The organism is Microbispora sp. H10670, assembly GCF_014161385.1.
In the GTDB taxonomy this organism is placed as follows: domain Bacteria; phylum Actinomycetota; class Actinomycetes; order Streptosporangiales; family Streptosporangiaceae; genus Microbispora; species Microbispora triticiradicis.
The window spans coordinates 1-115,343 of sequence record NZ_JABBWW010000011.1; the positions used below are offsets into that span (position 1 = coordinate 1).

A 115,343-nucleotide genomic window follows, 5' to 3' on the forward strand; every position below is an offset into this window, starting at 1 on the left:
CATCGGGTAAGACCCACCGGCACCGGCTCAACCGAGGCGGCGACCGGCAAGCCAACAAAGCCCTCTATCTCGTCGTCCTATGCCGTCTGCGCTGGGACTCCCGCACCCGCGCCTACATGGAACGACGAACCAAACAAGGCCTGTCCAAGAAGGAGATCATCCGCTGCCTCAAACGCTACGTCGCCCGAGAGCTCTACCGGATCATCACAGCGAACGATCAACAAGTCGCCGCTTGACATCCATAGGAGCATCCAGCCTGAGCTATACCGCGATCGGTTCGTAACGGGTGTGGGCGTCCTGCCCGGGCGGCGAGCCGGGGGCGGGACACCCGGCCTTGGGCGACGCTTGGGACGGGCGGGGTTGCCTCCCGTCCCCGGCCAGGGGGACACCGGGGACGGGACGGCGGAGGCGGCCCCTGCGGGAACAGGACGTCCAGCGCGCCGGGCCTGCCGGTACACGGTCGCCGGAACCACCCGACCACCCCGACTACGGAGACCACCGTGACCACGGAGGTGGCGGTGGCGGCGCGGCGACGGACCGCCGCACTCCCTACGGGATCTTCCGCAGATAGCGGGCCGCGGCCCAGCCGGGGATGCCGTCGGCGGTGTCCACGGCCACCCAGCCGTGGTCGGCGGCGCAGGCTCCGGCGATGGTGCCCTGAGCCGGGCCGATCTTCCCGACGGGGACGTGACCGAGCCCCGCGCTCTCGCGGACGTTGAGGTAACCGCCCTTGTGCACGTGCTTCAGGCGGTAGGCGCACGACAGCGAGGGCCGGCCGCTGAGATCGAGCCTGTGCAGGTAACGGGCGGAGGCGAAGCCCGACGCGCCGTCGGCGGCTCTCACCGCGATCCAGCCGTGGGTGACGGCGCAGGCCCCGGCGAAGCCCCCGTCGGACACCCGCAGCCTGCCGACGGGGGCGTGCCGGCGCCCCGCGCCCTCGCGTACGTGGAGGAAACCTCCCGCGCTCACGCCCCGGAGGCGGTAGGCGCACACGCGTCCGGGGGCCTGCCCGGCCTGGCGCGCGGCCTCCTGACGGGGGCCGGCGGCCGCGTGCCGCCCGGGGCGCTCCGGCGGGCGGACGGCCTCCCGGTGCGGCACGGTGGCCACCGATCCGCCCGGTGCGGGCGGCCGGGCCGCCGCGAAGCCGTACGCGGGACGGCCGAGCCACCCCGCCGACGCCCACCCCGCCGAGGCCCACCCCGCCGAGGCCCACACCGCCAGCGCGGGAACGACGATCCTGGCCACTCTCACGATCTCTCCCTTCGGGTCGCGTCGCTCGACGCCCGGCGAGGGGACCCAGGCCTGCTCCACTCACCCGAAGTTGTGATCTGATTACCGTCCGTTTACACCTCGCCCGGCGCCGGGGCCGCATTTTTTACCCGGCTTCGCATCCGGCGCGGGTTCTCACCCGCCGTGGCCGCCGTGGAAGGGCGTGGTCACCCCTTCGTACGCCAGGTGCAGCATCATCCCCAGGTCGGCGTGGCTGAGGTTGTGGCAGTGGTTCATCCACAGACCGGGGTTGGCGGCGCGGAACGCGACCTCCCACACCTCCCCGGGCCGTACGTCGAAGGTGTCGAGCCACAGAGGGCTCCCGGTGGGGGCGCGGCCGTCACGCGCGAGCACCAGCACCCGGTGACCGTGGAGATGCCAGGGATGGGTGTCCCTGCCCCGGTTGACCACGGTGAGACGGACGAGGTCGCCCTCCGCGACCACCTGGGTGGCCACGTGCGGATAGGCGCGGCCGTTGATCGTGTGCGCGTAGATGGGCAGTCCGTCCCCGAGCGCGAGCCCCCGGTCGAGCACGAGCGTGAACCGCCGGTCGAAGCGGGACCGCGACGTGTACGGCGTGGACGCCGGCGTGCCGTATCGGGTGAGGTCGAGCTCCGGCCACCCGGCCGCCGCCGCGGCGTCCTCGGCGTCCGTGACGTCGCCGGGGTGATCGGAGCGGGCGGTGGGGCCCGCGGTGCGCTCGGCGCCGGGAGCGTCGTCGGTTGCGGAGCCGTTCCCGGCGCCGTTCCCAGTGCCATGACGGGGGCCGTGACCGGGGCCGCTCGCCGCGGTCGTGAGCCGTACGGCCTCGGTGCGGTCGTCCACCCGCAGGACCACCGGGCCGGACGGCATGGTGAAGGCGAGGTCGTACCTGCCGCCCGCCGGGAGCCTCAGCCCGGCCCGGCTCAGCGGGCCCGGCCCGCTCAGGTCCGTTCCGTCCACCGCCACCAGCCGGTAGACCGTGCCGGCCAGGGTGAACCGGTGCGGGGTGTTGTCGGTGTCGACCAGGCGGAGCCGCACCGGTGTGCCCGGCGCCACCTCCTGGAGGACGGGCTGGTCGTGGTCGCCCACCACGGTCGTGCCCGCGAAGGTGTGCACGGGAAGCGTGAGATCCACGCCGGTGGTCGCGGACCCTCTCGGCTTCACGACGAGCATGCCGTAGAGGCCCATCCGTACGCCGATGTCGGACACCTCGTGCGTGTGGTACCAGTAGGTCCCCGTCTGGGCGGCGACGAACCGGTAGACGAACTCACCGCCCGGCGGCACGGCCTCCTGGGTGAGTCCCGGCACGCCGTCCTCTCCCGAAGGCACGTCGTAGCCGTGCCAGTGCAGGGTCACGCCCTCCGTGATGTCCGCGTTGCGCAGCCGCACCTCGACGAGGTCGCCCTGTTCGGCGGTGATCGGGGGACCGGGAACCTGTCCGTCGAAGGTCCAGGCGGCCACCTTCCGGCCCGAGGACAGCGTGACCGTCGCCGTGCGCGCCGTCAGCGTGAACCGGCGTACGGTCCCGCCGGGCGCGGGCGCCGACGGTCCGCGCAGATCCGTGACCGGACGGACGGGAGCGGATGCCTGGGTGGACATGTCATGCCCCGGCATGTCGTGGCCGCCCTCGGCGGTGGCCGGGGCGACTGCTCCGGCGGTGGCGGCGACCGGGGTGGCGGCTTCGGCGGTGGCGGCGGGGAGGAACGTGAGGGCCCCGCCGGCCAGGGCGGCGACGGCCGTCGCCGCCGTCGCCGCACGAAGCAGCGGGACCCGCGGGGTCATCGCCCGCCAGGTCAGCAGTACGGCCCCCGCGACGACGGCCAGGAGGATGAGAGCGCTGCCGGGCTCCGCCGGGTACCCCAGCAGGAACGTCTGGACGGGGCCGGCCGCCGCCGCGTACCCGGCCCCGAGCAGGGGGACCACCACCGCGGGCGACCTCGCGGCGTCCCGGCCGGCCTCCGAGGCCGCGCGGGACGCGGCCAGCAGCCGCGGCCCGGCCGTCACGGCGGCGACGACACTCGCCGTCAGGAGGAGCGGCAGGGCGATCGTGACCTTCTCCTGGACGAACCACCAGCCGGCCCCGGCCAGCGCGAGAACGGACCCGGCCCGGGCCGGTGACGCGACCAAGGCCCCCGCCATCAGGGCCGCGGCCGTCCTCGGGCGTCGGGCGGCGGCCGCCGCCCCCGCGCCCACCCACGCCGCCGCGGCCAGGACCGAGACGAGCAGGTCGAGCACCATGAGCCGGTCGGTGGTCACGACGCGCGCACCGCCGGGCCGTCCACGGCGCCTTCCTCGACCCGCGCGGGGCCGGCCGACGCGAGCCGACGGGCCCGGCCGAACACCGTGCCGCAGACGCCCATCACCGCCATGCCGTTGAGGGCGTGCAGCCCGAGGATCGCCAGGGAGAGCGGGGTGGTGTTGCCCGCGGCGTCCTCGAACGCGCCGCCGAGCACGACGATCAGCGCCTGTACGACGACCAGGCCGACCGGCAGGACGGTCAGGCCGATCAGCCGTCCCGGCGCCCGGGCCGCCGCGGCGGCGGCGGTGGCCACCAGCGACAGCACGGGGATGACCAGCATGCCGTTCATGCTGTGTGCGGCGAACGAGGAGTCGTCCTGTGGTTTGTCGAACGCGCCGACTGCCGCGAGGTACATCTGGACGACGGCGGCGGCGAGCAGCAGTCCCGCGAATACGGCGTAGACCTTGCGCACGGCGGTGCTCCCTTCGATGAGCGGACTGTGGGGATCACCGGGATCGTGTCCCATGTCGAACCGGCGCGTCGTCCCTCCGTGAGAGACACGTCGGCTACCGCTCGGGGAGTACGCGGGCGGACGTTCCGTCCACCCCGGCGGCGCTCCGATCGTCGCCGCCGGGGGCCGCCCGCGTCGTCGCACGCCGGAAGGCGCTTGCGGCTACCGCCGCCGCATCAGCGGCGCGTCCCACTACCGCTCGGGGAGTACGCGGTCACTGCGGCCAGTTGGCGATGATGCCGGGGGTGATGGCGTCGCTGTGGCAATTCAGCGTCGCGCGGCGGGCCCGGTCCACGACGCAGACCTTGACGTCCACGCGCTTGATCTGGCCGTCCGACGACAGCCGGAACGTGCTCCGGGGCGCGCAGGTCGTCCGCGGCAGGGCCCAGCCGGTGCCGCCGCCGATGTAGTGGAAGCGCGCCCGGACATAGGCGCAGTGGCCGCCGTGCGCGTCACGGTCGTGGAGGCTGCCGGAGACGACGAAGGTCTCCGCGCTGAACCGGGTGATCCAGACGTCGGCCTTGGCGTAACCGTGGTGCCCGGCCCGCGACCGCACCGGCCCCCAGTGGATGAGCGGCGCCGCGGCGGACCGGGTCCTCGCGGCCGATGCCGTGGTGGTCTGTGCCGGGGCAGCCTGGGTGAAGGCGGTCTGGGTCGCGGTCCTGGGCGTGGCGGCGTGGGCCGGAGCGGCCAGCGGGCCCACGGCCGACACGGCCGCCAGCAGTCCGCCGATGACGAGGTTCTTGCTCATGTCGGCCGACCCTAGGGCCGGCGCCTTGGAGGGACCTTGCATCCGTCTTGTCCCCGGACAGTGCGGGCCTGCCGCCTCCGCACACCGGCCCGCGCACCGGCCCGCGCACCGGCCCGCGCACCGGCCCGCGCACCGGCCCGCACGGCTCCCGCGGGCGTCCTCCCGGACGGAGGGCCGGTTGGACCAGGCGGTGCGGTGACAGGTTCGTCATCCGCCGCGCAGCAGGTCTTCGGCCTGTTCCACCACCTCGTCGACCGTGACCCCGGTCACCCACGACTCGTCGTGCGGGCACCGCCCCGCACGCGGGTCGAGCCCGCTGACGCCGCAGACCGGGCACTCGGCTGTCCAGGACATCAGGGACCGATGCCGGGTGCGGGTGAGCGGCCCGGCGTTGATGAGGTTGCCGCACCAGTAGACGCCCACGGTCGCGGTCCCCACCGCCGCGGCCAGATGCCGCGGGCCGGTGTCGTTGGAGATCACCAGGTCGCACCGTTCGTAGAGCGCGGCCAGGCCGCCGACGCCGAGGGTGCCGACGGCCGTGACGGCGGGCCGCCGCATCGCCGCCGCCACCTTCTCGACCACCTCGCGCTCCGCCTCGACACCGGTGATCACCACAGGCCGGCCGAGCCGGTCGGCGGCCTCGGCGAAGTGACGCGCCGGCCAGCGTCGCCGCGGATCGGTCGCCCCCGGGTGGACGGCCACCAGGCCGGGCGGCGGCTCGCCGTACACGCGGGTCAGTTCGGCCCGGTCGGCGTCGGTCACGGCGATCCGCGGATCGAGCGCCTCGGACGTCCCGCCGACCAGCGCCGCCACCTCCAGGTAGCGGAGGGTCTCGTGCTGGAAGTAGACGTACGGTACCCAGAGGTCGAGCCGCTCGGCGTCCGGTGAGCACAGCCCGGCCGTGACCCGGGCGCCGATCGCCCTGACGAACGGATTGGAGTAACGGCCGCCGCCGTGGATCTGCACGGCGAGGTCGAACCGCCGCTCGCGCAGTTCCTCGAACAGGCTCTCCGGGGCCGCGTGGCCGCTCGCGGCCGAGGAGACGCCCGAGATGGGCGGCAGGGCGACGACATCGTCCACCGGACCCGGCCTGCCCTCCAGGAAACGCGCGTGCCAGGACCTGGCGAGGAGGGTCAGCCGCGCCCCCGGATAGGCCCGGCGCAGCGCCTCCAGGGCGGGCATGGCGAGGACCAGGTCACCGAGGGCGTTGGCCCGCAGGACCGCGATCCGGCCCACCCCCTCGATCACGCCGCCCATCGCCGTCCCCGTCGCCGGGCCCCCGTCTCAGGGCCGATCACCGTCCCTTTCGCGGTGCCGGTCGCGGTGTCGATCGGCGGGTCGATCGGCGCGGCCATCACCGCGCCCCTGCCGCCGCCTCGAAGACGTAGTCGTAGCACTCGGCGCCGCGGTCGATGATCGTCGTCGGCAACTCCAGGTGGTAGGCCCGGCTCGGCAGCAGTCCCGCCCCGCCGTACCTCTCCATGACGCGCAGCTGCGCGGCCACGTCCTCACCCGCGTGCCGGGTTGGCACCGAGCGCCAGAAGTCGAACCCGCCGCACTCCAGCAGCCGTTCCCGGTCGTACAGCACGCAGCCGCCGATCCACGCCACCTTGTACGGCCGCCACTCGCGGGGGCCCGGGGCGCCGATGTGCTCCTGCGCGAGATGCAGCGGATTGGACGCGTTGTGCAGGGTCCACCGCCGCCAGGCCGGCGACTCCCGGCGCACCCGCTCGGGCCGTACGCCGCCGGTCCACTCCTCGTACGGTGCGAGTTCGGCCGGGCGGACGTCGTCGCGGTAGGACAGCCCGTGCAGGGCGAAGCCGACGAACCCGCAGCACAGGCCGTTCATCGCCGCCAGCAGGACCTCGATCGCCTCCGGCTCCAGCCAGACGTCGTCGTCCAGGTACAGCGCGAGCCGCCGGTCGGCCCGGTCGAGCAGGAACGCCCGCTGCTCCGCCATGCCCCGCGCGGGCAGGTGACGACGGACGTCCACGGGCCGGTCACGGTGGCCGAGGATCCGCACCTGCGCGGCCACCAGCCGGTCCCCGGCGACCGGCTCCCGCGACTGGTCCGAGATCACGACGCGGAACCCCGGCGCGGTCTGCGCCGCCAGACCCGCCAGCGTGACGGCGAGCGCACCGGGGCGATCCCTGGTGGGCACGAGAACGTCGAGGTCGGACGGGGTGAACATGCGCGGCTGATACCCCTGGGGTCGTACGGCAAACAGCGCCGCCGAGCGGCCGCCCGCGCCCCCGGCCACTACGGCTTTGGCGGCCCGTTGTCATCCGCCCGGCGGTGCCGGACATAAACAGGTGCGGGCGGACGGAGGGCGGGACATGGATGTCGGAGCAGGTGGTCAGGTTCACGCGGATGTTCGACACCTGCTACGAGAGCGTCCTGCGCTACGCGGCACGGCGGGTGGGCGAGGACACGGCCGGTGACATCGCCGGGGAGACGTTCTCCATCGCCTGGCGGAGGCTGCGGGACGTGCCGTCGCGGGACGCGGACGTGCTGCCCTGGTTGTACGGGGTCGCGCGGCGTGTCATCGCGAACGAGGAACGCCGAGAACGGCGGAGCGGGCGCCTGCTCGCCCGCCTGGCGAGCTTCGCGTGGTCCGGGCGGACGGTCACCGGCGACCACGGCGAGGACGTGGTGGCAGCCGCCGCACTGGAAGAGGTCCTCCGCCGCATGAGCCCGGCGGATCGGGAGATCCTCCGGCTGATCGGCTGGGAGGACCTGTCCGTCTCGCAGGCCGCGGTGGTCTTCGGATGCTCGTCCGCGGCCATGGCCGCCCGTGCCCGCCGCGCCCGGCAGCGCTTCCTCGCCGCCCTGCGCGACCACGGGGTGGCGGCCACCCCTCCCGGCTCGCCGCGGTCCGGTCCGCTTGAGAGGAGCGCGGGTCATGACCGATGACCTCACCGACGTACGGCGGCTGCTCGCGCCGATCGACCCGGCGCCGCCGGAGACGTTCGCCGGAGCCGCGTGGACTCCGCGGGCGCGGGCGACGCTGCGGGGCATCGTCTCCTCGCCGCCGGATGCCACCGTGAACCCGGCAGCGGATCCCAAAGCGGACCCTGCGGCGGGGCGGCGGCCCGGCCGGTGGCGCGCCTTCGACGTGGCGGCGAGGCGCAGGGCAGTCGGGCGCCTCTCGGTCAGGCGCGCGACGATCACGGGCCTGACGGCCGGGTGTGTGGCGGCCGCTCTTCTAGCGGGGATCACGCGGTGGGTCCCCGCCGACGAGCCCGCCGCCCGTGTCCCGACCGTCGCCATGCTGTCCTACCACCGATCGGGGGGTGAGTCGTCGATGACGGGAAGCCTGCCGTCCGCGCGTCCGATACTGCTGCGCCTGGCGAAGGCCGCCGGACGGCAACCGGAGCCGGTCAGACCGGCGGCCGCCGGCTACAGCTACCTGCGGCTCAACGAGTGGAACCTCAGCGTCGCCGTCTCCGGCGGTCGCACCGGCACCGCCGTCGTGCCCACGGTCACGGAGCAGTGGACGCCGCTCTCCCCGGCGGACCAGGTGCGGCGGGTCGAGCGTCGTGGCGCGCCGATCGTCATCGGGTACGGCAGCGAGCGGACGGCGGCGGCAGCCGCCGCCGGAGCCCCCGAGTCGGACGACGTGTTCGCGGCGGACGCCGTGCTGTCGAGCCGGTCGCCGGACCGGCTGCCGCTGGACGCCGCCGCCCTCCGCCGGGCACTCCTGCCGCCGGGACCCGTGCCCGCCGACGTGACCGAAGCCGAGGAACTGGTCCGGGCCGTCATCGACCTCCACAGCGAGTGGAACGTCCCTCCCCGGCTCTCGGCCGCCCTGTGGCGGATGCTGGCCGGCTGGCCGGGGCTCGGCTACCTGGGCCGGACGACCGACCGGGCGGGCCGGGCCGGAGAGGCCGTCGCCCTGGACGTGACCAGGGGACTGCCCAGGAGGCTGGTCCTGGTCATCGATCCCGGGACGGGCCGCCTCGACTCCAGCGAGGAGATCCTCACCACGGACGCCGGAAAGCTCGGCGTCGGCGTTCCCGCCGTCATCGGCTACCGGCTGTTCCTCCGCCGGGGATGGGCCCCAGACGACCGGACCCCGGGGTGAACCGGTGAGCGCGGCGGTCAGGTGGGGTGGTCGGAGAGGCGGTCGGGGCGCCGGAAACTGATCCGGCGGCGTCCCGGGCACCCGTTCGGGCCGCGTTTTCCGGCGGTGTCGTCGGACGGCTGCGGCCGCCCGTTCGTGTGCGCCGGGCCGTGCGCCTCCGCGCAGTGGGGCTCGGCCGGGCCGCCGATGGCCAGCAGGTCCGGAGGGGCGTGGTCGACCTGGAGTGTGGTGTGGGCGATGCCGTACTCGTCGTGGACCATCCGCTGGGCGGCCTGCCGTACGGCGTGGCAGTCGGAGCCGGGGGCGACCAGGATGTGCGCGGACATCGCCGGGTAGCCGGAGGTGACCTCCCAGATGTGGAGGTCGTGCACCTCGACCACGTGCTCCAGAGCGGCGGTCCTGCGGCCGATCTCGGCGGGGCTCATGCCCGCGGGGGCGGCCTCCATGAAGACCCGTCCGGAGTCGCGCACCAGGCCCCACCCCGCCTTGAGCATCAGGGCGGCCACGACCAGCGCGGCCAGGGCGTCGGCCCGGCTCCAGCCGGTGGCCCACACCACCGCGCCGGCGGCCGTGGTCGCGATGAACGCGAACAGGTCGTTCAGGATGTGCTGAAAGGCGCCCTCGACGTTGAGGCTCGACCGGTTCGCCCTGCTCAGCAGCCAGGTCGCGGCGAGGTTGACCACGATCCCGGCGAGACCCGTGGCGACCACGTACGCGCCCGCGACCTCGGGCGGCTCGATCAGCCGGCGTACGCCCTCGTAGACGAAGTAGACGCTGAGCAGCAGCAGCGTGATGCCGTTGATCTGCGCGGAGATGATCTCCGCGCGTTTGAGGCCGTACGTGAAGCCGCCCTGGGGCGGCCGGGCGGCGATCCGCATGGCCACGATCGCGAAGGCGATCGCGATGGCGTCGGTGAGCATGTGCCCGGCGTCGGACACCAGGGCGAGGGAGCGCGCGACGAAGCCGACGACGACCTCGGCCGCCATGAAGCCCAGGATGAGCACCAGCGCGGCGGTGAGCAGCCGCCGGTCGGCCTCGGCGCTGACCGCGTGACCGTGCCCGTGACCGTGCGCATGCCCGTGCCCTTGTGCCTGTCCCGTCCCGCGCCGGTGTCCCTGCGGGGGTTCGTGCCCTGTGCCGGATTCACCCATGCCGGATTCACCCATGCCGGTCTCACCCATCGTCTCGGTCCTTCTCCTCATGCGTGATGTGCGTGATCGCCAGATCGAACAGCAGTCGCACGTGCGAGTCCGCGAGGCGGTAGTAGGCCATCCTTCCCGTACGCCGTACCTTCACCACGTTGTGGGCCCGCAGCAGGCGCAGGGCGTGGGACGCCGCGGACATGCTGTGCCCGGTGGCCGCGGCGAGGTCGCACACGCACATCTCGCCGCCTTCGAGCAGCGCCGCGATCAGCCGCAGCCGTCCGGGGTCGGACAGCAGCCCGAAGATCTGCGCCAGGTCCTCCATCGTCTCCGGGCCCGGCATGACCCGCCTGACGCTCTCCACCCGGTCCGCGTCGACCACGGGGAGCGCGCAGGAATCGGCGGTCTCGATGTCCACAACGATTGAACGGTCGTTCACATGAAGAAGTTTAGGTGACCGGACCATGCTGTCAACGACGCACCGCCCGGGACGCCCGCTCCAGGGGATGGTGATGGACCGATCCACCCAGGAGGATCTTAATTCCGCAGGTGGTGCCAGCAATTGGGCCTTCACTGTTAGGAAACCTTCTTTTATATTTGCGCCACCCCCAGCAGTGAGGAGCACCACATGCGAAGAGCGCTGACCTTCCTCGCGACGGCGTCGGTCGTCATCGGTGCCACCGTGTTCATCGCCTCGCCCGCTCAGGCGCACGGGTACATCTCGTCGCCGCCGAGCCGGCAGGCGATGTGCGCGCAGGGCCGCGTCCCCAACTGCGGCGACATCGTGTACGAACCCCAGAGCGTGGAAGGACCGAAGGGGTTGCGCAGCTGCAGCGGCGGCAACGCCCGGTTCGCCCAGCTCGACGACGAGAGCAGGCCGTGGCCCGCGACCAGCGTCGGCAACACCGTCACCTTCACCTGGTCGCTGACCGCCCGCCACTCGACGAGCACGTGGGAGTACTACATCGGCGGCACGCGGATCGCCGTCTTCGACGACCACGGCGCGCAGCCGCCGGCCACCGTCAGCCACAGCGTGAACCTCGGCGGCCGCACGGGCCGGCAGAAGGTCCTCGCCATCTGGAACGTGGCCGACACGACGAACGCCTTCTACGCCTGCGTCGACCTCCAGATCGGCTCGGGCGGGACGCCCAGCCCGAGTCCGACTCCGACGCCGCCGCGCACCCCCTCGCCCAGCCCGTCTCCCAGCGCCTCTCCCACCCGCAGTCCCTCGCCGACCCCGACCGTTCCGGGCGGCACCTGGGCGGCCGGCACGGCGTACAAGGTGGGAGACCGGGTCACCTACGCGGGCGTGACCTACCGGTGCATCCAGGCGCACACCGCGCTCACCGGCTGGGAGCCGCCGAACGTCCCGGCGCTCTGGCAGCGGGTCTGACCCTGAGCCCGGCTGCTCTGACGCGGACCCGTGCTCCCCGCGGGCACGGGCCCGCGTACGGCCGTACGCGATTCAGGCGACGTGGACGTGGACCTCGGCGCCGTGCGCGAAGGCCCGGGAGTACGGGCACATGCGATGGGTCTCGTCCACCAGCCGCCGGGCGGTCTCGGGTTCGACCCCCGGCAGGCGTACGGTCACGTCCGTACTTATCGTGTAGTCGTCGGCGGCGCCCCGCTTGCGCAGCGTGACGGAGGCGTCGACGGTGGCGTCGGCGGTCCGGGTGCCCTGCCGTCCGGCGACCAGGGTCAGCGAGTTGTGGAAGCACGACGCGTACGCCGCCGCGAGCAGTTGCTCGGGGTTGGTCTCCCCGCCGGGCCCGCCCAGCTCCGGGGGCGCCTTGATGCGCACGTCGAGCAGGCCGTCGTCGGAGGCCACCTTCCCCAGGGCGGACGAGGCGCGGGCCGTGTAGAGGCCGTCGTACGATCCGTCGCCCCCGCGCTCGCCCCGCCGCTCCCGCCCCGGCCCGCCTTCCCGGACCGGGCCCGGCCGCGCCGCCTCGCCGGCCCGCTCACCTGTCCGGTCCTCCGGCTGCATGAGCCCGGTGAGCTCCGCCTCCACCCCGGGGCCCGAATAGTCGGGCCCCGGCGCCCGGTCGCCCGGCCGGTGAGTGAATCGCCGTATTTCCTCGCTCATCGCGTTTCCCCCGTCATGGATCGGCGGGTGGCCTACCCCCCTGACCTGCCCAATATCGGAATCCAGGGGCAAAAATTCACCTGTGCTACCGTCCCCGCAGGATCTGGGCGACGAGGAGTGGATCGGTATGAGCGGTGTTCGGTGGGGCATCCTCGGCACGGCGAACATCGCCGCCTGGGCGTTCCTCCCGGCGTTGCGCGAGGCGGGCGGCGGCACGGCCGCCGTCGTGGCGGGTCGCGACCTCGCACGGGCCGAGGCGTACGCCGGGGAGAACGGCGTCGAGCGTGCCGTGCGCGGGTACGAGGCCGTGATCGAGGACCCGGACATCGACGCGGTCTACGTCCCGCTCCCGAACGCCCTGCACGCGCAGTGGACGATCGCCGCCCTGGAGGCGGGCAAGGCGGTGCTGTGCGAGAAGCCGCTGTGCCTGACGGCCGCGGAGGCCGAGAACGTGATCGACGTGGCCCGCCGGTCGGCCCGCCCGCTCTGGGAGGCGTTCGTCTTCCCGTTCCACCCGCAGACGGCCCGGCTGCGTGACCTCCTCGAACAGGGCGTCATCGGCGACCTGCGGGAGATCTGGTCGTCCTTCCACTTCCGGCTTGAGGGCGCGGAGAACATCCGGCTCGACGCGGCCCTCGGCGGCGGCGCCCTCTACGACGTGGGCTGCTACTCCGTACGGTTCGCGCAACTGCTGTTCGGCCGCGAGGCCGTGGCCGGTCACGCCGCCACCGTCAAGGGCGAGGCAGGGGTGGACATCGAGACCGCCGGAGTGCTCGAATTCGATCCCGGCCGCCTGCTGCTGAGCTGCAGCTTCGACCTGCCGTCCACGACGTACGCCCGGCTGGTCGGCACCGGCGGGGAGATCCGCCTGACCAATCCCTTCCACCCGAAGCCGCACGACGTGCTGGAGGTCTGGCGCGAGGAGCGGCTGGTCGAGCGGCACGAGCCGGGGGAGGGTTCGACGTTCTCCTGGGGCATCCGCCACATCCACGAGGTGCTGCGTGGCGAGGCCGAGCCCCGGCACACCGCCGCCGACGACTCCCTCGGCACCGCCCGCGCCCTCGACCTGCTCCGCTGACCACACCCTGCCCCGGAGCGCCGCGGACGCGGACCGCTGCATGGCATGCATGAGCGATGGCGACCCCCGGCCGTTCGACGCGGTGCTGAACGTCGAGGCGGCCCGGGCGCTCGGCATGACCGGCGTCCTGTTCACCGGTGTGTCCCACCTCGAAGCCGCCCTCACCCCGCTTCTCGGCTGACCGTCAGGCGAGCGTGGTCAACCAAGGCTCTCCCTGGGTCTGCCGGTCGAGTCACCCTGGGTCCCGCTGCGCGCCTGTTCTGCTTGGCTGTTCAGCCGTACCAGGCGACGTGAATGATCTCCACCAGGCGTCGATACTCGACGATCAGGTAAGTGACCATGCCAGAACCGCCGTCCCCGAACGTCTGTGTCCGCATCGGGGCGTCGGGACGCTCTCTCACGAAGGGGTTGCCGCTCCACGGTGCGACTTGGAGGAACACGGTCACCTCGTGGAAGGCCCCGAGCGCTTCCGCGGGAAGGGCGGTGATCTGCTCGTCTACCTGTTTGCTCTTGCCGACCGAGTACATCTAGAGGCCGAGATCCACGCCGAGCTGGGACGCCCGTTCGGCCAGGACCTCCCGCAACGGTCTCCCCGGCACGTATTCGCCGCCCTCGATCTGTTCTTGCACGCGAGCGCCGTGTTCCAGGACCGCTTCGTACTCCCCGGCGGCCTTCATCCTGGCCATGTGCCACCAATGTGCGAGCAGGGCGTTGACGGGCGCGAGGTCCAGTTCTTCGGTGGCCTTGGCCATGGCCCGCCGATAGTCCACGTCGAAGTAGTCGCGATCGGCCGGAGGAAGGCACGCACGGATGTTGCGTGGAGTCCGATCGGCCATCAGGGACTCCACGATCTGGTCAGGGCTCCGACCGCTGGTCATCTCGTGCGACTCGGCTGTCATGTGCTTCCCCCTCACGATCACGGTAGCCCTGGGCGACACCTCGAACCGAGCTTAACCGTCAGGGCCGACAAGCCTGGCGGAACCTCGGGACGCTGGTGCCGGAAGATGTGACGGGATGGATCTGCAGCGTGACGGCACCGGAGAAGGCGGCCTGCCCGTCAGGGGTGCTTGCCCGCGAGGGCGAGCTGGGTGAGGTAACGCTTGACGATGCGCCCGCCGTACCGGCCGTCGATGAGAGCCGCGATGCAGCCGAGCAGCCCCGCGCGGGCCTCGGCGGGCAGGGCGCGGTGGCCGGAGTAGGTATTGAGCAGGTCGAGATACTCCCGCGTCGTGTAGGCGTGGTCCCACTCGTAACGATGGAACCGCACCGGCCCGAAGCGGCCGGAGTCGTCGATCTCGCCGCTGTCGTACGGGATGTCGTTCGCGGGCGTCAACCGCAGGCCGGGCGGCGTGGCGGGGTCCCACCGCTCGTAGCAACGCTGCACCTCGGCGAAGAACGCCTCGCTGCCACCGGCGACGTGCTCGGTCGAGACGACGGCCAGCAGGCCACCCGGTCTCAGGGCGTCGGCCGACCTGCCCACCCGTGTGGCGGGATCGAGCCAGTGGAAGCTGGTGGCGGCGAAGACGACGTCGAACGGCTCCGGTGGCAGCGGCCACTCCTCGAAGGCCGCGTTGACCACCTCCACGCCGGTGAACCGGGCGAGCTTGCGGCGGGCGAGTGCCGCCATCTCGGCCCCCAATTCGACCGCCGTGACCGCGCAGCCGCGCCCGGCGAGGGCGACCGTGGCCTGACCGGTGCCGCAACCGATCTCCAGCACCCGGCTGCCTTGGGGAATGTGCTCGAACATCGCGGTCGGGTAGCCGGGCCGCGTCCGGTCGTACAGGGCGGCGTCCTCGGTGAAGGTACGGCGCAGCATCAGCCGGTCGTCGTCGTTCACGCCCGGCTACCGGAGCAACGGGTTTCGCGGTTGAAGAGCGCCTGCCTTGTCACACCTTGTCACGTTACCGGCCACGCTTCCGACGTTCATGTCATTAGTTCGCGCCCGAGCCGGGGAGGTCGAGTCGGCCCGGAATGTTCTTGGCGACACGTCGCCCGTTGTCCGCGAAGGCCAAGGGCAGGCAGGGCTGTGCCGGCGGCGCGCAGGACGGGAGGGTCCGCGGCTCAGTCGCGTACGACGCCGGCGATGACGGTGTTCACCATCTTGTGCACGGCGTCGGCCTGGGGCGGACCGCCGTCGCGGTCGGCGAACAGCAGGTGCGAGGCGCCGAGCAGCGTGGGAGCGAGCGTGTCCACGTCGGCGTCCGCCGCGATCCGGCCCAGATCGCGCTCGGCGGCGAGGTAGGCGGCGAGCATGGCCGCGGCCTCCGTCAGGAGCGGAAGGCCCTGGCCGGGCCTGGCCTGACGTAACCGGGCGCGCAGGCCGTCCCGGGAGATGATCAGGCCGACGACCGCGACGGCGACTGAACCGAACAGGTCCGTCAGCACGTCGGTGAGGTTGCCGGCGACGGTGCCGGTCCCGGCGGACTCGCGCAGAGCGGCGGCCTGCCGGTCGAGCCTGGCGATGCCGTCGAGCACCAACTCGGCGAGGAAGGCGTCGAAGTCGGCGAAGTGCCGGTGCAGGACACCCTTGGCGCAGCCCGCCTCGGTGGTGACCGCCCGGCTGGTCAGCGCACTCGGTCCGTCCCTGAGCAGCACGCGCTCGGCGGCGTCGAACAACTGCGTGCGTACGTCGCGGAGGGCCACTCCCGTCGGCACCGTTCGTCCCTCCTCTCCGCCACCATCGACTTTACCGGTGCCGCCTCCTCGGTCTTCGAAGCCGGAGGACCGAGTGTGCGACTCCACCACCGTGGACGGATACGAAGGTCAGGTCGTCGCCGGGTCCGCTACTCGGTGAACAGCTCGTGGGCCGAGGTGACGGTGACGGCCCGGCGTACCCAGGTCCGCAACTGGTCCAGGTCCTGGCACTGGTGGATCCGCTCGCGTACGTCGTCGGGAACCTCCAGCCCCCGGGCCTCCAGCACGTTGAGGATCGCGTCGCCCTCGCCTTTGGCGAGCCAGTGGGAGAAGTACTTCTCGCCGAGGTGCTCGAAGTCCTGAATGGTGGTCACCATCTCCTCCAGACGCTTTGCCGTCACCATGGTAGCGAGTTGCATACTTCCCACCCGGGCGGCCGTGAAGGGTGGGATCGGGGTCCCGGTCGCGACATGGAGGAGCTCCAGCGCGGTTTCCGGCCGGTTGTGGATGAGGGCGATGGGCATCTCGTGGTCGAGTCCTGGCATGGACTACATATTACTTTGAGTGGTGGATCGATTACTCTAAGTTCGAAAACGACGCCGAGGGTGAACGCCGTTGACGAGTGGGCATGTGCCCACTATAAGTGGGCACATGCCCACTTTTGAAGGTGCACCCCACAAGGCCAGGCAGATGGCGGAGTCGTTCGGTGTGGACGCCGAGCGGTACGACCGCACCCGGCCCGCGTATCCCGACGCCATGGTCGAGCGGATCGTCGCCGCCAGTCCTGGGCCCGAGGTCCTCGACGTCGGCTGCGGCACCGGCCTCGCGGCACGGCAGTTCCGGTCGGCGGGCTGCCGGGTGCTCGGCGTCGAACCCGACGCGCGGATGGCCGCCTTCGCACGCCGCGGCGGGATCGAGGTCGAGGTGGCGACGTTCGAGGCCTGGCACCCCGCCGGACGGACGTTCGACGCGGTCGTCGCCGGGACGGCCTGGCACTGGGTCGATCCGGTCGCCGGAGCGGTCAAGGCCGCCGAGGTGCTGCGTCCCGGTGGCCGGCTGGCGGCGTTCTGGCACGTGTTCGAGCCGCCGCCCGCCGTGTCGGAGTCCCTCGCCGCGGTCTACCGGAAGGTGCTGCCCGGCTTCCCGCCACAGGACGGCGCGCCGCCGAAGTCGGCCCTCGACGGATACCGGCCGCTGCTGGACAAGGCCGCCGACGGCATCCGGGAGGCGGGCGCGTTCGGCGAGCCCGAGGAGTGGCGGTTCGACTGGCAGCGGTTCTACACGCGCGATGAGTGGCTGGACCAGTTGCCCACGTCCGGCCTGCTGACCCGGCTCCCGCCGGATACGCTGTCGGAGATGCTCGCCGAGGTCGGGGCCGCGATCGACGCGATCGGAGGCGGCTTCACCGTCGCCTACGTCACGGTGGTGGTCACCGCCGCGCGCCTCTGACCCGTACGGCGGAAATGTCCGGAGACGGAGGTGATGCTCATCGAGACGGCACCCGGCCGCCATCGGGAAATCAACTCGGTGTAATGGCGCATGGTCAGGTTCGGGTCGTAGGACGCCTCCCGACACCCGAGGAGAACCATGCGCCGGCGACTCGGTCTTATCGTCGCACTCGTCCTGACCCTTCTCACTCTCGTCGTTCCCGCCGCGGCGGCGTCGCGGCCGCTGGTGGTCGCTCATCGCGGCGCGTCGGCGTACGCGCCCGAGAACACCGTCGCCGCGTTCCGGCTGGCCCGTGACCAGGGCGCCGACATGTTCGAACTCGACGTGCAGGAGACCGCGGACCATCACCTGGTGCTGATGCACGACACGACGCTCAGCCGTACGACCGACGTGGAGAAGGTCTTTCCCGGCCGGTCGCCGTGGCGGGTCGGCGACCTCACGCTGGCCGAGATCCGCGGGCTGGACGCCGGCTCGTGGTTCTCCCGGAAGTACGCCGGAGAGCGGGTGCCGACACTCGGCGAGACGCTGCGCGAGATGCGCGGCAGCGGGCTCGGGTTGCTGCTGGAGATCAAGGAGCCCCGGCTCTACCCGGGAATCGAGGCCCGGGTGGCCGAGGAGATCGGGCGCGACCCGGGCTGGCGGGGCCGGATCGTGGTGCAGTCGTTCGACTGGGAGTCGATGCGCCGGTTCCACCGCCTCGTGCCCAGGGTGCCGATCGGCCTGCTCGGCACGCCGCCGGTCGCGGACCTGCCCCGCCTGGCGGCGTTCGCCGAACAGATCAACCCGCCGTACGCCGGTGTCACGGCCGGCTACGTCCGCCGCGTCCACAGGCTGGGGATGAAGGTCCTCGCGTGGACGGTGGACGCGCCCGCCGCCGTACGCCGCCTGACCGGCGCGGGTGTGGACGGCGTCATCACCAACAGGCCGGACGTCGTAGGGGAGGTGGCCGGTTGATGGTGTTGGCCTGACCCGGACGCGGGCAGATGTCCCTCCCGCCTGTTGAAGGGAGCAGCCCATGGGACGCGGCGTGGACTTCGCCAGAGCCGAGTCGCTGGACGACGTCGAACAGGAGCTCACCGAGGCAGAACGCGAACGGCTGCGCGAGATCACCGAGGAACGCGACGAGAACGCCGGTTAGCGCGGAGCGGGTCGTCCCGCTTCCGGAGGCCGTACGCCGGGCCGGTGCGGCCCTCGCGCATCTGGGCCTGACGCCCGACCTGGTGGACCTGGGCGAGGGCCGGGAGCCGGCCGCCTGGCACTGCCGCCTGCGCGGGCCGGACGGTGTCCCGGCGCCGTCGGCGGAGGGCATGGGCAAGGGACGGCGCGCGGAGGCCCGTGCCGGGGCCCTGTTCGAGGCGCTGGAGCACTACCTGACGGGCCCGGCGCTGTTCGACCCGGCGGCGGTGGAACCCGTCGAACCGGCCAGGATCGCGGCCGGGCCGCTGCGGGCGGACGCGTCCGCCGTCCTGCTCGACGGCCGATGCGCCGCGCCGCTGGCCTGTCATCGGTATCAGGGACCCGGGGGCGCCGTCCCGGTGCCCCTGTTCCTGTCCGCCCCCTGGTACGTCGAGGCGGACGCGGCGCGGCTGCGCGGGCGGGCCGGTGACGCCCACGACTACACCGGTCTGATGAGGTACAGCTGCAACAGCGGATCGGCCGTGGGCGTCACCGCGACGGAGGCGCTGCTGCACGCGCTCAACGAGACGATCGAACGCGACGCGCTCTCCCTGCTGCTGGTGCGCGCCTTCCTCGGCACGGGCGAACGGCCGTCGGTCGTCGATCCGCGCACCCTGCCGCCCGAGCTCGCCCGCGCCCACGCCGTGGCCGGTCAGGTCGCGGGAGCGCCCGTCCACCTGCTTGACATCACCGGTGACCTGAGGGTTCCCACCATGCTCGCCTACGTCGCGCCGACGCCGGACCGCCCGCACCGGCGCGGAGCCGGAACCTCCCTGAGCCCTGCTCACGCCGCGTGGCGGGCGCTCACCGAGCTTGTGCAGACCACGGTGGGTGAGCGCATCCAGCGCCGGGGGGACGCGGAACGGCTCGCCCGGTATCCCGAACTGCTGGCGTGCGGGCGTTTCGACCTCACCGAGCATCTGCACGCGGCCCGTACGGTTCCCTTCCCCGAGGACGGAGCGCGGCCGGGCCGTCCCCGGGACCAGCTCCGCGAAGTGGCCGCCCGCCTCGGCGCGCGCGGCTACACCCCGCTCACGCGTACGGTGGCCGTTCTCCCCGGGCGGATAACGGCCGTACACGTCGTCGTGCCGGGCCTGGAACGCTTCATGCTGGTCGTGGAGGGCAACCTCGTCCTGCCCGGCCCCCGGGGGCGGGCCGCCGCGCGGCGGCCCGATCTACCGAAGGCTTGACCTGCCCGCGCGCACATGTACGAGCACTTTCCCACACCATGCAGATGTCCTTCTTACTCTCCGGGGAGGGCGGTTCGCATGATGGCCTTGTGGAGAGGTCGAGGTGGCATCGACGGCGCAGCTCGAGGACCTCGGTGGTGCTGGGGATCCTGTTCCTGGTATTGGGCCTGCTGTTCCTGTGGTGGGTCAAGCAACCGACGCTGCCGAGAACATCGACGCGCATCAAATCGCTGAACGTCGCGACGCTCATAAGCCTGGCGACCGGCGCTGTGGGCCTGGTCAACGGGATCCTGCCGCTCATGTCCTGGTGGTTCAGGTCCAGTGGACCGCCGCCGGCCCCCACCCGCAGCGATGTCGACACCGCCAAGGACGCGCTCGCCGGTCTCGTGGCCGAGCAGTGGAAGGACGAGACGATCCTGAGGTCGCTGGCGGACCCCGAGCCCATTCCGGTGCCGTGGCGGTCGACGGAGCACGCCGAGCTGATGGACCACCCCCGCCTGATCGCCAAGGATTTCGTCAGCTTCCCCAGCCTCAACGCGGACCTCGCCGGCATGGCGGCCGACTTCCGCGGGCTGCGATGCCGCCGCCTGGCCATCATCGGGGGCCCGGGATCGGGCAAGACGACCCTCGCCGTGCAACTGCTGATGGAACTGCTCCGGACCCGGCTCCCCGATGAGCCCGTTCCTGTGCTGCTTTCGGCGGCGCGCTGGGACACCGAGGTCCATCCCCGATTACAGGACTGGCTGGCCGACTGCCTCGCCGTCGACTATCCCGCGCTGACGGCGGACGAGTTCGGCCCCGACGCGGCGAGGACGCTGGCGGCGCGCCGCGAGGTCCTGCCGGTCCTCGATGGCCTGGACGAACTGCCGGGGCAGGCGCGGGCAGGGGTGCTCCTGGCGCTCAACCACTCGATGGGCGACCACGACCAGTTGATCCTGACCTGCCGTACGGAGCAGTTCGCCGAGTCCGTCGACCTGCTGGGAAACGTGCTCACCGCGGCGGCGGTCATCGAGCCGGGGGAGATCACCGCGGAGACGGCCGCCGACTACCTCCAGGCGTGCCTGCCGCCCAGGCCGCAGTTCGCCTGGATGCAGGTGCTCAACGCACTGAGAAAGGGGAACGCACCGGCCCTGGCCGAGGTCACCGCGACCCCTCTGGGCCTGTGGCTCGTCCGCTCCGCCTATGTCGTCACCCGCCAGGACCCCGCGCCGCTGCTCGAACTCGGGCGGGCGGACGCGGCCCGTCTCTACGACCACCTGTGCGACCGGTTCATCCCCGCCCTCGTCGGCTCGCGTACGCCCGCCGCGGACGCGGCCGAGCCGTTCCGGCCCCGGCACGCCTGGGACCCGGAGCACGTGCGCCACTGGCTCGCCTACCTGTCGGGCCAGATCCTGACCGCCGGGGAGGACACGCGCAATGTCGCCTGGTGGCATCTGGCGCGGTACGCCTCCACCAGGACGGTCCGGCTCATGGTCGGCGTCGCCAGCGGGATTCTGGTGGCCATCCTGATCACGGCGGTGACGCACACGCCGTCCGCCGGAGTGGCGACCGGCCTGCTGTCCGCGATCGCCGTGTTGCTCATGACGAGGTCGTGGTTCACCGAGCCGCCGGGCCACGCCGGCTTCCAGGTGCGCGGACGGATGTCCCTGCTCGGCCGTACTTTGGCGGACGCCGTGGTCGCCGGCCTGATGGGCGCGCTGGTGGGCTGGCTGTCGAGCGACTACAAACCCGACGGGGCGCTCAAGATCGGAATGCTGTCCGGGCTTACATACGTGCTCACCGTCGGCCTGATCCGTTGGGTCGAACACCCGACCAGCACCGCGACGGCGCGCTCTCCCCGGTCGACCTGGCGCGCAGACCGCAACCTCACGCTCATCCGGGCGCTGTGCGGGCTGGGCGTCGGTCTGACGGTCGCAGCCGTCGGCCTGGTGGCCAAGCTGAATCCGCCGGCCGTGCTCGTGGGCGGACTGCTGCTCGGGCCGCTGTTCGGGCTCATACTCGGCAGCCACCACGCCTGGCTCGCCTACACGCTGACGATCCCGCGGCTCGCCAGGCGCGGACGGCTGCCGCTGCGCGCCATGTGCTTCCTCGACGACGCCCACCGCCTGGGCCTGCTGCGCACCGAGGGGCCGTTCTACCAGTTCCGCAACGTCGAGTTGCAACGGCGCCTGGCGCGTGACCACACACTCGAGGAGCGGAGGGACTCGCCATGACCGAACCGACCCGGTTCCCGGCCCGCGACCTGTGCGGGACGATGCTGGTGCACCGCAGGCTGCTCAACGAGAGCATGACCTATCGGGCGCGGCGTGCGGCGATCGAGACCCGGGCCCTGCGGTACGAGCAGGGGCGGCGTGGCCCCGTCCGGACCGAGGTGGTGACCATCCCGGTCGTCGTGCACGTGGTGCACGACCGGGCCGTGCCGGCCGACGACATCGCCGACGAACAGATCCACAGCCAGATCGAGGTGCTCAACCGGGACTTCCGCGCGGCGAATCCGGACGTGGCGAAGGTGCCGGACGTGTGGAAGGCCCTGGTGGCGGACGCCCGGGTGGAGTTCCGCCTGGCCACGCGCGGGCCCGACGGCGAGCCCGCGACGGGGATCGTGCGCGTCGCCACCGACCGGCACGACTTCACCGTGGACGACGGCGTGAAGTCGGGCGCCACCGGAGGATCGGACCCGTGGCCGAGCGACGAGTACCTGAACCTGTGGGTGTGCCGGCTTCGCGGGGGCCTGCTCGGGTACGCCCAGTTTCCCGGCGGTCCGCCGCAGACCGACGGCGTCGTCATCCTCAACACGGCCTTCGGGACGACGGGCACGGCGGCCCACCCCTTCGACGGCGGCCGTACGGCGACCCACGAGATCGGCCACTGGCTGGACCTCTACCACGTCTGGGGAGACGACGACGGCGCCTGCACGAGCGACGACAAGGTCGCCGACACGCCGAACCAGGCGGACGCGAACTACGGGCTGCCGGCTTTTCCCCGCGTCACCTGCGGCAACGGCCCGAACGGCGACATGTTCGTGAACTACATGGACTACACCGACGACGCCGGCATGTTCATGTTCACCCGAGGGCAGGCCGCGCGGATGAACGCCTGCCTGGAGGGCGTGCGGGCCTCTTTCCTCGTCTCGCCGGCGGCGAAGGAGGCACCCGCGAAAGAGGCACCCGCCACCGAGGAGCGCCTCACGCGGGCGATGCCGGAGATGTGGCATCCCAGCCACGACGGGGACGTGGAGCGGCTGCTCCAGGACAGCGAGCGGCTGACCACCGAGGTGCTGAACGACATCCGCGCCGCGATCGGCATGGTCGGCGGCCACCCGGACAGGTGAGCCCGTGACGGAACCGGACATCGGCATCGTGGGGGAGTGGCTGCACTCCTACGAGGAGGACACCGGCGACGCGGAGGTCTACCGCCCCGCGCGCCATCCGTTCCGGCCCTCTCGCCGTCCGCGCCGGGGCCTGGAGTTCCGGGCGGACGGCACGTTCGTCGAGCTCCGCCCCGGTCCCGCCGACCGCCCGCGGCCGGTGACGGGCCGCTGGCACGCGCGGGAGAGCGGTGTGCGCGTCGTCTTCCCCGAAGGCGGGCGCACCGACCTCACCGTGCTGTCCTGCCAGGACGGCGTGCTGACGATCGCGAAGTGACGGGAGACGCCGTGGACATCGCCGACGAGGTCCGGAGAAAGGGCCTGCGCCACGCCAGGGCGGCAGCCGTACGGTATCGCCGCAGCGGCACGGTCCGGGACGAGGTGCGCCGCAGGCAGCGTGAGGGCGACGCCTTCCCCGACTCGCCGGACCTGCTCGCGGCCCGTGCCGCCCGGCTCGTCCAGCGTCAGGGAGTGCCGGTCGAGGCCGTCATGGAGGCCACCCGGGGCGTCCGCCTGGACCGGCCCGCGATGCACGAGCGCATCCTCGGCGTCGCCAAGGACCTCCAGGCATGGAGCTTCCTGCCGCGCGGGGCCCGGGCGGCCCGCACCGTCGCCAGGATCTCGGTGCGCGAGAACGGCCGGGAGCTGCCGATCGGCACCGGCTTCCTGGTCTCGCCCCGGCTGCTGCTGACCAACCACCACGTCCTCCCCTGCCCGGAGGCCGTACGGCAGGCGTTCGCCGAGTTCGACGCCCAGGTCGGCGTGGACAACACGCCCGAGGTGGCCAAGCGGTTCACCCTCGATCCGGACGCGTTCTTCGTGGCCGACGAGGGCCTCGACTTCGCCCTCGTCCTGGTCGCTCCCGAGGCCGGCGGACGGCCGGCGGGGGAGATCTTCGGCTGGAACACGCTCAGCGCGCAGCCGGGCAAGCTCGTCATCGGCGAGCCGGTGAACATCGTCGGCCATCCCGGCGGCCGGTTGAAGGAGATCTCCATCCGGGAGAACCGGCTGGAGGTCCGTCTGGACGACTTCCTGCACTACCAGACCGACACGGAGCCGGGCAGTTCGGGCTCGCCCGTGTACAACGACCAGTGGGAGGTGACGGCGCTCCACCACGGCGGCGTGCCGAGGACCGACGACCAGGACCGCATCCTCCGTCGCGACGGCCAGGTCTGGCAGGCCGGTGACGGCGACGACGCGGTGGACTGGGTGTCCAACGAGGGCGTGCGCGTCAGCTCGATCCTGCGGCACCTGGTCACGCTGCGGCTCGACGGCGCGTGGACGGCGCTGCTCGCGGAGATGGGGCCGGAGTCGGGGCTCCTGGACGGACGCGCCGCAGGATCGGCTCCCACCGCGTCACCCGTGACGGCGCCGGCGGGGCCGGTGGGGCCGGTGGAGTCCGCGGCCACGCGGACGGTCACGCCGGGCTCGTCAGAGGCCACCACGGTGTCTCCTGACGAGCCCGGCACGACGGGGCTCGCCGCGGACTCCGCGGCGTTCGGGGGCGCCCTGCACCTGGTGTTCCTGCACGGCCGAGGCCAGCAGGGACGCGACCCCGAGCACCTGCGCCGTTACTGGACGGCGGGCCTGAACGGCGGGCTGACCCGGGCGGGACTGCCCACGATCGCCCCGGAGGACGTCTGCTTCCCCTTCTACGGCGACCGGCTCGCCGAAGCCCTGCGGCCCTCCCGCCCCGCGCCGCACTCCCTTGAGGAGATCTTCGCCGACCCGGTCGACGCGGCGGCTCCCGTGCTCTACGGCACGAGACGTCTGTACGAGCAGCTGATCGTGGAGGCCGCGACCAGGGCCGGGATGCCCGGAACCCGGCCGACGGGCGGGGAACGGGCGGACCTGGTGCACGGTGGGTTGAGCTGGCTGGCGGCCGTCACCGACCTGGACCGGCTCGCCATCGCCGCGATCTTCGCGGACGTGGCCGCCTACCTGGGGGACGAACGGGTCCGTGAGGCCGTGCTGGACACGGTGCTGCGGGAGACGCCCCGTGGCCCGCTGGTGATCGTCAGCCACAGCCTGGGCACGGTCGTCGCGCTGGACCTGCTCATCCGCCTCGGCCCGGCCGCGAACGTCGGCCTGCTCGTCACCGCGGGCAGCCCGCTCGGCCTCGACACCGTGTACCGGCGCCTGCTCGCCGGCGGCCCGAAGCGTCCCGGCCAGGTGGCCCACTGGTTCAACGCGTGGTGTCCCACCGACCCGGTCACCGTCGGATGCCCGCTCGACGACGATTGGCAGGGCGAACTCGTCGAGACGTGCGTCACCAACCCCTTGAGCCGGGCGCACGACGTGGAGGAGTACCTCGCGCACCCCGAGGTCGCACGCGAGATCGGCGCGGCCCTCCCCGCCGCGTACGCCCGAGGTCAGAAGGCGTAGCGGACCCGGCAGTACGGCAGCCTCTCGGCGATCAGGCCGGTGAGCGCGGTGACGTAGCGGCCCTTGTGGCCGGTCTTGTAACGGACGTTCCATCCGCCGGTCTGCGAGCGCTTGGGCTGCTGGAGGTCGGGACGCCACAGCACCTCCTCTGCCTTGGGATGCCAGCCGAGGTTGACCTCGTGCAGGCGGTCGTTGTGCGTGAGGAAGATGACCTCGGCGGCGAGCTGCGCGCGCGCCGCCGGGCCCAGCGTGTCGTCGAGCTGCCCGAGCAGCTCGGCCCAGTCCTCCAGCCAGCCGTCCCGTACGACGACGGGGCTGAAGTTGACGTGCACCTCGTATCCCGCCTCGACGAAGTCGTCGATGGCCGCGATGCGGTCGGCGACGGGCGAGGTGCGGATGTCCAGCAGCTTCGCGTCCGCGGCCGGCATCAGGCTGAACCGGACGCGCGTACGGCCTTGCGGGTCCCAGCCGAGCAGGTCGCGGTTGACGTACTTGGTCGCGAAGCTCGCCTTGGCGTTCGGCAGGTCGCGGAACAGGTCGACGAGGTCGCGCACGTTGTCCGAGACGGTCGCGTCCACCGAGCAGTCGGAGTTCTCGCCGATGTCGTACACCCAGGCGTGCGGGTCGACCTGGTTGGGCTCGGGCTTGACGCCCTGCCGTCCCGCGTGCCGGGCGAGATAGCCGGTGATCTTGTCGATGTTCGCGAACACCGTGATCGGGTTGCTGTAGCCCTTGCGGCGCGGCACGTAGCAGTACGCGCAGGCCATCGCGCAGCCGTTCGCGGTGGAGGGCGCGATGAAGTCGCTCGACCGGCCGTTGGGCCGCGCGGTGAGCGACTTCTTGACGCCGAGGACCAGTGCCTCGGTCTTGATCCTGACCCAGCGGGAGACGTTCGACTCGTCCCCGTACAGCTCGGGGATCCGGTGGTGCGACTCGATCTCGACGCGCTCGGCGTCGGGGAACCGCTGGAGGATCTCCTTGCCGCGCGGCAGTCCGGCCGCGGCGGGCTCGACGTAGAGGCGGCGGATGTCCAGGAGCCGGTGGCCTTCGTTCACCTGGGTGTAACAACCTGGCGGTGGCGTGACTTCCCAGGTCAATGGGCATGTGCGGGCTGGTCGAGGGGGCACGCGTACGCCGTCCTCGCGGCCAGCGTCCAGGTGCGGACGGCGGTTCCGCAGCGGCGGCATCGCTCGCGTTTGTAGACCCAGCGCTCGTCCGGCGCGTCCGGGTCGCTGACCACCTGCCCCGCGTCGCGGCCCAGCGCGAGATAGCGCACGGCGGTGTCCCAGAGCCGCCCCGCCGCCTCCGCGCCGATGCCGGCGGCGCGGGGATCGAGGCCCGTGAGGAAGAGCAGCTCCGCCCGCCAGGCGTTGCCGATCCCGGCCCACACCCGCTGGTCGAGCACGGCCGCGCCGACCGGCGGGTGGCGGGTGGCGGGTGACCAGCGCGAGCGGGATACCCCGCGAGTAGGATGCCACGGTCCGGAAAGACGTAGATCCACCTGGGAAAGGGCGGCACGTGGCGCAGAAGGTGATACTGGTTGACGACCTCGACCACTCCGAGGGCGACGATGTGGCGAGACGGGAGTTCCCGCTGCTGAACCGGACCTTCGCCATCGACCTGTGCGACGAGAACCACAAGCGACTGAACGAGGCGCTCGCCTTCGTCGAGGAAGTCCTGGAGAACGCCCGTGAGGTGAAGCAGGCGTCGCGCGCGAAGAAGGCGGCGGACGCGTCGCCGCGCCTGCGCGGTCACACGCTCACCGACGTCCGCGAGTGGGCCCGTGAGCAGGGGCTGGAGGTGCCCGCGCGCGGGAAGGTGCCCGACGAGATCCTCGAACGGTTCGTCGCGGCCCACCCCGGCGCCGCTCCGGAGGAGACCTCGGAGGAGCCGTCCACCCACGGCGCAGATTCGGACATTTCGGGATAAGTGACGCATAAGTGGACTCAGGATGCCCCATTGCTCGCAATGGGGCATCAAACACGGTAAATCGCCGTTTATCGGTCATTCGGTCTGGAAACCATGCAAGCGCGGGGTGATGGCGGCTTAACGGTCACTGAACGACATAGCTCTCTAAGAGTGGATGTCGTGCAAATCAGGCAGTTGATCCTTTAGAGGGGGACACGAATGCCCAAGCTCAAGAAGGTCATCGCCGGATTCGCATTCTCCACCGCGCTCGCCGGTGGCGCTCTCGCGCTGAGCGCCGCGGCCGCGGGCGCGGCGACCGCTCCAACCGAATACGGTTACTCGAGCCCGGCTGAAGATGTCCTGTTCAACAACACGTTCGCGAACAGCTTCGACAACTGGCGCACCACCGCCCGCAACCCGTGCGGCACCACCGGGTACGGAGACGGCTACACCACAGTCGGGGTCAACAACACCTTCGACAACAGTTTCAACGACTGGCGCACCGCCTCCTCTTATGGGGAGACGTGCGGCAGCGTCATTCCCTCGTGGAATGACTGGTGGTGGGACAACTGTCTCTGGGCCAACGCCGTCTGGGGATTCGACTGCGACAACAGCTGCTTCAGCGGCTGCCGCAACTGAACACCGGTGGAAGGTGCCCCTCCGCGGAGCGCGTGGAGGGGCACCGGCGGCGTGCGGCGCCCCGGCACCACACGGCAGGGCGTGCGCCGGGCGCCGCGGTTCGGCGGGACCGCGTCGCGCGTACGTTCGGCTCCCTGACGGGGGCCGAGGAGAACTATCGTGACCATCATGGATAACCCCCCCGAGCGTGGCGACTCGCAGACGTCGCACCTGCGTGCCTCGGACAGCAACAGGGAGCAGGTCGCCGCCCTGCTCGGCGAGGCTCTGAGCAACGGTCAGCTGAGTCACGAGGAGTACTCCGAGCGCCTGGACACCCTCTACCAGGCGAAGACCGTGGGAGAGCTCGACGTGCTCACCCACGACCTGCAGGTCGACCGGCGCCGTCCGGCCGCGACCCCGGTGTCCTACCATCCCGACGCGACCTCCGAGCCCGAGAGCGTCGTCGCCGTCTTCGGCGGCGCCGTACGCAAGGGCCGCTGGAGGGTACGGCGGCGGACCAAGGCGCTCGCCGTCTTCGGCGGGGTGCAGTTCGACCTGACCTCCGCCGAGTTCGAGGCGAAGGAGGTCGAGATCACGGTCAACGCGATCTTCGGCGGCGCCGAGATCATCGTGCCCGAGGGGGTCGAGCTGCGCTGCCACGGGACCGGCATCTTCGGCGGCTTCGACGTGCAGAACGGCCCGGACATCGATCCCTCCGCGCCGGTGGTCGTGGTGCGGGGCCTGGCGTTGTTCGGCGGGGTGAGCGGCAGGGCCGGGCGCAGGCGCGGCCGCTGAACCGCGCCTCTCCGGGGACGGCGGGCCGGCACGGGCCGTCCGCGACGGATCACCGCCTCCCGATGAGGCGGCGGTGATCCCGCCCGGACCCCGCCCGGATCTCGCCGGTGCGCTCGCCAGTGGTCTGGCCGGTGTGCTCACCGGCGGCCGAGGTCACCCTTGACGACCTTGCCCAGCCGGTTCTTGGGCAGCTCCGCCACGAAGCGCACCTGCCGGGGCCGCTTGTGGACGGACAACTGGGTGGCGACGAAGTTCACGAGCTCGTCGGCCGGGACCGCGTCCGCCACGACGTAGGCGTGGATCTGCTCCCCGAGATCGTCGTCGGGGGCGCCCACGACGGCGGCCTCGCGCACCGCCGGATGGGCCAGGAGAGCGTCCTCCACCTCGGCGGCGCTCACCTTGAAGCCGCCGGTCTTGATGAAGTCGGTCGACGCCCTGCCCATGATCCGGTGGACGCCGCCGGGCCCGACGACCGCCAGGTCGCCGGTGCGGAACCAGCCGTCGGCGGTCATCGAGGCCGCCGTGGCCTCCGGCGCGTTGGTGTATTCCGTGAACAGGCTCGGCCCCCGCACCTCCAGCTCGCCCAGGGCGGAGCCGTCATGGGGCAGGAGGTCGCCGTCCTCCGCCACCAGCCGCGTCTCCACGCCGGGCAGGGCGGTCCCGACCCAGCCGGGCGTCTGGTCCTCTCCCGCCCGGCCGCTGAGCGTGACCAGGGTCTCGGTCATCCCGTACCGGTTGAGCAGGGCGTGCCCGGTGAGGGCCCGCACGTTCTCGAACAAGGCAGGCCGGAGCGGAGCGCTGCCGGAGACCAGCAGCCTGGCGCCGCGCAGGGCCCGCGCGGACTCCGGGTCGTCGCAGACCCGCGACCACACGGTGGGGACCCCGAAGTAGACCGTCCCCGGCGCCCCGGCGTACGCGCGGGGGGCCGGCCGTCCCGTGTGCACCAGTGCCGAGCCGGTGTGGAAGGCGCCGAGCACGCCGAGGATCAGGCCGTGGACGTGGAACAGCGGCAGCCCGTGGACCAGCGTGTCCTCCTCCGTCCACGCCCACGCCTCGGCGAGCGCGCCGAGGTTGGCCGTGATGGCGCCGTGCGAGATCCGCACGCCTTTCGGGCGGCCCGTCGTGCCGCTGGTGTAGAGCACCAGAGCGGTGGAGCCGGGCTCCGGGCCGGGGAAGGAGGTCTCCGCGCCCGCGACGTCGTCCACGGGGACGACGGGGACGCCGAGGGCGCCCGGGTCCTCCAGCGCGCCCTTCGCCGCCAGCATGAGCGCGGGAGCCGAGTCGCGGAGGATGTGGTCGCGCTCCATGGGCCCGGCGTCGGGGGGCACCGGGACGACCGGGACGTTCGCGAGCAGTCCCGCGACCACCGCGATCACGGTGTCCATCGTCGGCGTGGCGTGGACGGCGACCGCGGAGGCGCCCGCGATCCCGCCGGCCACGGCGCTCGCGGCGCGCAGCAGCTCGGCCGGCGCCAGTGCGTCGTCCCCGAGCCGTACGGCGGCGGCGCCGTCTCTTCCGGCCGCCTGTCGAAGTCCTTCCAGCATGGCCTGCGTCACCTTTCGTCGGTACTTCGAGGGTGGCACGGAAGGCATGCGCCGGGCGGAGTGCCGTACTGCCGAGGGCGGCCGCGCGTCCGCGCGTTCACCGGGATCGTGCCAGTAGTGGGACGGAGGGCCGGAGCCGGGCCGCTGCCGCTCGTGGATTCGCGCCCGCTCCGATCCGCCGGCAGCGGCAGTATAGGCGGCCTCCTCCCGCGCGCCGGGCATGGCGGCCTCCCGGCGTGCGCGGCGTATTCTCGCGCCGGGCAGCCGGAGGCCGGCCCTCCCGCGAAGGCGAGGGCCGGCCGTATGGGGTGATCAGGACCCGGACGGGGCCGGGGCGTCGGTGGGCGTCGGCTCAGGGGTGGGAGACACGGTGTCGGCAGGCGTCTCCGCCGGGGCGCTCGGGGTGGTCGGGACGGTCGGGGTGTCGGTCGGGGTGTCGGTCGGCGCCGTGGGCGTCACCGTCGGCGTCGGGCAGGGCTGGGGAGTGCGCCAGGCGGGCTTGCCGGAGCGCCAGTGCGGGAAGTACGGCGAGCTCTTGCCGAGGTTCCACAGCTTCTTGCTCGGCCGGGAGAGATCGAAGACGTAGGCGGCCGCCGCGGTCTCCCCCTGAGAGGCGGCGGGTGACGGTTCGGTCTTCGGTGCGACGGTGTCCGCCTGCCCCGGCACGGCGGGGGCCGCCGGAGCCGTCGACGTCTGCGGATCGGGCGTGGGCGTTTCCCCGGGGGGCGCCGGCGTGCTCTCGGGAGGCGTGGGCGTCGCCTCCGGGGGAGTGGGGGTGGTTTCGGGAGGAATCGGTGTGCTCTCGGGTGGTGCGGGGGTCTCCTGGGGAGGCGTGGGCGTGCTTTCCGGGGGAGTGGGCGTGGCTTCGGGCGGGGTCTGCGGAGCGGGCTCCGCGGCGACCACGGAGACCCAGGCGTCCTGCCGGATCTCGCCGCCGCGGCGGCCGGTGAACACCCGCGTCGAGTCGTCGACGGAGTACGACCGCTCGAAGCCGTCCTGGCTCCGGATGGTGACCGAGCCCTCGGCCACGGCGACGGCCTGCCCGGTCTGGGTGAACACCGTGACGGTGTCGCACCTGTTCTTGGTGGGCACGACCATCTGGCCGTGCAGTACGCCGAGGAACGGGCCCACCAGGGGCACCTCGGTGGTGGTCTCGGCCGGGAGGTCCACCGGCGTGGGGGTGATCGTCACGGTGGTCGTCACCACGGGCTCCGGAGCGTCGGCCGGCGGGGTGACGGGAGCGGCGGAGGCCGCCGCCACTCCGACGCCGCCGGTCGCGGTCAGCACGAACGCGGTGGCGAGGATCATGGGGTGGGAGATGCGCCTGCGTGGTCCGCCCGGGCCGGACGATTGTCCTTCCTTCGGGCGGCGGGGGTTGGTCGGCGTCACCGTTCCTCCATATCGTGCGGTGTGATGGTTTCCGCCGGACTGGCGGCGGCCGGAGCGCGTTGCTCCGCTACCCGACAGTGGCGATCGTTATATTTGTTGTCAAACCGTGTCTCTTCCGTGGGTTTGTGGAGACCTTTCCCATCTATCCCGAATCCATGCGGGCCGATCCGCGGCCGGGCGGCCGGCCGGAGGCTTTTGGGCAGGTCGGAAGGGTGGAAAGCGAAGTGAAAAATCTTCGCACGGCTCTGCCGCCCGGTCACGACTCCGGTGACGCGCCGGCCAGGCGCGCGTACGGCCCGCCCGCGCGCAGCAGGTCGGCGTGACCGCCGGCCTCCACGACCCGGCCGGCCTCCAGCACGAGGATGAGATCGGCGTCCAGCACCGTGCTCAGCCGGTGCGCGATGACGACGCGCGTCATGTCCAGCCCGGCGAGGTTGGCCTCGATCGCCGCCTCCGTCGCCGTGTCGAGGTGGCTGGTGGCCTCGTCCAGGAGCAGCAGCCTCGGCCTGGACAGCAGGGCCCTGGCCAGGGCGATCCGCTGCCGCTGCCCTCCGGACAGGCCGCCCCCCTCGGCGAGCAGGGTGCCGTACCCCATCGGCATGGCCGTGATGTCGTCGTGCACGCAGGCGAGGCGGGCCGCCTCGGCGATCTCCTCGGCCGACGCGCCCGGGGCGTTCAGCGCGATGTTCTCGGCGATCGTGCCGGTGAACAGGACGGGTTCCTGCGGCACCACCGCGAACTGGCGGCGCAGCGCGCCCGGGTCGAAACGGGAGGCGGGGACGCCGTCGTAGCGGATCTCGCCCTCGGCCGGGGCGAAGAGCCCGAGCAGCACCCGGGCCAAGGTGGTCTTGCCCGAGCCCGACCGGCCCACCAGGGCGACCTTCCGGCCCGCCGGCACCTCCACGCTGACGTCCCGCACCACCCAGGGCGCCTCCGCCGTGTACCGGAAGCCCACGCCCTCCGCGCTGAGGCGGCCGCTCACCTCGGTGGTCACCGCGCCCGGGGGGACCGCCTCCGCCTCGGCCTCCCAGACGTCGGCCAGGCGGTCCACGTACGGCCGGGCCGCCTGTAGCGACTGCAGGCCGCTGATCAGCGAGGACAGCAGGGAGAGCGCGACGGCCGCGAGCGCCTGCAGCGCGAGCATCTCTCCCAGGGACATCTCCCCGCCGACGACCTGCCGCGCCCCGACCCAGACCAGGACCAGCGGGGCCGTGAACCTGATCGCGTCGAACACCGCCTGCTGCAGGCCCTGGGCCCGGCTGCTGCGCCCGGCCCGGCCGACGTACACCGCGAGCAGCTTCGTCCACCGGCTCCGGACGCGGGGTTCGGAGCCCGAGGCCTTGATGCTCTCGATGCCCCGCACCACCTCCACGAGCCGGCCCTGGACGTCGCTGCGTGTGTCCGCCTCCCGGCGGGCCAGGTCGCTCACGTGCCGCCGGGTGGCCAGCAGCAGGGCGACCTGGGCCGCCGCGAAGGCCAGCAGGCAGGCGCCGGTCAGCGGGCTGCGCACCGCCACCGTGACCAGGTATCCCAGCGCCAGCGGGCCGTCGAAGACCGCGAGGAGGGCCTGGCCGATCACGATCTCCCTGATCAGCACGGTGCCCATGACCTTGTTGGACAGGTCCACCGACGTCCGCCCGGCGAAGAACCGGAACGGCGCCGCGAGCAGGCGGGTCGCGGTGATCTCCAGCAGGTCGGCGTCCGCGCGGACGCGCAGGGCCGCGAGAGTGAACGCCCGCAGCACCCCGACCGCCGTGTGCGCGGCGAAGACCGCGAGCAGGCCCGCGCCGAGGGCGGTGATCAGGTCCCGCTCGCCCGAGAGGACCACCCGGTCGACGATCAGACCGGTCAGGGCGGGCAGGACGAGCCCGAACGCCTGCGTCAGGACGCTGAGCAGGGCCAGCAGGGCGACCAGGGACCGCCGCGCGGCGAACGCCGTACGGAGGAACCGGAGCCACGAGCGGCTCCGCGCGTTCCCGAACCGTCCCCGGGCGAACTCCGGTCCCGGTTCGAAGAGGAGCACCACTCCGCTGAAGGACTCGGCGAACTCCTCGTCGCTGATCCGGTGGCGCCCCGAACCCGGATCGGCGATGGTGACGCGCCCGCGCCCGAGGGCCTCGACGACGACGAAGTGGCGCGACTCCCAGTGGGCCACGGCGGGCAGGGGGACCTGCCGGATCCCGTCCGCGGGCAGCGAGAAGGCACGGGCGGTGAGGCCTCGCCGGCGTGCCGCCCGGATGAGTGAGAGAGCGTTCCCGCCGTCGCGCCCGATCCCCATCTCGTCCGCGAGCGCGCGGACCGTGGTGTGGTGACCGTGCGCTCCGAGGACCATGGCGAGGCAGGCGGCGCCGCACTCGGTCATGGAGTCCTGGAACAGCAGCGGCACCCTCGTGCGATTGAACCTCATGGTTCCCGCAGTGTTCCGTCGCCCACTGCGCGGCGACTTGGATCATCCGGCGTGGGGACCGGCCGCGGGGGCCGGGTCTCCGCGCCGCGGGGAGGCGGCGAGAAGGCCGGGCCCGCCCCCCGGCCTGCGGTTGCAGCGGTGCTCAGCCCCCCTCCAATCTGCTCGCAAGACGATTCCAAGATCTTCCACCGAGCCTTGAGGCGCGGGGGCCGTCCCGGCTCCCGTACGGAAAGGAGGGAGATCAGATGGGCAAGGACCTGCGCACGGAGCTGCGCGACATCTCCGAGATCGGCGCCGAGCTGGACGAGAGCCGGCTCCAGGGGATCAACGGCGGCATGGACCCCGAGGGGGCCTACAGCCACACCGGCCTGTACGCCAGCCGCGACGACGTCTACTGCTAGGGAGACACCGGAATGACTGTGCGGACCGTTCTCGCCGACATCGACGCCGTCGGCGCCGAACTCGACGAGGAGACCCTGCGGGGCATCAGCGGCGGCATGTGGCCCGAGTACAACACGGGCTCGTACGGCGGCAACATGTGCTCCTGGGACGACATCGCCCTCTGAGCGGCCCTTCGAAGCGCTTCCCGAAGCGCTCTGTGAAGCGCCTCTGAACCGCTTCTGAACCGTCGCCGAGGCACGGGGCGGGAGCGCCCGCGGCGGCGCTCCCGCCTTCCACCGTGATCACGAAAGGCCCGGCCTTGCCATCTCCGCACGTTCTCGTCCTCACGGGTGAGGACGATCCCCACGCCGACCGCGTCTGCGCGCTGCTCGCCGGGCGCGGCGCGCGGGTCACCGTCTTCGACCCCGGCGGCTTCCCCGTCTCCTGGAGGGTGGAGGTCGGCTACGCGGCGGACGGCCGCATGACGCCGCGCCTCCTGAGGGGTGGTGAGGAGATCGCGCTCGACACGGTAACCGCGTTGTGGTGGCGCCGTCCCAGCCCGCCCGCGCCGCATCCGGAGATCGCCGACCCGGCGGTCGCCGCGCACGCGGCCAGGGAGTGCCAGAGCCTGCTCGGCGACCTGTGGGAGCACCTGCCGTGCCCGCAGCTCCCCGCCCGCGAGTCGGTCTGGCGCCGGTCCGGCCAGAAGGCCTCCCAGCTCGCCCTCGCGGCGGAGCTCGGCTTCGCCGTACCGGACACGCTGATCACCACGGACCCGGAGTCGTTCTTCGAGTTCCACGAGCGGCACGACGGCCGCGTCATCACGAAGACGTTCCACATCCCCTTCATCGAGGGCGTCGGCGACGGCCTCACCGTCACGCGGCTCAGCGAGCAGGTGTCGCCCCGCGACCTGGCGTACGCCGACGGGCTGCGGTTCTGTCCCATGATCGTGCAGGAGCGGGTGGACAAGCGCCTGGAGCTGCGCGTCACCGTCGTCGGCCGCCGGATCTTCGCCGCGGAGATCCACTCCCAGGTGTCCAACCGGTCCAGCGTCGACTGGCGGCGCTACGACACGCGGGTCACCCCGCACCGCCCGCACCGCCTGCCGGACGACGTCGCGGCCCGGTGCCTCACCCTCATGGAGCGGCTCGGCCTCGCGTACGGGGCGATCGACCTGATCCTCACCCCCGAGGGCCGGCACGTCTTCCTCGAGGTGAACCCCAACGCGCAGTGGCTGTGGGTGGAGCACCTCACCGGCCTCCCGATCAGCGAGGCCATCTGCGAACACCTCCTGCGAGGAGCCTGACGTGACGCCTTTCCCCGACCACCTGCTGAACGACGCCCTGGCCTTCCTGCGCCGGATCTCCGGCGCCGAGCCGGCCGACGCCAGGCGCCTGCTGGACGACCTGCGGGCCGGGCACCGGAACGTGCCGATGCGCCTCGTCTGGCAGCGCGACCATCCCGGCGGGAGCCACCACTACGACCTGCTGATCCCGGCGCCGGACGGCACGGTGTCGGTCGCCTTCGCGCCGGCGCGGGCCGTGCCGTGGCCGCTGCGCGGCAGCCAGAGCGCCGGCGAGCAGGTCGTCGTCCGCGTCGACGGCGCCGACGTCAGGATGGAGCAGGCCATGGCCGTGCTCGACGGGCTGTGGGGGGACAGTTCGCTGGCCGTCCGCCTGGTGAACGCCGCCCTGGTGGAGCAGGAATTGGAGCGGGAACCGGTCGAGCTGACCGCCGAGGAGCTTCAGGAGGCCATGGACGCCTTCCGGCGGGCCCGCGGCCTGCTCACCGTGCGGGCCACCCGTGACTGGATGGCGGAGCGCGGGCTGGACCACGCGGCGCTGGAGGTGATCGTCCACCAGGAGGCCGCCATCGCCCGGCTGCGCCGCCGTGTGGCCGGTGAGGACGCCGCCGGGCTGTTCGCCGCCGACCCGGGCGGCCACGACCGCCTGAGCGTGATGCGCCTGCGCTATCCCCACCTCGAAGCCGCCCGGGCGGCGGCCGCGCGGCTGCGGGCCGAGGACACCCGCGCGGCGATCTTCGCGAAGGCCGCCGAGGAGGCCTTCGCGTACGGCGCGGACGTCCGGCCGGCGCTCGTGTACCGCCGCGAACTCGGCCCGGAGGCCGCGGGCGCAGAAGCCGGGGACGTCGTCGCCGGCAGCGGGCCGGAGCCGCTGGTCACCTGCGTCCTGGAGGTGCGCCCCGCCGTCCTCGACGACGAGACCCGGCAGGCGATCGAGAACCGGATCTTCGACGACTGGCTCGCCCGCAGGCGGGCCGAGGCGAGCGTCGAGTGGATGTGGGGCACCGCGCGGCGGACCGGCTCCGTCACCCGGGCGCTTCGGGCGCCGGACGGATCGCACGGCGCCTCGGAGGCCTCCCCGGCCGCCGGAGGGTTCGGAACGGTCTGAACCGGTCCCGCTTCCGCCCACCGGTCATCCGCGCGAGCCGTACGGGGCGTTCAGCCGCGCGGCGCGCCGAACCACCTGGGCAGCCGATCGAGCAGGCCCGCCTGATCCTCGCCGGCCCACGCCACGTGGCCGTCCGGCCGCAGCAGTACGGCGGGCACGTCCAGCTCCTCGCTGACGTCGGCGGCGTAGTCGACCCGATCCGCCCACCCGGCGACCGAGAGCCGGCCGGTCTGGTCGAGCAGCAGCCCGCGGCCGCCGCGCGTGAGCTCGTAGAGGCGCCCGCGCTTCAGCGTCACGTCCCGCATCCGCCGGCCGAGCAGTTCGTGCCCCTCGCCGAAGTCGTAGCGGATCCCGATCGCGGTGATCTTCTCGGCCAGGCGCCGTCTCACCTCCTCGAAGTCCATCAGCTCCGACACCAGGCGGCGCACCGCCTGGGCGCCCGGCTCGGTGGACAACAGCTCCATCTGCGCGCGGGTGTTGTCCAGCACGTCGGCGGCCACCGGGCGCCGTTCGGTCTCGTAGCTGTCCAGCAACCCCTCCGGGGCCCAGCCGGCGATCTCGGCGGCCAGCTTCCAGCCGAGGTTGAACGCGTCCTGGATGCCGAGGTTGAGACCCTGCCCCCCGACCGGCGGGTGGATGTGCGCCGCGTCGCCGGCCAGCAGCACCCGGCCCACCCGGTAGCGGTCGGCCAGCCGGGTGGCGTCGCCGAAACGGGAGAGCCGGCGGGGGGAGTGCACGCCGAAGTCGGTGCCGGCGACGGCCCGCAGCTGCTGCCTGAAGTCCTCCAGGGTCGGCGGGACCGAGCGGTCCTCGGTCACTCCGGCGGCGGGCACGACCACGCGGTACACCCCCTCGTCGAACGGCGCGAGCCCGAACCGCTTCTGGGTGGCGCGGACCTCGGCCACCACGGCGGCCACCGTCTCCGGCGGCACGCCCACCTCCATCTCGCCCAGCAGCGTCTCGACCCTGGTGGGCTCGCCGGGGAAGCCGACGCCCAGCAGCTTGCGCACCGTGCTGCGGCCGCCGTCGCAGCCGACGAGGTAGCGCGCGCGCAGCCGCGTGCCGTCGGCCAGTTCCGCGGTCACCCTGTGCTCGTCCTGACTCAGCCCCGCCAGCGCGCGGCCGCGCCGGATCTCGGCGCCCACCTCGGCGGCGTGCTCGCCCAGCAGGCGATCGGTGATGGTCTGCCGGACGCCGAGGACGTAGGGGTGCGCGGTGTCCAGCCGTTCGGGCGAGGGCTTCTCGATGGCGGCGAAGAAACCGCCGACCGGAGACCTGCGGCCGTGCGGGAGGAACCGCTCCAGCAGGCCGCGCTGGTCCAGCACCTCGATGCTGCGCACGTGCAGGCCCAGCGCCCGGACGAACCCGGTCGGCTCCGTCTCCTTCTCCAGCACGACCACCCGCACGCCGTGCAGCCGCAGCTCACCGGCCAGCATCATGCCGGTCGGCCCGCCACCGGCGATGATCACGTCGATCATGAATCCCCCATACGACAAGGTCCCGCTCCCTGTTCGGACGGAGATTCTGCGGTACGCCCGGGGTCTTGCCGCAAGCCCCCCGGTGCGCTATAGCTTGAAGGTGGCGGGGGATCGCCTTTCTCGGCCACCCCATTCGCGCCCCCACACCAGCACACGGGTTAGCCGTCCCTGTGCCCCTTGTGCAGTCCGGCCCGGACGTCGGCCAATAGCGCCGCCAGTGGTGTCGCGGGTCAGATGTGTTCCTTCGTCCCTTGATCGGCGGAGTCCAGCACGACTGGGACGCCGCGAGCCCAGCGAATCCCAAGCGCGAGGTCAAGGGTTCTGCAAGACTTGGCGAGCTGGAGCGCGGTGCGTCCTCTTTGACGGTGTTCGGGCCCGTCAGGTAGCCTGACGTCATTACAACTCCGTGCGTGGCTTCGTCCGCGCACGCATTGCGTCTCCGGGGAGCCCACGGGCTCCCCATATTTATTTCCCCATGAGGCGCGATGCTCTGGAGTTGCGACGGGATGACCGCACGTAGGGTCAGGATCTTCATCGATTTCTGGAACTTCCAGCTGAGCTGGAACTCCGCCATGAACCCCGAGAAATGCGACTGGCGTGCGTTGCCCCCTGCGGTGGTCCAAGCGGTGGCCTCGGTGCTGGCTTCCGTGAACCTGACCGATCCGCTCGATCTGGAAGAGACATTGCTTTACGCCTCAGTTGATCCGGTTGCCGATGCTCCGCTGCGGAAGTGGCTGACGGGGACTATTGAGCGCCTGCCCAGTTGGAGCGTCTCGGTCCGCGAGCGGCGCTCCCAGCCTCGACAGGTGCACTGTCGGAACTGCGGAACGATGACCACGGCCTGTCCGAGCTGTGGGCAGTCATATATGGCGAAGCCGGAGAAGGGAGTGGACGCGGCGATCGTTACGGACATGCTGTCTTTGGCCTGGCAGGACGCCTACGATGTCGCGGTTCCCGTCACCAGTGACGCTGACTTCGTGCCCGCTGTGGAGCGTGTCCAAGAGCGCGGTCTCAAGGTCATCAATGCCGGGTGGTCGGGTAAGGGGCACCAATTGAAGGCCGCGTGCTGGGGCTCGTTCGACCTCGACTTCATCGCGGCCGACATCTGCCGCTGACTGGAGGCGGGCACCCGGGTGTGGTGAGTGCTTGGCGTCTCGGACGCCGTAGTCCTTGGAACTGTCCGCGGTGGGTGGGAAAGCTGTTGGGCGGGATGGTCCGGGGCTGGTAGCGTGCGGGTGATCGTGACAGGCCGTGAGGAGGTGAGACCCATGAACGTTGTGTCGATGGGGTGCTCCCTCTCGTCATCACGGTCGGGCGACTGACATAAGGAGTCGCCGGGAGCGCCTGGACAACAAGCACTCCCGGAAAGCGACAACCTAATGCCTTCTGTGTATTTCACTTCGGAAGAAACGTCGAACGGCGTCATCGCGCGCGGGTTCACCGTGGGCGAGGTCCCCGGCATGCTCTGGTCGCCCGAGTCCGGTTCCGGCCGCGCGCCACTGGTGCTGCTGGGGCACGGCGGCGGCCAGGACAGCAGGGCGCCGGGGGTGGCCGGCCGCGCGGCCCGCCTCGTGGGCGACGGCGGTTTCCACGTCGCCGCCATCGACGCACCCGGTCACGGCGGACGGCCGCGTACGGAGGACGACGAGCGGGAGATCGCCGCGCTCCGGCGGGCGATGGCGGCGGGTGAGCCGGTCAACCCGATCGTCGTCTCCTTCAACGCCGGCATCGCCAGGCGTGCGGTGCCCGAGTGGCGGGCGGCCCTGGACGCCCTCCAGGAACTGCCGGAGATCGGCGCCGGCGGGCCGGTGGGCTACTACGGCGTGAGCATGGGCACCGCGATCGGGCTGCCGCTGACGGCGGCCGAACCCAGGATCACCGCGGCGGTGCTCGGTCTCCACTCCTACGACGAGGCCCTGGCCGAGGCGGCGGGACGGATCACGGTGCCGGTCGAGTTCGCGCTCCAGTGGGACGACGAGCTCATCCCGCGTGAATCCGGCCTCGCCTTGTTCGACGCGCTGGCCTCGAAGGAGAAGACGCTGCACGCCAACGTGGGCGGGCACCACGAGGTGCCCGGGTTCGAGGCCGACAGCGCGGTCCGGTTCCTCGCCCGGCATCTGCGGGGGTAGGCACCCCACCGGCCCGAGGGGACGCGGGATCGGCGGCCGGTCGCCGATCCCGCGTCCCTGTCGTTCCACGCCTGGACACGTCGGCCATCGAGGAGTCCCCGATCCAACCCCGCGAGCCGCCTCCCCAAGGTCCTCGTCAGTTGAGGTCGGTGGCGGGCCGGGGCGTCGCCCGCGCGGCGGGGGCGGTTTCGTGGGCCGGCGCGCGGACCCCGAACCACATGCCGAAGAACCCGGCCACGCCGAGCCCGGCGCACATGAGCCAGACGAGCGCGCCGTCGTACTGGAAGAGCGCCGTGCCCACGGCGGGTCCCACCGCGTACCCGATGGTGTGGCAGGCGGCGAAGGCGCCGATGTAACGGCTGCGCAGGTGTCCCGGCGCGGCCAGCGCCGGATAGGCGTTCGACGACGGCGCGCTGACGATCTCGCCCATGGTCCAGATCAGCGCGCCGGCGAAGAGCAGCCAGACGCCGGCCGAGACGCCGGCCAACGCGAGCCCCCCGCCGATCAGCAGCGTCCCCACCGAGATCGCCGTCCGCATCGGCAGCCTCTGGACGTACGGGGTCAGCGGCAGTTCGAGCAGGATGACCAGGGCGCCGTTCAGGGCGACGACGGCGCCGTAAACCGCGGTGGGCAGGCCCCGGTCCCTGATCTCCAGGGGGAGGACGGCCTGATACTGCACCTCGGCGAGGGCCGTCGCGAACATCGCGGCGAGGACGAGGAGATAACGGCGGTCCCGTAGGACCGCGCGGTAGCCGCCGCGCGTCCCGTCCTCGTGCCGGACGGCCTCCGCCGCCTCGCGCCCGGGCCGGCCTCCGGGCAGTACGAACATCGCCGCCACCGCGAAGACGACACTAGTGATCGCGTCCGCGAGGAAGACCGCGCGGTAGCCGAATCCGGTCAGCCACACGCCCAGCAGCGGGGCGAGGGTCGCGCCGACGTTGAGCCCCAGGCGGCTCGCCGCCATGGTGATCACCAGCCGGCGCGGCGGGGTCAGCTCCGACAGCATCGTCGTGGAGGCGGGCCGGTAGAGCTGGGTGACCGCGCCGATCGCCAGGCTGATCCCCAGCAGCGGCAGGTAGCCGGTCACGAAGCCGACGGCGCCGACGCCCACGCCGGACAGCGCCATCGAGGCGACGATCACGTTCCGCGCCCCGAACCTGTCGGTCGCGGCGCCGCCCGTCACCACCCCGGCGATCGAGCCGAGGCCGAACGCCGTGAGCGCGCCGCCCGCCTCGGCCGGGCGGTAGCCGAGCCCGGTGACGTAGAGCACCAGGAAGAGCGAGACGAAGCTGCCCATCCGGTTGACGGCGATCCCGCAGAGGAGGGCGAGCACGGGAGGGGGCAGTTCGCGGAGGGTCCGCAGCACGCCGGCGCGCTCGTCCTCCCGCGGCGCCGCGACGGGGGGCTGGTCCTCGGACACGTCCTCACTCCTCGCTCTCTCCACCGGACGGGCTCTCCCGGCAGGACGGGTTCTCTCGGCTGGGCGTGCTCCCGCGCGAGACGGCCCGGGCCTTCCCCGCGCCGGGGCGGCGCCGCCATGGGCCGCTCCCGGAGCCCGACCAGCCGCCTGCCGGGACGGGCTGTGTCGCCTCTCAGACGGAGACGACCTTCCGGGCGGCGTGCGGGGGGTCGCCCTCGAACCGCGCGGCCCGCTCGGCCCGGTCGAGCACCTCGTCGCACTCCTCCGCCGTACGGCCGCGGGCGATGAGGAAGCCGTACCGGGCGATGGCGCCGTCGGGCGGCAGGATCAGCGGTGTCCCCGGGCCGGCGACCGCCACCGACGCCAGCAATCCAGCCTCGGGATCGGGCTCGGGCATCTCCACCCGCCGCGCCACGCAGGTCTCCGGCGGATAGAGGAACCGGATGCCGACCGCGCCGGCGCCGTGCGCGGTCACGTCGGGCCGCACCCCCAGGGCGAGGTCGGCCGCGACCACCCCGGAGTCGACGCCGTTGGCCAGCAGCCCGAGATAGGGGATGAGATCGCCGCCGAGCCGGCCGTTCACCTCGATCAGCGCGTAGCCCTCGGAGGTCAGCTTGACCTCGGTGTGCGTAGTGCCGTGGGTGTAGCCGAGGGCGCGGTGCGTGTCCGCCAGCAGCCGCAGCAGGTCCGCGTCCCGAAGCAGCGGCTCGTCGGCCAGCACGACGTGCCCGGTCTCCTCGAAGTACGGCTCGCCGCCCAGGCGCTTGCGGGCGACCAGGTAGGGCAGGTACTCGCCGTCGTGGACCGCCGCGTCGACGCTGATCTCGGGCCCGGCGAGGAACTGTTCCAGCAGGATCTCGTCGTGGCCGGGCATCCCGCTCTGGCGTGCCGTACGGCTGACGCCGACCGCCCAGCCGAGCTCGGCCTCGCCGGCGACCTTCACCACCCCCTGGCTCGCGCCGAGGCCCCGGGGCTTGGCCACCAGGGGGAACCCGATGCGCCCGGCCGCCGCCGCGGCCTCCTCCGGGGTCGCGACGAGCGCGTGCCGGGGCTGCCTGATCCCCGCCCGGTCGAGCAGCCGCCGCGTCGTCGGCTTGTCGCGTACGGCGGTCACGGCCTCGGGGGAGGGCCCGGGGAGGCCGAGCGCGGCCGCTACCCGGGCGGCGGCCTCGATCACCGCCTCGTGGTAGCTGATCACGCCGCGGACCGGTGTCCGCGCGGCCAGCTGCCGGGCCGCTGCGACGACCGCCTCCGGATCGAAGACGTCGACGACGGTGCTGCCCGCGATGTACGGGGTCTGCCAGGAGGGCCGTTCCGTCTCGAAGAGCCAGACCGGCCCGCCGCGCTGCGCGATCGAGGCCAGAAGGTACTCCCTGTAGTGCGGAAACCCACTTGCCATGACAAGGAGCACTCCGTCGGAGTTCGCCATGTCTTCTCCCTGTGGTAGCGGCGTCGGCGGGCGCGCGGACACCACCGGAGTGTTATCCGCGAAGCCCACGATACGAGGACGATACGTACCCGGAGAATAACCGTCGAATTTCCGCTTCCGATAGGACCGTAATAAATCTCACAACCGGGTTCTGAGCAGCCGCGATGTCCGGCCCTCAAAGGGCCGTCCGGCCGAACGGAAACCTCACCATCCAATTATCGGCATTGTGAGGAGTCTGTGTGACGTGCGTCACTTCGAAGGTCTATTGCGGCCGCTTGTCCGGTACGTATACTTCCGAACGGCGTCATCGTTTTGCGTGATGAACAGATGTCCACTGGCCGCGGCCGGCGATTCATCGTCGTCGGCAGGTTATTGGTCGACGATATTTCCGGCAATTCTCGCTCCGCTATCCGATCGCTCTTTCCGCCTGCACGGTGTCTCTATATTCCGGTTAACCGCCGGCCGTGTTAACGGCCGGTATTCGCCCGCGAATTGACGAGTAAGGAAACATCGATTGAGTGGATTCGTTGGCTGGATGGATTTCAGGCGCGACCTCGGCGCACAGGAAGACGTCCTCCACGCGATGGCCGACACCATGCAGCACCGCGGTCCCGACGCGAAGGGGCTCTGGCTGTCGCGGCACGCGGCGCTCGGGCACCGGAGGCTCGCCGTGGGCGACACGGCGGGCGGCGCGGCGGGCGGTGACGCCCAGCCCCTGACGGCGGAGATCGGCGGCGAGACGGTGGCCGTCGTCCACGCCGGTGAGATCTACAACGCGGCCGACCTCGGCGGGGGATCCTCCGAAGAGGTGCTGCTGCGCTCCTACCTCCGCTGGGGCGACCGGCTCGCCGAACGGCTCGACGGGATGGGCGCCTTCGCCGTCTGGGACGGCAGGTCGCGGCGGCTGCTGCTGGGCCGCGACCGCATGGGCCTCAAGCCCCTGTACTACTTCGCGTACCCGGGCGGCATCCTGCTCGCCTCGGAGCCGAAGGGCATCATGGCCAACCCGCTGTTCGAGGCGCGCCTCGACCCGGCGGCCCTCCCGATCGTCCTGCAGCCGCGCCTCACCCTGCCCGGCGAGACGCCGCTGGCCGGGCTGCGCGAGGTCCCGCCCGGCCACGTCGTCATCTGGTCGGAGGACGGGCCGTCGCCGCGCCGCTACTGGCGGCTGTCCAGCGAGCCGCATCGGCACTCGTTCGAGGAGACCACCCGCCACGTGCGCGAACTCCTTGAGGACGCGGTCGGCCGGCAGGTTCCCGCCTCGGGGCCGTGCGCCGCCATGCTGTCGGGCGGCGTCGACTCGACCTCGGTCGCGGCGCTCGCCGTCCGCGCCCTGGCGGCCCGGGACGGCAGGAGTCTCGACACCTTCTGCGTCCGGTTCGAGAGCGACTCCGCGCACTTCTCCCCGACCGAGCTGCGGCCCGAGGTGGACGCGCCGTACGCGGCGGACGCGGCCGACTTCATGGGGAGCCGCCACCACACCGTCACCGTCGGCCTGCGCGACCTGCTGGACGCCGTCCCGGCCACCCGCCGCGCCCGCGACCTGCCGGGCTGGGGGCAGTTCGACGTCTCGATGTACCTGCTCTTCCGCGAGATGCGGGAGATCGGCCCGGTCGCGATGTCCGGCGAGGCCGCCGACGAGATCTTCGGCGGCTATCCGTACTTCTTCAAGCCGGAACTCGTCAACCGCGACGGTTTTCCGTGGATGGGCGACGGCCCCCGGCTCGCCGACTACCTCTCGCCGGAGATGCGGGAGATGGCCGACCCCGTGGAGGACGAGCGCGCCCGGCTCTCCCAGCTCCTCTCGGAGGTGCCGCGGCTGCCCGGCGAGGACCCGGAGAACGCGCGCATGCGAGAGGTGCTCCACCTGGGCATGTCCGGGCCGCTCGCGGTAGTCCTCGACCGCAAGGAACGGATGAGCATGGCGTCCGGCCTGGAGGTGCGCATCCCGTTCTGCGACCACCGGCTCATCGAGTACGTCTGGAACGTGCCCTGGTCGATGAAGTCCCGGGGCGGGCTGAAGGGCCTGCTGAAGGCGGCCATGGCCGACGTCCTGCCACCCGGCACCCTGAACCGGCGGAAGAGCGCCTATCCCCATGTGCACAACCCGGAATACGACCACGCGCTCATCGAGGAGGCGACCTGGATCGTGAGCGACGAGCGCTCTCCGATCGGCCGGATGTTCGACCGGCCGCGCCTCGCGGAGTTCATCCGCGGGATCGCCGCCGACCGGCTCCGGCCGGACCTGCCCGGCGGGACGAGCGCGCCGCACATGCTCATCCAGCTCGTCGAGATGCGCAGGTGGATCGAGGACTACCAGGTGTCGCTCGGCTGACGAGCGCCGTAGCGATGTGAACGCAGGCAACACCGAGGGAGCTGCGCCATGCTCGAACTGGTCCCCATCACCGACTCCATCGGCACGGAGGTCCGCGGCGTCGACGTCACCGGCGACATATCGGCCCGCGACTTCGACCGCATCTACCAGGCCTGGATCGACACCTGCCTCCTGCTGTTCCGCGGCCAGAAGATGACCCCGGAGCAGCAGATCGCGCTCACCAGGCGTTTCGGTGAGATCACGACCTACACCCGCTCGGAGTTCAACGAGCCCGAGCACCCCGAGATCCTCGTGCTGTCGAACATCACCCGGGACGGCAAGCCCATCGGGTCGGCCTACAGCGGCCGCGTCTGGCACAGCGACGGCCACTACCTCTCCGACCCGCCGGCCGGGACGATGCTCTACGCGATCGAGGTCCCGCCGGAGGGCGGCGACACCTGGTTCGCCAACATGATGGCGGCGTACGACGCCCTGCCGGCCGCCATGAAGGAACGGATCGACGACCTCAAGGTCGTCATCAGCCGGGTGCAGTCGCGGCCGTACAACTATCCCGACCGTCCGGCGCCGACGCCGGAGGAGCGGGCGGCGTGGGTGGACATGCGCCACCCGATCGTGCGCCGGCACGAGGTGAGCGGCCGCAACGCCCTCTACAGCGGCGGCAACGTCCCGTGGCGCATCGAGGGGATGCCGGAGGCCGAGAGCGCCCCGCTCGTCACCTTCCTGCAGGAGTTCTCGGTCCAGCCGCGCTTCACCTACTGCCACAGGTGGCAGCCGGGCGACATCCTGCTGTGGGACAACCGCAGCGCGATGCACCGGGCCACCCCCTACGACTACGAGGCGTATCGCCGCCTCATGCACCGCACGACGATCGCCGGTCACCTGTCCACCGGCAGCCCGGTGCCGGTCGGCGAGGCCATCGCCTCATGAAGACGTACGACTTCGTGATCGTCGGGGCCGGGGCGGCGGGCTGCGTGCTCGCCGGCCGGCTGACCGAGGACCCGTCCGTCAGCGTGCTCCTCCTGGAGGCGGGGCACGAGCGGCGCAGCCCGCTGCTGTCGATCCCCGCCGCCGAGACCATCCTGATGGGCAACCCCAGGTACGACTGGTGCTTCGAGACCGCGCCCGACCCCACCATCGACGGCCGCAGCGTGCGCATCCCGCGCGGGCGCCTGCTCGGCGGCTCGAACGCGATCAACGGCATGATCTACGTACGGGGCCAGGCGGAGGACTACGACGACTGGGCGCGGCTCGGCAACCCGGGCTGGTCCTGGGCCGGCGTCCTGCCGTACTTCCGCAGCCTGGAGCGCGTGACCGGGATCGGCGGGGAGACGCGCGGCCGGGACGGGCTGATCGCCGTCGGCCCGCCGCGCGACCGCGACGAACTGTGCGACGTCTTCCTCGCCGCGGCGGCCAAGGCGGGCTATCCCGCCAACCCCGACTACAACTCCGGAGACCAGGAGGGCTTCGGCTACTACCAGGTCAACCACGACGGCGGACGGCGGTCGTCGGCCCTGGGAACCTACCTGAAGCTCGCCCGGCTCCGGCCGAACCTCACCCTCCTCACCCGGGCCCACGTCACGGGCCTGCGGTTCGACGGCACCCGCTGCACCGGCGTGACGTACGTGCGGGACGGCGAGACGGAGCGGGCCGACTGCGCCAAGGAGGTGATCGTCAGCGCCGGCGCGGTTCAGTCGCCCCAGCTCCTTGAGCTCTCCGGGATCGGCTCCCGCGACGTGCTCGGCGGCCTCGGCATCCCGGTCGTGCACCACCTGCCGGGCGTCGGCGAGAACTTCCGCGACCACTTCGCGGCCCGCCTGCGGTGGCGGGTGCGGCGGCCGATCACGTTCAACGAGCGCAGCCGCGGGCTCGCGCTGGCGCGGGAGGTCGCCACCTACCTGACCTCCCGCCGGGGCCTGCTCAGCCTGCCGATCGCGCTCGGCTTCGGCTTCGTCCGCTCCTCGCCGGACGAGACGCGGCCGGACATCCAGTTCCACTTCGCGCCGGCCAGCTACGGCCCCGGGTCGAGCAGGCGGCTCGACACCGCTCCCGGCATGACGCTCGGCGTCTACCCGCTGCGCCCGGAGTCGTCCGGCTCCATCCACGTCCGCTCGCGCGACCCGCTGGCCCCGCCCGAGATCCGCCCGCGCTTCCTGGAGTCCGGCATGGATCGCTCCCGCCTCGTCGCCGGGATCAGGATCGCCAGGGAGATCGTGGAGAGTCCGGTGCTCGACCCGTACCGGGGCGACGAGCTGACGCCGGGGAGCGGCGTGCGGACCGACGACGAACTGCTCGCCTACGCCCGCGCCCACGGCGACACCTCCTATCACCCCGCCGGCACCTGCCGGATGGGCGACGACCCCATGGCGGTGGTCGACCACCGGCTGCGCGTGCACGGCGTGGAGGGGCTGCGGGTGGTGGACGCGTCCGTCATGCCGACGCTGGTCTCCGGCAACACGAACGCCGCGAGCCTGATGATCGCCGAGAAGGGCGCGGCGATGATCCTGGCCGACCACGGGCGCGGCGGCCCGCACGCCGCCTACGAGCGCGAGAGCGCGGCCTACGAGCGCGAGAGCGCGGCGGAGGAGCGCCCGGGCACCGGCCCCCACGTCACGAAGGACACCACATGAGCACGTCACCACGGCAGGTCCTGGTCATCGTCGACGGCTACTCGTCCGGCTCGCAGCTGCCGGGGGTGATGGCGGAGCACGGCTGGGACTGCGTGCACGTGCGGGCGTCGGAGAGCCTGCCCGAGTACTTCCGGGCCACCTACCGGCCCGGCGACTACCTCGCCGAGTTCGGCAACGACGGGGACATCGAGGCCCTCGCCCGCGAGGTCGGCGCGTACCGGCCCGCCGCCGTGCTGCCGGGCACGGAGAGCGGCGTGATCGTCGCCGACCTCCTGGCGGCCGCGCTCGGCCTGCCGGGCAACGACCCGTCGTCCAGCGCCGCCCGGCGCGACAAGTACGAGATGCACAACCGCCTGATCGGCGCGGGCCTGCCCGCCATGGACCACTACCTGGCGCACGACCTCGGCGGGCTGCTCGCCTGGGCGAAGGCCGGCGCCTGGCCCGTCGTCGTGAAGCCGCCGGCGAGCGCCGGCACCGACTCCGTGACCTTCTGCGCCGACGAGGGCGAGCTGGAGGAGGTCTTCCACCGCCTGCACGGCGCGGTGAACCAGCTCGGCGAGCGCAACGACGCCGTGCTCGCGCAGCGGCTGCTGTCGGGCCAGGAGTACTTCATCAACGGGATCAGCGGGAACGGGCGGCACGTTGTCACCGAGATCTGGCGGACCGACAAGGTGCCGGTGCCCGGCGCGGGCCTGATCTACGACCGCAGCGTCCTGTTCGACCCGGTCGACCCGGAGATGAAGCGGATCGTCGACTACGTGAAGGCGGTCCTCGACGCCCTGGGCGTGCGGTACGGCGCCCACCACACCGAACTGATGGTCACCGACCGGGGGCCGGTCCTCATCGAGTGCGCCTCGCGCCTGTCCGGCGGGCTCAACCGGCCCGCCGCCAACCACGCGGTGGGCGCGAGCATGCTCGACCTGGCCGCCCGCCTGGTTGTCGAGGGCGAGCCGTTCGCCGCGCGGCTCGCCGACGAGCAGAAGGGGCTGCACGCCCCGCTGTGGCAGGTCCAGTTCATCTCGGCCCAGTCGGGGACGGTGACCCGGTCCCACTACGAGGAACTGCTGGGAACCCTGGAGAGCACCACCTGGATCCAGAAGGCGCCGAGGGCCGGTGACACCGTCACGCGGACCACCGACCTCTACTCGAGCCCCGGCATCGTCTTCATGAGTCATCCGGACCCCGAGGTCCTGCAGGCCGACTACCAGACCGTACGGCGATGGGAGCGCGAGGGCCGGCTCTTCACCACCGGCTGACGCGGCAGACAAAGGATGGGAGTGCAACGGTGACCGGACAGCCCCCCGCTGATCGCTTCGACTACACGGCCAACCTCGCCAGGGCGACGACCTACGGCGACCATCGCAACGCCTTCTGGCCGCCGTCCGACCGCTACGAACTGCGGCGGCTCGACCTCGCGGACGCCGCCCCCGCCCTCGGGCCGGCCTTCCTCCGCGACCTGGCCGCGCTCGGCGCGGCCGTGGAGGACGAGTGGCGCACCGTCAAGACCGTGGGCGCGCCCGCCCGGACCCGGCTCCCCGACCCGCTGCCCGTCGCCGAGGCGATGCGCCGGATCGGCGGGCACCTGCCCGGGGAGGTGGACCGCCGGGCGCTCGCCCTGCGGGCGGACGCCGTCCAGCACGGCTACACCGACGACATCCTCCAGGAGCTCGTCGGCGTCGAGGAGGACGTCGCGGTCGTCGCCGGCCAGATCTCCACCTGGTACGGCAAGGACCTGCGGGGGCTGCCGACCGCGTTCGCCTGCCGTCGCGATCCGGACCGCCAGGCCGACGTGTCGGAGGCCCTGACGTACCAGGAGGACGTCGCGAAGTATCTCGCCCGGCTGCACGCCGACCTGCGGCTCGGCGACGTGCCGGCGTTCGCGGCGACCCGGCTGTTCTTCATGGCCGGGGAGGGCGCCCTCCACCCGAAGCACATCGCCTACTTCCTCCCGGAGGACGAGGGGGTGAAGCGCTCGCCGTTCAAGAAGACCTACTACTTCGGCAACACCCACCGGGCCATGGTCGAGGGCTTCTCCGCGCCGCTCGCGGCGCGGCACCTCGACCTGGGCGAGCCGTACGAGCCGGGCGGGGAGCGCTTCGCGCGGATCCCGGCGCTCGGCGTGTTCGGCCACGAGCTGGGGCACAGCGTGCGCCGACCGGCCACCGCCTACAAGGAGCTGAACGCCGCCGACCGCTGGGCGTCGGTCGTCCTCCAGGAGGTCGCGGCCGACGTCTTCGGCATCCTGATCCTCGCCGACGTGTGGGCGCCCCGCATGGACCTGTCCGGCGCCGACGCCGTCGCCTACTACCTGGGGGAGTGCCTGCGGTACGTCGACCGCGGGCTCGGCCACTTCCCCGACAGCGACGGCATGTTCCTCCAGTTGTCGTACTTCGTCCAGCTGGGCGCGCTCGCCCTGGAGGACGGCCGCCTGAAGGGCGACCCGGAGGTCGTCCTGGCGGGGCTGCGCTCGCTGGCCCGGGTCCTCGCGGACGCGCTGCTCGCCGGCCGGGGCGAGCCCGCCGTCGCGCTGTACGGCGCCTACGGCCCGGCGAACCCCGCGCCGCTGCTGCCCCTGATCGAGGAGATGCGCTCGCGTCCCCTCCGTTCCGTCGACTACCTGCAGGAGCACCTCCACGCCCACGGCGACGCCTGACCAGGACGCCTGACCAAGGAGAACGCACATGACCCAGACCCGACAGGCGCTCGACGCGGTGCGCGAGTACTACTGCACGCAGCGCGAGGTCGGCGGGGCCGAAGCCACCATCTACGACATATGGGAGAGCGGCGGCGCGTACAACGACTCCATCACCCCCTCCACGTACGTCCCCGAATACCGCTCGCACATGGTCCTCAAGATCCTGTCGCTGACCGCGGACGGCTCCGGCGTCTTCTCCCTCGGCTGCGGCAACGGGTTCGTCGAGGCCGACCTCGTGCACTGCGAGCGGAAGGTCAGGGCGATGGACTACAACGAGGAGGCGGTGCGGCTGACCCGGCAGAAGGGCGTCGACGCCTTCACCGCGGACTACTTCGCGCTGACGGCGGCCGACGTGGGCGACGCCGAGGCGGTCTACGCCGACGGCCTGCTCGGCCACCTCTTCGACCCCGTGGAGGAACTGCGGCCCGCCCTCGGCAAGCTGGAGAGCCTGGGCCTGCGGTCCGGGACGCGCCTGGTCTTCTCCAACGACGCGCCGCGCGACCGGCACGTCGCCTTCGCGCCGCACGAGCGGGTCGAGGGCTTCTGGTTCGTCTCGAAGGACTACCTCCAGGACACCCTGTCGTCGTTCGGGTTCGAGCCGCTGGAGAGCTACTACTTCCCCTATCTGCGGCCCATCAGCGGCATGCGCAACCGCACCATATGCGTCGCGCGGGTGCCGTGACCGAGGAGGACCAGCGTGCCGATCTCTGACGGGTTCGCCCGCAAGCTCCTGCCCGTGCTCCCGGACGTCGTGGCCGCGTACGGCACGCCGTTCCACATCTACGACGCCCAGGGGATCATCGAGACGTACCGGGGGATGGTGGACGCCTTCCGGGGCGAGCCCTACCGCCAGTACTTCGCCGTCAAGGCCCTGCCGAACCCCGCCGTCCTCTCCCTGCTGCACCGGGAGGGCAGCGGGCTCGACTGCGCGTCCCCGATCGAGCTGGAGCTGGCCGCCCGCGTCGGCGCGGCCGGCGACGAGGTGATCTTCACCTCCAACAACACCCGGCTCTCCGAGTACCGCGCCGCCCTGGAGGCCGGGGCGCTCATCACGTTCGACGACCGGTCGTTCCTCGGCAAGGCGGACGTCCTGCCGGAGACGGTGGCGTTCCGCGCCTCGCCCAACGGGCTCGCGGCGGGCTCGTCCCTCATGGGCGACCCGACCGGCTCCAAGTTCGGCGTGCCCCTGGACGAGCTCCCCGACGCCTACCGCGAGGCCCGGCGGCGCGGCGTGACCCGGTTCGGCATCCACGGCATGACCTGCGCCAACGAGCTGGACGTCGACCGGGCCATCAGGGCGGCGGTGGACGTCGTCGAGCTGGGCGCGCACGTGGCCGAGACCGCCGGCGTCGACATCGAGTACGTCAACGTGGCCGGCGGCCTCGGCATCCCCTACCGTCCGGAGGACAAGCCGCTCAGCTTCACGGCGTACGCCGACGCCATCGTGGCCGCGCGGCGCCGGTGCTTCCCGCAGCGGGCCCCGCGCATCCTCATGGAGTGCGGGCGGTACGTCACCGGGCCCCACGGCGTGCTGGTGACCCGGGTGGTCAACCGCTGCCGCAAGGGCCGCGAGATCGTCGGCGTCGACGCGTCGATGTCCGCGCTCATGCGCCCCGCGATGTACGGCGCGTACCACCACGTCAGCCTGCCCTTCGCCCGGGGACGGGAGCGGTCGCGGTTCGACGTGGTCGGCTCGCTCTGCGAGAACATGGACAAGTTCGCGATCGACCGGATGCTGCCCGATCCCCGCGAGGGGGACATCGCCCTCGTCCACGACACCGGCGCGCACGGGCACGCCATGGGCTTCACCTACAACGGCCGGCTGCGACCGGCCGAGCTGATGATGACCCCCGGCGGCGACGTCGTCGAGATCCGCCGCGCCGAGACCGTCGACGACTACCTGGCCACGGCCCGCTGGAAGCCGGAGCCGGTGCCGATCGCGCCGCTGGCCGGCCTCCCGAACCACGAGCACGAGGAGCGAAGCCTGTGAACGAAGCCGCGGTGGAGGCCGCCTGGGAACGGCGCGCCGAGCTGACCGAGGCCGACCTGGCGGTCCTCACCCCGGAGATCGAGGCCGGTCTCGGCGCGCTCGACCGCGGCGAGCTGCGCGCCGCCCGCCCCCTGGGCGAGGAGTGGGTCGTGGACACCTTCGTCAAGAAGCTGATCCTCCTGTCGTTCCTCACCGGCCGGAGCGAGATGGCCGAGGCGGGCCCCGGACGCCCCCGGACCTTCGACAAGGTGCCCCTGAAGTTCGAGACCTGGAAGGAGCCCGACTTCCAGGAGGCGAGGATCAGGGTCGTCCCCGGCGCGGTCGTCCGTTTCGGGGCGTACGTCGCGCCGGGCGCCGTGCTGATGCCCTGCTTCGTGAACGTCGGCGCGTACGTGGGGCCGGGCACCATGATCGACACCTGGGCGACGGTCGGCTCCTGCGCGCAGGTCGGCGCGCGGTGCCACATCTCCGGCGGCGCCGGCCTCGGCGGCGTGCTGGAGCCGATCGGCGACGACCCGGTCGTCATCGAGGACGACGTCTTCGTCGGCGCCCGCAGCGAGATCGCCGAGGGCGTGCGGGTGCGCCGCGGCGCGGTCGTCGGGATGGGCGTCTACCTGGGCCGCTCGACGCCGATCGTCGACCGGGTCTCGGGCGAGGTGACCTACGGGGAGGTGCCGGAGAACGCCGTGGTGATCCCCGGCGCGCGCACCGACCCGCGCCGGCCCGGCCTCTCGACGTACGCGGCGGTGATCGTCAAGTACGCCGACGAGCGGACCCGGGGCAAGACCGCGCTCAACGACCTCGTACGGGACCTGGACCGGTGACCACCGCCCGGAGCGCGTTCGCCCTGCTGCGCGACCTGCTCGACGGCGTCTCCCCGCCGGCGGACCGGGAACCGGTGCGGCTCCACCTCGGCGAGTCGCGGCTCGTGACGCCCCCGCTCGCGCACGGCCTCCTGGACGACGCCGAGGGGTGGACCCGCTATCCGCCGCTCGGCGGCACCCCCGAACTGCGGGCCGCCTACCGGGGCTGGCTGGAGCGCCGTTTCGGCGTACGGCGGGGGCTGGACGACGAGGGGATCGCGATCGAGCCGACCCCCGGCACCAAACAGGCCGTCGCGGCCGCCGTCGCCCTCGCCGTCGCGTCCACCAGGGCGCGGGCCCGCCGCGACGGCGAGACGCCCTCGGTCGTCATGCCCAACCCCTTCTACCCGACGTACCTCGCGGGAGCCGAGGCGGTGGGCGCCCGGCCGGTGTTCTTCGCCGGGGGCGACGGCCCGGCCGCCGTAGCGGCGGCCGTGGACGCCGCGCGTTCCCCCGTCGCCGCCCTGATCGTGTGCAACCCCGGCAACCCGGAGGGGGAGATCCTGCCGGAGGAGGCCCTCGGCGAGATCACGAAGATCGCCGCCACGGCCGGCGCGCTGCTCGTCGTCGATGAGTGCTACACCGACCTGTCCACCGGCCGTGAGCCCCCGGGCTACCTCTCGCTGGTGGAGCACGGCTCGGTCGCGCCCGGACGGTTCCTGGTGCTGCACAGCCTGTCGAAGCGGTCCGCGGCGCCGGGACTGCGCAGCGGCTTCGCCGCGGGCGACCCCGCCACGGTCGCCGCGTACGCCGCCCACAACCGGGCCTGCGGAGTCTCCAGCCCGCTGCCCGTCTGCGCGGCCGCCGCCGCTCTGTGGTCCGACGACGCCCACGTGGCGCGGCTGCGGACCGCGCTGGCCCGCAACTGGGATCTGGCCGACGAGATCCTCGGCGGGCTCCCCGGCTATCGCAGGGCCGAGGCGGGCTTCTTCCTCTGGCTGCCGGTGCCCGACGACGAGGCGGCGGCCCGGGACCTGTGGCGCGACCAGGGCCTGTCCGTCATGCCGGGCCGCTATCTCGCGGCCGAGGGGCCGTACGGCGTGAACCCGGGGGCCGGGCACCTGCGCGTCGCCCTCGTCCACGAGGAGACGGTCATGCGTGCGGCGCTCACCCGGCTGCGCGACGGCCTCGGCCACGGCGGCCGTCCCGCGGGCGACGGTCACGCGTCCGCCGCCGGTCCCGGCCGCGGTGCGGTGGAGGTGGCGACGCGGCGGGCGGAGGAGGCCCCTCCACCCTCGCCGGGCGAGTCGTCGCCGACGGCGACGGCGATCGCGCAGCGGCTGATCAGGTTCCCCACCGTCAACCCCCCGGGCGACGAGGCGGACTGCGTCGGCTGGATCCGCGACCTGCTCGACGCCGCCGGGCTGGAGACGCGGCTGCTCGCGGCGGACCCGCGCCGCCCGAACCTCGTCGCCCGGCTGCCCGGCCGGGGCGCCGAACCGCCCCTGCTGCTCCAGGCGCACGCCGACGTCGTCCCGGTGGAGGGGCAGTCCTGGACCCGCCCGCCGTTCGGCGGGGAGATCGCCGGCGGCGAGCTGTGGGGGCGCGGGGCCGTCGACATGAAGGGCCAGCTCGCGATGATGCTCGCGGCGCTGCTGCGCATGCGGGCGGCGGGCGAGGAGCCTCCCGGTGACGTCATCCTGGCCGTCGTTCCCGACGAGGAGGCCGGGAGCACGGTGGGGGCGCGGTTCCTCGTGGGCCGGCACCCGGAGCTGTTCGCCGGGGTCAGGCACGCGATCGGCGAGGACGGCGGCGCCGAGCTGGGCCTCGGCGCGTACGCACGCGTCCATCCCGTCGTGGTGGGGGAGAAGCGCACCTGCTGGGTCCGGGCGACCCTGCGCGGGCCGGGCGGGCACGCCTCCCGGGTGCCGTCCGCCGACGGCGCCGTACGCAAACTCGCCCGGCTGCTCGACGCGATCTCCGACGGCGGCCTCGGCGTCCGGCTCACCCCGGTCGTCGACCACATGCTGGGCGAACTCGCGCGGGCGCTGCCGCCCGAGGCCGGCCGCGCCGTCGAGGCGTTCCGGGCCGACCCCGGGAACGCCGCCCTCCTGGCCGGGCTGGGCGACACGGCCTCCCGCTATCTCCAGTCGCTCGTCAGGCACACGGTCACCGCCACCGTGCTGCGCGGCGGCACGGTGACGAACGTGCACCCCTCCGAGATCACGGTCGAACTCGACGGACGGCTGCTCCCCGGTGACTTCTCGACGGAGGACTTCCTCGCCGGACTGCGCGCCCGGGCCGGCTGCGAGATGGACGTCGAGATCCTCGTGGAGGGCGAGAAGAGCCCGCCACCGCGACTCGGCGGCTTCTACGACCGGCTCGCCGCAGTGCTCAGGGACAGGGACCCGGGCGGCGTCCCGGTCCCCGTGATCACGCCCGCCTCGACCGACGCGCGGGTCTTCCGCGGGCTCGGCATCGAGTGCTACGGCTGGATGCCGCTGCTGCACGGACCCGAGGTCGTCTACCGCGACCGCCTGCACTGCGCCGACGAGCGCGTCTCGGTGCGGGCACTGGAGTTCGGCGCCGACTGCTTCCACACCCTGCTGACGGGCCCCTGGAGCTGAGGGATCCCCCGTCGTAGCCGCGAGATGGGCGAGTGAAAGGCTGGACGGGTCCATCGCCGGCGGAACGGGAGCCATCGTCATGGGGGACACCGGATCGGGGAGACACGTCCGCGATGTGGACGATCTCGACCAGGCGGCGGCCGTCTTCCAGAGCGTGCGGCCCCGCCTGTTCGGGATCGCGTACCGGATGCTGGGCAGTTCCACCGAGACGGAGGACCTGCTGCAGGACGTCTGGATGCGCTGGCAGGCCTACGACCGCGACACGGTGGCCGAACCGGGAGCGTTCCTGGCGACGGTGACCACCCGCCTCGCCCTCAACGTCCTGCAGTCCGCCCGGGTCCGCCGCGAGACGTACGTCGGCCCGTGGCTCCCCGAACCCGTCGACACCCGCGACGACCCCCACCTCGGCGCCGAGCGGGGCGAGGCCCTGGGCTTCGCGGTCCTGCTCCTGCTGGAGCGGCTCACCCCCACCGAACGCGCGGCCTACGTGCTGCGCGAGGCGTTCGACTACCCCTACCGGCAGATCGCCGAGATCATCGAGACCAGTGAGGCGGCGGTGCGGCAACTGGTCAGCAGGGCCCGCAAGCACCTCGCCTCCAAGCGCCGGGCGCCGGTGACCAGAGCCGAGCAGCGCAGGCTGCTCGGCGCCTTCGTCACCGCCGCCCGCTCCGGCGACCTCGCCGCGCTGGAGCGGATCCTCGCCGCGGACGTGGTCAGCTACTCCGACGGCGGCGGCGCGGTCCGCGCCTCCCGCATCCCCGTGGTCGGCGCGCTGCGGGTCGCGAAGTACGTCAGGGCGTTCGCGGACCGCTTCTGGGCCGGGGCCGAGGTGGAGTGGGCCGACGTCAACGGGCAGGCGGCGGCGGTGCTCCGCCGAGACGGCGAGGTGTTCACCGTGCTCACCGTCAACGCCTCCGACGAGGGCATCGACCAGGTGCTGTGGATGATGAACCCCGCCAAGATCGCCGCAGTGTCCGGCGCGGACGGGCCGGGTCAGGAGGGGAACTCGACCCCCGCCAGCCGCTCGGAGACGTCCCACAGCCGGGCCGCGTCGGACCCGGCCCGGACCGACCGGTAGAGGGGCAGCTCCGTGGGGCCGCCCGTGAACTGGCCAATGCCGTCGGGGCCGTACAGCCGACCGCCCTGGGCGTCCGGGCTGGTGGCCGCGTACAGGGCGGGCAGCAGCCCGGCGCCGACCGGCTGCACGAACAGACCCCACCGCAGGAGCCGGGTCATGATCCGCTCGTACGGCGCGGAGCGGGCGCGGCCGAGGTTCGGCCCGGACGCGTAGAGGTTGGTCAGGGTCGTGCCGGGATGGGCGACGTTGCTCACGACGCCCCACCCGCCGGCCCTGCTGCGCCGGTCCAGTTCGAGCCCGAAGAGCAGGTTGGCCAGCTTCGACTGACCGTACGAGCGGACCGGCGAGTACCTCCGTTCGCTCTGCAGGTCGGCCCAGTCGATCTTCGCCGAGCGGGCGGCGCCGCTGGTCATGGTGGTGACCCGCGCTCCGCGCAGGCGCAGCAGCGGCAGGAGCCGTGCCACCAGCGCCAGGTGGCCGATGTGGTTGGTGCCGAACTGCAGTTCCAGGCCGTCCGCGGTGGTGTGCCGGGAGGCGGGAGCCATCACACCCGCGTTGTTGATCAGGATGTCGATCGGGCGGGCCTCGTGCCGAAGGGCGTCGGCGAGTTTCGCGACCGACTCCAGCGAGGCCAGGTCGAGCTCACGAGTGGAGATCACGGCCTCCGGCGCGGCCGCGTGGATCCTCTGGAGCGCGGCGGCGCCCTTGGCGACGTTGCGGACCGGCAGCACCACCTCGGCCCCGGCCTGGGCCAGGCGTGTGGCCAGGCCGAGACCGAGACCGTCGCTGCCCCCGGTCACCACCGCCAGCTTCCCGCTCAAGTCGGGTACTTCCATTGCGAGCCCCCCTGGTCGCCATGCGTTCCGTCCTGCTGAGCAAGACAGGACGGCCTCCCCGTCTGTGACGCGTGTGTCCGTCATCACAGATCGAGAGGCTCCCTCACCTACGGGCCTGTGCCTTCGGCCGCTGGAGGGGTACGGCCCGCGGGGCGCGCACGGGGTTTTGCGAAAGGGGGGCGCGAGAACCGCGTCGCGGCGTGTAATGTCGAGACAGAGGTTGTGTCGAAGTACCAGTATGCGTTGAAACGCCTGCTGAGTAGTGACAGCGGGCGTTGCCGTACGGAGCCGAGGCTTTCCCGAGGCGGTCGGTCGCAGCAGCCCGAGGGACCACACCCGTGGCCCTCGAGATCGTCTCATGAAGGAGAAAGCAGTATGGCCCAGGGAACCGTCAAGTGGTTCAACGCCGAGAAGGGCTTCGGCTTCATCGCCCCCGACGACGGCACTCCGGACGTCTTCGTCCACTACTCGGCCATCGACAGCCGCGGCTACCGCTCGCTCGAGGAGAACCAGCGGGTCGAGTACACCGCCGGCCAGGGCGCCAAGGGCCCGCAGGCCGAGCAGGTCCGCCCGCTCTAAGCAGCGCTTCGCACCGCCGATGCCGGGCCCACCGAGGTGAGGCCCGCGCCATCCGACGGCATCCGGCCCCGGACTCCTCTCGGAGTCCGGGGCCTTCGTCATTCGGTGAAGTACGTCTGATCCAGTGAACTACGGTTGAGTCAACCGTAGTTCGCTCAAATACACTTCGACCCGTGCGTAAGCCCCAGCATGTGTTCGACCGTGAGCGAGAGTGGGCGGGCCTGGTCTCGTTCGCTTCGGAAGCGAGCCCGGGAGCTCGGCTCGGCGTGGTGAGCGGCCGCCACCGCCAAGGGAAGAGCTATCTCCTGCAGGCCTTGGCGAGCAGCATGGGCGGCATCTACTTCCCAGCGCTCGAGGTGACCGAGGCGGTGGCGCTGCGCCTCTTCGCCGATGAACTGATCAGGTTCACCGGCGCTCCTGTTCCGGCCTTCCGCGACTGGATCGACGCCATCCCCTACCTCTTCGGTGTTGTACGAGACCGGCCGGTGCCTGTCGTGCTGGACGAGTTTCCGTACCTCGTCAAGGCGTCTCCGGAGCTTCCCTCGATCATCCAGCGGGAGCTGGGCCCCGGCGGCTCGGGAGCCGGCAGCATGGCCCGGGTACTGCTCTGCGGTTCGGCGATGTCGGTCATGGGCGGGTTGTTGTCCGGTACGGCTCCGCTTCGCGGGCGCGCGGGACTGGAAATGGTCGTCAGGCCCTTCGACTACCGTCAGGCCGCCCGCTTCTGGGGCATCGGCGACCCGCGTCTGGCGGTCCAGGTCCACGCGGTGGTGGGCGGGACACCGGCCTACCGAAGGGAGTTCGTCCGTGGCGACGTCCCGGCCGGACCGGCGGATTTCGACGACTGGGTGATCAGATCGGTGCTGAACGCCGAGGTTCCGTTGTTCAGGGAGGCCCGCTACCTCCTGGCGGAGGAGACGGAGATCCGCGACCCGTCGCTCTACCACTCCGTCCTCGCCGCCGTAGCCGACGGCAACACGACGTCAGGGGGGATCGCCGGCTATGTGGGGCGCAAGTCCAACGAGATCGCGCATCCGCTCCGCGTCCTGGAGGACAGCCATCTCCTGGTCAAGGAACGCGATCTTTTCCGCCCGAACCGGAGTTACTACCGGGTGGCCGAACCGCTCGTCACGTTCTACCAGGCGATCATGGTCAGGGAGTGGGCGCGGCTGGAGCGTGGGGACGCGGCCACGGTGTGGCGGGGCAGCAGGGCACGCTTCCTGTCGCAGGTCGTCGGCCCCCACGCCGAGGTGCTCTGCCGCGAGTACGCCCTGCATGCCGATGCCGCGGCCGGTGAGGTGGGGAGCGGAGTCGTACCGGATCCGGCCAACCGCACACAGATCGAGATCGATGTCGCCGTTCTGGCACCCGCGGATCACGGACGCCCACGGCGGGTCCTCTCGCTGGGTGAGGTCAAGTGGGACAGGGTCATGGGGGCCGAGCACGTGGCCCGGCTCCGCCGTGCGCGCGACCTGCTCACCGTCAAGGGGTACGACACCCGTGACACGGTGCTCACGTGCTACTCGGGCGCGGGATTCACCGCGGAGCTCGGCGCCCTATCAGGGGGGGACGTACGCCTGATCCCACTCGGCGACCTCTACGATTGATCGAACGCTTACCCGGTCACCCGTGGTCCTGGAGCTCACCTCCTGCGCTCCCCGGAGACAGCCTTCAGCAGGACCGGGCGAGGGCCTCACCGGCGTGAGCGCGCGGTTGAAAGTTTCATCACGAGGCCGCCGCCTGTTCTGTGTGGGCTGTGCCGGTAACGCCAGATAGATGCGCCTCTGAAGGTCGGAGCGTCACCGGACCTCTCGATCGGCCTCTTGACGCCACCCGCTGTCCCCTAGTTTGCTCCGCCAATACCACCACCGACATCGACGCCCGTGGACGCGACCTCTCGTGCCACAGAAAATGTTAGCGCTAACAGCACTTCGTACGACCCAGGCCTCCGCCTCGACCCACCCTCAGGAGTAGACCATGCATTCACCCCCCATCCGTTCGGCCGTCGGCCGGTGGCGTTCCCATGTCACCGTGGCGGCGCGTGTGTCCGCCGCGCTGGTGACGGTGCTGGCCGCGGCGCTGGTCTCGGCGGGGCCCGCGTCGGCGGCGGCCGCGCCGCTGGTGGGCGTCGGGTCGGGCCGGTGCCTCGATGTGGTGGGCAACACCGACGCGCAGGGAACCGGTCTGCAGATCTACGACTGCAACGGCCAGGCCAACCAGGCGTTCGAGTTCACCTCGTCGGGTGACCTGCGGACGTTCAACGGCACGCGGTGCGTGGACGCCTACGGTCAGGGCACCGCGAACGGCACCAAGGTGGTCATCTGGTCCTGCAACGGCCAGGCCAACCAGAAGTGGCGCCTCAACTCCGACGGGACGATCACGGGCGTGCAGTCGGGCCTGTGCCTCGACGTGAGCAACTACGGCACGGCCAACGGGTCCGCCGTCTACCTGTGGACCTGCCACGGCGGGACCAACCAGAAGTGGACCACCTCCGGCGGCCCGAGCCAGTCGCCGTCCGCGTCGCCGTCCGCGTCGCCGTCTGTGACGCCGACCGGCACGTGCCCGCTTCCGTCGTCGTACCGCTGGACCTCGACGGGCGCGCTGGCGCAGCCGAAGTCCGGCTGGGTGTCGCTCAAGGACTTCACCAACGTCACCTACAACGGCAAGCACATCGTCTACGCCACCACGCACGACACCGGGTCGACCTGGGGTTCGATGGCCTTCAGCCCGTTCACCAACTGGTCGGACATGGCCTCGGCCACCCAGACCAAGATGAACTCCTCCACGGTCGCGCCCACGCTGTTCTACTTCGCCCCCAAGAACATCTGGGTGCTCACCTACCAGTGGGGCGGGACCGCGTTCTCCTACCGCACCTCCAGCGACCCGACCAACCCCAACGGCTGGGGTGCGACGCAGACCCTGTCCACCGCGAACATCGGCGGTGGGGGCACCGGCCCGATCGACCAGACGCTGATCGGTGACGGCCAGAACATGTACCTGTTCTTCGCCGGCGACAACGGCAAGATCTACCGGCAGAGCATGCCGATCGGGAACTTCCCGAGCAGCTTCGGCTCCAACTACACGCAGATCATGAGCGACTCGACCAACAACCTGTTCGAGGCGGTCGAGGTCTACAAGCTGCAGAACCAGAACAAGTACCTCATGCTCGTCGAGGCGATCGGCTCGCAGGGCCGCTACTTCCGCTCGTTCACGGCCGACAGCCTGAGCGGGTCGTGGACGCCGAACGCCGCCAGCGAGAGCAACCCGTTCGCCGGCAAGGCCAACAGCGGTGCCACCTGGACCAACGACATCAGCCACGGTGACCTGGTCCGCAACAACCCCGACCAGACCAAGACGGTCGACCCCTGCAACCTGCAGCTGCTCTACCAGGGCCGCAGCCCGAACTCCGGCAACGTCGACTACGGTCTCCTGCCCTACCGCCCGGGCGTCCTGACCCTGCAGCGCTAAGGCATGACACAGGTCCCGCCTCCAAGCCCTGACAGGTGAGGGTGGACCTGAAACGGGCGGGCTCGGCACAACGCCGAGCCCGCCCTCGTCATGTACAGCCCTCAGGTCATCCTGCCGCCGGGCGGTGTCAGCAGAGCGCGAGGGCCGTGTGGATCAGGTGGAGGTGGGTGAACGCCTGCGGGAAGTTGCCCAGATGGCGCCCCTGGACGGGGTCGTACTCCTCGGGGAGCAGGCCCACGTCGTTGGTGAGGGCCAGCAACCGCTCGAACAGGTCCACGGCCTCGTCCTTGCGGCCGACGAGGTCGAGCGCTTCGGCCAGCCAGAAGCTGCAGGCGAGGAAGGCGCCCTCGGCTCCGGGCAGGCCGTCGATCTCGTTGCCCTCGGAGACCGGATAACGCAGCACGAAGCAGTCGGTCATCAGCTCACGTTCGATCGCGTCGATCGTGCCGACGACCCGGGGGTCCTCAGCGGGCAGGAAGCCGACGATCGGGATGAGGAGCAGCGCCGCGTCGAGTTCGCGAGAGCCGTACGACTGGGTGAACGTGCCGCGTCCGGGATCGAAGCCCCTGTCGCAGACCTCGGCGTGGATCCGGTCCCGCATGGCCCGCCAGCGCCTGAGGGGACCGGTGTGGCCCAGCTCCTCGATCGCCCGGACCTGCCGGTCGGCCGCCACCCACGCCATGACCTTGGAATGGACGAAGTGCCGCCGCGGGCCGCGGACCTCCCACAGGCCCTCGTCGGGCTGGGTCCAGCAGCGCTCCAGGAAGTCCATCAACCGGCAGACGATGGTCCAGGCGTAGTCGTGCGGCGGCATCCCCAGCTTGCGGGCCCGGTAGAAGCAGTTGAGGACCTCGCCGTAGACGTCGAGCTGAAGCTGGCCGGCCGCGCCGTTGCCGATCCGCACCGGCCGGGAGCCCTCGAACCCGGGAAGCCAGTCGAGCGTCTGCTCCGGCAGGCGCCGTTCGCCCGCCACGCCGTACATGATCTGGAGGTCCTCCGGGCGGCCGGCGATGGCGCGGAGCAGCCAGTCGAGCCAGGCGCCGGCCTCGGTGACGTATCCGGACTCGGTCAGGGCGTCGAGTGTCATCGCGGCGTCGCGCAGCCAGCAGAATCGGTAGTCCCAGTTGCGTACCCCGCCGAGATGCTCGGGCAGTGACGTGGTGGGAGCCGCCACGACGCCGCCGGTCGGGCTGTAGGTGAGCGCCTTGAGCGTGATGAGGGAGCGGATCACGGTGGCGCGGCAGCGGCCCGGCAGCCAGCAGCGGGAGGCCCACTCCTCCCAGAACCGGTTGGTCTCGACGAACTGCTCGCCGGGATCGATGATGCCGGGTTCCGGCTGGTGCGAGGGGTGCCACGTGAACACGAACGACCGGCGTTGCCCCGCGGCGATCGTGAAGACGCCGGTGTGCAGGCCGCCGCTGCCCTTCAGGTGGACGGGAGTGTCGATCCAGACGGAGTCGGGCCCGCCGATGGCGTGGAGGCGGCCGCCCAGGCGGCGGGCCCAGGGGACGATGCTGCCGTAGTCGAACCGGATGCTGATCTCCGTGGTCATGTGCACCGTCCCGGACACGCCCTCCACGATCCGGACCAGGGCGGGGTTGGCGTGCCGGGGAGGCATGAAGTCGATGACCTTGACGGTCCCCGTGGAGGTCTCCCACACGGTCTCGAGGATCAGCGTGTCGCCGGCGTACGCGCGCCGCGTCGCCATCTCGTGCCCGGCGGGGGCCAGCCGCCAGAACCCGTTGGACTCGTCACCGAGGAGCTTGGCGAAGCATGCGGGGGAGTCGAACCGGGGAAGGCAGAGCCAGTCGATCGATCCGTCGCGACCGACGAGAGCGGCCGACTGCGTGTCCCCGATGAGGGCGTAGTCCTCGATCCGCATGTGGACCACGCTACTCGCCGGGTGGCGCGTCACCCTCCGGGCGTGTCCTCGTCCTCGTCCTCGTGCGAGGACCTGTGCCACCGGACGTCATGTCTTCGTGAACAGTGCGGGTCCGCGGCCTGGTTGCAAGACGATCCCGTCGGGACGTCAACTTACTCATATGGGTGCCGGCCGGCCGGGGAGCACTGCCATGACCAAGGACATCACCTACCGCAGGATCTACGAGGAGTCCTCGCCCGAGGACGGCAGAAGGGTGCTCGTCGACCGCGTCTGGCCTCGGGGGATGCGCAAGGAGGACGCGCATCTCGACGAGTGGCTGCGTGACGTCGCCCCCTCCACCGAACTGCGCCGCTGGTACGGCCACGAGCCCGGCCGCTTCGCCGAGTTCCGCCGGCGCTACCTCGCCGAGCTGCGCGAGCCCGAACGGCGGCAGGCCGTGGACCGTCTGCGGGACATCGCCGGCCACGACAGGCTGACGCTGCTGACCGCCACCCGCGACGTCGAACACAGCCAGGCCGCCGTGCTCGCCGAGTGGCTGACCGACCCTGGGAGATCCAGGGCCTGACGCGATCGCCCGGGAGCACGGCGTGCCGAACCGGTGCCCGTGCCCTGTTGACCGCCACGACGCAAAAAATACCATCCGACAGGTATTTTGTGGCTGAGACGGCATGGCTCCTCCTTGTGCAAGTGAGGATGTCCCCCAGTTACACACTTCCGAGGCCAGAGGTGGCTGTCAGGCCAGCGTAGGCCGCCTGTCGCTCCCGGGTGACGCCGTTCGCAAAGTTACATACCTACGCGAAGGTATGCGATAGTGGGCGAGAAACCACCGGTGACTCAGGGCACCAGTGTCAGCTCCCAAGTGGTGAACGACCGCGCACACCGCGCTCCGTCAGGCACGGCGCGCCCACATCCCCCGGCCAGACGAACCGCCGGCCAGCCCCCGGCGTCCGCCTGCCCGAAAACCCCCGATCACCCCACGGATCCCGAGCTTTCGAAGGAACCTGATGAAATTCGGAAACAATCTGCGGATCAAGACCGCCACCTCGTGGCTCCCGCCGGACCACGAGACCGTCGAGGACGCCGTCACGGCGGGCAAGCTGGCCGCCTCGGACGTCGAGCGGCTCGGACTCACCCAGCTGCCGGTCTCGGCCCAGTGGTCCGGCCCCGAGATGGCGGTGGCCGCCGCCCGCGACGCGATCAGCCGGGCGGGCTGGAGCCCGTCCAAGGTGGGCCTCGTGCTGCACACCTGGATCTATCACCAGGGACACGACATGTGGTCGCCACCGCACTATGTGGCGAACGAGCTGGGCACTCCCGACGCCCTGTCGTACGCCGTCCAGCAGGGCTGCAACGGCGGCGCGATGGCCCTCCAGGTGGCCGCGATGCACCTGGCCGCCGACCCCGGGCTCGGCGCCGCGCTCATCACCACCGGAGACCGCTTCCTGCCGCCCGGTTTCGACCGCTGGGCCTGCGACTACGGCTTGGGCTTCGGTGACGCGGGGTCCGCGGTGCTGCTGCATCACGGCGACGCGGGACCCGACGACTACGCGCTCGTGTCCATGGCCACCGAGACCGCCGCCGAACTCGAGCTGATGCTCCGGCACGGCGACGACTTCAGCCCCACGCCCTTGTGGCACAACGAGTACATCGACCTGCGCCGTCCGAAGAAGTCCTATATGGCGGTGCACGGCAAGGAGAAGTTCACCGAGATCGCCAGCCGGTCGATCCGCAAGGTGATCGTGGACAGCGTGCACGACGCGGGGCTGCGGCTCGACGATCCCCGGATCAAGTACATCGCGCTGCCGCGGCTCGGAACGGGCCTGCTGGACGGCATCTACATGCCGGTGCTGGACGAGGTGCTGAAGGCCGAGGCGCTGTGGTTCGGCGCGGTCACCGGCCACATGGGCTGCGGGGACTTCCTCGCGAACCTGGCCGACCTGCGGGACCAGATGCCGCTCGAGCCGGGCGACTTCGCGCTGGTGATCAGCGGCGGGGCGGCCTGGACCTGGGCCTGCGCCGTCGTGCAGGTGCCGGAGGAGCGGATACCGGAAGGGGACGTCTGATGGCTCTGGGGCTCCTCGGCCTGGGCGGTCATGTTCCGCCGGTGGTCGTCGCCAACGCGCAGGTCGCCGAGTGGGCCGGCGTGGACGAGAACTGGATCGTCGAGCGGACCGGCATTCTGGAACGCAGGTACCGCGAGCCGGGCACCGCCACCTCCGACCTCGCGTTGAACGCCGCCCGTGAGGCGCTGGCCGTACGGCCCGGGGCGGCGGACCGGCTCGGGCTGATCATCGTGGGCACCTCGACGCCCGACCAGCCGCAGCCCTCCACCGGAGCGATTCTGCAGGACAAGCTCGGGCTGTCCGGTTTCCCGGCGTTCGACGTCAACGCGGTGTGCTCCGGCTTCCTCTACGCACTGGCGGTCGCCGACTCGATGATGTCGGCGCGGCTGTCCGGGCAGGGCGGCGAGTACGCCCTGGTGGTCGGCGCGGACGTCTACTCCTCGCTGATGGACCCCGCCGACCGGCGCACCGTCAGCCTGTTCGGCGACGGGGCCGGGGCGGTGCTGCTCGGTTCCGTGCCCGAGGGGTACGGCGTCCTGGACTGGCGGCTGGTCACCCATGGCGAGTACCGCGATCTGGTCGAGGTGACCGCCGGCGGCACCCGCCGGCCGCTGGACGCCCAGGCCCGGGAGGCGGGGGAGCACCTGTTCCGGATGAAGGGCCGTCCCGTACGCGAGTACGCGATGCGCACCCTTCCCAAGGTGATCGGCGAGGCGCTCGACTCCGCCGGGCTGCGGCTGGAGGACGTGGACCGCCTCATCCTGCACCAGGCCAACACCCGCATGGTCGAGGAGTGCTACCGCGAGCTGGGCGTCGACCCCTCCCGGGTACCGCTCACCGCACCGCGGTTCGGCAACACCGCCGCCGCCTCCATCCCGCTCACCCTCCGCACGGAGCACGAACGCCGTCCCTTCCGGCGCGGCGAGCTCCTGGTGCTGGCCGGTGTGGGCGGCGGCATGACCGCTGGAGCCGTCGTCGTCCGCTGGTACTGAGCCCGCCGGACCTCCGCCGGAAACCGGGCAAGCGCTGCGAAAAGGAGAGAGATATGCCGATGGCGACCGCGGCGGGGCACCGCTGCTACGAGCTGTGGGATCCGATGCCTGACGAGGTGCGGGAAGGCGCCAGGCGGTTCGCCGCCGTACAGGCGCTCAACGAGCTGGTGGGCGTGCTGCAGTACGTCGAGTGGCTGGACCGCGCCCCCAGCCACACCAGGCGGCAGATGCTCATGGCCAAGATCCAGGACGAGGTCGGTCACGGGCACGTGGTCGCACGCGTCGCCGAGGACCTGGGCATGCCGCGCGAGCGGATCCTCCTCGACTACCTGGAGGGTCGTACGCGGATCCACAACATCTTCCATTACTCCTTCGCGACCTGGGAGGAGGTCGGCCCCGGGCTGCTCCTGACGAACTCGGCCGCGATCACGCAGTTCCAGTCCCTGGCGAAGGGCGTGTACCTGCCGTACGCCCGGGCGCTGCGCAAGGTCGAGCGCGAGGAGTCCTTCCACTACCAGCACGCCCTGGACCTGACCCACGAGATCCTGACGCACGGTGACGCCGAGCAGCGCCGCCGGGTGCAGGAGGGGTTCGAGCTGTGGCTGCCGCGAATCCTGGCCTACCTCGGGCCGCCCGACACCGACACCCTGCACACCAACCGGATGTGGCAGGTCGGCCTCAAGCCGGACGGCAACGACGAGGTACGCCAGGCCTGGCTCAACAAGATCATCCCGGTGGTCCGGAAGCTCGGTCTGCACGTGGACCCATCGCTGGTCCGTCAGGCGCCCTCGGGCGAGTGGGAGTTCGAGATGCCCGACTGGGCCCAGGTGAAGAAGGTCATCGCGAACGGCGGGCCGTCGTCGCAGCGGCGGCTGGACTGGGTGCGCAGCGCCCTGGAGCGCAACGCGCCGTACCGGCGCGCGCTGCAGGGGGTGGCGTGAATGCCGCACATCCCGACCGACTCCGACGTCTACGAGGTGTTCGCGCAGAGCGGCCACGGCACGGCTCTCAACCATGTCGGTTCCATCGTCTCGCCGCGCCCGGACGCCGCCTGGCACCTGGCCAAGGAGACCTACGGGCGCCGCGACGACCTCGTCAAACTCTGGGTGGTCCGCCGCACCGACATGATCGTCTCCAGCGCGGGCGACCGCGACCTGCTCGCCGCCAAGACCCGGATGCCGTACCGCCAGCCCGGCTTCCCCACCGCACGCCGCCGCGACCGCTCCGCCGCCCCGCCTGCCGTCGCCGCCCCGCCGGAACGCCGTGACAGCGGTCTGACCGAGCGCCGCGACGACGCACGCGAGCCCGGGCTCACCGACCTGTGGCTGGCGCTCGCCGACGACCTGTTCGTCCTGGGCAACCGGCTGGGCGAACGCATCGTCGACTACATCGACCTGGAGGAGGCGCTGGCGGTCGGCTCCATCGGGCAGGAGGCGCTGGCGCACGCCGGGACGATCCTGGTGCTGTGCGGCTTCGACCAGCCTGCTGTGGATGCCCGGTTCTTCGACCGGGCGCAGGCGCAGTGGCAGGTGTCGCGCGTCGTCGAGCGGCTCACCGACTGGCCGTCCCTGGTGGCCGGCGGCCTTGTGATCGCCGCGGCCGTCGCCGTACTCGCCGAGCAGACCGCGGAGGCCGAGCCCGGAGCGGAGTGGCTGCCCGCGATCAGCGCCATCCGCGATGAGCAACTGGTCCACCTGGACCACTGGCGGCGGTGGGCGCGGGCGCTGGCCGCCTGGCCCGAGACCCGGACGGAGTTCGCGCGTGCCTACGCCGAAGTGACCGAGTGCGCCGGCGACATGTTCGGTGCCCGGCCGCAGTCGCAGGGACAGGGAGTTCCGGCGGCCGCGCCGCCCGCCGGTCCGGCGCTGGCCGTGACACTGCACGAGCGTCTCGCCGCGCTGGTCGGCGACAACGGCGGACCCGGATCGCGCCTGCCGGACGGCCCGAGGACGCGGACCTGGGGCGTGGGCGGGAGCGCACTGGCCGACTCCCTTTCCCGTGGTCGCGCGATCCGTGACCACTACGCCCCGGGGGTGTTCAGTTGAACGCCGACCAGCTCGCCGACGTGGTCGCCGGCGTGAGCGATCCGGAGATCGACGTGGGCCTGCGCGACCTCGGAGTGCTGCGCTCGGTGTCGCTGACCGACGGCCGGATCCGCGTCCACCTGACCCCCACCCGGCTCAGCTGTCCCGCCGTCGGTGAGATCGCCCGGCGGGTGCGGGCCGCGCTCGCCGAGGCGGCACCGGGGCACGGGATCGAGGTCGTGTGGGAGCGCGGCGCGTGGCAGCCCGCGGCGGTGACCGCCGCCGGCCGGGACGCGCTGCGCAGGGGCGGCTATCGCGTGGCGGGCACCGCTCCCAGGTGCCCCTACTGCGACGGCGAGGACGTCGAGCAGGCCGGACGCTTCGGCGGAGCGGTGTGCAAGGTCCCCTACGACTGCCGCGGCTGCGGCTCGACCTTCGATGTGATCGGCACGGCCGGCTGCAACGCCATGCTCCCCACCCCCGTGAGAGGAGGGTCACGATGAGACTCAGCGGAAAGACCGCCGTGATAACCGGGGGCTCCCGGGGCCTCGGCCGGGCGATCGCGGAACGCTACCTGCAGGAGGGGGCGCGGGTGGTCTGCGCCGCCCGCAACCCCTATGACATCAAGGAGGTCCTCGACCTCGCACCCGGCCGCTGCGCCTACGTCCCCGTGGACGTCACCAGCGACGAGTCGGTCGCCGCGCTGATGGACGAGACCGTCGAACGCTTCGGAGGCATCGACATCCTGGTGGCCAACGCCGGCGTGAGCCGGGACGGGCGGGTGGACCGGCTGCCGGTGGCCGACTGGCAGGACATGGTGACGACCAACCTGACCGGGGTCTTCCTCTGCACCAGGGCCGCCGTCCCCCACCTGGAGCGCAGCGGCGCCGGCCGGATCGTCAACGTCTCGTCCAGCATGGCGACCCGGGTCGCGATCGGCGCCGCCGGATACTGCGCCACCAAAGCCGCGGTGGAGATGTTCACCAGGGTCAGCGCGATCGAGCTCGCCCCACGCGGCATCCTCGTCAACTCCCTGGCCCCGGGAATCCTCGACGAGGGGATGGGCCAGCAGCTCACCGGCAACGACCGGATCTGGTCGCGCTACAAGACCAGGCTGGCGCTCGGCCGGCCCGGCCACGCGGACGAAGCCGCCGACGCGGCGGTCTTCCTGGCCGGACCCGAGTCCTGCTACGTCAACGGCCACGTGCTGGAAGTGAACGGAGGCCTGCTGTGGTCATGACGTTCACTCCCGAGGTCGAGCACCCCGCCGTGTGGCTGGACGTCGACGGCGCGGTGGGCGTCATCCGTCTCGACCGGCCGCCGCTCAACGTGCTCGACCGTGCGGCACAGGCCGCGTTGCGCCTCGCCGCCGAGCGGGCCGCGACCGACGAGCGGGTCCGCGCGGTGGTCGTGTACGGCGGGCCCACGGTCTTCTCGGCGGGGGCCGACATCAAGGAGATGGCCGCGATGACGCACGCCGCGATGGTCGGGCACGCGGCGGTGCTCCAGGCGGCCTTCGACGCGGTCGCCGCCATCCCCAAGCCGGTGGTGGCCGCGATCAACGGGCCCGCTCTCGGCGGCGGCTGCGAGCTGGCCCTGACCGCCGACGCGCGCATCTGCGGCAGCGAGGCGCGGCTCGGGCTCCCCGAAGTCCTGCTCGGCGTCATCCCCGGAGCGGGTGGCACCCAGCGGCTGCCCCGGCTGATCGGTCCGGCGAGGGCCAAGGAGCTGATCTTCAGCGGGCGCCAGGTGGGCGCGAAGGAGGCGCTGGAGATCGGCCTGGTGGACCAGGTCGTGCCGACCGACCAGGTACTGGACAGCGCACTGCGCTGGGCGCGGCGCTTCGAAACGGGCCCGGCGCTGGCCCTCCACGCGGCGAAGACCGCCATAGACGCGGGCCTGGCGACCGATCTGGCCGCCGGGCTCGCCATCGAACGGTCGGTGTTCGCCGGACTGTTCGGCACCCAGGACCGTACGAGCGGCATGCAGGGGTTCATCACCGAAGGCCCTGGCCGCGCACGCTTCACCGGGAGGTAGTCACCATGAATCCAGCGACCGTCGAGTTCCAACGCGCCCGCGACCACCTGCTGTCCTCCTACGGGGACCTGCCGCGCGCCCGGGCCTTTCCCAGGCCCGAGGTGGGACAGGATTTCAGCTGGGTCGCGGACTGGTTCGATGTGATCGCCCAGGGGAACGACGCCATCGCGCTGCGCGTGGTCGACCTCGACCAGCGGGGAGAGGTCGTCGCCGACACCGCGCTGAGTTTCGCCGAGCTGGCCGAGCGCTCCCAGCGGGTCGCCCGGTGGCTGCGGGCGGCCGGCGTACGGCGGGGTGACCGCATGCTGCTGATGCTCCCCAACCGGGTGGAACTGTGGGAGTGCCTGCTGGCCGCGTTCCGTCTGGGCTGCGCCGTGATCCCCGCGTCCGTCCAGCTCACGCCCGACGACCTGGCCGACCGGCTGGAACGCGGTGGCGTGGGGCACGTCGTCGCCGAGGCCGGTCTCACCCCCAAGCTGGCACGTCTGAGCGGCGGACGCACGTGCATCGCCGTCGGCGGCCCGGTGCCGGGCTGGCTGGACTACCAGGGGGCCTATGCCGCCGAGCCGCTCCGGGAGGCGGTGCGGACCCGGCCCGAGGAGCCGTCGCTCATCTACTTCACCTCGGGTTCGACCAACCGTCCCAAGCTGGTCGGGCACACGAGCGTGAGCTATCCGATCGGCCACCTGTCGACCATGTACTGGATCGGCATCCGGCCGGGCGACGTGCACCTCAACATCTCCTCGCCCGGGTGGGGAAAGCACGCCTGGAGCAACCTGTTCGCCCCCTGGAACGCGCAGGCGACGGTCATGGTCGTCAACCAGCCGAGGTTCGCCGCGCGTCCGCTGCTCGAAATGATGTCGCGCTACGCCGTGACCACCTTCTGCGCGCCGCCCACCGTCTGGCGAAGCCTGCTCCAGGAGGACCTCACGCAGTGGCCGATCTCGCTGCGCGAGGCGGTGGCCGCCGGGGAACCGCTGAACGGGGAGGTGGTGCGCCGCGTCCGCGAGGCGTGGGGGGTGACGGTACGGGACGGCTACGGACAGACCGAGACCACCGCCCAGATCGGGACTCCGCCGGGCATGGAGAGCGTCGACGGGGCGCTGGGCTGGGCGCTGCCGGGCTACGAGGTGGCGCTGCTGGACCCGAACACCGGCGTTCCCATCCCGGACGGCCCCGGGGAGGGCGAGATCTGCCTGCCGCTGGCCAGTCGCCCGCTCGGCCTGATGAGCGGATATCTGGGCAACTCCGAGGCGACCGCATACTGCACGCGCGGCGGCTACTACCACACCGGCGACATCGCCACCCGGGACGCCGACGGACTCTTCCGCTACACCGGGCGGGGCGACGACCTCTTCAAGGCGTCCGACTACCGGATCTCCCCCTTCGAGCTGGAGAGCGTGCTGCTGCGGCATCCGGCCGTCGCCGACGCCGCCGTGGTGCCCTCACCCGAACCGCTTCGACTGGCCGTGCCCAAGGCGTACGTGGCGCTCGCCGCCGGCTACCGGCCGGAGGCCGAGACCGCACAGCTCATCCTCGCCCACGCCCGCGACCAGCTCGCGCCCTACAAGCGGATCCGCCGCATCGAGTTCGCCGAACTGCCCAAGACCGTCACCGGCAAGATCCAGCGCACCGAGCTGCGGCGGCGGGAGGAACAGCGGAGTTCGCGGTCGGCGCAGGAGTGGTGGGAGGAGGACTTCCAGAACTAGGTCGTGTCTGACACTCCCAGCCCCCCGCGACGTGAGCGGGCTGTGCGACGGGCGCGCGTTCCCCCGCACAGCTCGCCCGCCCGGGCCGACTACTCCCCGGAGACGAAATGAATGCCGTCATCATAAGCAGGGGTCAACGCAGACGAGCCGTGTTGAGCAGCCTCATCGGGAACAGCATCGAATGCTATGAGTTCCTCGTCTACGGCACGTTCTCGACGCTCTACTTCAACAAACTGTTCTTCCCTTCGTTCGACCCCGCCACCGGCACCCTGCTGTCCCTGTCGACGTTCGCGGTCGCCTTCGCGGGACGGCCGCTCGGTGCCTTCGTGTTCGGGCACTTCGGAGATCGGATCGGCCGCAAGGCGACGCTGGTCACCACGCTTGTCATGATGGGCGGCGCGACGGTCCTGATCGGCCTGCTGCCCACCTACGCCACCATCGGTGTCGCCGCCCCGATATTGCTGAGCGTCCTCCGGTTCATCCAGGGATGCTCCCTCGGCGGAGAGTCGAGCGGTGGGTTCCTGATGGCGCTGGAGAGCGCTCAGCCGAACAGGCGGGGCTTCCTCACCGCCGTCGTCGGCACCGGCAACGCCTGGGGACTGCTGCTGGCCAACGGCGCGCTCCTCCTCGTCACCGCGCTGCCGGACCGGCAGGTGTTGTCGTGGGGATGGCGACTGCCGTTCATCTTCAGCGCCGTGCTCGTGGGTGTCGCCCTCCACGTCCGGACGCGGCTCGCGGAAACCCCCGAGTTCGAGCGGTCGAAGGCCGAGGGCGCCGTCAGGAACCGGCCGGCGATCGACGTTCTGTCGCGGTACGGTCTGATCACTCTGGGCGCGTCGCTGTCGATGCTTCCCATGTTCCTGGTGTTCTACCTCGGGTCGGTGTTCTCGCTCAAATACGGCGCGGCCATCGGTGTGGGCCGGCCCGTCATGCTGGTGCTGCTCGTCGCGTCGTGCGTCTTCCTGATCGTCGCCATGCCGTTCTTCGGCTGGCTCAGTGATCTCTTCAACCGCAAGGCGGTTTTCGTCGGCGGCGTCGTCGCCATGACGGTGGCGCCGTTCGCCTGGTTCCCCTTGCTGGACACCAGGTCCTTCCCTCTGATGGCTCTCGGTTTCCTGCTGCTGTTCACGGGGTTCGCCGCGAGCTACGGCGTGCAGGGGGCGTTCTGCGCCCGGCTGTTCCCCACGGTCGTGCGGTATTCCGGCATGTCCATCAGCTACAACGTGGGCGGGCTGCTCGGCGGCGCCGTCAGCCCGATCATCGCCGCGGCGCTGCTCGACAGGTTCCACGGCTGGACGCCGATCGCCGTCTACATGGCAGCCGCCGGTGTGATCGCTCTGGCCGCTTCGGCGTTCCTGCGGGAACGCTCCGGCAGCACGGCCGTACGGCGTGCCGCCGTACCACCACCTGCGACCGCCACGTCCCCCGGCCTCACGACCGCCAGAAGCTGATTCCACGCATCAGGCGGAACCGGTGGAGGTCTCCGTGCAATCTCCAGTGAGGGAGTACCGCATGTCGTCCTTGTCCGCTTCCAGATGTCCTGTTCTCGATCCCACAGGCGCTTCGGTGCACGCCGAGGCCGCCGCGTTACGCGCCGAAGGGCCGGCGGTGCTGGTGGAGCTTCCCGGCCCCGTCCGCGCCTGGGCGATCACCCGGCACAGCGTCATCCAGGCGCTCACGAACGACCCGCGCGTCTCGCGCGACTCCCGCCGGCACTGGCCCGGTCTGGCCGACGTGCCCGAGGGCTGGTCGCTCGCCGCGCTCACCATGCAGGAGAGCTTCTTCAACTTCTACGGAGAGGAGCACCGCAGGTCCCGGCGCCGCGTCGCCCCCTCGTTCTCGCCGCGGCAGGTCGAACGGATGCGTCCGCGGGTCCAGGCGACCGCGGACCGCCTGGTCAAGGCGCTGGCCGCGCTGCCCCCCGGGGCCACCGCCGACGTGCGCCACGCCCTGGCGCTGCCGCTGACCATCACCGTCATCTGCGACCTGTTCGGCGTCCCCGAACACATGCGCGCGGGGATCGGCAGCGGAATCGACGGGGCGCTGAACTCCTCGCTCGACGCGGAAGAGGCGGTGGCCGCCCACACCGCGCTGTACGACCGGCTCGGCGAGCTGCTGCGGTACAAGAGGGAGCATCCAGCCGACGATCTGACCAGCGACCTGCTCCTGCCGGCCGAGCCCGGCGCGGAGCCGATGTCCGAGGCCGAGCTGCTCGGCACCCTCTTCCTCATGATCGGCGCGGGTCACGAGACCACCGTCAACCTCATCACCAGCGCCGTCCAGGCACTGCTCACCCATCCCGAGTACCTCACCCGGATCCACGAGGGCGCCATCGGCTGGCAGGACGTCATCGAGGAGACGCTGCGCATCGAGGGGCCGGTCATGCACATGCCCATGCGCTCCGCGCTGGAGGACATCGACCTCGGTGAGGGCGTCGTCATCCGCAAGGGCGACGCGATCACCATCGGATTCGCCGCCGCCGGCCGCGACCCGGAGCTTCACCCGCACTGCCCGGAACGCTTCGACCCCACACGGGGCGGCAAGGAACACCTCGCGTTCGGCCACGGCCCCCACTTCTGCCTCGGCGCGCACCTCGCCCGCCTGGAAGCGGAGGTCGCCCTGACCACGCTGTTCAACGAGCTGCCCGATCTCACCCTCGCCCATCCCGGAGAGCAGCCCGCCCGCCTGACCTCGTTCATGATCAACGGCCCTGTGGGCCTGGAGGTCGTCCCCCACCCGGCGTGACCGCACGGACTCCGGCCGCCGGAGGCGCACCGCGCCTCCGGCGGCACAGTCATGCCGTCGGCCGGCCGGTCCGAGGACGTCCCCGGCCTCACCGCCGGCCCACCGCCTGGGAAGCTCGGCCTCGTGCCCGGCAGTGCGCCGAAGCCGTGGGGAAGCGGGGCCGGCACAGTGGCACCCGCGCAGTGGCAGAGGAACGCGGACCCAGTCCCGGATGGGGAGACCTGTCGGCGTCGGCGCGGTCCGTGCGGAGAGCTCGGCGGCGGACCAGCGCTGGGAGGCCGGGGTTTCCCGCCGGGGACGAGAGGCGTCAGCGGGAGCGTGGGGCGTCGGTGGGAACGCGAGGCTTCGGGCAGGGAGCGCGGGGTGTCGGCGGGAGCATGGGGCGGGAACGCGAGGCTTGGGCAGGAACGCGAACGAGGCGGCGATCTGGTCGATCGCCGCCTCGTTCACCCTCGTCGCTCTGCCGATACGTCAGGTCCACAGCCCGCCGATCGCCATGGGCGAGCGGTGGCGCAGGGTGTTGTCCATCTGGATGTGCCGGGCGACGCGCTCGGCCTGGTTGCGTGTGGCGGCGATGAGCAGCGGCATCACCGACCCGGCCTCGGGCAGGCCCGCGTAGTACAGGCCCGGCAGGGTGCCCATCCCCCTGCGGTGCACCGGCAGGCCGTCCTGGTCGAGCGCCTCGGCGGGCAGGATTCCGTAGTCGGGCACGAAGCCCGTCGCCCAGATGATCGTCGTGATGCCGCCCGCGACCAGGTCCAGCGTGCCGCCGTAGTCCTTGATGAGCGAGGGGTCGTACTCGGGGGAGGGGTCCGCCGCGGGAACGACCAGCCCGCGCTGCTCGATCGCCGCGTCGATGGCCTTCAGCAGCTCGCTCTCCTTGTGGGCGGCCGCCTGCGCCACGGCGCGGACGTTGTCCTCCAGCACCAGCACACCGCCCTGCGCGCCGCGGACGGAGCCGACGAGCGTGACGCCCTTCGCGGCCAGGATCGGCAGGCTCAGGTCCTGGCCGCCGTCCTTCCCGCTGAGCACCGACACGCCGGGCAGCACGGGGGAGTCACCGCGTCCACCCGACGCGGTCTCGAGGTTGCCCTCCGGCAGCAGCAGCTGCAGCCAGTCGAGGATCTGCGCGCCACGGTAACGCCGGGGCGCGGTCTTGTGCCCTCCGACCGCGAGGTACACGTCCCGGCCGGCGTCGCGGAGGTCGTCCGCGATCTGCTGGCCGCTGTTCCCCGCGCCCACGATGAGAACCGCGCCGCTCGGCAGGGACTCCGGATTGCGGTAGTAACGCGCGTGCAGCTGGGTGACCGAGAGGTCCACGCCCGCGGCCACCTCCGGCACACGTGGCGAGGAGTACCCGCCCAGCGCCGCGACGACGTTGCGGGCTTCGACGACGTCGCCGTCGTCCAGGCGGACACGGAAGCGCGCACCCTCGTGGAGCGCCTCGTCGATCGGGAACTCGACCATCCGGACACTGGTGTGCTCGCGGACCTGAATGCCCATCGCGGCCACGTAGCTCCGGAGACGTCCGGCCACCTCGCGGGCCGGCATGTACCCTTCGGGATCGTCCCCGTCGTACGGCCAGTCGGGAAAGGCGACCGTCCTGTTCGGCGTGTTGACGCGCAGACTGTCCCAGCGCTCGTTGGCCCACGCCTGGCCGATCTCGCCGCGCTCGATCACCAACGCCTGGTAGCCCAGCCGGGAGAGCGCGCCCGCGACCGAGCATCCCTGCTGACCGCCGCCTATCACTACTGTCTCGGCGAACTCCGTTCCCATCCGTCCATTCCTCTCCGCAGCGAAATCAGAACTTGGTCCCGGGCAGCACGACGACCTTCCCGGTCGCCTGGTCGTTCTCCATGTGCCGGTGCGCCTCGACGATGTCGTCGAGGGCGAAGACCCGGTCGACGTTGGGCCGGTAGACGCCGGCCTCGACCTCGCCGACGACCCGTTGCAACACCGGCGCACCGGCGGCGCCCTTGAGGCTGTCGCTGTGGAAGGCCGTAAGTCTGGTACCCGGCGGGATCATCGCGATCGGTTCGAACTCCCTGATCAGCCAGCCGCTGAGCGAGCCGGCCACGCACACCGTCCCGCCGCGGCGCACCAGTTTCAGCGAGTCCGGCACCGTGGCCGTTCCGATCAGGTCCAGGACGTAGTCCGGGCCCTCGGGCCAGACCCTGTGCACGACGTCCGCCAGTGATCCTCCGTCGTCCAGGAGCACGTGGTCGACGCCGACCGCTCTCAAGGCGTCCATCTTCTCCGTACGCCGGGTCGTGGCCGCGGTGCGGAGACCGTGGGCGGAGGCGATCGAGGCCGCCGCCATGCCGACCGACGAGGTCCCGCCGCGGATCAGCAGGCGGCCGGGCGCGCCGGGCACGACACCCAGCGCGTCCAGCGAGCCCTGCGCGGTCAGGTACGTCTCCGGCAGCGCGGCCAGCACGTCCCAGGGCAACGTGGTGGAGATCGGCATGAGCAGCGAGTTCGGCAGCAGCGCGTACTCCGCGTATCCGCCGTCGAACTCACGGCCCATCTCGCCCATCACGGCCGCGACGGTCTGGCCGACCGGCAGCGCGGCGTCGGTCGAGTCCGCCACCGTTCCCACGCACTCGATCCCGAGCACCCGCGGGAACCTCACGTTCGGCGAATGCCCCTGACGGGTCCTCAGCTCGGATCGGTTGAGACCCGCGCCCTCCACCCGGACCAGGCTCCAGCCGTCGCGGACCGGAGGCATCGGCAGTTCGCGGATCTCGAGTACCTCCGGGCCACCCGCCCGGACACAGACCGCTGCGCGCATCGTCGTGCTCATTTCGGTTCAGCCTTCGGTGAGGACCTCGAGCGACGGAGCCCAGCGCGGAATCTCACCGCGGCCGGAGGGCAGTCGCAGACTGCGAGCGTAGCTGTACTCCTGCAGCGTCTCGATGGCGTGCTCGCGGCCGTATCCGCTGGCGCCCACGCCGCCGAACGGGGTGCCGGTGAACGAGCGGTTGTAGTGGTTGACGAACACGATGCCCACGCGCAGCTCCCGGCTGAACCGCATGGCGCGCTCGGTTTCGCGGGTGAACACGCCGGCGACCAGGCCGAACTCGGTGCCGTTGGCGATGCGGACCGCCTCGGCCTCGTCCCGGAACGGGATCACGCAGACGACGGGGCCGAAGATCTCCTCCGAGGCGATGCGCATGTCCGGGGTGACGCCGGTGAACAACGTGGGCGGGACGTAGTAGCCGTCCGCCAGCTCCGGGTCGGCGGGCAGCGCCGCCTGGGCCGCGATCGTGGCGCCTTCGCGGACGCCGAGGTCGATGTAGTCCAGCACGCGCTGCCGCTGCTCCGGGGTCACCAGCGGTCCGACGTGCGTGCCGGCGTCCGCGCCGTCGCCGACCTTAAGCCGGTTCACGGCGGCCGTGAGCCTCCGGACGACCTCCTCGTAGCGGTCGACGTGGACCAGCACGCGCGAGGCGGCGGTGCAGGCCTCGCCCTGGTTGAAGTACCCGCCTTCCACCGCCCACGGCACGGCCGAGTCGAGGTCCGCGTCTTCGAAGATGACCAGGGCGTTCTTGCCGCCGAGCTCCAGCAGAGTCGGCGTCAGGTTCTCCGCGGCGGTCCGGATCACGGCCTGGCCCGTGGTGGGCGCGCCGGTGAAGGAGACCTTGCCCACGAGCTTGTGTCCGGCGAGCCGCGCCCCGACCGCACCGGTGCCGGGCACGATGTGCACGATGTCGTCCGGGAGGATGGACTGGGCGATCTCGGCGACCCGCATCACCGACAGCGGCGCCTGCTCCGGCGGCTTGATGACCACGGCGTTGCCGGCCGCGAGCGCGGGGGCGATCTTGCCGGCGGTGTGCAGCGGGGGCCAGTTGAACGGGATGATGGCGCCGATGACGCCGAAGGGCTCGCGCAGCGTGATGTCGATCATGCTGCCCGAGTCGCGCGCCTGGCTCGGGATCGCCTCGCAGAGGCCGGCGAACATCTCGAAGATGGTGGGTGCGCCTTCGAGGTCGAAGTTCCGCGCCTGGGTGAAGGGCTTGCCGTTGTCGCTGGACTCCAGCGCGGCGATCTCGTCGGCGTTCTCGCGGATCGCCTGGGCGACCTTCCACAGCCACTTGCCGCGCTCGCGCGGCGTGCGGGCCTTCCACGCGAAGTGCGCCTCGTACGCGGCGCGGACCGCCTGGTCCACCTGCTCCGCGCCCGCGCCCTGGATGACGGCCAGCGGCCTGCCGGTCGCCGGATTGCGCACCGTGAAGCGGTCCGCCTCGTCCTGCGAGGACCAGCGCGTCCGCACGATCTGAGCGGTTTCGAACGTCGTAGTCACGACAGCCTCTCTTTCAGCACCGAGGCGATCCGCTCGGCGATCACGATGGTCGGAACGTTGGTGGCCACGCGCGGCATCGCCGGGAACACCGAGGCGTCCGCGATGGTGAGTCCCTCGACGCCGTAGACGGCGCCGTCGGTGTCGACGACGGCGTCCGGATCACGGTGCGGACCCATCCGCATCGTGGAACTTCCGTGGTTGTAGTGCGCCGGCGCGCGCCGGACCGCGTCCGCGAGCTCCTCGTCGCTCACGCCCGGACCCGGCACCCGCTCGTCCACCAGCAGGTCGGCGAGCGGCTGGGTGCGCGCGATCCTGCGGGCGATGCGCACGGCGTCGGCGACCCGTTCGGCGTCGTCGGCGACCGTGTAGAGCCCGAGATCGATGATCGGCGCGTCCTCCGGGTCGCGTGAGGCGAGCCGCACGGTGCCCCGCGAACGGGGCTGGACGCAGGAGACGAAGAAGACCATGTCCCAGCCGGTCGGGTGGTTCTCGACCGGAGGAACGATCATGGCGGGCAGGCTTCGGGTCGGCACCGCCGCCGAAGGCAGGATCTGCACGTCGTAGTCCGGCTCGCCCGGTCCCGCGGCGACGCTGAGCACGCTGCCGAACATCTGCCGCGCGCCGTCCCGCGGCGGCTTCGCGACGTGGATGTTCCAGAAGGCGGGGTGTTCGGTGAGGTTGCGCCCCACGCCCGGGAGGTCGGCCAGCACGTCGATGCCGTGCGCCGCGAGCTCGGCGCGGTCTCCGACGCCGGAACGCATGGCGATGAGCGGGGTGCTGTAGGCGCCGGCGCTGAGCACGACGTGCCTGGCGTCGATCTCCTCCCCGGAGGCGAGCCGGACCCCACAGGCCCGGGTGCCCCGGAAGAGCACCCGGTCGACCGGCGCGTCGCCGCGCACCCGCAGGTTCGGCCGGTGGCGGACCGGGTTGAGGTAGCCGACGGCCGTGCTCAGCCGCAGGCCGTCGGCCGCGCTGAGCGGAGTGTGCGCGAAGCCCGGTGCGCCCGGCGCGTTGAAGTCGCCGACCGTCGGATATCCGAGCCGTGCGCTCGCCTCTCCCATCGCCGCGACGTGCGGGCCCAGGTCCGCCGCCGTGCTCAGCGTGATTCGGTACGGCCCGCCGAGGCCGTGGAACTTCTCCTCGCCGTACGGGTAGTGCTCCATCTTCTTGTAGAAGGGGAGCATCTCCGGGTAGCCCCACTCGGGCCCGGCCAGGTCCGCCCACGCGTCGTGATCGGACGGCCGGGCGCGCATCGCCACGCAGACGTTGACGGAGGAGGATCCGCCGATGATCCGGCCGCGGGGGACCGGCACCTCGTTGCCGAACTCGTCCGGGACCGATCGATAACCCCAGTCGTAGGAGTACGGCGCGTAGTGGGCGTCGGCGACCTCCGCCGGCAGTTCCTCGACGGTCGCGAAGTCGGGTCCGGCCTCCAGGAGCAGGACGGACAGCCGCGGATCCGCGCTCAGCCGGTTGGCGAGGACGCAGCCGGCGGATCCGCCGCCGATGACGATGACGTCGTAGGTCATGATCACTCCTCCGTCGACGCGGTCCTACACGTACCGGGGGCGGCCGACGACGAACCCGAGGACCAGGTCGACGGCGAAGACCACGGTGAGCATGACCATCGGGACGGCCCAGCCGCCCGTGGAGCCGTGCAGCACGCCGAACAGGAACGGGCCGCCGATGGCGATCAGGTAGCCGAAGCCCTGCGACATGGCCGAGATCCCGGCGGTCTCGGCCGCGGTGCGGGTGCGCAGCGCGAACAGGCCGAGCGCGATCGGGAACACGCCCATGCCCGCCCCCCACAGGAGCGACCACAGCCACGGCACCGACGTCGGCGAGACGAGCATGCCGATCGTGCCGACGATCTCCAGGCCCACGAGACCGGCGATCCACCAGGACTGGCTGCGGCTGCGCATCGCGGCCGGCACGACCACCATCGTGACGGGCAGGGCGGCCGCGACCAGCAGGGCGAGCAGCAGACCCGACTCCTGCTTGCTGATGCCCGCGCCGGTGAACACGTTCGCGGCCCAGCCCATCAGGACGTAGGAGCCCGCCGCCTGCAGCCCGAAGAACCCGGTGATCAGCCACGCGAGCGGGCTGCGCAGCAGCAGCGTGCGCTCCGCCGGCGCGGCCGGGCTCGCGCCGAGCAGGCCGGTGCGGCGCGTTCCGGCGATCCAGACCAGCAGCGCGCCGATGGACAGCAGCGACCACGCGGCCAGGGTGACCCGCCAGCCGCCGATCTGTTCCTGCAGCCAGGGGGTCGCCGCTGCGCCCACCCCGCCGCCGACCATCAGGGCCACGGTGTAGACCGTGGTCATCAGCGGGATCCGCTGGGGGAACGCCTGCTTGACCACGACCGGGATGAGCACGTTGCCGATGGCGATGCCGGACGCCGCGACGAACGTGCCGGCCAGCATCACCCACGGGCCGCCCACGACCCGCAGCAGCAGTCCGGCGGTGAGCACGACCAGACCGGCGCCGACCGCCCGGGCCAGGCCGAGCTTGCGGGCCGCCAGCGGTGCCGCCGCGGCGGCGATGCCGAAGCAGAGGGTGGGTACGGCGGTCAGCACGCTCGCCCAGAGCAGGGAGGCGCCGAGCGACCGGCGCACCTCGTCGAGCAGCGGGCCGACGGTGGTGATGGCGGGACGCAGGTTCGCCGCCGCCAGGGCGACGCCCACCATCAGTAGCGGCGTCCCGACCATGGCGGCGTTCCTCTCGACCGCCACCGGCGCGACTTCTTGTTCCTGCGTGGTCACAGTGTTGCCTCCTTTACTTGCGATACGTCCCATTGCAGGTGGAGCTCGTCGAATCCACGCGCGATGACCAGCCGCTCCCGGCTGCGCGCGTTCGCGGGCCCCAGACGCAGTCCGGGCAGGCGGTCGAACAGCAGTGGAATGGCGATCTGCAGCTGGAGCCGGGCCAGCCCGGCGCCGAGGCAGGTGTGGATGCCGCGGCCGAAGGCCAGCATGTTGCGGCCGGCCCTCGGCCTGATGTCGAACGTGTCCGGGTCGGCGAGCACGCGCCCGTCCCGGTTCGCGGCGCCGAAGTGCACCATCACGCGGTCGCCGGGCCGCAGCCGGCGGCCGGCGAGCTCGGTCTCCGCCGTGACGGTGCGGAAGAGGCCCTGGACCGGAGACTCGAACCGCAGGATCTCCTCGACCATCGCCGCGGGTGTCACCTCGCCCTCGCGCAACGCCGCGAGCTGAGCCGGATTCTCCAGCAGGCTCACCAGCCCGTTGCCGATGGAGCGGGTGACCGTGACGTGCCCCGCGATGATCAGGTTCATCACGATGCGCATGAGCTCGACGTCGTCGAGGCCGTTCTCGCCGTGGTCGGCCGCGAGCGACGCGATGAGCCCGTCGCCGGCCCGCCCCGGGTCCAGCAGCATCCCCATCACGTAGTTCTGCATGGCGATGACGTCGCGGGCGCAGGCGGCCCGCTCCGCCACGTCGCCGCCGCCGACGGACAGCTTCAGCCAGCTGTGGCTCCACTGCCGCAGCAGCGGCACGTCGCCGGTCGGCACGCCGAGGATCCGCGCCATGACGGACAGCGGCAGCGGCCACGCGTAGTTCTCGATGATGTCGGTGGAGCCGGCGGCGGCGAACCGTCCGATCAGCTCCTCGCCGGTCGCCCTGATGAAGGGTTCGAGCTCGGCCACCCGCCGCGGCGTGAAGACCCGGTTCACCGCCACGCGCAGCCGGGTGTGCTCCTCGCCGTCGCTCTCGGTGAGATTGGGCGTCAGCGACCAGCCTTCGGCCAGGATCTGCTTGACCTCGTCGGCCTCCGGCCCCGCGGTCGCCTTCACCGCGCTCTCGGATGAGTACGTCTCCGGATCGTGGGCCACGCGTACGACGTCTTCATGCCGCGTGACGACGAAGACGTCCAGATTCTCGTCATGGAATACAGGGCATCGATCGCGCATCTGCGTGTACGTCGGATACGGGTCGGCCAATTGGCTGTCAGAGGTGGGGTCGAATGTCGGCATAGTCATCGGGGTCGCTCCGCTTGGTGGCTTCTCGTCCGGCGGGCACTGCTCGTCCGGGCACTGCTGGGCCGGGGTGCTGGGCCGGCCGGTGGGGGGGACCGGCCGGCCCAGTCGCGGCGTGCGGTTCAGTCGGCCGCGGCCAGCGCGGGCACGTGGGCACTCAGCTGTCTGCGATCGGTGGCCCACAGGGGGGTGCTGTGCATCTCGGGCACCGCGGGTTCGTGGACGAAGGTGTCGTGCACGCTCTGGGTCGCCTCGGCCAGGCCGCTCTCCCCGGTCAGCACGCTGAGCCTGTTGGACGTGACGAGCAGATCGGTGCGCGCGGCGCCGACCGACCGCAGTGCTTCGAGCAGTCGCAGCGGCGAGCCGGGCAGCTGGCCTATTCCGAGGCCGACGACCGAGAGCCGGGCCAGGTTGGAGGTCCAGTGCACCTCGTCAAGGCGGCTTCCCCGGTCGGCCTCGGCCAGCAGCCCGCGCGCCTCCTCCACGCTCTCCGCGGGCAGGGTGATCGCGAGGTCGCCGGCGTCCTCCGTCCCGAGACTGCCGTAGCGGCGCAGTTCGACCTCGATCTCGCGTTCGGCGAGTCCGCGCAGGATCCGCACCGCGTGGTCCGCGGTGACCTGGCGCAGCACGCAGCGCACGAGACCGGTCTTGGTGGCCACCCCCGCGATCGCGGGGACCTCGCCGAGCGCGGCCGGCGTCCAGGAGTCGCCGGACACCGCCATCGCGGCGGTGCGGCGGCGATATCCGACCCAGGTCTCCGGGCCGCAGGCGGTGTGGTTGGACCGCACCTTCAGGTCGACGCCGTGGGTCCGCGCGTAGTCCACGGAGTCCGCGGCGAGCACCTTGGCTCCGCTCACCGCGAGCTCGGCCATCTCCTCGTAGAGCAGGGCGGTGTGGCGCCGGGCGCCGTCGACCTTCCTGGGGTCGGCGGTGTAGACCCCCGCGACATCGGTGACGATCTCGCAGTGGTCCGCGCCGAGCGCCGCCGCCAGGGCCACGCCGGTGGTGTCCGAGCCGCCGCGGCCCAGGGTGGTGCAGGGCCCTCCGGCACCCGCCTCACCCTGGAAGCCCGCGACGACGGGGATCGCTCCCTTGCGGAGGTCCTCCTTGAGCCTCCGCGGATCCACCTGCTGGATCGTCGCCCGGCCGTGGCGGTCGTCCGTACGGATTCCCGCCTGGGCGCCGCTGAACGACCTGCTGGGTGCGCCCTGGCGGTTCAGCGCCATCGACAGCAGCGCGGCGGACACGGCCTCGCCCGTGCTGAGCAGGGCGTCGAGCTGGGCGGGATCCGGCCGGTCGGACACCGAGGAGGCCAGTTGCAGCAGCCTGTCGGTGGTGCCGCCCATGGCGGACACGACCGCGACGACCTCGTGCCCGTCCGCCCGCGCCGCGAGGATCTGCCGCGCCGCCTCGAAGACCTTCTCGGGCGTGGCGACCGAGGTTCCGCCGTACTTTTGCACAATGAGCGCCATCTCACGCACTCTCTTCCTTCGGAGCGGAGCCGGCTCGGGCCTTACTGCTCGTGCAGGAACTCACGGATCGCGTATCCGACGTGCCGCTGGTCGGTCATGGTGTGCCCGAGGATGTGGTCGCCGGGGCGCAGCTCGGTGAAGTTGTGGACGCTGCCGCCGGCGCCGAGGGCGCGCACGTGCCAGTCGTCCTGGCCGACCATGTTCACGACGTCGCCGCCCGCGGTGCGGGCCTCGATCTGCAGCATCGGGCGGGTCTCCATCTTGATCCGGCACACGATCACCCGGCGCACGCCGCCGTTGGTGTTGACGGCCAGGATCTCCGAGCCGCAGCGCAGCTCGGACAGGTAGCGGGTGCGGTTGCCGGGCGTCAGGGTGTAGGAGCTGAGGGCGGCCGCGTTCACCCGGAAGGGGCGGGTCGGCATGTACGGCAGCGGGTGGGTCTCGCTGCTGACCAGCATCAGGCCGGTCGAGTACGAGCCGACCAGGATGCCCTCGTTGGGCTGCATGTGGGAGCAGGTGTCCACGCACACCCGGTCGCCGAGCCCCAGGTGCGTGAGCTTGACGATCTCCAGCGGCTCCAGCTCCAGCGTCTCGGCCTCGCCCTGGCACACGCGCACCAGCTCGGAGGCGTCGCCGACCCGCCGCGGGGCGAGCAGCACCGCGTCGGAGCCGCGCTCCAGGACGCCGATGGTGACCATCGCGTCCTCGACGTCCTCGACCACGGTGACGATCGAGCCCTTGGCCTTGTCGGCGGCCGCCAGCAGGATCTCCAGCGGGATCTTGCTCGGGTCCTGGCGGAACTCGACCAGGGTCAGCTCCGCCTCATTCGCGATCTTGCAGGCGAGCTGCAGCGTCTCCTCACCCAGCACCTTGACCAGGACGCCGGTGCGCAGGCCGGGCCGGACGCCCTCGAACTTCTCGGCGATGCTGTGGTCGGCGATCAGGATGTCGACCACGCCGACGAGCTGGTCGATCAGGGTCGTGGGGGTCTCGCCGGTGACGACGGCGGCCTTCTCCAGGGTCGGCGGGACCTTCGCGGCGAGCTCTGGGTCGTCCAGCACGACGGCGCCGATGCCGAGATGGGTGCTCTCTTCGATGACGGCGGTGGCGAGTTCGGAGGAGAGGCCGCGGAGGTCGATCCACGCTGTTTTCATGTTCGCACCTTCGGTCGTTAGTCGGTCGTGAGCGGGTGGTGCCTGTCAGGCCACTGTCGCGCCGGCCAGGGCCAGGTCCAGGGGAGTCAGGGTCTTGCGGGAGCCGAGTCCGGCGTGGACTCGCTGGGCGACCGACCGGGCCAGCTTCCCGGGGTCGGTGGCGCGGAATATGTTGCGGCCGACCGCGACGCCGAGCACGCCGGACTCCATCACGCGGTCGATCAGGGTGAGGAAGGCGTCGGTGTCGCCGACCACGCCGCCGCCGGCGGTCACCACCGGGATCGGGCTCGCCTCCACGACCTCGCGCATCGTGACGGGCGAGCCGGTGAACGGGAGCTTCACGATGTCGGCGCCGAGGTCCGCCGCGACGTTCGCCGCGTGCGCCAGCAACGTGGGATCGGCCGGGTCCGCGATGCGCGGGCCGCGCGGGTAGATCATCGCGAGCAGCGGGACGCCCCAGCGTGCGCACTGGTCGGCGACCAGGCCGAAGTCGGCCAGCTGCTCGGCCTCGTTGCTCGACCCGAGGTTGATGTGCACGCTGACACCGTCCGCGCCCAGCGCCACGGCCTCGGCCACGGCGCCGACCAGGGTCTTCGCGTCAGCGTCCGGCGCGTGCCTGGTGCTGCCGCTCAGGTGCACGATCAGGGCCAGCCGCCCGAGCAGCTCGGTGGGAAGGAAACGGACCCGGCCCTTGTGGACGACGATCCCGTCCACGCCGTTCGCGGCCATCGCCGTGACCAGCCCGGTGAAATCGGCGGCGGACGACACCGGCCCGTCCGCCAGTGAATGATCGAGCGGAACCAGGAACGCCGTCCCGGAAGCCGAGTGCAGAATCCGCTGGGTCCGTAGGTTCTTTCCAGACCAACCGTACGCTTCTGCCATCTCTTGACACCCCATTTCCAGTTCGGGAATTCATTTGGAGCCGGCGGCCGCGCACCGTCGCTCTGCCAGGCGTTTCGCGAGTTCCTGCCAGGCCTGCCCGCTCGCCTCCGCGAGTTCCGCGACGAATTCGACGCAGTGGTCCGGCAGGTCGCCGACGAGGCGTTCCCGCGTCCGCGCGTCCATCTCGGCCACCGCCAGAACGCTCAGCAGCAGCCGGCCGGACTCGTTGAACCGCAGCGACGGGTCGGAGCGGAGCGCGCGCAGCATCGCGCCCGTCCGGTCCGGCCCGGCGGGCCGCGGAGTGGCGCCCCGAGCGCGTCGTGGATCGGGGTTCTGCTTGGGCGACGCGGCTCGCTGCTCCGCGGCCCGCTGTTCCGGGATCAGCGCCGTGGCCTGCTCGTTCAGTTGCATCCGCACGGCCCGTACGGTGCCCGGGGACACCCCGGCCGCCGCGCTCACGGTGCGCAGCGAGGAGGTGGGATCGCGCAGCAGGATCTCCCTGGCGCGCTCGCGCCCGGAGGCCGCGCTGACCGGGCGCACCCGGCCGTCCCGGCCGATCCTGACCTCGGCCACCGGCGCTCCGCACTGGCCGCGCAGCGCGCCGACGGTCTTGGGCGAGAGCCCCACGACCTCGGCCACCGCCCGGTTCGACCAGCCCGGGTGCTCGCGGAGGATGCGCAGCACGGCCGATTTCCGGTCGGCCAGCGAGAGCGGCAGCCCGTGCCGCACGTTCAGCCGTACCGCCAGCACGAAGGCGCCGGCGTCGTCGCCGTCGAAGTAGCGAACTCGGATCGCCCGCTCTCCGCGCAACTGCGCGGCGCGCACCCGGTGCATCCCGTCGATCACCCGGTTCGTGCCCCGCTGCACGACGATCGGCGGCAACTCGGCCTCCGGCTCCAGCTCCGCGAGAGCCAGCGCGTGATCGGCGTCCTCTCCCGCGGATCGGGGTGAGCCCCTCAGGACGAGCTCGGCGATCGAGATCCACTCGACGTCGGAGCCGATGTCCGTCTCCCGCTCGCAACTGATCGCATCCCCGCTTACCACGTGACTCACCCCTCGTCATCAGCGGGCCTGGCGTGTCCTTGAGAGCACTCTGTCGCAAAATCATACCTTACACAAGGTATTTTTTTATAAATGGCCTTTCACCTGCGATTACACGCAAAGGCTGCTCATGATCATACCTTTACTACGGTATGTTTCTGACTGTGCAAGCGAGGATCGTCCCCGGTTGCACAAGGCAGCCTGGAGCTACGCCGGCCGCCCGCACGTACAAGAGGTCTCGGTCGTCTGAAGGGGTAACCATGGGGAACGACCTGCGAGCTGACACCACCCGCGCCCGACTCGAGGCGAACCGGAACCGGCGCGTCGAGATGCTGCGGGCCGAGCCGGAGCTCGCGGACCGGATGCCGCTGCGCGAAGTCTTCGAGAGCACCGCGGAGCCCGGACTGCGGCTTGCCGAGATCGTCAAGCGCACCTTGACGGGATACGGCGACCGGCCCGCGCTCGCCGAACGCGACAAGGAGTTCGTCTCCGTGGCCGGACGCACCGAGCTGCGGCGGCTGCCCAGGTTCGACACCGTCTCCTACGGCGAGCTGTGGTCCCGGCTGAGCGCCGTCGCCGCCGACTGGTACCACCACGGCGAGCATCCGCTGCGCGCCGGTGACTTCGTGGCGATCCTGGGCTTCGCCGGCGTCGACTACACCACCGTGGACCTGGCGTGCGGTCAGGTCGGCGCGGTCGCCGTGCCGCTGCACAACACCGCCACGGTCGCCCACATCCGCCACCTGGTCGGCGAGGCCGCTCCGCGCGTCTTCGCCACGAGCGCGGAGCGGCTGGGCACGGTGCTCGAAGCGCTGGCCGGGGAGACGTCCGTCGTCCGGCTGATCGTGTTCGACCACTGTCCCCAGCTCGCCGAGCACCGGGAGAGCGTGGCGGACGCGCGCCGGCTGCTGGCCGAGACCGCCTCGCCGATTTCGCTGGAGCTGCTGTCGCGCGTCATCGAGCGCGGGAGTGCGCTGCCGCCCGCGCCGGACCTGCCGCCGGTCGACGACGCGGGAGAGGTGCTGTCCTCACTGATCTACACCTCCGGCAGCACGGGCACTCCGAAGGGCGTCATCTTCCCGGAGTCGACCGTCTCTCTGATGTGGCGGCCGCCCGAGCAGCGTCACCCGATGATCACCGCCAACTTCCTGCCGCAGAGCCATCTCGTCGCCCGGCGGCTCGTGATCAAGACGCTCGCACTGGGCGGCACCGCGTACTTCGTGGCCGACAGCAATCTCTCCACGCTGCTGGAGGATCTCGCGCTGATCCGGCCGACGGAGTTCGCCATGGTGCCGCGCGTCTGCGAGCTGCTCCACCAGAGCTATCTGAGCCTGCTGGACCAGTGGAACGCCGAGGAGCTGCGGCGGCATTTCCGGGACGTGGTTCTCGGCGGCCGTGTCATCCACACCCCCTGCGGCTCCGCCCCGCTCGCGCCGGAGCTGGCCGCTTTCGTCGAGTCCTGCCTGGACGTTCCGTTCTTCGACAGCTACGGCACCACCGAGACCGGGCTCGTCATGCTGGACCACCGCGTGCAGCGGGCGTTCGTGCTCGACTACAAGCTCGTCGACGTGCCCGAACTCGGCTACTACACCACCGACACGCCGTATCCGCGGGGCGAGCTGCTGGTCAGGACCAAGCTGATCACCCCCGGCTACTACCGGCGCCCGGACGTCACCGCGGAGGCCTTCGACGACGACGGCTACTACCGCACCGGCGACATCATGGCCGAGGTCGAGCCCGACCGGCTGTACTACCTCGACCGGCGCAAGAACGTGCTCAAGTTGTCCCAGGGCGAGTTCGTGGCGCTGGCGAAGCTGGAGGCGGTCTATGTCGCCAGTCCGCTGCTGCAGCAGATCTTCCTGTACGGCAACAGCTCCCGCCCGTACCTGCTCGCCGTGGTGGTGCCGACCGCCGAGGCGCTCGACCAGGCGTCCGACGAGGCGGCGCTGAAGGCGGCGATCCACGAGTCGCTGCAGCACATCGCGAAGCGTGCCGACCTCAAGCCGTACGAGATCCCGCGCGATCTGCTCGTCGAGACGGTGCCGTTCAGCCAGGAGAACGGACTGCTGTCCGACTCGACCAAGCAACTGCGTCCGCGGTTGAAGGAGCACTACGGCGAGCGGCTGGAGCGGCGTTACGCCGAGCTGGCCGAGGAGCAGATCGACGGCCTGCGCGGTCTGCGGCACGACGAGAACCGCCCGGTCGTGGAGACGGTCGGCCGCGCCGTGCGGGCGCTGCTCGGAGCGTCCGCCGGCGAGCCGGGCCCGGGGACGCGCTTCACCGACATGGGCGGAGACTCGCTGACCGCGCTGTCGCTCTCGAACCTGCTCAAGGAGATCTTCGGCACCGAGGTCCCGGTCGGGACGCTGCTCGGTCCGGCCAACAGCCTTGGCGAGATCGCCGGCCAGATCGAGCGGCTACGTGATCCGTCGGCGCAGCGGGCCACGTTCGCCGGTGTGCACGGCGACCAGGCCACCGCGGCGCGGGCCGGGGACCTCGTGCTCGCCAGGTTCGTCGACGAGGCGACGCTGACCGCGGCCACGGCCCTTCCCCAGCCGACCGGCGCTCCCACCACGGTGCTGCTCACCGGAGCCAACGGCTATCTCGGCCGTTTCCTGTGCCTGGAGCTGCTGCAGTCGCTGGCCCGCAGCGGCGGCACACTGATCTGTCTCGTGCGCGGCGCCGACGACGCGGCCGCCCGCGCGCGGCTGGAGGACTCGCTGGACAGCGGGGACGTCGAGCTCAAGCGGCGGTTCGCCGAGCTGGCCGGCGCCGGCGCGTTGCAGGTGCTGGCCGGCGACGTCGGCGCGCCGAACCTGGGCCTGTCCGAGCGGACCTGGCAGCGCCTGGCCGCGACGGTGGACGCCGTCGTGCACGCGGCCGCGCTGGTGAACCACGTGCTGCCGTACCGGCAGCTGTTCGGCCCCAACGTCGCCGGCACGGCCGAGGTCGTCCGGCTGGCCGTCACCACCCGGCTGAAGCCGGTCGGCTTCCTGTCCTCCGTGGCCGTCGCGTCGCACGGAACCGGCATGGACGAGGGCGCCGACATCCGCGTGGCCAGTCCCGTGCGGCCGATCGACGAGAGCCACGCCAACGGCTACGCCACCAGCAAGTGGGCGGGCGAGGTGCTGCTCCGCGAGGCGCACGACCTGTGCGGGCTGCCGGTGACCGTGTTCCGTTCGGGCATGATCCTGGCGCACGGCCGTCACACCGGGCAGCTGAACGTGCCGGACGCGTTCACCCGTCTGGTGCTGAGCCTGATCGCCACCGGAATCGCGCCCGGGTCGTTCTATCGCGGCGGTGACGCGAGCCGGGCCCACTACGACGGCCTGCCCGGGGACTTCGTCGCCGCCTCGGTGGCCGCCCTGGGAACCGGCGCGGCCGGATATCGCACGTTCAACGTGGTCAACCCGCACGACGACGGAATCTCACTGGACACCGTCGTCGACTGGCTGGCCGATTCCGGGATCGCGATCCGCCGCGTCGGGGACTACCAGGAGTGGTGCGAGCGGTTCGAGGCCGCGCTGCGAGAGCTGCCGGACAAGCAGCGGCAGCACTCGCTCCTCCCGCTGATGCGGGCCTGGCGGGAGCCCGCGACGCCCCGGGCCGGGTCGGCGTTTCCCGCCGAACGGTTCCAGGAAGCCGTGGGGGACATTCCGCACCTGTCCCGGGCGCTGATCGAGAAGTACGTGTCGGATCTACGGCACCTGAGCCTCCTCTAGGCGGGCAGCACGGGCCAGCCGTGGCGTCTCGCCCACGAGGCCAGCACCGGGTCGTCGCCGACGACCCTCGGACTGCCGACGAACGTCAGCAGGTCCAGGTCGCTGGAGTGGTCGCCGTACGCGAAGCAGACGGCGGGGCTGACTCCGAGACTCCGGAGCAGCTCCGCGGCGGCCTCGGACTTGGCGGGGCCGATCATCGATGTGGCCACCTCGCCGGTCAGCAGTCCGTCGCCACCGACGACGAGCTCCGTGCACAGCACCTCGTCGCCACCCACATCCGCGGCCAGCGGATCGAGCACCGCCCGGCACGAGCCGGAGACCAGCACGACCAGGTCTCCGGCCGCTCGATGTCCGGCCAGCGCCGCCGCGGTGGAGCCCACGAAGGCGTCAGGCCGCTGACGATGCCGCGCGTACCAGCGACTGCCCGCCTCCGCCAGCGTCGCGCTGGGAACGCCGGCGAAGAGCCGGTAGTAGGCGCGGTTCGCGGCCGCCCTGCCCTCCCGCTCCGCCACCGCCCCCAGCTCGGCCACGGCGCCGAGGAAGGCCGCGTCATCGCGGCCCAGCCAGTGCCGCAGGAACTCGACCATGCTCTTCCCGGCCAGCAGCGTCTCGTCCACATCGAAGAAGGCCACCCGAAGGGGAACGCTTAGGCTTTTCACAGCAAGATCCCAGTAACATACCTTCGCAAAGGTTTTTTCCTAGGATTCCCCCAAGCGAGGGCAGAGTGGCTCAGGAGCGCGCGGTTCAGACTCGGGCACTGGTGCTCGCCGCGGCGGCGGAGGAGTTCGCCGCGAACGGCTACGAGGGCACAAAGCTGCTCAACGTGGTGGAACGCACCAGTATGACGAAAGGTGCGCTGTACGGACATTTCTCCTCCAAAGAAGAGCTGGCGGCCACCCTGATCGAGGAGGCCGGGGACGAGCTGATCGCACGTGTGGAACGGCGCGCCGAGGGCACGACGGCGCTGCTGGCACTGCGGGAGACGATGCTCGATCTCACCCGGCACCTGCGCCGGGACGCGCTCGCCAGGTCCGCGTTGCGGCTCGCGGTGGAGGCCCCGCACCTGGACCGGCACGCTCACGGGCTGGTCGGACGGATCTCCCTGTCACTGGCCCGCGCCGTGGCCCGTGCGCACGCGGAGAGCCGGGTGATGGGCAGGCATCCCCCCGACACCGTCGCCCGGCTCCTGATGTCGCTGTTCTTCGAGATCCCGCATCCCGCACCCCGTGACGACGCGGATGCCGCGCGCCGGTTCGACGACCTGTGGAAGGCCGTGTCCGGACCTCGGGACGGTGGTTCGGACACGGTCTAGTCAGCCGAGGCCGAGGAAGGCCTTCGCGTACGCGTCCGCCGCCGGGGCGAACCGCAGCGCGCCGTGACCGGCGCCGGTGTGGACGTCCCGCCACCGCCGTTGCACCGGATCGTCCTCCGCCAGCCCGTGGCCGCCGCACGCGGCGAACAGCCGGTCGACGGCGCTGACGCAGAGCTCCGCGGCGGCCGCCGCGTCGCACCGGTTCTGCGCGACGGTCCGCGCGTCCACCATGCCCCGGTCGGCGCGGTCGGCGGCCTCCCGGAGCAGCAGGCGGGCGGCGGACGCCTCCGGCGAGGACCGGGCGAGCGCCTGCCGGGCGTCCGGATCCGGCGACAGACGCGCGGCCCGCGTGGAAACACAGTCCGCCACCGCGCCCAGGGCGGCTCCGACCAGGGGGGCGGCGAACATCACCGCCGCGACCAGCGTGTAGGGCACGTTGTGGCACCGTGCCTGCCGGGCGCTCCGGGTGCCGAGCAGTTCCGGCAGCGCGACCGTGCGGTGCTCGGGGACGAGCGTGTCGCACAGAACCACCGTGTTGGTCCCCGTCCCCCGCATGCCGGCGGCCTGCCAGGTGTCCTCGACCACGAAGTCCCCGGCCGGGACGGCGAAGATCCGCACCGTCTCCCCGTCGCCGTCCGGCACCGTGCTGGCGAGCAGCACCCAGTCGGCGAAGTCCACCCCGCTGGCCCGGCCCCACTCGCCCCGAAGCAGCCAGCCACCCGGCACGGGCGTGGCCCGGCCCGACGGCGGCATGACGGACGCGGAGATCAGGGTGTCCGGGCCCGAGCCCCAGATCTCCTCCCGCGCCTGCTCGGGCAGGTAGGCGGCGATCCGTCCGTGCGCGGCGAACAGAGTCGCGCACCACGCGGTCGAGGGGCAGCTCTCGCCCACGGTGATCGCCGCCTCCACCAGCGGTGCGAAGCCTCCGGCCGCCCCGCCCCACCGGCTGGGGACGAAGTGCCGGGGGAATCCCGCCTCCACCAGCGCGGCCACCGACTCCCGCCGAAGCCGGCGCGAACCGTCCACCTCGGCGGCGTACCGGGCCGCGCGGTCCACGAGTTCGGTCACGTCCAGACGGTGGTCCGGAGACACCGAGGTCAGCGTCATCGGCGGTCCTGTCCGCTGCTCGTGTCAGGGCCCAGCCTGAGCTCGACCGTGCCGGCGGCGACCTCGTCGCCGTTCTGCTCGGCGACGACGCGGACCACCATCCGGTCCGCGTCGCCACAGCCGGGCCGCGGCCTGGCGGTGATCCGGACCGGGGTGTCGAGTTCGCAGAAACTCGCGAACTCGCTCCGCAGACCGGTGACCATGGCCCGGTGACCGGCCGGCGGGTGGGTCACGGCGAGCGCGGCCTGCCGGAACGCCTCCAGCACCACCATGCCCGGCACGTGGTCCACATGGTGGTCGACCATCTCGGTGTTGCTGTCGTCGAGCCGCAGCAGCCAGCCGTCGGCGTTCCCGTCGTCGGCCAGCAGCACGTCCTCCTTGCGCTGGCGCCCGACCTCGCCGGGCGAGAGCGGGCAACCGATGAAGGGCACGGACTCGTGCAGTGGGGGCGCCGCCTTCCGGCCGCGGATCGCCTGGTACACGCGCGGATCCACCGCCTGCGAAAGAAGGCTGCCGTGCCCGCAGACCACCCCGGCCACGCTGACCTCGACCTCCAGGCGCATGCACAGCCGACGGCAGGTCCACTTGGCGGTGGGAGCGCAGGTGACCCGCAGGTTGACCGGGAGCCACGGCGTACGGGAGGGAGGCGTGGTGCCGTCGATTTCGAGCGTGACCGCGCCGAGGATGAACTTGTGCGTCTCGGGCACCCCGTAGAAGCGGTGCTGAATGTAGTAGCCGGCCTGCCGGAGTGCTTCTGTCGGTAACATCGGGTCGGTCCAGCCGGAGTCGTCCTGCTGGTAGAGGCAGTGGTCACGCGGCAGCATGGCCGCGATGATGAAACTGTCCGGCGCCTGCCGGACTCCGTCGGTGAGCAGCACGCGCTCGGCCGCGGACTTGTGGACCAGTTCGCGGGACACGAAACGCGGGCCGGGTAAGTGCGCGCCGCCGGCGGGCTCTGGCATTGCATCCCAGTCCCAGGTGAACGGGGACGACGACTGCCAGGTAGTCGGCAGGGTGACGTCTTCTGCCGATAGTTGAGCACTCATCTCTGATCCCTTCTGATCTGGACCTTGCGCGATCGCGTGCGATGGTGTCCTAGGTCACACGGAGAAAAATATACGTCCGTGAAGGTATATTTTGGAATGACTCGGAGGGTTGACGCGCGAGTTGACGAGGTGATCAGTGAACAGAGGTGAAACATACCTGGAAGGCGGTACGCTGAACGGGAGCCCCACAGAACGGATCACGCGTGTGAGTAAGATCGGCACTCCCAGAACCACCATCACGCACCGAGCGCAGCCGCGCAACGCGCCGCAGCAGGCACGGGCCGCGCAGACCCGGGCCCAGGTGCTCGCCTCGGCGGCCGAGCTGTTCGCCGACCGCGGATACCCGCACACCTCCATCGACCACATCGCCAAGCAGGTCGGCATGACCAAGGGCGCGGTGTACTTCCACTTCCGCGACAAGAAGGACATCGCCGCCGAGATCGTGCGCGAGCTGTACAACCGGTGGCGCGTTCGCATCGACGAGGCGCAGGCCATGGGCCTGCCGCCGATGGAGACGGTCGAGGCGCTGCTGAAGAACGCCGCCGACAAGTTCTTCGAGGACGACATCGTCAAGGCCGGAGCCAGGATCCAGGCCGAGCGTTCGCTGTCCGACACGACCCTGCCCGAGCCCTACGTCGAGTGGATCGCCACGCTCTCGACGCTGCTGGCGAAGGCGAGCGGCGCCGGTCAGCTCCGCGAGGGCATGGACCCCGAGTCCGCCGCGTACATGCTCGTGTCGGCGTTCTTCGGCCTGCAGCACGTCTGTGACGTCCTCAACCAGCGCGCCGATCTGCCCCGCCGCTGGGAGGAGATGAGCCGCCTGCTCTTCGCCTCCATCGCCGCCTCCCCGCAGTAGGACAACCGCCGGGAGCCCACCCAAGGAGACCTTCGCATGTCTGCTTCGATCCTCCCGGCAGTTCCCCTCGGCGCCGGCGGTCCGCCGGTCGGCGCCCAGGGCCTCGGCTGCATGGGCTTCAGCGAGTTCTACGGACCCACGGCGCCGGCCGAGGCCCGGGAGACCCTGCGGATCGCCCTCGCCCTGGGCGTCACCATGTTCGACACCGCGGACCTGTACGGAGACGGCGACAACGAGAGGTTCCTCGGCCCCTTCGTCCGCGCCCACCGGGACCGGGTCTTCCTCGCCACCAAGTTCGGCATCGTCCGGCGGGCGGGCGAGAAGGCCTGGAGCGAGGTCCGCGGTGACCGCGCGTACGTACGCCAGAGCGTCGACGCGAGCCTGAAGCGCCTCGGCATCGACGAGATCGACCTCTACTACGCGCATCGCCGCGACACGTCCGTCCCCATCGAGGAGACGGTCGGCGCCATGGCCGAGCTGGTGCGGGAGGGCAAGGTGCGCCACCTCGGTCTCTCCGAGGTGACCGGGGCCGAACTGCGCGCGGCGCACAGCGTGCACCCGATCGCGGCACTGCAGTCCGAGTGGTCGCTGTTCACCCGCGACATCGAGGCGTCCGTGGTTCCGGCGGCAGCGGAGCTCGGTGTGGCACTCGTCGCCTACTCGCCCCTCGGCCGGGGCTTCCTCACCGGAGCGTTCACCGGCGCTCAGGGGCTGAGCACCGGCGACGTCCGGCTGAAGATGCCCCGGTTCACCGGCGACCACGCCGACGCGAACGCCGCGCTCCTCGAACCGGTCCGCGACATCGCCGCGCGCCGCGAGGTCACCCCCGCGCAGGTCGCGCTCGCCTGGGTTCACCAGCGTTCCCGGGTCCACGGCCTTACGGTTCTACCCATTCCCGGCACGCGTTCTCCCGCCCGGCTCCGGCAGAACGTCGCGGCCGCGACGATGACCTTGTCGGACGGCGAGCTCGCCGCGCTGGAACCACTGGCGGCGAAGGTGGCCGGAGCGCGTTACCCGGACATGAGCTCCACGGCCACCGCCCGCGAGTGACACCGGGCCTCTCGCTGGACTCGGGGCGGGCCTGAGCGACCGGGCCGCCAGCGGGCATCTTCGATCTCGGCGGCCAGGGCCTCGTCGTGCTCGCCCGCGTGTCCGGTGCCCGCGCATGGGAGCGCCGGCGGCGCGGTTCAGTCCGGGCGGTCGAGGTCGGTGGCGGCCAGCGCCCGGGCCATCGCGGTGCGGTTGCGGACGCCGAGCTTGCGGTAGACGCTTCCGAGGTGCGTCTCGACCGTCTTGGGCGTGACGATCAGCTCCTGGGCGATCTGCCGGTTGGTCCGGCCTTGGGCCGCCAACCGGGCCACCCGCCACTCTCCGGGGGTCAGCCGGGCCCCGTGCGGCTCCGGCGGCCGTGTACCGGCCTCGGTCAGTGCGCTCCGCGCCCGCCGCGCGAGCCCCGCGGCTCCGCACTCCTCCGCCAGCCGGAGAGCCTCGGCCAGGGCGGCCGGGCCGGCCTGGGGGTGCTGCCGCCACGTGCGGCGGCCGAAGGCGTGCAGGGCGGTGGCGAGCTCCAGCCTGGCCGGGCCCGTCCGCAGCACCCGCACCGCCTCCTCCAGCAACTCCGGCTCGGCCCGGCCCCCGGTCACCGTCGCCACCACCCGCAGCGCTCGGCCGAGGGCGCGTGCGGCGCCCCACCGGCGGGCCAGGTCGAGGTCCTCGGCGGCCAGCGCCAGGGCCGCGTCACGGGCCCCGAGGACGTGCTTGCCCAGTGCGGCCACCATCCGCCACGGATACGAGGCCGGGTTCAGCCAGCCGTCCGCGAGCAACCGGCGGCCCACCTGCTCCGCCCGCCGGACCGCCTGTTCGGCCCGCCCATGGGCGAGGTCCAACTGGGCAGCCATCAGGTCCAGGCGGCATTGCAGGGCCCTGTAGGGCGAGACGTCGGCGGACGCTCCGGCGAGCGCCTCGGCCGCAGCCTCCAGCCGCCCCTGCGCGAGGTGCACCTCTGCCAGGATCTGTCCGGCGAAGACCGGGGTCAGCGGGACCGGCACCCTGCCGAGCAGTCGTACGGCCTGCCGCATGCCGGTCTCGGCCTCGGCGAGGTGACCGCGCGCCAGCAGTGCGTGCACCCGGAGGTAGCCGATCAGCGCGGCCAGGTACGTCGAGCCCGCTTCACGCGCCGTGGACCAGTCGCGGTCGAGCTGCCGCAGCACATCGTCATGGTCGGCGTCGATCAGGACCAGGTAGGAAAGCGACGACGACGCATCCTGGTCGGCCATGCCGGACGAACGCAGCCGCAGCACCCGTAGCGCCGTGGAGACGGCCGCGTCCCGGTCGAGATCGATGACGGCGGTCCAGAACGCGGTGAACCCGTCGAGCTGACACCGCACCTGGTCGCTGAGCCTCGGCGCGGCCGAAAGCACCGCCAGGTGCCGCGCACCGGTGTGCCGCAGGTCCAGCTCGGCCGCCGCCGCCGCGATGATCTGCGTCCGCAGCCGGTGGTCCAGCTCGGCATGCCCGTCGCCCAGCTCGGTGAGGGCGTTCTCCATGAGGGTGATCGCGTCGGCGTTGCGGCCGTTGAGGACCACCGCGCGACCGAGCAGCTCGGCGGCCTCGGCCCGCCCGGCCGCGTCCGGGGCCAGCGCGGCCGCGCGTCGCAGGTAGCCGATCGCGGCCGGCCAGTCGAACCAGTACGCGATCTCGCCGGCCATCCGCACCAGGCCGGCGGTCGCCTCCGGGGTGGGCGGCTCCTGCAGGGCCCGCTCCAGGAACGCCAGCGCGGACCGTGGCGCCCCCCGGCTCGACGCGTGGTCGGCGGCGGCCACCAGCGTGTCCACCACCCAGCCGTCGCCTGAGGGCAGGGTCTCGAGCAGGTGGGCGGCGACCAGCGGTGCCGGCCGCCCGGCGGCGAGCAGCTCGGCCGCTCGCCGATGCAGGCGGCTGCGCTCCACCACGGCGATGCCGGAGTACACGGCGTGCCGGGTCAGGTCGTGGACGAACTCGAGCCGCCCGTCGCCGCGCAGGACGCCCGCGGCCACCAGTTCGTCGTGGCCCCGCGCGAGTGTCTCCGTGCCGCCCGCGAGTTCGGCGACGAGCCCCGGGCCGGCCTCTTCCCCCAGTACGGCGCATATCTGAGCGACCCGCGCAGCCTCGGGGGTGAGGTGCGCGAGCACGGCGCCCATCCACTGGCTCAGCGCCGCCCCGCCGAGCGCACGCAACGCCTGCTCGTCGCCCTCGGCCGCCGGACCGCCGGCGGCACCGGCGGCCGCCGCCAGCTCCCGTACGAACAGCGGGTTGCCGCCGGTCAGGCGGTGGCAGGCCGCGCACAGCCGGGTGTCCGCCGCCTCGCCGTTGACGGCGCGCACCAGGCGGGCCGTGGCGGCCGGCGTCAGCGGAGCCGGCCGCAGCACCGCCACGGCCGGATCGGCGGCGAGCTCCGAGCACGGCCCCGGCGCGGCGGCCGGCCGACCGGCCAGCACCATCGCCAGCGGCAACTCGGCCATTCCGGGGAGCATGTGCAGGAACACGCGCAGCGAGGGGTCGTCGGCCCAGTGCACGTCGTCGACGACCAGTGCCACCGGGCCGGCCTTGGCGACGTTCACCAGCAGCCGGTACAGCACGTGGAACGCCCCCGGGTCACCGGGCGACGGCCCGTCGAGGTGCGAGTCGAGCAGCGCGAGCGCCCGGTGGGCGGGACCACGCAGCAGCCGTACCCGCTGGGCGGTGTCGGCGCCGAGCAGCACCGGTTCGACCAGCTGACGCAGCACGCCGTAGCCGGACCGCTGCTCCAGCCGGCTGCCGCGGGCACTGAGCACCCGGCAGCCCGCCGTCCTGCCGAGGCGGCGGGCGGCGCCGGCCAGCGCGCTCTTGCCGATGCCGGCCGGGCCCTCGATCAGCACCACGCCGCCCTGTCCGCGCACCGCCGCGCCGAACAACCCCCGCAGCCGCCCCACCTCGGCGTCGCGCTCCAGCAAGGACGGTCCGTGATCCACCCGTCAAGTCTGCCAGCCGGGGATGATAGAGCCATATCTCCCGGACCGCCTCGGGGATTTCCCTAGAAATGGTTTCGAATCCGCCCGGCGTCTCGCGGCGACGATGCTCGGCAGCCCCCTCTGAGCTGGGGCGACACGCCGCCGACGGAGACAGGGGGTGACATTGGGGGGGACCCCGATGCCCCGGGGCCGCCGGTTGGCCGATCTTCTGATGGTGGCGCCCACACGGGGCGGGCGTCCGCCAGTAGAAGGAGGGTGCATGGTCACGGCAGAAGGGCTCGCCGCTTACCTCGACATTCGTCGCGATTCGCGCGGACACCTGCCGCAGCAGCTCATGGAGCAACTGGCCGAGGCGATCCGCGGTGGCCTCCTGCCCGCCGGGACGCGGCTTCCGTCCACCCGCGCGATGGCCCGGCTGCTCGGGGTGTCCCGCGGGGTGGTGGTGTCGGCCTACGAGCTGCTGCTCGCCCGTGGCTTCGTCGAGGGACGGCCACGCTCGGGTACGTACGTCACGGGCGAGCCGTCACCGCATCGCCGGAGCATCCCCTCGCCGCCCGTCCGGCCGGTCGTGGCGGACTTCACTCCCCGCGCCGCCGTGGCCGGCGCCTTCCCGCTGGCCGCATGGCGGTCCGCCTGGCGCCAGGCCAGCTATCTGCCGCCGGACGGCGAGGCGGCTCCGCTGGGGTCGGCCGCCCTCCGCGAGGCCGTCGCCGAGCACCTGCACCGGACCCGCGGGCTCGGTGTCGAGGCCCGCGACGTGGTGGTGGCCGTCGGGCTGCGGCAGGCCTGCTGGTACCTGTTCGAGGCGATCGGACGGCTGACCGGACAGCCGATCGGGCAGCGGGAGGCCGGAGCGGCGGCGGTGGCCGTCGAGCAGCCGGCGCCGGGATATCCCGTGCAGGCCGCCCGGCAGGCCGGATGGACGACCCACGCGCTGCCGGTCGACACGGAGGGCGCGCGGGTGGACCTGCTGGACGGGATGGACGGGGTACGCGCCGCCGTCGCGTTCGCCGAGGGCAATCACCCGTTCGGCGCGGTGCTGTCGCCGGCCCGCCGGAGGATGCTCGCGGAGTGGGCTCGGCGGACGGGCGGATATCTGGTGGACATCTGCACCGAGCAGACCGGGGCAGGTGACGCACCGCTTCCTTCGCTGCTCGACCTGGTCGGCGGGCGAGTGATCCTCGCGGGGACGCTGGGTGACGGTCTCGCCCCGCCCGGGTTGGCGTACCTGGTGCTCCCGCGGCCACTGGTGCCGCTGGTCGCGCAGGTCGCGGGAGGTGACGACGGGCGGCTCGGCGGGACGGCGCAGGCGGCGTTCACCCGCCTGCTCGGTGACCGGGCGGTCGCCCGGCACGTCAGGCGCGCGTCGCGGCTGTACGCCCGGCGGCGCGAGGAGGTGCGTGCCGCGCTGGCACATGTCGGGCGACCCGCACGGCTGGTTCTCGGCCCCCGCGGCGCCAGCGCGGCACTGCTGTTACCGCGCCAGAGCGTCGATCCCGTGGTGACCGAACTCGCCGGCCGTGGGGTGACCGTGGGCCGTCTGTCGGACCTGTACCAGGTGCGGGCGGTCGACGCCCCTGACGGAATCGTCCTCGGTTTCGGCCACCTGACCGACGAGGAACTGCGCCACGGCCTCCGGGCCGTCCGCACGGTGCTGACCGGCCTGACCCGGGCGCGGGCCGGCAGGGGCGTCGACGGTGTGCCTGCGCACCCGTGTCCGGCCCCGTGTTCGGCACGGCCCGTGTCCGGCCGCCGCCCGCACGCCGGCGACAAGGCCGAGCTCGTTTCCGGCGCGCCGCGGCCTCCCGCCCGGTCATCCGCGGGTCCGCGGCGGTCTGGCGGCCCCCGCCGTAACGCGGTCCAGCGCGTGGACCAGCTCGACCCGGCCGCCGATGCGCAGCTTGCGGTAGGTGTTGGTCAGATGCAGCTCGACGGTCTTGGGAGTGACGAACAGGGTTTCGGCGATCTCGCGATTGGACATGCCGGTGGCGGCCAGCTCGGCGACCCGGCGCTCTGTTGAGGTCAGCGCGGTGGTGCCGGGCCCGGCCGGCGCGGTCCGGGACCCGGCCGCCCCCGACATGGCGTCCACTCGCTCACGCAACGGGGGGCAGTCACACTGGGCCGCGAGTTCGGCGGCGTCGTCCAGCAGTTCGCGCGCCCAGCCGCGCCGGCCTCGCCGGTCGGCCGCGGCGGCCAGGTCCACCAGCGCCTTGGCGTACTCCAGCCGGGCGAGCGATCCGGCCAGCACGTCGACCGCCTCGGCCAGCAGCGGGAAGCCGTCCTGTGCGCCGAGCACGACGCCGGCGACCCGCAACGCGCGGCCCAGCGGCCGGGGCGCGCCCCAGCGACGGGCCAGGGCCACCTCGGCCAGCGCGAGCTCCGCCGCCTGGTCGCCCTGACCCATCCGGTGCAGGGTGCGGGCCGCCTCGGTGCGCCAGGGAACGAACGCGGGGTTGTCGCCGCCGAAGCGGGCGAAGAGGCGACCGGCGTCCAGCGCCGCGGCCACCGCCCGTTCGCCGCCCACCGTGCGGCGGAGCAGCCGCGCCCGTGTGTCGGCGTAGAAGTACATGGGACCGGCGGGCGGCGGCTCCTCCGGCAGACCGGCCCACGCCAGCGCGGACCGCGCGCCGGCCAGGTCGCCGCGCTCGGCCAGGATGTCGGCCAGGAACGGGGCGACGAACGGCCGGCCGAGCCGTACTCCGGAACGCTCGACGGCCTCCACCGCGGTGCGCGCCTCCCGCTCCGCCTCGGCGAGATTGCCGCGCCACAGCTCGTGGAGCGCCGCCAAGGCGTGCGCGGGCCCGTGCGCGCGGACGCTGCCGCGGCGGTACGCCTCCCGCCGGGCGTGGTCGATGCTGGTGCCGGCCTGGTCGTCCTCGGCGGCCAGGAGCGCCAGCCAGCCGCACACGAGCGGACTGTCCCCGGTGCCTAGGCGCACCAGCAGTCCGTCGGAGAGGCCGCGGCGGGCGGCCTGCGCGGCCTGCGGGCGGGTCTCGAACGCGGCCCGCAGGGCGAGCACGCAGTCGAGCGCCCGCCCGCCGGCGCTCGGTGGCTCGTCGTCGCCCGCGGCCTGCCCCACCTCGTCGAGCAGGTGCAGCCGGCCGGGTTCCAGCACGGTCACGTTGACCAGGTACGCGTCCAGATGACGGCGCAGCCCGGCGTCGGACGTCTTGTCCAGCGCCTGCCGCGCGTCACGCCAGGCCCGTACGGCCGGCTCCGTGTCGCCGCCGAACAGCAACGCCTCCCCGAGCCGTAGACCGGCCGCCGCCCGGGCGGCGGGTTCGACGGCCGACGCCAGGGCCTGCTCGCCGTAGCGCGCGGCGGCCTCGACATCGCTGTGCAGCGCGACGTCGGCGAGCTGTTCGACCAGGACCTGGCGGTCCCGGTCGCCGGTCACGTCGGGCAACGCCCGCCGCAGATAGGTGTACGCGCTGTCGGGGGAACCGCGGAACAGCGCGGTCTCGGCGGCGCGCCGCAGGTATCCGGCCGCGTCCGGCACCACGCCCGGGGGCACCTGCAGGATGTGCGCGGCGATCCGCTCCGGCTCCGCGCCCGTGGCGGCCAGGTGCAGCGCCGCCGCCCGGTGTCCCCGTAACCGGCGGGTGGTGTCCAGGTGCTCGTAGGCCGACCGCTGCAACAGCTGGTGCGGGTAGCCGAACCGGCCGGCGGGCGCGCGGACCAGTATGTGACTCCGGATCAGCCGGTCGACGGCGGCGGCGGTGGCCTCGACGCCGAGGCCGGAGACGGCCGAGATCGCGGGCAGGTCCGCTTCGTTGCCCAGAAGGGCGACGGCATGTGCCACATCGACGGCGTCCTGCGGCAGGCTCCCCAGGTGGGGCCTCACCCGGGAGGGAAGGAGCACCGTGGCCAGCCGGGTGATGTTGCCGCTCGTGGGGGTGACGCCCTGTTCGACGCAGCCTCGGGCCAGCTCGGTCAGCAGGAGCGGGTTACCGCCGCTGGAGTCGTGACAGGCGGCGACGAAGGCGTCGTCGGGCCGGGTGCCGAAGATCGTCGCGAGCACGGCGGCGGCGCCGGGCAGCCCGAGCGGCCGCAGCCGTACGAACTCGGTGCTGGGCGTGCGCAGGATCTCGGCCAGCAGGTCGGGGACCGGCGCGCCGGACGTCATCGCCAGCATCATGGTCAGCGGCAGGCCGTCCAGCCGGGGCAGCAGGTAGGCCAGCAGCCGCAGAGAGGGCGGATCGGCGTACTGGACGTCGTCGACGACGAGAGTCAGCGGTTCCGCCGTGCACGCGTTCACCACCAGCCAGTACAGGCCGTGCAGCACCGGGAGGTCGCCGACCGGCCGGATCGCCTCGACGGTGAATACCGAGGCGGCCTGCGCGGCGGCGCCGGCGAACAGCGGGCCCCGCCCGAACTCGGCTTCCGCGGTCAGCATCGGCTCGAACAATTGCCGCGTCACGCCATAGGCGAACTCGCGTTCCAGCGGCGACCCCAGGGCCCGGGCGACGGAGTGGCCGCCTTGACGCAGCCGCTCTCGTACCTCGGTCAGCAGTCGCGTCTTGCCGATTCCGGGAGGACCCTCGACGACGAATATCCGCCCGCCCGTATCAGGAGTGACGGCACGCGCCGCGTCGATCAGGATGGAGACGCCCTCGTCCCGCTCCTGTAGGGGCGGGTGCGCTGATCTCGGGACCATCCTGCGTTCGTGGTAGGGCGGTGGACTGGCCGGCGAGTACGACGCCGACGGTTTCACCGCGGTGGCGGGCTGCGATTAACTTCTCACAGCATAACAAAATGGGTGGTTATTGCGCACCAAATTGCCGGATGCGGCGATTACTGGTCCATGGAATGCGACGGCGAAGTGGTCCATTACGGACACCGCGCGGCAGCGATCCTGACATGGAACGCGAAGGGTGCACATCAGGCACCCAGAAGCACGCACGCAACACAAAAGGGGCATAATGTCGACGATTTTCCGTCCCGTCCGTTTCCGTCCCACGTCGCGGAGCCTCGTGCCCGTCGGCGCGACGCTGGTCGCGGCGGTGGCCGGCGCCCTGCTCACCGCCTCGCCGGCCCAGGCCGCCGACGGAGCCGGCATGTCGGCCTCGTGGAACTACTACCAGTCGGACGCGTTCCAGGTCGCCGCGACGCTGCCGGGAGTCAAGCTGACGGGGTTCGGCAGCGACCAGAACGGCTCCCGCAACCTCTTCGGAACGATCGAGCACACCGCCAACGACGGTCGGTGCTCCCGGGTGGTGATCCGGGCGAACGGTTCCGATCTCGTCGACGAGACGACCTGCGGGAACGGCACCTACAAGACATTCAGCACCGGATCCGGCATCTTCGACAATGGTCTTCTGGTGCTGGTCTACCGGACCATTCCCGGCACCACGAACGCCGACAAGTCCCTCTTCGTCGCCGTCCCGAGTTCGGCGAACGACGCCGGGCTGCGCACCACGGGCACCGGAGCGAGCTGGTCCTACTACACCGCGACGGACTACACGTACTCGCTCGTGCGTTCCGGTGTGCGGCTCACCGGTTACGGCTCCGACGGGAGCAGCCGGTCGACGATCAACACCGTGGAGAAGACCGCGACCGGTTCCGGCTGCGCCTCGGCCAGCGTGAAGGCAGGGGACGTGAGCACGAGCGGGTCGACCTGCACCAGCAGCACCGCGGGGTATTTCGCTCGCTGGGATCTCGACGGCGGCCTCAACGTGAAGGCCTGCTACAAGCCGACGAGCGCGGCCGAGGCGTGCCTGTCGACCTACGTGCCGAAGCCCGCGTGATTCCCGGCCCGGTCGCGGTCGCGGTCGGGGCCGGGGGTTGGGATCACAGCCAGCCCGCGTCCTCGGCGATGCGGACGGCGTCGATCTTGTTGCGGGCGCCGGTCTTGGTGATCGCGCCGGTGAGGTAGTTGCGTACGGTGCCCGCCGACAGGTGCAACCGGGCGGCGATCTCCTCGGCGGAGGCCCCTCGGGCGGCTTCGCGGAGGACCGTGGCCTCGCGTGGGGTGAGAGGGCTCTCTCCGTACTCCATCGCCGAGGCCACCAGCTCCGCGTCCAGCACCCGCAGCCCGGCCGCCGTACGCCTGATCGCGTCGGCCAGGCGGTCGCCGGGGGCGTCCTTGACCAGAAACGCCTCGATGCCCGCCGACAACGCCCGCCGTACCTGACCCGGCCGGCCCATCGCGGTCAGCACCAGGATGCGGCAGGAGGGGAGCACCTCCCGCAGCCGGGCGGCGGCGGTGATGCCGTCCAGCACGGGCAGGTCGATGTCGACGATGGCCACGTCCGGCCGCACCCGCAGCGCGGCGGGGACGATCTCGTCCCCGCGCGTCACCTCGGCCGCCACCTTCAGGTCGGACTCCAGGCGCAGCAGGGCGGTGAGCGCGGCCCGGATCATGTGCATGTCCTCGGCCAGGAGGACGCGGATCACGCGGGCACCTCCATCGTCAACCGGAAGCCGCCCTCGGGCGTGTGCCCGGCCTCGACCGTGCCCCCTGTCTGCGCGGCCCGCTCCACCAGCCCGGTCAGTCCGCCACCGAAAGGCCTGGCGGTTCGCGCGTCATCAGGTGGGAGGCCGTTGTTGACGATCTCCAGGTGAGCGCGTCCCGCGCGGTTCGAGGTGGTGATCGAACAGGTGGTGGCGCGGCTGTGCCGCAGGATGTTCGTGACACCCTCGCGTACGGCCCAGGCGAGCGCCTCGTCCTGCTCGCGGGACGGGGTCATCTCGGCGAGGTTGACCTGGCAGCCGATTCCGGACGACTCAAGCAGCGCCGTGGCCCGGTGCACCTCGTCGGAGAGCGTCATCCGCCGGTAGCCGCGAGCCACCTGACGCACCTCCAGCGCGGTCTCCCTCGCCACCTGGACCAGCGCGCCGATCTCGGTCTTGGCGGCGGGGAGATCGCGGTCCATGAGCCGGGCGGCCAGGTCGCCCTTCAACACGATCGCGGTGAGGCTGTGGCCCAGCCCGTCGTGCAGGTCGCGGGAGATCCGCAACCGCTCCTTAAGCACCGCCGCCTCCGCCAGGTCGGCCCGCGCCTGCTCCAGTTCGGCGGTGACCCGGACCAGCCGTACGACGACGTAGATCATGGCGCCGGTGATGACGATGGTGAGGGCGTAGAAGTACGAGCCGGTCACGTTGTGGAAGATGCCCTGGAGCCACCAGAACTCCGCCGCCGCCATCGTCGTCACCAGGACGCCGCCCCAGCGCAGCGGGAGCAGCAGGAGCACCGGCCCGGCCAGGAGCGGCGCGGTCCCGGCCGACCAGCCGGTGAACCCGAGGACCTCCGGCAGGTAGGCGGCGACCGCCTGCACCGCCAGTGTGGCGGGAAGCCATCGGGATCGGGCGCCCGTGAACGCCTGCCGTACGTGAAGGAAGTGCGGCCAGTAGAAAGCGGCCAGCAGCACGAGCAGCCGGGCGTTGACCGACGCGGAGGCCGTCGCGAGGGAGGCCACCAGGGGGATGATCGTGTAACCGACGGAGACCAGGACGATCAGCGCGGTTCCGAGCCGTCGCGCGGAGGTGGAGTTCATGACCGGCCCATTATGACTTTCGGGTCTCCCAGCGGAACCACCTCCTGATCGAGAGCAGCGCGACCCCCGCCCACACCGCCAGGACCAGAGCCGGTACGGCCGCCGCCGCCAGGTCGGAGCCGAACGTGCCCGGCCCGTAGGAGGCGCGGACCGCGTCCACCACCGCGCTGGTGGGCAGGGCGGCGAAGAACGGGTGCAGCCAGGAGGGCAACAGGTCCACGATCGAGCCCATCGCCCCGGACGCGAGGCCGGCCAGGAAGAAGAACGGCAGCGTCATGGGCGCCGCGAGCTCCCCGCGCGGGATCGCCGCCGTCCACGCCACCCCCAGCGTCGCCATCACCGCCGAACCGGCGACCGCGAACACCGCGAAGAGCACCGGATTCCTCGGCAGCGGCACATCGGCCAGGAGGTGTACGGCCACAGCCGACACGATCATGAGGATGACCGTCTGCGTGACGGTGTTCGCGACCTCGCCGAGGAGGATCTGCCGGTCGGTGAGCCGGGTGGCGCGCAGCCGTTTGAGCAGGAGCTGGTCGCGGCGCATGGTCAGGGCGACGGTGATGTTCAGGAAGGCGGTCCCCGACAGGATGAGCGCGAGCGTCCCCACGAACATCTGCGCCGCGGCCGTGACGCCGCCGGCCGTGACGTTGCGCATCAGCGTCGGCATCCCGATCGCCAGGCCCAGCGGGGTGATCACGGAGGCGGGCAGCGTGCCCTTGTCGCGCCAGAACAGCCGGGCGCTCAGCTTGTAGGTGGCCGTGAGGCTCATCGGCGTGGATCCCATCGGAAGAGGAAGCGGACGGCGACCAGGGCGAGGAGGGCCCAGACGGTCAGGTTCAGGACGGGCCCGGTCAGCGTCGCGAGCTCGCCGCCCCTGTAGGCGAGCCCGGCGATCTCGACCATCGCCCCGGTCGGCAGCAGGTCGAGTGCCCACCGGACCCAGCCGGGGAGGAGGCCGGTGACGAACGGCCCGTACGCTCCCGCCCCTAGCGCACTGGCCAGCAGGAACGGGATCGTGGCGGGGGCGTTCAGGTCGGGACGGCGGGTCACGATCGAGAAGACGACGCCGATCAGCGCCAGCACCCCGGCCACCACGACGACGCACGCCGCGAACAGCAGCGGCAGCTCGGGTGGCGGCAGGTAGGTGAAGGTGTAGAGGATCACCGAGACGAGGGCCGACAGGAGAGCGGCCTGCGTCACCATGTTGACCAGCTCGCCGCCGACGATGGCCCGCCCGCGCAGGCCCGAGGCGCGTAGCCGCTTGAGAACCAGCAGCTCCCGCCTGGCCGACAGCGTCACGGCCGTCTGGGTGGTCGCGACGATGGTCAGGAGCGTGGCGAGCAGGCCGAGATGCATGCCGAGCACCACCTCCACGTCGCGGCTCCTGAGCGAGGCGGCGATCAGCAACGGCAGGCCCGCGCCCAGGCAGACGCCGAGCACCGCGACGCCGCCGACGGCCCGTCCGTCGCGCCAGAACAGCCGGCCGCCCAGCCGCGCCACGGCCAGCACGTCACGCACGGGCGTCACGGGTGGTCGTGCTGTTCTGGGCTGTTTCGCCGTTGTGGGCCAGTTCCAGAAACAGGTCTTCCAGCGAGGCCGTACGGACCTCCAGGCCGCGCAGGCGCAACCCGCGTTCGCTCGCCCAGCCCAGCAGCGTCTGGGCGGCCAGGTCGGGATCGGCGGCCTGGACCATGGCGAGCCTGCCCCGCACGGTCGCGGGCAGCGGCAGCTCCCCGGGCTGGACCACGGACGGCAGCTCGAACGAGACCCGCCCCACCCGCGCGGCCAGCGTCTCGGCCATGTCGCCGCCGACGACGATCTGACCCCTGTCCATGATGGCCAGGTTCGCCGCCAGATGCTGGGCCTCCTCCAGGTAGTGAGTGGTCAGCAGCACGGTCGTCCCCCGGGCGGCGAGGTCGCGGACGACCTCCCAGATGTTGCGGCGGGCCTCGGGGTCCATGCCGGTCGTCGGCTCGTCGAGGAACAGCACGTCGGGCCGGCCCAGCAGGGCCAGCGCCAGGTCCAGACGGCGTTTCTCACCACCGGACAGCTGCCGCACCTTCGTCTTCGCCTTCGCCGTCAGGCCCGCCAGCTCCAGCGCCTCGCTCGCGGGGCGCGCGGCGGGGGTGAAGTCACGCCAGATCTCGACCGTCTGCCCGGCCGTCAGGTCGGGGAAGAACCCGGCCTCCTGCAGCATGATGCCGACGTTGCCGCGCACCTGGGCGCGGTCCCTGATCGGGTCGAGGCCCAGCACCCTGACCGAACCGGCGTCCGGCTTCTGGAAGCCGGTGAGCAACTCGATCGTCGTGGTCTTGCCCGCGCCGTTGCGGCCGAGCAGGGCGAAGACCGCGCCCGCCTCGACCTCGAACGAGATGTCGTCGACCGCCTGGAAGCCGCCGTAGCTCTTGCTGAGGTGGTTCACCTGAATCGCTGCCACCCCTCGATCCTTGGCCAGGGCCGACGGCGGAAACAGTGAGCAATTCACAACTTCGCGCCCTTGCCGAGTGTGCCGTCCGGAAGGCCGCCGTCGTCATTCCCGGTTGTCCGAGCCCCGCCATTCCCCGATGATCCGTACAGCGGGTGAGGCGCGCCGAAGGGCAACGATGAAGGCAATCCTGGTTTTCCTGTGCGTCGCCGCGGTGAGCGCGTTCGCCGCGGTCCTCCTGTTGTTGCGAAGCTCGGAGGACAGCGGCCGGGAGCCCGTGGCCTCAGACTCCGGCGTCACGGCGGCGGCCTCACCCGTGACCCGGAAGAGCGTGCTCCTCGATGCTGAGGGCGCCGTCATCGAGGAGTTCTCCGGCGACTGCGCGGGCAGCGCGTACCCCTACCTCTGCCGGTACGTCGGCGAGCGGCTTCTCGCCGAGGACCCGCGGCTGCTCACTCACGACGGCCTGACGATCCGTACGACGATCGACCAGCGGCTCCAGCGGGCGGCCCAGCAGGCCGTCGACACGTACGTCGATCGCGATGACCCACAGCTCGCCACGCAGGTGATGATCGTGCCGGGCGAAGGCGCCATCAGGGCCATGGCCGCCAGCCATGACGCCGGCGACGGGCCTGCCTTCCAGCAGGGCACAACCTCGATGCCCTACACCCTGGCCGCGGCGCTCGCCGCCGGCATGCGGTACGGCGACGGCTTCGCCGTCTCCGACAAGTACCAGGCCCAGGGCTACGCGACACTCAAGAACTGCGCGGACCAGGGTGCCGCCGAACCGACTGTCGTCATCCACAATCGGGAGAAGGGCGGGAAGCGGTTCGTCACCCTGCGGTCGGGCACTCGAGGTGCGGTCAACACCTTCTACATGCGCGTGCAGGAGAAGGTGGGCCTGTGTGAGACCGTCAGGATGGCCGAGGGGCTCGGGCTCAGGAGCGCCGACGGAAAACCGCTCCAGGCGACAGAGACGTTCACGCTGGGTCTCACCGAGGCCGATCCCGTCTCGGTGGCCGACTCCTACGCCACCCTCGCCGCCCGTGGCCGCTTCTGCGAGCCTATGGTGATCACGGAGATCCGTGACGGCTCGGGCACCACGCGCTCCTTCCCGCCGCAGTGCCGGCAGGTCCTGGACCCGGCGGTCGCCGACGCGGTCACCGGGGTGCTGTCGGATGTCCTGGCGAAGAGCAGGCTCAAGGGCATCGGCCGCGAGGCGGCGGGCATGCCCGGCGAGGGCGACGAGCACCGCTCCGCCTGGTACGCCGGTTACACCCCTGATCTGGCCGCGGCCGTCAGCCTCGGCGACCCTCGCGGTGCTTACCGGTACCCCCTGGTCGACGTCACCATGGCCGGCCACCACTATCGACAGGTGGGCGGTACGTCGGTTCCCGGCCTGATCTGGAAGCAGGCGATGACCGAGGTGACGCGGGGGACGCGGGAGACCCGCTTCACCCGTCCGGACATCGGGCGCTTCGGCGGCTGCCAGGACGCCTGCCCGAACTGACCGCCACCCGGGGCATGCTGCGGAACAGCGACAAAGCGGGAGAACTTTGTGTCGCCCAGGCACTCGCGGTCACGGGCGAGTCGGCACATGATCGCCGCCTACGACGTCGTGCGAAACCGGAAACACAACTCCAGAGACGAAGAGTGACGGCACGGATACGATCCGAACGTGACCGGCTACATCCGCACCATTCGTCAGGCTATACGCGAGAACCCGGAACCGACCTGGATGGATCTGCCGCTGGCAGGAGAACGCCTTTCGGAGATCGTTCTATTCGGTCATGGGAAGGACGCCGATGTGATGGTCGAACTGCTCGATGGCCGGCGGTTCGTCCTGGGGCTCGGCGGCATGCTGCGCGTGCGCGGGTGCCCTGCCATGCGATCGGAGGTGATCCGGTGGGATGACCGTTCTCTCATCATCAGGTATCGCGGAGATAGCCTGAAGATCGCCACCTTCCGGATCGAAATCCCGAGTTGGAACCACGACCTGGAGACGTTCCAGGCCATGGTCCGCGAGTGGCTGGCCACAGGCGGTACTGAGGACCTCACCTGGTGCGTGTCGATGGAGATCGGGGTTACAGCATGAGCAGGGGCGCGAGGAAGCCGGTCAGTCCTTGATGTTGAGCCGGCAAGGGGAGCTGCCCGGGAGTCGAGCGGCAGGTCCTGCGGTGGCTGGAGACCGCCTCGCTGCCGTGGACCGACCTGGGAGGGGCGAGCATCCTGCGGTGCGGTCTGGACGCGATCTCTGTGACGTTCAGCGGTAAGAAAGCGGCGGCGAACACCGTCCTGCGTAAGCGGTCCTCAATCCCTCCTGGAGCTCGCCGTCGAAGAGAAGGTCTGGCCCTCCAACCCGCTGCGCGAGATCAAGTGGACTCCGCCCAAGTCGACGGAAGCCGTCGACCCTCGGACGGTAGTCAACCCTCGTCAGGCGGGGGCGCTGCTCGCCGCGGTGACCTACGTTGGCCGCTCGCGGGGGCCGCGCATGACGGCCCTGTACGCCTGCATGTACTACGCCGCGCTGCGCCCTGAGGAAGCCGCGGGCCTTTTGACGGGTTGCGAGAGCACATCAAACAGTACGGCGTTGCCGACGATGGCCGGCTGTTCCGCACTGCCAAGGGCGGGCCCTACACTGCCTCGGCCAACTCCCACATCTGGCAGAAGGCGAAAGCGATCGCATCCTGGCCGGAACAGGCGGCGTCTCCTCTGGCCGCTCGCCCTACGACCTGCGGCACGTGGCCGTCTCGTTCTGCCTAGGTGGGCGCCTGTTAGGCCTGATCAAAGAGTGCCCCCGGCAGGATTCGAACCTGCGGCACCCGCTTTAGGAGAGCGGTGCTCTATCCCCTGAGCTACGGAGGCAAGTGTGCGGTAGTAAGCCTAGCGAAAGGTTGGGGCGCTCGCGCCTCCACCCGGGGGTGTGGTGGAGAAGTCGGGGGTCATCGGTCAGGCGACATGCGGTAAAGGCATGGCAACTCGCCGTCGCTCGCACCAGGGAGGCCCCTTACCGTCGCTGGCTGTGACCGTAACGCGACGCGGATCCCTGCGGCGGCGATCGATGACGCTCGTCGCGGCGATGATCGCGCCGGGGATCCTGGCTTCAGGCTTGCTCGTGGCCGATCTCGCGGGCTATGGGGAGCGTACGCGGAGCGGCCTGGCGGATGAGGCCCGGCGTGTGCTCGCCGAGCCTGTCGGCGGCGTAGGGAGTGCCGGGCCGGGGATGTCGGCCGAGGCGCCGTCGGGAGCGCGGCCGTTCGCGGACGTCGGCCGGGCCGCGCAGACGGCAAAAGCGGTGCTGGGCCCCACGCCGGTGCTGGATCCGACGCCGGTGCCGGAGCCGTACGGGCCGGCGCGTCGCTATGAGGGGCTGGTGCGGCTTCCCGCTGTTCCCGCGCCGGTTGTGGGGCGGGCCTGGAAGGCCGTCCCCCGGAGTGCCCCGGAGAAGGAGAAGAGGCGGCCCATCAAGGAACCCCGGGAGGAGCGCCCGGCTTGCGCTCCGGAGTGGGAGGGCACGTGGCTCTGGGACACCTGCCGGGAGGGCGGCGGGCAGTAGGCGCATGAGCCGGAAAGGCGCAAACGCGACGTGATCGGTCGATAGCGCTTGGGCGAACCAGGGCACCGGCCCACCGGACGCTGTAGTAACGTGCGTCCCTGACCCAGGTCACGAGTTCGCAAACGGGGGAGTCGGGCGTGTCATCTCCTCGGTCGGCCGGGCTGATCGCGGTCGTCACGGTGATGACCTCGCTCACCGGTGCCTCCACGGCCGCGGCGGCATCGGCGCCCATGACGGCCGGTGCGAGCGGCCGTACGGACGCTGCTGTCCGGACGGGCGGCAAGGAGCCCACGTCTCTGACAGAGCTGCGGCGTGAGGCCCAGAAGGCCTACAAGTCGATCGAGGACGCGAACCGGGCGCTGGTGGCGCGGCAGAAGAAGTTCGCGGGTGTGGAGAAGGAGCTCGCGGGCAAGCTCACCCGTCTCCAGGAGGCCACAGCCGAGCTCAACAGGCTGCGCAAGCCGTTGTCCGACCTGGCGGCGTCGCTCTACCAGGACCCCTCGGTCGGGGGCCTCAGCCCGTTCATCGCCGGTGGGGACGGCACGGCCATCCTGCGCAGGATGAGCGACATGCAACATCTGGTCGCCGGGCACAACACCGTCCTCAGCGAGGCGTCGAAGCTGCTCGAAGGTCAGCAGCGGCTCGCGCAGGAGGCGCAGGAGCTGCGGGCGGCCAGCCTTCTCCAGGAGGCGCAGCTCAGCGCGCAGGTCACCCTCATGCGTAAGCGCTCCACGACTCTGGTCCGGTCGCTGACCCGGGCACTGGTCAAACTGGGCGTGAAGATCGGGCAGGGGACGGAGGGCGCGGGCGGTTGCGATCCCACCCGGATCGCCCAGGCGGAGCAGTATCCGAACGGCCTTCTCCCCAAGAACATCCTGTGCCCGCTTCCGCAGCGCGGGGAGACCCTGCGGGCGGACGCGGCGATCGCCTTCGCCGACCTGAACATCGCCTACAAGAAGCGCTTCGGCACGCCGATGTGCATCTCCGACAGCTACCGCAGCCTCGGCGAGCAGCAGGCCGTCTACTACCGGCGGCCCGGGTTCGCGGCCACGCCGGGCAAGAGCAACCACGGGCTCGGGCTCGCCGTCGACCTCTGCGGCGGCGTGCAGAGCTTCCGGTCGGCCCAGTTCAACTGGCTTGAGGCCAACGGCAAGAAGTACGGCTGGTTCCACCCGGACTGGGCCTATCACAGCCCCTTCGAGCCGTGGCACTGGGAGTACGACCCCAAGCTCGGCTCGCTGCTGCC

General features: G+C 71.9%; 100 protein-coding genes, 1 tRNA gene and 1 pseudogene (1 of these 102 running past the window's edge). 57 read left to right on the forward strand and 45 right to left on the reverse strand.

Annotation, left to right across the window (positions count from 1 at the left end):
* Positions 1-236 (forward strand): transposase (locus HHX33_RS17185; RefSeq protein ID WP_182874168.1); only part of this gene is annotated, 236 nt, incomplete at its 5' end.
* A 313-nt stretch (positions 237-549) separates the two neighbouring features.
* On the opposite strand, the gene HHX33_RS17190 is transcribed toward HHX33_RS17185, so the two are convergent.
* The 6 genes from HHX33_RS17190 to HHX33_RS17215 form a co-directional block, all read right to left on the reverse strand.
* Positions 550-1,251, reverse strand: coding sequence for a hypothetical protein (locus tag HHX33_RS17190; RefSeq protein WP_182875488.1), 702 nt, complete (start codon positions 1,249-1,251; stop codon positions 550-552).
* A gap of 153 nt (positions 1,252-1,404) precedes the next feature.
* Positions 1,405-3,507: a multicopper oxidase family protein gene (locus HHX33_RS17195; RefSeq protein WP_182875490.1), complete on the reverse strand. Its 2,103-nt coding sequence runs from the start codon at positions 3,505-3,507 to the stop codon at positions 1,405-1,407.
* Positions 3,504-3,962 carry a DUF6220 domain-containing protein gene (locus HHX33_RS17200; protein WP_182875491.1) on the reverse strand — a complete coding sequence of 153 codons (459 nt, stop codon included), beginning with the start codon at positions 3,960-3,962 and terminating at the stop codon, positions 3,504-3,506. The genes HHX33_RS17195 and HHX33_RS17200 overlap by 4 nt, the downstream gene beginning before the upstream one ends.
* Before the next feature lie 253 nt (positions 3,963-4,215).
* Positions 4,216-4,752, reverse strand: a complete 537-nt coding sequence (locus HHX33_RS17205; protein WP_182875493.1) for a hypothetical protein — start codon at positions 4,750-4,752, stop codon at positions 4,216-4,218.
* A gap of 207 nt (positions 4,753-4,959) precedes the next feature.
* Positions 4,960-6,009: a glycosyltransferase family 9 protein gene (locus tag HHX33_RS17210; protein WP_182875494.1), complete on the reverse strand. Its 1,050-nt coding sequence runs from the start codon at positions 6,007-6,009 to the stop codon at positions 4,960-4,962.
* A 97-nt stretch (positions 6,010-6,106) separates the two neighbouring features.
* Entirely contained in the window at positions 6,107-6,943 is an 837-nt protein-coding gene (locus HHX33_RS17215) for a glycosyltransferase family A protein (RefSeq protein ID WP_182875495.1), read from the reverse strand.
* Between the two features lie 149 nt (positions 6,944-7,092).
* On the opposite strand from HHX33_RS17215, the gene HHX33_RS17220 reads away from it, so the two are divergent.
* Both HHX33_RS17220 and HHX33_RS17225 read left to right on the forward strand, forming a co-directional pair.
* Positions 7,093-7,665 carry an RNA polymerase sigma factor gene (locus HHX33_RS17220; RefSeq protein WP_182875496.1) on the forward strand — a complete coding sequence of 191 codons (573 nt, stop codon included), beginning with the start codon at positions 7,093-7,095 and terminating at the stop codon, positions 7,663-7,665.
* Positions 7,655-8,836, forward strand: coding sequence for a CU044_5270 family protein (locus HHX33_RS17225; RefSeq protein ID WP_182875497.1), 1,182 nt, complete (start codon positions 7,655-7,657; stop codon positions 8,834-8,836). Before HHX33_RS17220 ends, HHX33_RS17225 begins: the two co-directional genes overlap by 11 nt.
* 17 nt (positions 8,837-8,853) lie before the next feature.
* Here the strand turns inward: HHX33_RS17225 and HHX33_RS17230 are convergent, their stop codons facing one another.
* Both HHX33_RS17230 and HHX33_RS17235 read right to left on the reverse strand, forming a co-directional pair.
* On the reverse strand, positions 8,854-10,017 hold the full coding sequence (locus HHX33_RS17230; protein ID WP_259402571.1) for a cation diffusion facilitator family transporter: 1,164 nt from the start codon (positions 10,015-10,017) through the stop codon (positions 8,854-8,856).
* Positions 10,010-10,417 carry an ArsR/SmtB family transcription factor gene (locus HHX33_RS17235; protein WP_244302135.1) on the reverse strand — a complete coding sequence of 136 codons (408 nt, stop codon included), beginning with the start codon at positions 10,415-10,417 and terminating at the stop codon, positions 10,010-10,012. Before HHX33_RS17235 ends, HHX33_RS17230 begins: the two co-directional genes overlap by 8 nt.
* Before the next feature lie 189 nt (positions 10,418-10,606).
* Here HHX33_RS17235 and HHX33_RS17240 point away from each other — a divergent pair, with 189 nt between their 5' ends.
* Entirely contained in the window at positions 10,607-11,371 is a 765-nt protein-coding gene (locus HHX33_RS17240; protein ID WP_182875498.1) for a lytic polysaccharide monooxygenase, read from the forward strand.
* Between the two features lie 72 nt (positions 11,372-11,443).
* On the opposite strand, the gene HHX33_RS17245 is transcribed toward HHX33_RS17240, so the two are convergent.
* Positions 11,444-12,064, reverse strand: a complete 621-nt coding sequence (locus tag HHX33_RS17245) for an Ohr family peroxiredoxin (protein ID WP_220501900.1) — start codon at positions 12,062-12,064, stop codon at positions 11,444-11,446.
* 127 nt (positions 12,065-12,191) lie between these two features.
* Between HHX33_RS17245 and HHX33_RS17250 the strand changes: the two genes are divergently transcribed.
* Positions 12,192-13,142, forward strand: coding sequence for a Gfo/Idh/MocA family protein (locus HHX33_RS17250; RefSeq protein WP_182875500.1), 951 nt, complete (start codon positions 12,192-12,194; stop codon positions 13,140-13,142).
* A 49-nt stretch (positions 13,143-13,191) separates the two neighbouring features.
* Positions 13,192-13,323: a hypothetical protein gene (locus HHX33_RS36135; protein ID WP_259402572.1), complete on the forward strand. Its 132-nt coding sequence runs from the start codon at positions 13,192-13,194 to the stop codon at positions 13,321-13,323.
* A gap of 91 nt (positions 13,324-13,414) precedes the next feature.
* Here HHX33_RS36135 and HHX33_RS17255 read toward each other — a convergent pair whose 3' ends face one another.
* The 5 genes from HHX33_RS17255 to HHX33_RS36140 all read right to left on the reverse strand — a co-directional run bounded on the left by HHX33_RS17255 (position 13,415) and on the right by HHX33_RS36140 (position 16,321).
* Positions 13,415-13,669: a hypothetical protein gene (locus HHX33_RS17255; RefSeq protein WP_182875681.1), complete on the reverse strand. Its 255-nt coding sequence runs from the start codon at positions 13,667-13,669 to the stop codon at positions 13,415-13,417.
* The gene (locus HHX33_RS17260) at positions 13,670-14,041 is read right to left on the reverse strand and encodes a DUF6247 family protein (protein ID WP_182875501.1); all 372 of its coding nucleotides are present in this window, start codon (positions 14,039-14,041) and stop codon (positions 13,670-13,672) included.
* A gap of 158 nt (positions 14,042-14,199) precedes the next feature.
* The gene (locus tag HHX33_RS17265) at positions 14,200-14,979 is read right to left on the reverse strand and encodes a class I SAM-dependent methyltransferase (protein WP_220501901.1); all 780 of its coding nucleotides are present in this window, start codon (positions 14,977-14,979) and stop codon (positions 14,200-14,202) included.
* Positions 14,980-15,203: 224 nt separating this feature from the next.
* A complete protein-coding gene (locus HHX33_RS17270; RefSeq protein ID WP_182875502.1) occupies positions 15,204-15,797 on the reverse strand; it encodes a TetR/AcrR family transcriptional regulator in 594 nt (197 codons plus the stop codon).
* Positions 15,798-15,925: 128 nt separating this feature from the next.
* Positions 15,926-16,321 carry a hypothetical protein gene (locus tag HHX33_RS36140; protein ID WP_259402573.1) on the reverse strand — a complete coding sequence of 132 codons (396 nt, stop codon included), beginning with the start codon at positions 16,319-16,321 and terminating at the stop codon, positions 15,926-15,928.
* A 106-nt stretch (positions 16,322-16,427) separates the two neighbouring features.
* Between HHX33_RS36140 and HHX33_RS17280 the strand changes: the two genes are divergently transcribed.
* The 8 genes from HHX33_RS17280 (at position 16,428) to HHX33_RS17310 (ending at position 25,343) form a co-directional block, all read left to right on the forward strand.
* Positions 16,428-17,225, forward strand: coding sequence for a class I SAM-dependent methyltransferase (locus HHX33_RS17280; protein ID WP_259402574.1), 798 nt, complete (start codon positions 16,428-16,430; stop codon positions 17,223-17,225).
* Between the two features lie 138 nt (positions 17,226-17,363).
* Positions 17,364-18,179 (forward strand): glycerophosphodiester phosphodiesterase, encoded by an 816-nt coding sequence (locus tag HHX33_RS17285; RefSeq protein WP_182875503.1) that lies wholly within the window; start codon positions 17,364-17,366, stop codon positions 18,177-18,179.
* A gap of 61 nt (positions 18,180-18,240) precedes the next feature.
* Positions 18,241-18,363, forward strand: coding sequence for a hypothetical protein (locus HHX33_RS36145; RefSeq protein ID WP_259402575.1), 123 nt, complete (start codon positions 18,241-18,243; stop codon positions 18,361-18,363).
* A gap of 82 nt (positions 18,364-18,445) precedes the next feature.
* Complete coding sequence (locus HHX33_RS17290) at positions 18,446-19,591, forward strand: YcaO-like family protein (RefSeq protein WP_182875504.1); 1,146 nt, start codon at positions 18,446-18,448, stop codon at positions 19,589-19,591.
* 134 nt (positions 19,592-19,725) lie between these two features.
* Entirely contained in the window at positions 19,726-21,804 is a 2,079-nt protein-coding gene (locus HHX33_RS17295) for an NACHT domain-containing protein (protein WP_182875506.1), read from the forward strand.
* The gene (locus HHX33_RS17300) at positions 21,801-22,922 is read left to right on the forward strand and encodes a zinc metalloprotease (protein WP_220501902.1); all 1,122 of its coding nucleotides are present in this window, start codon (positions 21,801-21,803) and stop codon (positions 22,920-22,922) included. Before HHX33_RS17295 ends, HHX33_RS17300 begins: the two co-directional genes overlap by 4 nt.
* 4 nt (positions 22,923-22,926) lie before the next feature.
* Positions 22,927-23,235, forward strand: a complete 309-nt coding sequence (locus HHX33_RS17305; protein WP_138461886.1) for a hypothetical protein — start codon at positions 22,927-22,929, stop codon at positions 23,233-23,235.
* Positions 23,232-25,343, forward strand: coding sequence for a serine protease (locus HHX33_RS17310; protein WP_310741418.1), 2,112 nt, complete (start codon positions 23,232-23,234; stop codon positions 25,341-25,343). Before HHX33_RS17305 ends, HHX33_RS17310 begins: the two co-directional genes overlap by 4 nt.
* Here HHX33_RS17310 and HHX33_RS17315 read toward each other — a convergent pair.
* Complete coding sequence (locus HHX33_RS17315; RefSeq protein WP_220501903.1) at positions 25,331-26,398, reverse strand: spore photoproduct lyase family protein; 1,068 nt, start codon at positions 26,396-26,398, stop codon at positions 25,331-25,333. The two genes, HHX33_RS17310 and HHX33_RS17315, sit on opposite strands and share 13 nt — an antisense overlap.
* Positions 26,399-26,436: 38 nt before the next feature.
* Complete coding sequence (locus tag HHX33_RS17320; RefSeq protein WP_220501904.1) at positions 26,437-26,748, reverse strand: hypothetical protein; 312 nt, start codon at positions 26,746-26,748, stop codon at positions 26,437-26,439.
* A 113-nt stretch (positions 26,749-26,861) separates the two neighbouring features.
* On the opposite strand from HHX33_RS17320, the gene HHX33_RS17325 reads away from it, so the two are divergent.
* From HHX33_RS17325 to HHX33_RS17335, 3 genes are all read left to right on the forward strand, one after another.
* Positions 26,862-27,272 (forward strand): histone-like nucleoid-structuring protein Lsr2, encoded by a 411-nt coding sequence (locus HHX33_RS17325; RefSeq protein ID WP_182875508.1) that lies wholly within the window; start codon positions 26,862-26,864, stop codon positions 27,270-27,272.
* 198 nt (positions 27,273-27,470) lie between these two features.
* The gene (locus HHX33_RS17330) at positions 27,471-27,890 is read left to right on the forward strand and encodes a hypothetical protein (RefSeq protein WP_182875510.1); all 420 of its coding nucleotides are present in this window, start codon (positions 27,471-27,473) and stop codon (positions 27,888-27,890) included.
* Between the two features lie 168 nt (positions 27,891-28,058).
* Positions 28,059-28,664 carry a DUF1707 SHOCT-like domain-containing protein gene (locus HHX33_RS17335; RefSeq protein WP_182875660.1) on the forward strand — a complete coding sequence of 202 codons (606 nt, stop codon included), beginning with the start codon at positions 28,059-28,061 and terminating at the stop codon, positions 28,662-28,664.
* Positions 28,665-28,801: 137 nt separating this feature from the next.
* On the opposite strand, the gene HHX33_RS17340 is transcribed toward HHX33_RS17335, so the two are convergent.
* The 3 genes from HHX33_RS17340 to HHX33_RS17350 form a co-directional block, all read right to left on the reverse strand.
* Entirely contained in the window at positions 28,802-30,208 is a 1,407-nt protein-coding gene (locus HHX33_RS17340) for an AMP-binding protein (protein WP_182875512.1), read from the reverse strand.
* Positions 30,209-30,520: 312 nt separating this feature from the next.
* A complete protein-coding gene (locus HHX33_RS17345) occupies positions 30,521-31,597 on the reverse strand; it encodes a hypothetical protein (RefSeq protein WP_182875513.1) in 1,077 nt (358 codons plus the stop codon).
* Between the two features lie 256 nt (positions 31,598-31,853).
* Positions 31,854-34,004 carry a peptidase domain-containing ABC transporter gene (locus HHX33_RS17350; RefSeq protein ID WP_182875514.1) on the reverse strand — a complete coding sequence of 717 codons (2,151 nt, stop codon included), beginning with the start codon at positions 34,002-34,004 and terminating at the stop codon, positions 31,854-31,856.
* Positions 34,005-34,249: 245 nt separating this feature from the next.
* On the opposite strand from HHX33_RS17350, the gene HHX33_RS17355 reads away from it, so the two are divergent.
* The 4 genes from HHX33_RS17355 to HHX33_RS17370 all read left to right on the forward strand — a co-directional run bounded on the left by HHX33_RS17355 (position 34,250) and on the right by HHX33_RS17370 (position 36,796).
* Positions 34,250-34,405, forward strand: a complete 156-nt coding sequence (locus tag HHX33_RS17355) for a hypothetical protein (protein WP_165900703.1) — start codon at positions 34,250-34,252, stop codon at positions 34,403-34,405.
* 12 nt (positions 34,406-34,417) lie between these two features.
* Positions 34,418-34,570, forward strand: coding sequence for a hypothetical protein (locus HHX33_RS17360; RefSeq protein WP_165900704.1), 153 nt, complete (start codon positions 34,418-34,420; stop codon positions 34,568-34,570).
* A gap of 134 nt (positions 34,571-34,704) precedes the next feature.
* Positions 34,705-35,691: an MvdC/MvdD family ATP grasp protein gene (locus tag HHX33_RS17365; protein ID WP_182875515.1), complete on the forward strand. Its 987-nt coding sequence runs from the start codon at positions 34,705-34,707 to the stop codon at positions 35,689-35,691.
* 1 nt (position 35,692) lies between these two features.
* Complete coding sequence (locus tag HHX33_RS17370) at positions 35,693-36,796, forward strand: TIGR04500 family putative peptide maturation system protein (RefSeq protein ID WP_182875516.1); 1,104 nt, start codon at positions 35,693-35,695, stop codon at positions 36,794-36,796.
* A gap of 50 nt (positions 36,797-36,846) precedes the next feature.
* Here the strand turns inward: HHX33_RS17370 and rox are convergent, their stop codons facing one another.
* Complete coding sequence (gene rox, locus HHX33_RS17375) at positions 36,847-38,274, reverse strand: rifampin monooxygenase (protein ID WP_182875517.1); 1,428 nt, start codon at positions 38,272-38,274, stop codon at positions 36,847-36,849.
* 506 nt (positions 38,275-38,780) lie between these two features.
* On the opposite strand from rox, the gene HHX33_RS17380 reads away from it, so the two are divergent.
* Positions 38,781-39,389: an NYN domain-containing protein gene (locus tag HHX33_RS17380; RefSeq protein WP_182875518.1), complete on the forward strand. Its 609-nt coding sequence runs from the start codon at positions 38,781-38,783 to the stop codon at positions 39,387-39,389.
* Between the two features lie 264 nt (positions 39,390-39,653).
* The gene (locus HHX33_RS17385) at positions 39,654-40,403 is read left to right on the forward strand and encodes a dienelactone hydrolase family protein (protein WP_182875519.1); all 750 of its coding nucleotides are present in this window, start codon (positions 39,654-39,656) and stop codon (positions 40,401-40,403) included.
* 136 nt (positions 40,404-40,539) lie between these two features.
* Here the strand turns inward: HHX33_RS17385 and HHX33_RS17390 are convergent, their stop codons facing one another.
* Both HHX33_RS17390 and HHX33_RS17395 read right to left on the reverse strand, forming a co-directional pair.
* Positions 40,540-41,823: an MFS transporter gene (locus HHX33_RS17390; RefSeq protein ID WP_182875520.1), complete on the reverse strand. Its 1,284-nt coding sequence runs from the start codon at positions 41,821-41,823 to the stop codon at positions 40,540-40,542.
* 172 nt (positions 41,824-41,995) lie between these two features.
* Entirely contained in the window at positions 41,996-43,252 is a 1,257-nt protein-coding gene (locus HHX33_RS17395; protein WP_182875521.1) for an ATP-grasp domain-containing protein, read from the reverse strand.
* A gap of 514 nt (positions 43,253-43,766) precedes the next feature.
* On the opposite strand from HHX33_RS17395, the gene asnB reads away from it, so the two are divergent.
* The 10 genes from asnB to HHX33_RS17445 all read left to right on the forward strand — a co-directional run bounded on the left by asnB (position 43,767) and on the right by HHX33_RS17445 (position 57,407).
* Complete coding sequence (gene asnB, locus HHX33_RS17400) at positions 43,767-45,587, forward strand: asparagine synthase (glutamine-hydrolyzing) (RefSeq protein WP_182875523.1); 1,821 nt, start codon at positions 43,767-43,769, stop codon at positions 45,585-45,587.
* A 48-nt stretch (positions 45,588-45,635) separates the two neighbouring features.
* Positions 45,636-46,514 (forward strand): TauD/TfdA dioxygenase family protein, encoded by an 879-nt coding sequence (locus tag HHX33_RS17405; RefSeq protein WP_111701092.1) that lies wholly within the window; start codon positions 45,636-45,638, stop codon positions 46,512-46,514.
* The gene (locus HHX33_RS17410; RefSeq protein ID WP_182875525.1) at positions 46,511-48,214 is read left to right on the forward strand and encodes a GMC family oxidoreductase; all 1,704 of its coding nucleotides are present in this window, start codon (positions 46,511-46,513) and stop codon (positions 48,212-48,214) included. The genes HHX33_RS17405 and HHX33_RS17410 overlap by 4 nt, the downstream gene beginning before the upstream one ends.
* On the forward strand, positions 48,211-49,470 hold the full coding sequence (locus HHX33_RS17415) for an ATP-grasp domain-containing protein (protein WP_182875526.1): 1,260 nt from the start codon (positions 48,211-48,213) through the stop codon (positions 49,468-49,470). Before HHX33_RS17410 ends, HHX33_RS17415 begins: the two co-directional genes overlap by 4 nt.
* A gap of 29 nt (positions 49,471-49,499) precedes the next feature.
* Entirely contained in the window at positions 49,500-50,867 is a 1,368-nt protein-coding gene (locus HHX33_RS17420; protein ID WP_182875527.1) for a hypothetical protein, read from the forward strand.
* Between the two features lie 28 nt (positions 50,868-50,895).
* Complete coding sequence (locus HHX33_RS17425) at positions 50,896-51,591, forward strand: class I SAM-dependent methyltransferase (protein ID WP_111701096.1); 696 nt, start codon at positions 50,896-50,898, stop codon at positions 51,589-51,591.
* Between the two features lie 15 nt (positions 51,592-51,606).
* A complete protein-coding gene (locus HHX33_RS17430; RefSeq protein ID WP_182875528.1) occupies positions 51,607-52,899 on the forward strand; it encodes a diaminopimelate decarboxylase in 1,293 nt (430 codons plus the stop codon).
* Entirely contained in the window at positions 52,896-53,723 is an 828-nt protein-coding gene (locus HHX33_RS17435) for a 2,3,4,5-tetrahydropyridine-2,6-dicarboxylate N-succinyltransferase (protein ID WP_182875529.1), read from the forward strand. The genes HHX33_RS17430 and HHX33_RS17435 overlap by 4 nt, the downstream gene beginning before the upstream one ends.
* On the forward strand, positions 53,720-56,329 hold the full coding sequence (locus HHX33_RS17440; protein ID WP_182875530.1) for an aminotransferase class I/II-fold pyridoxal phosphate-dependent enzyme: 2,610 nt from the start codon (positions 53,720-53,722) through the stop codon (positions 56,327-56,329). Before HHX33_RS17435 ends, HHX33_RS17440 begins: the two co-directional genes overlap by 4 nt.
* Before the next feature lie 79 nt (positions 56,330-56,408).
* Positions 56,409-57,407 (forward strand): RNA polymerase sigma-70 factor, encoded by a 999-nt coding sequence (locus HHX33_RS17445; protein ID WP_182875531.1) that lies wholly within the window; start codon positions 56,409-56,411, stop codon positions 57,405-57,407.
* Here HHX33_RS17445 and HHX33_RS17450 read toward each other — a convergent pair.
* On the reverse strand, positions 57,323-58,243 hold the full coding sequence (locus tag HHX33_RS17450) for an SDR family oxidoreductase (RefSeq protein ID WP_182875532.1): 921 nt from the start codon (positions 58,241-58,243) through the stop codon (positions 57,323-57,325). The two genes, HHX33_RS17445 and HHX33_RS17450, sit on opposite strands and share 85 nt — an antisense overlap.
* A 375-nt stretch (positions 58,244-58,618) precedes the next feature.
* On the opposite strand from HHX33_RS17450, the gene HHX33_RS17455 reads away from it, so the two are divergent.
* From HHX33_RS17455 to HHX33_RS17465, 3 genes are all read left to right on the forward strand, one after another.
* Positions 58,619-58,822 (forward strand): cold-shock protein, encoded by a 204-nt coding sequence (locus tag HHX33_RS17455; RefSeq protein ID WP_111701102.1) that lies wholly within the window; start codon positions 58,619-58,621, stop codon positions 58,820-58,822.
* A gap of 173 nt (positions 58,823-58,995) precedes the next feature.
* Entirely contained in the window at positions 58,996-60,429 is a 1,434-nt protein-coding gene (locus HHX33_RS17460; RefSeq protein ID WP_182875533.1) for an AAA family ATPase, read from the forward strand.
* A gap of 370 nt (positions 60,430-60,799) precedes the next feature.
* Positions 60,800-62,290, forward strand: a complete 1,491-nt coding sequence (locus HHX33_RS17465) for a non-reducing end alpha-L-arabinofuranosidase family hydrolase (protein ID WP_182875534.1) — start codon at positions 60,800-60,802, stop codon at positions 62,288-62,290.
* Positions 62,291-62,417: 127 nt separating this feature from the next.
* Here the strand turns inward: HHX33_RS17465 and HHX33_RS17470 are convergent, their stop codons facing one another.
* Entirely contained in the window at positions 62,418-64,172 is a 1,755-nt protein-coding gene (locus HHX33_RS17470) for a glycoside hydrolase family 15 protein (RefSeq protein WP_182875535.1), read from the reverse strand.
* A gap of 190 nt (positions 64,173-64,362) precedes the next feature.
* Between HHX33_RS17470 and HHX33_RS17475 the strand changes: the two genes are divergently transcribed.
* From HHX33_RS17475 to HHX33_RS17525, 11 genes are all read left to right on the forward strand, one after another.
* Positions 64,363-64,737: a DUF488 domain-containing protein gene (locus tag HHX33_RS17475; RefSeq protein ID WP_182875536.1), complete on the forward strand. Its 375-nt coding sequence runs from the start codon at positions 64,363-64,365 to the stop codon at positions 64,735-64,737.
* A 439-nt stretch (positions 64,738-65,176) separates the two neighbouring features.
* Positions 65,177-66,235, forward strand: a complete 1,059-nt coding sequence (locus tag HHX33_RS17480; RefSeq protein WP_182875537.1) for a ketoacyl-ACP synthase III family protein — start codon at positions 65,177-65,179, stop codon at positions 66,233-66,235.
* The gene (locus tag HHX33_RS17485; RefSeq protein WP_111701108.1) at positions 66,235-67,227 is read left to right on the forward strand and encodes a 3-oxoacyl-ACP synthase III family protein; all 993 of its coding nucleotides are present in this window, start codon (positions 66,235-66,237) and stop codon (positions 67,225-67,227) included. Before HHX33_RS17480 ends, HHX33_RS17485 begins: the two co-directional genes overlap by 1 nt.
* Positions 67,228-67,280: 53 nt before the next feature.
* Positions 67,281-68,168 (forward strand): Phenylacetic acid catabolic protein, encoded by an 888-nt coding sequence (locus tag HHX33_RS17490; RefSeq protein ID WP_182875538.1) that lies wholly within the window; start codon positions 67,281-67,283, stop codon positions 68,166-68,168.
* Entirely contained in the window at positions 68,169-69,272 is a 1,104-nt protein-coding gene (locus HHX33_RS17495; protein WP_182875539.1) for a Phenylacetic acid catabolic protein, read from the forward strand.
* Positions 69,269-69,754, forward strand: coding sequence for an iron-sulfur cluster assembly protein (locus HHX33_RS17500; RefSeq protein ID WP_182875540.1), 486 nt, complete (start codon positions 69,269-69,271; stop codon positions 69,752-69,754). Before HHX33_RS17495 ends, HHX33_RS17500 begins: the two co-directional genes overlap by 4 nt.
* Positions 69,751-70,491 (forward strand): SDR family NAD(P)-dependent oxidoreductase, encoded by a 741-nt coding sequence (locus HHX33_RS17505; protein WP_111701112.1) that lies wholly within the window; start codon positions 69,751-69,753, stop codon positions 70,489-70,491. The genes HHX33_RS17500 and HHX33_RS17505 overlap by 4 nt, the downstream gene beginning before the upstream one ends.
* Entirely contained in the window at positions 70,488-71,288 is an 801-nt protein-coding gene (locus HHX33_RS17510; RefSeq protein ID WP_182875541.1) for an enoyl-CoA hydratase/isomerase family protein, read from the forward strand. Before HHX33_RS17505 ends, HHX33_RS17510 begins: the two co-directional genes overlap by 4 nt.
* 5 nt (positions 71,289-71,293) lie before the next feature.
* A complete protein-coding gene (locus tag HHX33_RS17515) occupies positions 71,294-72,997 on the forward strand; it encodes an AMP-binding protein (protein WP_182875542.1) in 1,704 nt (567 codons plus the stop codon).
* Between the two features lie 152 nt (positions 72,998-73,149).
* Positions 73,150-74,448 carry an MFS transporter gene (locus HHX33_RS17520; RefSeq protein WP_182875543.1) on the forward strand — a complete coding sequence of 433 codons (1,299 nt, stop codon included), beginning with the start codon at positions 73,150-73,152 and terminating at the stop codon, positions 74,446-74,448.
* 115 nt (positions 74,449-74,563) lie between these two features.
* On the forward strand, positions 74,564-75,742 hold the full coding sequence (locus HHX33_RS17525; RefSeq protein ID WP_310741419.1) for a cytochrome P450: 1,179 nt from the start codon (positions 74,564-74,566) through the stop codon (positions 75,740-75,742).
* Between the two features lie 471 nt (positions 75,743-76,213).
* On the opposite strand, the gene HHX33_RS17530 is transcribed toward HHX33_RS17525, so the two are convergent.
* The 10 genes from HHX33_RS17530 to HHX33_RS17575 all read right to left on the reverse strand — a co-directional run bounded on the left by HHX33_RS17530 (position 76,214) and on the right by HHX33_RS17575 (position 88,591).
* Positions 76,214-77,518 carry a flavin-containing monooxygenase gene (locus HHX33_RS17530; RefSeq protein WP_182875545.1) on the reverse strand — a complete coding sequence of 435 codons (1,305 nt, stop codon included), beginning with the start codon at positions 77,516-77,518 and terminating at the stop codon, positions 76,214-76,216.
* A 25-nt stretch (positions 77,519-77,543) separates the two neighbouring features.
* Complete coding sequence (locus tag HHX33_RS17535; RefSeq protein ID WP_220501907.1) at positions 77,544-78,533, reverse strand: zinc-binding dehydrogenase; 990 nt, start codon at positions 78,531-78,533, stop codon at positions 77,544-77,546.
* 18 nt (positions 78,534-78,551) lie between these two features.
* Complete coding sequence (locus HHX33_RS17540) at positions 78,552-80,045, reverse strand: aldehyde dehydrogenase family protein (RefSeq protein ID WP_220501908.1); 1,494 nt, start codon at positions 80,043-80,045, stop codon at positions 78,552-78,554.
* Complete coding sequence (locus HHX33_RS17545) at positions 80,042-81,574, reverse strand: GMC family oxidoreductase (RefSeq protein WP_182875547.1); 1,533 nt, start codon at positions 81,572-81,574, stop codon at positions 80,042-80,044. Before HHX33_RS17545 ends, HHX33_RS17540 begins: the two co-directional genes overlap by 4 nt.
* 24 nt (positions 81,575-81,598) lie before the next feature.
* Complete coding sequence (locus HHX33_RS17550) at positions 81,599-82,807, reverse strand: MFS transporter (protein WP_208868463.1); 1,209 nt, start codon at positions 82,805-82,807, stop codon at positions 81,599-81,601.
* Entirely contained in the window at positions 82,804-84,042 is a 1,239-nt protein-coding gene (locus tag HHX33_RS17555; protein WP_182875548.1) for a cytochrome P450, read from the reverse strand. The genes HHX33_RS17550 and HHX33_RS17555 overlap by 4 nt, the downstream gene beginning before the upstream one ends.
* 119 nt (positions 84,043-84,161) lie before the next feature.
* Complete coding sequence (locus HHX33_RS17560) at positions 84,162-85,511, reverse strand: aspartate kinase (protein WP_182875549.1); 1,350 nt, start codon at positions 85,509-85,511, stop codon at positions 84,162-84,164.
* 41 nt (positions 85,512-85,552) lie between these two features.
* Complete coding sequence (locus HHX33_RS17565; RefSeq protein WP_182875550.1) at positions 85,553-86,665, reverse strand: 3-dehydroquinate synthase II family protein; 1,113 nt, start codon at positions 86,663-86,665, stop codon at positions 85,553-85,555.
* 45 nt (positions 86,666-86,710) lie between these two features.
* Positions 86,711-87,562, reverse strand: coding sequence for a 2-amino-3,7-dideoxy-D-threo-hept-6-ulosonate synthase (locus tag HHX33_RS17570; RefSeq protein ID WP_310738343.1), 852 nt, complete (start codon positions 87,560-87,562; stop codon positions 86,711-86,713).
* A gap of 15 nt (positions 87,563-87,577) precedes the next feature.
* Positions 87,578-88,591: a ParB and winged helix-turn-helix domain-containing protein gene (locus tag HHX33_RS17575; protein ID WP_220501909.1), complete on the reverse strand. Its 1,014-nt coding sequence runs from the start codon at positions 88,589-88,591 to the stop codon at positions 87,578-87,580.
* Positions 88,592-88,848: 257 nt separating this feature from the next.
* Here HHX33_RS17575 and car point away from each other — a divergent pair, with 257 nt between their 5' ends.
* On the forward strand, positions 88,849-92,310 hold the full coding sequence (gene car / locus HHX33_RS17580; protein WP_220501910.1) for a carboxylic acid reductase: 3,462 nt from the start codon (positions 88,849-88,851) through the stop codon (positions 92,308-92,310).
* Here the strand turns inward: car and HHX33_RS17585 are convergent.
* Positions 92,307-92,942: an HAD family hydrolase gene (locus HHX33_RS17585; protein ID WP_220501911.1), complete on the reverse strand. Its 636-nt coding sequence runs from the start codon at positions 92,940-92,942 to the stop codon at positions 92,307-92,309. The two genes, car and HHX33_RS17585, sit on opposite strands and share 4 nt — an antisense overlap.
* 92 nt (positions 92,943-93,034) lie before the next feature.
* Here HHX33_RS17585 and HHX33_RS17590 point away from each other — a divergent pair, with 92 nt between their 5' ends.
* The gene (locus HHX33_RS17590; protein WP_182875551.1) at positions 93,035-93,622 is read left to right on the forward strand and encodes a TetR/AcrR family transcriptional regulator; all 588 of its coding nucleotides are present in this window, start codon (positions 93,035-93,037) and stop codon (positions 93,620-93,622) included.
* On the opposite strand, the gene HHX33_RS17595 is transcribed toward HHX33_RS17590, so the two are convergent.
* Both HHX33_RS17595 and HHX33_RS17600 read right to left on the reverse strand, forming a co-directional pair.
* Complete coding sequence (locus tag HHX33_RS17595; RefSeq protein ID WP_182875552.1) at positions 93,623-94,729, reverse strand: acyl-CoA dehydrogenase family protein; 1,107 nt, start codon at positions 94,727-94,729, stop codon at positions 93,623-93,625.
* Positions 94,726-95,775 (reverse strand): ScbA/BarX family gamma-butyrolactone biosynthesis protein, encoded by a 1,050-nt coding sequence (locus tag HHX33_RS17600; protein WP_182875553.1) that lies wholly within the window; start codon positions 95,773-95,775, stop codon positions 94,726-94,728. The genes HHX33_RS17595 and HHX33_RS17600 overlap by 4 nt, the downstream gene beginning before the upstream one ends.
* 205 nt (positions 95,776-95,980) lie before the next feature.
* Between HHX33_RS17600 and HHX33_RS17605 the strand changes: the two genes are divergently transcribed.
* Together HHX33_RS17605 and HHX33_RS17610 are read left to right on the forward strand one after the other, a co-directional pair.
* On the forward strand, positions 95,981-96,631 hold the full coding sequence (locus HHX33_RS17605) for a ScbR family autoregulator-binding transcription factor (RefSeq protein ID WP_165900710.1): 651 nt from the start codon (positions 95,981-95,983) through the stop codon (positions 96,629-96,631).
* Positions 96,632-96,667: 36 nt separating this feature from the next.
* Positions 96,668-97,681: an aldo/keto reductase gene (locus tag HHX33_RS17610; RefSeq protein WP_182875554.1), complete on the forward strand. Its 1,014-nt coding sequence runs from the start codon at positions 96,668-96,670 to the stop codon at positions 97,679-97,681.
* Between the two features lie 137 nt (positions 97,682-97,818).
* Here HHX33_RS17610 and HHX33_RS17615 read toward each other — a convergent pair whose 3' ends face one another.
* Positions 97,819-100,620: a helix-turn-helix transcriptional regulator gene (locus tag HHX33_RS17615; RefSeq protein WP_182875555.1), complete on the reverse strand. Its 2,802-nt coding sequence runs from the start codon at positions 100,618-100,620 to the stop codon at positions 97,819-97,821.
* Between the two features lie 334 nt (positions 100,621-100,954).
* Here HHX33_RS17615 and HHX33_RS36150 point away from each other — a divergent pair.
* Positions 100,955-101,119, forward strand: a pseudogene (locus tag HHX33_RS36150) (GntR family transcriptional regulator); the annotation flags it as partial.
* A gap of 1,314 nt (positions 101,120-102,433) precedes the next feature.
* Here HHX33_RS36150 and HHX33_RS37245 read toward each other — a convergent pair.
* Positions 102,434-105,277 (reverse strand): helix-turn-helix transcriptional regulator, encoded by a 2,844-nt coding sequence (locus tag HHX33_RS37245; RefSeq protein WP_182875556.1) that lies wholly within the window; start codon positions 105,275-105,277, stop codon positions 102,434-102,436.
* 265 nt (positions 105,278-105,542) lie between these two features.
* Between HHX33_RS37245 and HHX33_RS17625 the strand changes: the two genes are divergently transcribed.
* Entirely contained in the window at positions 105,543-106,367 is an 825-nt protein-coding gene (locus HHX33_RS17625; RefSeq protein ID WP_182875557.1) for a hypothetical protein, read from the forward strand.
* A 43-nt stretch (positions 106,368-106,410) separates the two neighbouring features.
* Here HHX33_RS17625 and HHX33_RS17630 read toward each other — a convergent pair whose 3' ends face one another.
* From HHX33_RS17630 to HHX33_RS17650, 5 genes are read right to left on the reverse strand one after another with little or no spacing between them, the layout of a single operon-like run.
* Positions 106,411-107,016: a response regulator transcription factor gene (locus tag HHX33_RS17630; RefSeq protein ID WP_182875558.1), complete on the reverse strand. Its 606-nt coding sequence runs from the start codon at positions 107,014-107,016 to the stop codon at positions 106,411-106,413.
* A complete protein-coding gene (locus HHX33_RS17635; RefSeq protein WP_182875559.1) occupies positions 107,013-108,116 on the reverse strand; it encodes a sensor histidine kinase in 1,104 nt (367 codons plus the stop codon). The genes HHX33_RS17630 and HHX33_RS17635 overlap by 4 nt, the downstream gene beginning before the upstream one ends.
* A 10-nt stretch (positions 108,117-108,126) precedes the next feature.
* Positions 108,127-108,885: an ABC transporter permease gene (locus tag HHX33_RS17640; protein WP_182875560.1), complete on the reverse strand. Its 759-nt coding sequence runs from the start codon at positions 108,883-108,885 to the stop codon at positions 108,127-108,129.
* Positions 108,882-109,643: an ABC transporter permease gene (locus HHX33_RS17645; protein WP_182875561.1), complete on the reverse strand. Its 762-nt coding sequence runs from the start codon at positions 109,641-109,643 to the stop codon at positions 108,882-108,884. Before HHX33_RS17645 ends, HHX33_RS17640 begins: the two co-directional genes overlap by 4 nt.
* A complete protein-coding gene (locus HHX33_RS17650; RefSeq protein ID WP_182875562.1) occupies positions 109,627-110,553 on the reverse strand; it encodes an ABC transporter ATP-binding protein in 927 nt (308 codons plus the stop codon). Before HHX33_RS17650 ends, HHX33_RS17645 begins: the two co-directional genes overlap by 17 nt.
* Before the next feature lie 166 nt (positions 110,554-110,719).
* On the opposite strand from HHX33_RS17650, the gene HHX33_RS17655 reads away from it, so the two are divergent.
* Positions 110,720-112,051 carry a penicillin-binding protein gene (locus HHX33_RS17655; RefSeq protein WP_182875563.1) on the forward strand — a complete coding sequence of 444 codons (1,332 nt, stop codon included), beginning with the start codon at positions 110,720-110,722 and terminating at the stop codon, positions 112,049-112,051.
* Positions 112,052-112,219: 168 nt separating this feature from the next.
* Positions 112,220-112,636, forward strand: a complete 417-nt coding sequence (locus HHX33_RS17660; protein ID WP_182875564.1) for a hypothetical protein — start codon at positions 112,220-112,222, stop codon at positions 112,634-112,636.
* 697 nt (positions 112,637-113,333) lie between these two features.
* On the opposite strand, the gene HHX33_RS17665 is transcribed toward HHX33_RS17660, so the two are convergent.
* Positions 113,334-113,406, reverse strand: a tRNA-Arg gene (locus HHX33_RS17665).
* A 157-nt stretch (positions 113,407-113,563) separates the two neighbouring features.
* Between HHX33_RS17665 and HHX33_RS17670 the strand changes: the two genes are divergently transcribed.
* Together HHX33_RS17670 and HHX33_RS17675 are read left to right on the forward strand one after the other, a co-directional pair.
* Positions 113,564-114,097, forward strand: a complete 534-nt coding sequence (locus HHX33_RS17670; RefSeq protein WP_182875565.1) for a hypothetical protein — start codon at positions 113,564-113,566, stop codon at positions 114,095-114,097.
* Between the two features lie 137 nt (positions 114,098-114,234).
* Positions 114,235-115,343 carry the 5' portion of a D-alanyl-D-alanine carboxypeptidase family protein gene (locus HHX33_RS17675; RefSeq protein ID WP_310741420.1) on the forward strand. The gene runs 4 nt beyond the window's last position, so 1,109 of the gene's 1,113 nt are visible here — the first part of the coding sequence; it begins with the start codon at positions 114,235-114,237; its stop codon lies off the right edge, out of view.

Coding starts and splice junctions, on each gene's coding strand:
- HHX33_RS17205 (WP_182875493.1), bottom strand. CDS start 4,752: ATGAGCAAGAACCTCGTCATCGGCGGACTGCTGGCGGCCGTGTCGGCC.
- HHX33_RS17210 (WP_182875494.1), bottom strand. CDS start 6,009: ATGGGCGGCGTGATCGAGGGGGTGGGCCGGATCGCGGTCCTGCGGGCC.
- HHX33_RS17215 (WP_182875495.1), bottom strand. CDS start 6,943: ATGTTCACCCCGTCCGACCTCGACGTTCTCGTGCCCACCAGGGATCGC.
- HHX33_RS17220 (WP_182875496.1), top strand. CDS start 7,093: ATGTCGGAGCAGGTGGTCAGGTTCACGCGGATGTTCGACACCTGCTAC.
- HHX33_RS17225 (WP_182875497.1), top strand. CDS start 7,655: ATGACCGATGACCTCACCGACGTACGGCGGCTGCTCGCGCCGATCGAC.
- HHX33_RS17230 (WP_259402571.1), bottom strand. CDS start 10,017: ATGGGTGAGACCGGCATGGGTGAATCCGGCATGGGTGAATCCGGCACA.
- HHX33_RS17240 (WP_182875498.1), top strand. CDS start 10,607: ATGCGAAGAGCGCTGACCTTCCTCGCGACGGCGTCGGTCGTCATCGGT.
- HHX33_RS17245 (WP_220501900.1), bottom strand. CDS start 12,064: ATGAGCGAGGAAATACGGCGATTCACTCACCGGCCGGGCGACCGGGCG.
- HHX33_RS17250 (WP_182875500.1), top strand. CDS start 12,192: ATGAGCGGTGTTCGGTGGGGCATCCTCGGCACGGCGAACATCGCCGCC.
- HHX33_RS36135 (WP_259402572.1), top strand. CDS start 13,192: ATGAGCGATGGCGACCCCCGGCCGTTCGACGCGGTGCTGAACGTCGAG.
- HHX33_RS17255 (WP_182875681.1), bottom strand. CDS start 13,669: ATGTACTCGGTCGGCAAGAGCAAACAGGTAGACGAGCAGATCACCGCC.
- HHX33_RS17260 (WP_182875501.1), bottom strand. CDS start 14,041: ATGACAGCCGAGTCGCACGAGATGACCAGCGGTCGGAGCCCTGACCAG.
- HHX33_RS36140 (WP_259402573.1), bottom strand. CDS start 16,321: ATGCCAGGACTCGACCACGAGATGCCCATCGCCCTCATCCACAACCGG.
- HHX33_RS17280 (WP_259402574.1), top strand. CDS start 16,428: ATGCCCACTTTTGAAGGTGCACCCCACAAGGCCAGGCAGATGGCGGAG.
- HHX33_RS17285 (WP_182875503.1), top strand. CDS start 17,364: ATGCGCCGGCGACTCGGTCTTATCGTCGCACTCGTCCTGACCCTTCTC.
- HHX33_RS36145 (WP_259402575.1), top strand. CDS start 18,241: ATGGGACGCGGCGTGGACTTCGCCAGAGCCGAGTCGCTGGACGACGTC.
- HHX33_RS17300 (WP_220501902.1), top strand. CDS start 21,801: ATGACCGAACCGACCCGGTTCCCGGCCCGCGACCTGTGCGGGACGATG.
- HHX33_RS17330 (WP_182875510.1), top strand. CDS start 27,471: ATGCCCAAGCTCAAGAAGGTCATCGCCGGATTCGCATTCTCCACCGCG.
- HHX33_RS17335 (WP_182875660.1), top strand. CDS start 28,059: ATGGATAACCCCCCCGAGCGTGGCGACTCGCAGACGTCGCACCTGCGT.
- HHX33_RS17340 (WP_182875512.1), bottom strand. CDS start 30,208: ATGCTGGAAGGACTTCGACAGGCGGCCGGAAGAGACGGCGCCGCCGCC.
- HHX33_RS17350 (WP_182875514.1), bottom strand. CDS start 34,004: ATGAGGTTCAATCGCACGAGGGTGCCGCTGCTGTTCCAGGACTCCATG.
- HHX33_RS17355 (WP_165900703.1), top strand. CDS start 34,250: ATGGGCAAGGACCTGCGCACGGAGCTGCGCGACATCTCCGAGATCGGC.
- HHX33_RS17360 (WP_165900704.1), top strand. CDS start 34,418: ATGACTGTGCGGACCGTTCTCGCCGACATCGACGCCGTCGGCGCCGAA.
- rox (WP_182875517.1), bottom strand. CDS start 38,274: ATGATCGACGTGATCATCGCCGGTGGCGGGCCGACCGGCATGATGCTG.
- HHX33_RS17380 (WP_182875518.1), top strand. CDS start 38,781: ATGACCGCACGTAGGGTCAGGATCTTCATCGATTTCTGGAACTTCCAG.
- HHX33_RS17385 (WP_182875519.1), top strand. CDS start 39,654: ATGCCTTCTGTGTATTTCACTTCGGAAGAAACGTCGAACGGCGTCATC.
- HHX33_RS17395 (WP_182875521.1), bottom strand. CDS start 43,252: ATGGCGAACTCCGACGGAGTGCTCCTTGTCATGGCAAGTGGGTTTCCG.
- HHX33_RS17405 (WP_111701092.1), top strand. CDS start 45,636: ATGCTCGAACTGGTCCCCATCACCGACTCCATCGGCACGGAGGTCCGC.
- HHX33_RS17410 (WP_182875525.1), top strand. CDS start 46,511: ATGAAGACGTACGACTTCGTGATCGTCGGGGCCGGGGCGGCGGGCTGC.
- HHX33_RS17415 (WP_182875526.1), top strand. CDS start 48,211: ATGAGCACGTCACCACGGCAGGTCCTGGTCATCGTCGACGGCTACTCG.
- HHX33_RS17425 (WP_111701096.1), top strand. CDS start 50,896: ATGACCCAGACCCGACAGGCGCTCGACGCGGTGCGCGAGTACTACTGC.
- HHX33_RS17445 (WP_182875531.1), top strand. CDS start 56,409: ATGGGGGACACCGGATCGGGGAGACACGTCCGCGATGTGGACGATCTC.
- HHX33_RS17450 (WP_182875532.1), bottom strand. CDS start 58,243: ATGGAAGTACCCGACTTGAGCGGGAAGCTGGCGGTGGTGACCGGGGGC.
- HHX33_RS17455 (WP_111701102.1), top strand. CDS start 58,619: ATGGCCCAGGGAACCGTCAAGTGGTTCAACGCCGAGAAGGGCTTCGGC.
- HHX33_RS17465 (WP_182875534.1), top strand. CDS start 60,800: ATGCATTCACCCCCCATCCGTTCGGCCGTCGGCCGGTGGCGTTCCCAT.
- HHX33_RS17470 (WP_182875535.1), bottom strand. CDS start 64,172: ATGCGGATCGAGGACTACGCCCTCATCGGGGACACGCAGTCGGCCGCT.
- HHX33_RS17475 (WP_182875536.1), top strand. CDS start 64,363: ATGACCAAGGACATCACCTACCGCAGGATCTACGAGGAGTCCTCGCCC.
- HHX33_RS17480 (WP_182875537.1), top strand. CDS start 65,177: ATGAAATTCGGAAACAATCTGCGGATCAAGACCGCCACCTCGTGGCTC.
- HHX33_RS17485 (WP_111701108.1), top strand. CDS start 66,235: ATGGCTCTGGGGCTCCTCGGCCTGGGCGGTCATGTTCCGCCGGTGGTC.
- HHX33_RS17490 (WP_182875538.1), top strand. CDS start 67,281: ATGCCGATGGCGACCGCGGCGGGGCACCGCTGCTACGAGCTGTGGGAT.
- HHX33_RS17495 (WP_182875539.1), top strand. CDS start 68,169: ATGCCGCACATCCCGACCGACTCCGACGTCTACGAGGTGTTCGCGCAG.
- HHX33_RS17505 (WP_111701112.1), top strand. CDS start 69,751: ATGAGACTCAGCGGAAAGACCGCCGTGATAACCGGGGGCTCCCGGGGC.
- HHX33_RS17510 (WP_182875541.1), top strand. CDS start 70,488: ATGACGTTCACTCCCGAGGTCGAGCACCCCGCCGTGTGGCTGGACGTC.
- HHX33_RS17515 (WP_182875542.1), top strand. CDS start 71,294: ATGAATCCAGCGACCGTCGAGTTCCAACGCGCCCGCGACCACCTGCTG.
- HHX33_RS17530 (WP_182875545.1), bottom strand. CDS start 77,518: ATGGGAACGGAGTTCGCCGAGACAGTAGTGATAGGCGGCGGTCAGCAG.
- HHX33_RS17535 (WP_220501907.1), bottom strand. CDS start 78,533: ATGCGCGCAGCGGTCTGTGTCCGGGCGGGTGGCCCGGAGGTACTCGAG.
- HHX33_RS17545 (WP_182875547.1), bottom strand. CDS start 81,574: ATGACCTACGACGTCATCGTCATCGGCGGCGGATCCGCCGGCTGCGTC.
- HHX33_RS17555 (WP_182875548.1), bottom strand. CDS start 84,042: ATGACTATGCCGACATTCGACCCCACCTCTGACAGCCAATTGGCCGAC.
- HHX33_RS17560 (WP_182875549.1), bottom strand. CDS start 85,511: ATGGCGCTCATTGTGCAAAAGTACGGCGGAACCTCGGTCGCCACGCCC.
- HHX33_RS17565 (WP_182875550.1), bottom strand. CDS start 86,665: ATGAAAACAGCGTGGATCGACCTCCGCGGCCTCTCCTCCGAACTCGCC.
- HHX33_RS17570 (WP_310738343.1), bottom strand. CDS start 87,562: ATGGGGTGTCAAGAGATGGCAGAAGCGTACGGTTGGTCTGGAAAGAAC.
- car (WP_220501910.1), top strand. CDS start 88,849: ATGGGGAACGACCTGCGAGCTGACACCACCCGCGCCCGACTCGAGGCG.
- HHX33_RS17595 (WP_182875552.1), bottom strand. CDS start 94,729: ATGACGCTGACCTCGGTGTCTCCGGACCACCGTCTGGACGTGACCGAA.
- HHX33_RS17600 (WP_182875553.1), bottom strand. CDS start 95,775: ATGAGTGCTCAACTATCGGCAGAAGACGTCACCCTGCCGACTACCTGG.
- HHX33_RS17610 (WP_182875554.1), top strand. CDS start 96,668: ATGTCTGCTTCGATCCTCCCGGCAGTTCCCCTCGGCGCCGGCGGTCCG.
- HHX33_RS37245 (WP_182875556.1), bottom strand. CDS start 105,277: ATGGTCCCGAGATCAGCGCACCCGCCCCTACAGGAGCGGGACGAGGGC.
- HHX33_RS17625 (WP_182875557.1), top strand. CDS start 105,543: ATGTCGACGATTTTCCGTCCCGTCCGTTTCCGTCCCACGTCGCGGAGC.
- HHX33_RS17635 (WP_182875559.1), bottom strand. CDS start 108,116: ATGAACTCCACCTCCGCGCGACGGCTCGGAACCGCGCTGATCGTCCTG.
- HHX33_RS17640 (WP_182875560.1), bottom strand. CDS start 108,885: ATGAGCCTCACGGCCACCTACAAGCTGAGCGCCCGGCTGTTCTGGCGC.
- HHX33_RS17655 (WP_182875563.1), top strand. CDS start 110,720: ATGAAGGCAATCCTGGTTTTCCTGTGCGTCGCCGCGGTGAGCGCGTTC.